Origin of the sequence: Methanosarcina soligelidi (assembly GCF_000744315.1) — an archaeon.
GTDB lineage: Archaea > Halobacteriota > Methanosarcinia > Methanosarcinales > Methanosarcinaceae > Methanosarcina > Methanosarcina mazei.
The window spans coordinates 1,556,393-1,671,735 of sequence record NZ_JQLR01000001.1 but is presented as its reverse complement, the minus strand read 5'-3'; the positions used below and the strand labels follow the sequence as shown (position 1 = coordinate 1,671,735).

The 115,343-nt window shown below is 41.6% G+C and carries 99 protein-coding genes and 1 tRNA gene (2 of these 100 running past the window's edge); 51 read left to right on the top strand and 49 right to left on the bottom strand.

What is annotated here, in order from left to right:
• The 7 genes from M886_RS07390 to M886_RS07355 all read left to right on the top strand — a co-directional run.
• Nucleotides 1-1,347, top strand: the 3' portion of a protein-coding gene (locus tag M886_RS07390) for an ABC transporter ATP-binding protein (protein WP_048036332.1). It extends 399 nt beyond the left edge of the window; 1,347 of the gene's 1,746 nt are visible here — the last part of the coding sequence; its start codon lies off the left edge, out of view; the stop codon is at nucleotides 1,345-1,347.
• Between the two features lie 108 nt (nucleotides 1,348-1,455).
• Nucleotides 1,456-2,349, top strand: a complete 894-nt coding sequence (locus tag M886_RS07385) for an energy-coupling factor transporter transmembrane component T family protein (protein ID WP_048038986.1) — start codon at nucleotides 1,456-1,458, stop codon at nucleotides 2,347-2,349.
• Nucleotides 2,346-3,113 carry an ABC transporter ATP-binding protein gene (locus M886_RS07380; protein WP_011033926.1) on the top strand — a complete coding sequence of 256 codons (768 nt, stop codon included), beginning with the start codon at nucleotides 2,346-2,348 and terminating at the stop codon, nucleotides 3,111-3,113. The genes M886_RS07385 and M886_RS07380 overlap by 4 nt, the downstream gene beginning before the upstream one ends.
• Entirely contained in the window at nucleotides 3,113-3,838 is a 726-nt protein-coding gene (locus tag M886_RS07375; protein ID WP_015412247.1) for an ABC transporter permease, read from the top strand. The genes M886_RS07380 and M886_RS07375 overlap by 1 nt, the downstream gene beginning before the upstream one ends.
• Nucleotides 3,839-4,393: 555 nt before the next feature.
• Nucleotides 4,394-5,182: a hypothetical protein gene (locus M886_RS07365; protein WP_015412246.1), complete on the top strand. Its 789-nt coding sequence runs from the start codon at nucleotides 4,394-4,396 to the stop codon at nucleotides 5,180-5,182.
• 187 nt (nucleotides 5,183-5,369) lie between these two features.
• Nucleotides 5,370-6,206, top strand: coding sequence for a DUF7490 domain-containing protein (locus M886_RS07360; protein WP_137726716.1), 837 nt, complete (start codon nucleotides 5,370-5,372; stop codon nucleotides 6,204-6,206).
• A 1-nt stretch (nucleotide 6,207) separates the two neighbouring features.
• Nucleotides 6,208-6,525: a hypothetical protein gene (locus tag M886_RS07355; protein WP_054868591.1), complete on the top strand. Its 318-nt coding sequence runs from the start codon at nucleotides 6,208-6,210 to the stop codon at nucleotides 6,523-6,525.
• 479 nt (nucleotides 6,526-7,004) lie between these two features.
• Here the strand turns inward: M886_RS07355 and M886_RS07345 are convergent, their stop codons facing one another.
• The 6 genes from M886_RS07345 to M886_RS07320 form a co-directional block, all read right to left on the bottom strand.
• Nucleotides 7,005-8,009, bottom strand: a complete 1,005-nt coding sequence (locus tag M886_RS07345; RefSeq protein WP_080503050.1) for a phosphate signaling complex PhoU family protein — start codon at nucleotides 8,007-8,009, stop codon at nucleotides 7,005-7,007.
• Between the two features lie 352 nt (nucleotides 8,010-8,361).
• Entirely contained in the window at nucleotides 8,362-8,829 is a 468-nt protein-coding gene (locus M886_RS07340; protein ID WP_011033917.1) for a hemerythrin domain-containing protein, read from the bottom strand.
• 206 nt (nucleotides 8,830-9,035) lie between these two features.
• The gene (locus M886_RS07335; protein ID WP_011033916.1) at nucleotides 9,036-9,482 is read right to left on the bottom strand and encodes a hemerythrin domain-containing protein; all 447 of its coding nucleotides are present in this window, start codon (nucleotides 9,480-9,482) and stop codon (nucleotides 9,036-9,038) included.
• Between the two features lie 565 nt (nucleotides 9,483-10,047).
• A complete protein-coding gene (locus M886_RS07330) occupies nucleotides 10,048-14,823 on the bottom strand; it encodes a PKD domain-containing protein (RefSeq protein WP_048050956.1) in 4,776 nt (1,591 codons plus the stop codon).
• A 323-nt stretch (nucleotides 14,824-15,146) separates the two neighbouring features.
• Nucleotides 15,147-16,919: an alkyl sulfatase dimerization domain-containing protein gene (locus M886_RS07325; RefSeq protein WP_230624990.1), complete on the bottom strand. Its 1,773-nt coding sequence runs from the start codon at nucleotides 16,917-16,919 to the stop codon at nucleotides 15,147-15,149.
• 467 nt (nucleotides 16,920-17,386) lie between these two features.
• Nucleotides 17,387-17,496 (bottom strand) — tRNA-Met (locus M886_RS07320).
• Nucleotides 17,497-18,297: 801 nt separating this feature from the next.
• Between M886_RS07320 and M886_RS07315 the strand changes: the two genes are divergently transcribed.
• From M886_RS07315 to M886_RS07300, 4 genes are all read left to right on the top strand, one after another.
• Nucleotides 18,298-18,681 (top strand): molybdopterin dinucleotide binding domain-containing protein, encoded by a 384-nt coding sequence (locus M886_RS07315; protein ID WP_011033913.1) that lies wholly within the window; start codon nucleotides 18,298-18,300, stop codon nucleotides 18,679-18,681.
• Nucleotides 18,682-18,755: 74 nt separating this feature from the next.
• Nucleotides 18,756-20,060, top strand: coding sequence for a formylmethanofuran dehydrogenase subunit B (locus tag M886_RS07310; protein ID WP_048038984.1), 1,305 nt, complete (start codon nucleotides 18,756-18,758; stop codon nucleotides 20,058-20,060).
• A 1-nt stretch (nucleotide 20,061) separates the two neighbouring features.
• Nucleotides 20,062-21,780, top strand: coding sequence for a formylmethanofuran dehydrogenase subunit A (locus tag M886_RS07305; protein ID WP_048050955.1), 1,719 nt, complete (start codon nucleotides 20,062-20,064; stop codon nucleotides 21,778-21,780).
• A complete protein-coding gene (locus M886_RS07300; RefSeq protein ID WP_048050954.1) occupies nucleotides 21,781-22,539 on the top strand; it encodes a formylmethanofuran dehydrogenase subunit C in 759 nt (252 codons plus the stop codon). It abuts the gene before it with no gap.
• A gap of 288 nt (nucleotides 22,540-22,827) precedes the next feature.
• Here M886_RS07300 and M886_RS07295 read toward each other — a convergent pair whose 3' ends face one another.
• The gene (locus M886_RS07295) at nucleotides 22,828-23,406 is read right to left on the bottom strand and encodes a hypothetical protein (protein WP_015412237.1); all 579 of its coding nucleotides are present in this window, start codon (nucleotides 23,404-23,406) and stop codon (nucleotides 22,828-22,830) included.
• Nucleotides 23,407-23,575: 169 nt separating this feature from the next.
• On the bottom strand, nucleotides 23,576-25,585 hold the full coding sequence (slmA, locus tag M886_RS07290) for an S-layer protein SlmA (protein ID WP_048050953.1): 2,010 nt from the start codon (nucleotides 25,583-25,585) through the stop codon (nucleotides 23,576-23,578).
• A gap of 1,007 nt (nucleotides 25,586-26,592) precedes the next feature.
• Here slmA and M886_RS07285 point away from each other — a divergent pair.
• From M886_RS07285 to M886_RS07275, 3 genes are all read left to right on the top strand, one after another.
• Nucleotides 26,593-27,183, top strand: coding sequence for a hypothetical protein (locus M886_RS07285; protein WP_011033907.1), 591 nt, complete (start codon nucleotides 26,593-26,595; stop codon nucleotides 27,181-27,183).
• A 505-nt stretch (nucleotides 27,184-27,688) separates the two neighbouring features.
• On the top strand, nucleotides 27,689-29,332 hold the full coding sequence (locus M886_RS07280) for a tRNA uridine(34) 5-carboxymethylaminomethyl modification radical SAM/GNAT enzyme Elp3 (protein WP_048038992.1): 1,644 nt from the start codon (nucleotides 27,689-27,691) through the stop codon (nucleotides 29,330-29,332).
• 1,569 nt (nucleotides 29,333-30,901) lie between these two features.
• On the top strand, nucleotides 30,902-31,297 hold the full coding sequence (locus M886_RS07275; RefSeq protein WP_011033905.1) for a DUF1699 family protein: 396 nt from the start codon (nucleotides 30,902-30,904) through the stop codon (nucleotides 31,295-31,297).
• A gap of 89 nt (nucleotides 31,298-31,386) precedes the next feature.
• Here the strand turns inward: M886_RS07275 and M886_RS07270 are convergent, their stop codons facing one another.
• Entirely contained in the window at nucleotides 31,387-31,584 is a 198-nt protein-coding gene (locus M886_RS07270) for a hypothetical protein (RefSeq protein ID WP_048050952.1), read from the bottom strand.
• Nucleotides 31,585-31,687: 103 nt separating this feature from the next.
• On the opposite strand from M886_RS07270, the gene M886_RS07265 reads away from it, so the two are divergent.
• Together M886_RS07265 and M886_RS07260 are read left to right on the top strand one after the other, a co-directional pair.
• Complete coding sequence (locus tag M886_RS07265) at nucleotides 31,688-32,230, top strand: hypothetical protein (RefSeq protein WP_011033903.1); 543 nt, start codon at nucleotides 31,688-31,690, stop codon at nucleotides 32,228-32,230.
• A complete protein-coding gene (locus M886_RS07260; protein WP_048050951.1) occupies nucleotides 32,223-33,623 on the top strand; it encodes a DHHA1 domain-containing protein in 1,401 nt (466 codons plus the stop codon). Before M886_RS07265 ends, M886_RS07260 begins: the two co-directional genes overlap by 8 nt.
• Before the next feature lie 137 nt (nucleotides 33,624-33,760).
• Here the strand turns inward: M886_RS07260 and nrpRII are convergent, their stop codons facing one another.
• The 3 genes from nrpRII to M886_RS07240 form a co-directional block, all read right to left on the bottom strand.
• On the bottom strand, nucleotides 33,761-34,519 hold the full coding sequence (gene nrpRII, locus M886_RS07250) for a global nitrogen regulator NrpRII (RefSeq protein WP_011033901.1): 759 nt from the start codon (nucleotides 34,517-34,519) through the stop codon (nucleotides 33,761-33,763).
• A gap of 220 nt (nucleotides 34,520-34,739) precedes the next feature.
• Nucleotides 34,740-35,480 (bottom strand): glucose-6-phosphate isomerase family protein, encoded by a 741-nt coding sequence (locus tag M886_RS07245; protein WP_048037309.1) that lies wholly within the window; start codon nucleotides 35,478-35,480, stop codon nucleotides 34,740-34,742.
• A gap of 230 nt (nucleotides 35,481-35,710) precedes the next feature.
• Nucleotides 35,711-36,460 carry a ribonuclease H-like domain-containing protein gene (locus M886_RS07240; RefSeq protein ID WP_048050950.1) on the bottom strand — a complete coding sequence of 250 codons (750 nt, stop codon included), beginning with the start codon at nucleotides 36,458-36,460 and terminating at the stop codon, nucleotides 35,711-35,713.
• Nucleotides 36,461-36,923: 463 nt separating this feature from the next.
• Between M886_RS07240 and mdh the strand changes: the two genes are divergently transcribed.
• The 6 genes from mdh to M886_RS07210 all read left to right on the top strand — a co-directional run bounded on the left by mdh (nucleotide 36,924) and on the right by M886_RS07210 (nucleotide 44,747).
• The gene (gene mdh, locus M886_RS07235) at nucleotides 36,924-37,847 is read left to right on the top strand and encodes a malate dehydrogenase (protein WP_048050949.1); all 924 of its coding nucleotides are present in this window, start codon (nucleotides 36,924-36,926) and stop codon (nucleotides 37,845-37,847) included.
• An 847-nt stretch (nucleotides 37,848-38,694) separates the two neighbouring features.
• Nucleotides 38,695-38,952, top strand: a complete 258-nt coding sequence (locus M886_RS07230; RefSeq protein ID WP_011033897.1) for a PRC-barrel domain-containing protein — start codon at nucleotides 38,695-38,697, stop codon at nucleotides 38,950-38,952.
• A gap of 20 nt (nucleotides 38,953-38,972) precedes the next feature.
• Nucleotides 38,973-39,704 carry a tRNA(His) guanylyltransferase Thg1 family protein gene (locus tag M886_RS07225; RefSeq protein ID WP_048050948.1) on the top strand — a complete coding sequence of 244 codons (732 nt, stop codon included), beginning with the start codon at nucleotides 38,973-38,975 and terminating at the stop codon, nucleotides 39,702-39,704.
• Between the two features lie 38 nt (nucleotides 39,705-39,742).
• Nucleotides 39,743-40,696 carry a tyrosine--tRNA ligase gene (locus M886_RS07220; protein WP_048037301.1) on the top strand — a complete coding sequence of 318 codons (954 nt, stop codon included), beginning with the start codon at nucleotides 39,743-39,745 and terminating at the stop codon, nucleotides 40,694-40,696.
• 186 nt (nucleotides 40,697-40,882) lie between these two features.
• Nucleotides 40,883-42,055: a hypothetical protein gene (locus M886_RS07215; protein ID WP_048037299.1), complete on the top strand. Its 1,173-nt coding sequence runs from the start codon at nucleotides 40,883-40,885 to the stop codon at nucleotides 42,053-42,055.
• Nucleotides 42,056-42,554: 499 nt separating this feature from the next.
• Complete coding sequence (locus M886_RS07210; RefSeq protein WP_235203893.1) at nucleotides 42,555-44,747, top strand: CARDB domain-containing protein; 2,193 nt, start codon at nucleotides 42,555-42,557, stop codon at nucleotides 44,745-44,747.
• A gap of 117 nt (nucleotides 44,748-44,864) precedes the next feature.
• Here M886_RS07210 and M886_RS07205 read toward each other — a convergent pair whose 3' ends face one another.
• Together M886_RS07205 and M886_RS07200 are read right to left on the bottom strand one after the other, a co-directional pair.
• Nucleotides 44,865-45,212: a DUF5518 domain-containing protein gene (locus M886_RS07205; protein WP_048036328.1), complete on the bottom strand. Its 348-nt coding sequence runs from the start codon at nucleotides 45,210-45,212 to the stop codon at nucleotides 44,865-44,867.
• Between the two features lie 191 nt (nucleotides 45,213-45,403).
• A complete protein-coding gene (locus tag M886_RS07200; RefSeq protein ID WP_048050947.1) occupies nucleotides 45,404-45,715 on the bottom strand; it encodes a SemiSWEET family sugar transporter in 312 nt (103 codons plus the stop codon).
• 160 nt (nucleotides 45,716-45,875) lie between these two features.
• Between M886_RS07200 and M886_RS07195 the strand changes: the two genes are divergently transcribed.
• From M886_RS07195 to M886_RS07175, 5 genes are all read left to right on the top strand, one after another.
• Nucleotides 45,876-46,331 carry an HIT family protein gene (locus tag M886_RS07195; protein ID WP_015412223.1) on the top strand — a complete coding sequence of 152 codons (456 nt, stop codon included), beginning with the start codon at nucleotides 45,876-45,878 and terminating at the stop codon, nucleotides 46,329-46,331.
• A gap of 211 nt (nucleotides 46,332-46,542) precedes the next feature.
• Nucleotides 46,543-46,770 (top strand): sulfurtransferase TusA family protein, encoded by a 228-nt coding sequence (locus M886_RS07190; RefSeq protein WP_048050946.1) that lies wholly within the window; start codon nucleotides 46,543-46,545, stop codon nucleotides 46,768-46,770.
• Between the two features lie 19 nt (nucleotides 46,771-46,789).
• Nucleotides 46,790-47,209, top strand: a complete 420-nt coding sequence (locus tag M886_RS07185; RefSeq protein ID WP_015412222.1) for a DsrE/DsrF/DrsH-like family protein — start codon at nucleotides 46,790-46,792, stop codon at nucleotides 47,207-47,209.
• Nucleotides 47,210-47,516: 307 nt separating this feature from the next.
• Complete coding sequence (locus tag M886_RS07180; RefSeq protein WP_048050945.1) at nucleotides 47,517-48,671, top strand: cysteine desulfurase family protein; 1,155 nt, start codon at nucleotides 47,517-47,519, stop codon at nucleotides 48,669-48,671.
• A gap of 66 nt (nucleotides 48,672-48,737) precedes the next feature.
• Nucleotides 48,738-49,397, top strand: a complete 660-nt coding sequence (locus tag M886_RS07175) for an iron-sulfur cluster assembly scaffold protein (protein WP_048050944.1) — start codon at nucleotides 48,738-48,740, stop codon at nucleotides 49,395-49,397.
• 71 nt (nucleotides 49,398-49,468) lie between these two features.
• Here M886_RS07175 and M886_RS07170 read toward each other — a convergent pair whose 3' ends face one another.
• Nucleotides 49,469-50,644, bottom strand: a complete 1,176-nt coding sequence (locus M886_RS07170) for a cation diffusion facilitator family transporter (protein ID WP_200880717.1) — start codon at nucleotides 50,642-50,644, stop codon at nucleotides 49,469-49,471.
• 728 nt (nucleotides 50,645-51,372) lie between these two features.
• On the opposite strand from M886_RS07170, the gene M886_RS19315 reads away from it, so the two are divergent.
• Nucleotides 51,373-51,507, top strand: coding sequence for a hypothetical protein (locus M886_RS19315; RefSeq protein WP_268745852.1), 135 nt, complete (start codon nucleotides 51,373-51,375; stop codon nucleotides 51,505-51,507).
• 527 nt (nucleotides 51,508-52,034) lie between these two features.
• Here the strand turns inward: M886_RS19315 and M886_RS07160 are convergent.
• Nucleotides 52,035-54,167, bottom strand: a complete 2,133-nt coding sequence (locus tag M886_RS07160) for a catalase (RefSeq protein WP_048050942.1) — start codon at nucleotides 54,165-54,167, stop codon at nucleotides 52,035-52,037.
• Nucleotides 54,168-54,738: 571 nt separating this feature from the next.
• On the opposite strand from M886_RS07160, the gene M886_RS07155 reads away from it, so the two are divergent.
• On the top strand, nucleotides 54,739-55,539 hold the full coding sequence (locus M886_RS07155; protein ID WP_048050941.1) for a class I SAM-dependent methyltransferase: 801 nt from the start codon (nucleotides 54,739-54,741) through the stop codon (nucleotides 55,537-55,539).
• A gap of 303 nt (nucleotides 55,540-55,842) precedes the next feature.
• Here the strand turns inward: M886_RS07155 and M886_RS07150 are convergent, their stop codons facing one another.
• Nucleotides 55,843-56,970, bottom strand: coding sequence for an aldo/keto reductase (locus M886_RS07150; RefSeq protein ID WP_048040843.1), 1,128 nt, complete (start codon nucleotides 56,968-56,970; stop codon nucleotides 55,843-55,845).
• Between the two features lie 503 nt (nucleotides 56,971-57,473).
• Between M886_RS07150 and M886_RS07145 the strand changes: the two genes are divergently transcribed.
• From M886_RS07145 to M886_RS07135, 4 genes are read left to right on the top strand one after another with little or no spacing between them, the layout of a single operon-like run.
• Nucleotides 57,474-58,433, top strand: coding sequence for a lysylphosphatidylglycerol synthase transmembrane domain-containing protein (locus M886_RS07145; protein ID WP_015412212.1), 960 nt, complete (start codon nucleotides 57,474-57,476; stop codon nucleotides 58,431-58,433).
• The gene (locus M886_RS07140; RefSeq protein WP_048042045.1) at nucleotides 58,430-59,605 is read left to right on the top strand and encodes a glycosyltransferase family 4 protein; all 1,176 of its coding nucleotides are present in this window, start codon (nucleotides 58,430-58,432) and stop codon (nucleotides 59,603-59,605) included. The genes M886_RS07145 and M886_RS07140 overlap by 4 nt, the downstream gene beginning before the upstream one ends.
• Before the next feature lie 30 nt (nucleotides 59,606-59,635).
• Entirely contained in the window at nucleotides 59,636-59,767 is a 132-nt protein-coding gene (locus tag M886_RS19310) for a hypothetical protein (protein WP_259637172.1), read from the top strand.
• Nucleotides 59,768-59,769: 2 nt separating this feature from the next.
• Nucleotides 59,770-60,093 carry a carboxymuconolactone decarboxylase family protein gene (locus M886_RS07135; RefSeq protein WP_011033877.1) on the top strand — a complete coding sequence of 108 codons (324 nt, stop codon included), beginning with the start codon at nucleotides 59,770-59,772 and terminating at the stop codon, nucleotides 60,091-60,093.
• An 88-nt stretch (nucleotides 60,094-60,181) separates the two neighbouring features.
• Here the strand turns inward: M886_RS07135 and M886_RS07130 are convergent, their stop codons facing one another.
• The 7 genes from M886_RS07130 to M886_RS19090 all read right to left on the bottom strand — a co-directional run bounded on the left by M886_RS07130 (nucleotide 60,182) and on the right by M886_RS19090 (nucleotide 67,107).
• A complete protein-coding gene (locus M886_RS07130) occupies nucleotides 60,182-61,111 on the bottom strand; it encodes an SPL family radical SAM protein (protein WP_048050940.1) in 930 nt (309 codons plus the stop codon).
• A gap of 111 nt (nucleotides 61,112-61,222) precedes the next feature.
• Entirely contained in the window at nucleotides 61,223-62,053 is an 831-nt protein-coding gene (locus tag M886_RS07125; RefSeq protein ID WP_015412208.1) for a hypothetical protein, read from the bottom strand.
• 217 nt (nucleotides 62,054-62,270) lie between these two features.
• On the bottom strand, nucleotides 62,271-63,164 hold the full coding sequence (locus M886_RS07120; protein WP_048050939.1) for a prenyltransferase: 894 nt from the start codon (nucleotides 63,162-63,164) through the stop codon (nucleotides 62,271-62,273).
• Nucleotides 63,165-63,256: 92 nt separating this feature from the next.
• Nucleotides 63,257-63,979, bottom strand: coding sequence for an amino acid ABC transporter ATP-binding protein (locus M886_RS07115; protein WP_048050938.1), 723 nt, complete (start codon nucleotides 63,977-63,979; stop codon nucleotides 63,257-63,259).
• Nucleotides 63,963-64,658 (bottom strand): amino acid ABC transporter permease, encoded by a 696-nt coding sequence (locus M886_RS07110; RefSeq protein ID WP_048037290.1) that lies wholly within the window; start codon nucleotides 64,656-64,658, stop codon nucleotides 63,963-63,965. The genes M886_RS07115 and M886_RS07110 overlap by 17 nt, the downstream gene beginning before the upstream one ends.
• 420 nt (nucleotides 64,659-65,078) lie before the next feature.
• Entirely contained in the window at nucleotides 65,079-65,933 is an 855-nt protein-coding gene (locus M886_RS07105) for a basic amino acid ABC transporter substrate-binding protein (RefSeq protein WP_048050937.1), read from the bottom strand.
• 793 nt (nucleotides 65,934-66,726) lie between these two features.
• On the bottom strand, nucleotides 66,727-67,107 hold the full coding sequence (locus M886_RS19090; protein ID WP_052716887.1) for a hypothetical protein: 381 nt from the start codon (nucleotides 67,105-67,107) through the stop codon (nucleotides 66,727-66,729).
• Between the two features lie 404 nt (nucleotides 67,108-67,511).
• Between M886_RS19090 and M886_RS07095 the strand changes: the two genes are divergently transcribed.
• The 3 genes from M886_RS07095 to M886_RS07085 all read left to right on the top strand — a co-directional run bounded on the left by M886_RS07095 (nucleotide 67,512) and on the right by M886_RS07085 (nucleotide 70,438).
• Complete coding sequence (locus M886_RS07095; protein ID WP_048050936.1) at nucleotides 67,512-68,114, top strand: IMPACT family protein; 603 nt, start codon at nucleotides 67,512-67,514, stop codon at nucleotides 68,112-68,114.
• 262 nt (nucleotides 68,115-68,376) lie between these two features.
• Nucleotides 68,377-69,501: a hypothetical protein gene (locus tag M886_RS07090; protein WP_048050935.1), complete on the top strand. Its 1,125-nt coding sequence runs from the start codon at nucleotides 68,377-68,379 to the stop codon at nucleotides 69,499-69,501.
• 76 nt (nucleotides 69,502-69,577) lie between these two features.
• Nucleotides 69,578-70,438, top strand: a complete 861-nt coding sequence (locus tag M886_RS07085) for a GNAT family N-acetyltransferase (RefSeq protein ID WP_048050934.1) — start codon at nucleotides 69,578-69,580, stop codon at nucleotides 70,436-70,438.
• Nucleotides 70,439-70,625: 187 nt separating this feature from the next.
• On the opposite strand, the gene M886_RS07080 is transcribed toward M886_RS07085, so the two are convergent.
• A complete protein-coding gene (locus tag M886_RS07080) occupies nucleotides 70,626-71,345 on the bottom strand; it encodes a cupin domain-containing protein (RefSeq protein WP_048040210.1) in 720 nt (239 codons plus the stop codon).
• Between the two features lie 138 nt (nucleotides 71,346-71,483).
• Here M886_RS07080 and M886_RS07075 point away from each other — a divergent pair, with 138 nt between their 5' ends.
• Entirely contained in the window at nucleotides 71,484-72,416 is a 933-nt protein-coding gene (locus tag M886_RS07075; RefSeq protein ID WP_235203892.1) for a DMT family transporter, read from the top strand.
• Between the two features lie 36 nt (nucleotides 72,417-72,452).
• On the opposite strand, the gene mtaA is transcribed toward M886_RS07075, so the two are convergent.
• From mtaA to M886_RS07060, 3 genes are all read right to left on the bottom strand, one after another.
• Nucleotides 72,453-73,478, bottom strand: a complete 1,026-nt coding sequence (gene mtaA, locus M886_RS07070; RefSeq protein ID WP_048044690.1) for a methylcobamide:CoM methyltransferase MtaA — start codon at nucleotides 73,476-73,478, stop codon at nucleotides 72,453-72,455.
• A gap of 178 nt (nucleotides 73,479-73,656) precedes the next feature.
• Complete coding sequence (locus M886_RS07065) at nucleotides 73,657-75,381, bottom strand: histidine kinase N-terminal 7TM domain-containing protein (protein WP_048037475.1); 1,725 nt, start codon at nucleotides 75,379-75,381, stop codon at nucleotides 73,657-73,659.
• 1,436 nt (nucleotides 75,382-76,817) lie between these two features.
• The gene (locus tag M886_RS07060; RefSeq protein ID WP_015412193.1) at nucleotides 76,818-77,876 is read right to left on the bottom strand and encodes a hypothetical protein; all 1,059 of its coding nucleotides are present in this window, start codon (nucleotides 77,874-77,876) and stop codon (nucleotides 76,818-76,820) included.
• Between the two features lie 585 nt (nucleotides 77,877-78,461).
• Between M886_RS07060 and M886_RS07050 the strand changes: the two genes are divergently transcribed.
• A complete protein-coding gene (locus M886_RS07050; RefSeq protein ID WP_011033861.1) occupies nucleotides 78,462-78,995 on the top strand; it encodes a GNAT family N-acetyltransferase in 534 nt (177 codons plus the stop codon).
• Nucleotides 78,996-79,021: 26 nt separating this feature from the next.
• Here the strand turns inward: M886_RS07050 and M886_RS07045 are convergent, their stop codons facing one another.
• Nucleotides 79,022-81,607, bottom strand: coding sequence for a right-handed parallel beta-helix repeat-containing protein (locus M886_RS07045; RefSeq protein WP_048050932.1), 2,586 nt, complete (start codon nucleotides 81,605-81,607; stop codon nucleotides 79,022-79,024).
• A gap of 768 nt (nucleotides 81,608-82,375) precedes the next feature.
• On the opposite strand from M886_RS07045, the gene M886_RS07040 reads away from it, so the two are divergent.
• The 4 genes from M886_RS07040 (at nucleotide 82,376) to M886_RS07030 (ending at nucleotide 84,164) form a co-directional block, all read left to right on the top strand.
• Nucleotides 82,376-82,660 carry a hypothetical protein gene (locus M886_RS07040; RefSeq protein WP_048039252.1) on the top strand — a complete coding sequence of 95 codons (285 nt, stop codon included), beginning with the start codon at nucleotides 82,376-82,378 and terminating at the stop codon, nucleotides 82,658-82,660.
• Nucleotides 82,661-82,702: 42 nt separating this feature from the next.
• Nucleotides 82,703-82,873: a hypothetical protein gene (locus tag M886_RS18625; RefSeq protein WP_155397774.1), complete on the top strand. Its 171-nt coding sequence runs from the start codon at nucleotides 82,703-82,705 to the stop codon at nucleotides 82,871-82,873.
• A gap of 76 nt (nucleotides 82,874-82,949) precedes the next feature.
• Nucleotides 82,950-83,333, top strand: coding sequence for a hypothetical protein (locus M886_RS07035; RefSeq protein WP_011033859.1), 384 nt, complete (start codon nucleotides 82,950-82,952; stop codon nucleotides 83,331-83,333).
• Nucleotides 83,334-83,771: 438 nt separating this feature from the next.
• On the top strand, nucleotides 83,772-84,164 hold the full coding sequence (locus M886_RS07030; protein WP_015412188.1) for a YkvA family protein: 393 nt from the start codon (nucleotides 83,772-83,774) through the stop codon (nucleotides 84,162-84,164).
• Between the two features lie 246 nt (nucleotides 84,165-84,410).
• Here M886_RS07030 and M886_RS07025 read toward each other — a convergent pair whose 3' ends face one another.
• The 3 genes from M886_RS07025 to M886_RS07015 form a co-directional block, all read right to left on the bottom strand.
• On the bottom strand, nucleotides 84,411-84,644 hold the full coding sequence (locus tag M886_RS07025; RefSeq protein ID WP_011033857.1) for a type II toxin-antitoxin system HicA family toxin: 234 nt from the start codon (nucleotides 84,642-84,644) through the stop codon (nucleotides 84,411-84,413).
• Nucleotides 84,641-84,949: a type II toxin-antitoxin system HicB family antitoxin gene (locus M886_RS07020; RefSeq protein WP_230633283.1), complete on the bottom strand. Its 309-nt coding sequence runs from the start codon at nucleotides 84,947-84,949 to the stop codon at nucleotides 84,641-84,643. The genes M886_RS07025 and M886_RS07020 overlap by 4 nt, the downstream gene beginning before the upstream one ends.
• Before the next feature lie 129 nt (nucleotides 84,950-85,078).
• Complete coding sequence (locus tag M886_RS07015) at nucleotides 85,079-85,381, bottom strand: hypothetical protein (protein ID WP_048036507.1); 303 nt, start codon at nucleotides 85,379-85,381, stop codon at nucleotides 85,079-85,081.
• A 232-nt stretch (nucleotides 85,382-85,613) separates the two neighbouring features.
• Here M886_RS07015 and M886_RS07010 point away from each other — a divergent pair, with 232 nt between their 5' ends.
• Entirely contained in the window at nucleotides 85,614-86,105 is a 492-nt protein-coding gene (locus M886_RS07010; protein WP_048036509.1) for a hypothetical protein, read from the top strand.
• Between the two features lie 22 nt (nucleotides 86,106-86,127).
• Nucleotides 86,128-86,466: a DUF3467 domain-containing protein gene (locus M886_RS07005; RefSeq protein ID WP_011033854.1), complete on the top strand. Its 339-nt coding sequence runs from the start codon at nucleotides 86,128-86,130 to the stop codon at nucleotides 86,464-86,466.
• Between the two features lie 82 nt (nucleotides 86,467-86,548).
• Here M886_RS07005 and M886_RS07000 read toward each other — a convergent pair whose 3' ends face one another.
• Nucleotides 86,549-86,839 carry a nucleotidyltransferase family protein gene (locus tag M886_RS07000; protein WP_011033853.1) on the bottom strand — a complete coding sequence of 97 codons (291 nt, stop codon included), beginning with the start codon at nucleotides 86,837-86,839 and terminating at the stop codon, nucleotides 86,549-86,551.
• A gap of 314 nt (nucleotides 86,840-87,153) precedes the next feature.
• Nucleotides 87,154-87,399 (bottom strand): type II toxin-antitoxin system HicB family antitoxin, encoded by a 246-nt coding sequence (locus M886_RS06995; protein WP_048046738.1) that lies wholly within the window; start codon nucleotides 87,397-87,399, stop codon nucleotides 87,154-87,156.
• Nucleotides 87,400-87,589: 190 nt separating this feature from the next.
• Here M886_RS06995 and M886_RS06990 point away from each other — a divergent pair, with 190 nt between their 5' ends.
• Entirely contained in the window at nucleotides 87,590-90,409 is a 2,820-nt protein-coding gene (locus M886_RS06990; RefSeq protein ID WP_084685051.1) for an nSTAND3 domain-containing NTPase, read from the top strand.
• A gap of 227 nt (nucleotides 90,410-90,636) precedes the next feature.
• Here the strand turns inward: M886_RS06990 and M886_RS06985 are convergent, their stop codons facing one another.
• From M886_RS06985 to M886_RS17450, 10 genes are all read right to left on the bottom strand, one after another.
• The gene (locus tag M886_RS06985; RefSeq protein WP_048050930.1) at nucleotides 90,637-93,531 is read right to left on the bottom strand and encodes a DEAD/DEAH box helicase; all 2,895 of its coding nucleotides are present in this window, start codon (nucleotides 93,529-93,531) and stop codon (nucleotides 90,637-90,639) included.
• A 353-nt stretch (nucleotides 93,532-93,884) separates the two neighbouring features.
• Nucleotides 93,885-95,420 (bottom strand): lysine--tRNA ligase, encoded by a 1,536-nt coding sequence (lysS, locus tag M886_RS06980; protein WP_015412186.1) that lies wholly within the window; start codon nucleotides 95,418-95,420, stop codon nucleotides 93,885-93,887.
• A 581-nt stretch (nucleotides 95,421-96,001) separates the two neighbouring features.
• Nucleotides 96,002-97,828, bottom strand: coding sequence for a PocR ligand-binding domain-containing protein (locus M886_RS06975; protein ID WP_048050929.1), 1,827 nt, complete (start codon nucleotides 97,826-97,828; stop codon nucleotides 96,002-96,004).
• A gap of 356 nt (nucleotides 97,829-98,184) precedes the next feature.
• Nucleotides 98,185-99,042 (bottom strand): metallophosphoesterase, encoded by an 858-nt coding sequence (locus tag M886_RS06970; RefSeq protein ID WP_048050928.1) that lies wholly within the window; start codon nucleotides 99,040-99,042, stop codon nucleotides 98,185-98,187.
• Nucleotides 99,043-99,433: 391 nt separating this feature from the next.
• Nucleotides 99,434-100,351, bottom strand: coding sequence for a S16 family serine protease (locus M886_RS06965; protein ID WP_048050927.1), 918 nt, complete (start codon nucleotides 100,349-100,351; stop codon nucleotides 99,434-99,436).
• A 486-nt stretch (nucleotides 100,352-100,837) separates the two neighbouring features.
• On the bottom strand, nucleotides 100,838-101,245 hold the full coding sequence (locus tag M886_RS06960) for a CU044_2847 family protein (RefSeq protein WP_048050926.1): 408 nt from the start codon (nucleotides 101,243-101,245) through the stop codon (nucleotides 100,838-100,840).
• A 121-nt stretch (nucleotides 101,246-101,366) separates the two neighbouring features.
• Nucleotides 101,367-102,788 (bottom strand): cysteine--tRNA ligase, encoded by a 1,422-nt coding sequence (gene cysS, locus M886_RS06955; RefSeq protein ID WP_048050925.1) that lies wholly within the window; start codon nucleotides 102,786-102,788, stop codon nucleotides 101,367-101,369.
• Between the two features lie 220 nt (nucleotides 102,789-103,008).
• Nucleotides 103,009-103,602: a Maf family nucleotide pyrophosphatase gene (locus M886_RS06950; RefSeq protein WP_048051665.1), complete on the bottom strand. Its 594-nt coding sequence runs from the start codon at nucleotides 103,600-103,602 to the stop codon at nucleotides 103,009-103,011.
• Nucleotides 103,603-103,713: 111 nt separating this feature from the next.
• Nucleotides 103,714-105,729, bottom strand: a complete 2,016-nt coding sequence (locus M886_RS06945) for a cation:proton antiporter domain-containing protein (RefSeq protein ID WP_048050924.1) — start codon at nucleotides 105,727-105,729, stop codon at nucleotides 103,714-103,716.
• A 311-nt stretch (nucleotides 105,730-106,040) separates the two neighbouring features.
• On the bottom strand, nucleotides 106,041-106,700 hold the full coding sequence (locus M886_RS17450; protein WP_053228872.1) for a methyltransferase family protein: 660 nt from the start codon (nucleotides 106,698-106,700) through the stop codon (nucleotides 106,041-106,043).
• Nucleotides 106,701-106,877: 177 nt separating this feature from the next.
• Here M886_RS17450 and M886_RS06935 point away from each other — a divergent pair, with 177 nt between their 5' ends.
• On the top strand, nucleotides 106,878-107,420 hold the full coding sequence (locus M886_RS06935) for a cysteine hydrolase family protein (protein WP_048050923.1): 543 nt from the start codon (nucleotides 106,878-106,880) through the stop codon (nucleotides 107,418-107,420).
• Nucleotides 107,421-107,533: 113 nt separating this feature from the next.
• On the opposite strand, the gene M886_RS06930 is transcribed toward M886_RS06935, so the two are convergent.
• The gene (locus M886_RS06930; RefSeq protein ID WP_048050922.1) at nucleotides 107,534-107,908 is read right to left on the bottom strand and encodes a DUF2769 domain-containing protein; all 375 of its coding nucleotides are present in this window, start codon (nucleotides 107,906-107,908) and stop codon (nucleotides 107,534-107,536) included.
• Nucleotides 107,909-108,129: 221 nt separating this feature from the next.
• On the opposite strand from M886_RS06930, the gene M886_RS06925 reads away from it, so the two are divergent.
• A complete protein-coding gene (locus M886_RS06925; RefSeq protein ID WP_235203891.1) occupies nucleotides 108,130-108,798 on the top strand; it encodes a hypothetical protein in 669 nt (222 codons plus the stop codon).
• Between the two features lie 92 nt (nucleotides 108,799-108,890).
• Here the strand turns inward: M886_RS06925 and M886_RS06920 are convergent, their stop codons facing one another.
• A complete protein-coding gene (locus M886_RS06920; RefSeq protein WP_048050921.1) occupies nucleotides 108,891-109,334 on the bottom strand; it encodes a rhodanese-like domain-containing protein in 444 nt (147 codons plus the stop codon).
• Between the two features lie 393 nt (nucleotides 109,335-109,727).
• Between M886_RS06920 and M886_RS06915 the strand changes: the two genes are divergently transcribed.
• Together M886_RS06915 and M886_RS06910 are read left to right on the top strand one after the other, a co-directional pair.
• Complete coding sequence (locus tag M886_RS06915; RefSeq protein ID WP_048050920.1) at nucleotides 109,728-110,204, top strand: MarR family winged helix-turn-helix transcriptional regulator; 477 nt, start codon at nucleotides 109,728-109,730, stop codon at nucleotides 110,202-110,204.
• 210 nt (nucleotides 110,205-110,414) lie between these two features.
• Entirely contained in the window at nucleotides 110,415-110,906 is a 492-nt protein-coding gene (locus M886_RS06910; RefSeq protein ID WP_011033835.1) for a GNAT family N-acetyltransferase, read from the top strand.
• Between the two features lie 177 nt (nucleotides 110,907-111,083).
• Here the strand turns inward: M886_RS06910 and M886_RS18245 are convergent, their stop codons facing one another.
• The gene (locus M886_RS18245) at nucleotides 111,084-111,485 is read right to left on the bottom strand and encodes a hypothetical protein (protein ID WP_152558001.1); all 402 of its coding nucleotides are present in this window, start codon (nucleotides 111,483-111,485) and stop codon (nucleotides 111,084-111,086) included.
• A gap of 614 nt (nucleotides 111,486-112,099) precedes the next feature.
• Between M886_RS18245 and M886_RS06900 the strand changes: the two genes are divergently transcribed.
• Together M886_RS06900 and M886_RS06895 are read left to right on the top strand one after the other, a co-directional pair.
• Nucleotides 112,100-112,756, top strand: a complete 657-nt coding sequence (locus M886_RS06900) for a ferric reductase-like transmembrane domain-containing protein (RefSeq protein ID WP_048046746.1) — start codon at nucleotides 112,100-112,102, stop codon at nucleotides 112,754-112,756.
• Between the two features lie 16 nt (nucleotides 112,757-112,772).
• Nucleotides 112,773-113,024: a CBU_0592 family membrane protein gene (locus tag M886_RS06895; RefSeq protein ID WP_137726713.1), complete on the top strand. Its 252-nt coding sequence runs from the start codon at nucleotides 112,773-112,775 to the stop codon at nucleotides 113,022-113,024.
• Between the two features lie 74 nt (nucleotides 113,025-113,098).
• On the opposite strand, the gene M886_RS06890 is transcribed toward M886_RS06895, so the two are convergent.
• Together M886_RS06890 and M886_RS06885 are read right to left on the bottom strand one after the other, a co-directional pair.
• On the bottom strand, nucleotides 113,099-113,860 hold the full coding sequence (locus M886_RS06890; RefSeq protein WP_052728076.1) for a potassium channel family protein: 762 nt from the start codon (nucleotides 113,858-113,860) through the stop codon (nucleotides 113,099-113,101).
• 394 nt (nucleotides 113,861-114,254) lie between these two features.
• On the bottom strand, nucleotides 114,255-115,343 hold the 3' portion of the coding sequence (locus M886_RS06885) for a DUF4430 domain-containing protein (protein WP_235203890.1). It continues 840 nt past the right edge of the window; 1,089 of the gene's 1,929 nt are visible here — the last part of the coding sequence; the start codon falls outside the window, past its right edge; the stop codon is at nucleotides 114,255-114,257.

Sequence of the window (115,343 nt, the reverse complement as noted above, 5' to 3'; positions counted from 1 at the left end):
CTCAAGATGGTGGGGATGTCAGGGCACAGGCTGGACTCCACGAATTCTCTTTCCGGGGGGCAGAAACAGAGGGTCTGCATTGCCAGCATGCTTGCGATGATGCCTGAAATCCTTGCAATGGACGAGCCCGTAAGCCAGATGGATCCTGCAGGGACACAGGAGATCCTGAATACGGTAAGAGAACTCAACAGGAAGCAGAATATAACCATTCTGCTGGTTGAGCACAGGCTTCACGAAATTGCGCCTTTTGCGGACAGGGTCGTCATAATGGACAGCGGGAAAATTATCCTTGACCAGCCCGCCTCAAAAGCTTTTGAAAATCTTGAGGTCTTCCACAGGCTTGGGCTTCGGGTTCCCGAACCTGTTGAACTCTGCCATACTCTGGGGATAAAGGCAAGCCCCTTCAGTGCAGAGGAAACGTTTCCATTATTGAACACCGGAAATTTTAAAGAAAAAATCGGGGACTATCCAGCAAGCCCTGGCAGGAAAGAAAAAACCAGTTCTCCGGGCTGGTCCGCAGAGAATAACGAACCTCTGGTTTCAGTCCGGGACCTGTGGTCTGGATACGATAAAAGCCGGATGGTTCTTAAAGGCATAAATCTGGAAATCCATAGAGGTGAAAGGGTTGCAGTTATGGGCACAAATGGTTCGGGGAAATCAACCCTGCTTCTGAACCTTGCAGCCATGCTCAGGCCGTATAAAGGAAGTGTAAAGATCTTCGGGGAGGATACAAAAACAAAAAATCCGTATTCTTTTGCGGGCAGAATAGGCTTTGTATTCCAGAACCCTGACCTTATGCTCTTCTGCGATTCGACGGAAGAGGAGGCAAAGTTCGGGCCTGCCAGGTTAAAATTAGATAACATAGAAGAAAGGGCGAAAATTTCCCTTGAAGCCATGTCGATCCTGAACCTCAGAAAGGACCTCCCCCAGTCCCTGAGCAGAGGACAGAGATTGAGGACAGCTGTCGCCTCCATACTTTCTATAGATCCCATTCTTGTCCTCCTTGATGAACCCACGACAGGGCAGGACAGGGTGAATATAGAGCAGATGATGGACTATTTCAAAACTAGAGGTTCCACGCTTGTGTTCTGTACCCATGATATTGAGATTGCGATGCTCTATGCCACCAGAATTCTTGTGATGAATGAAGGGCAGATTATAGCAGATGGAAGGGGAAGAGATGTCATAAAGGATATCGACATCCTGAGAAAAGCATCCCTTACCCAGCCTCCAGTTGTTGAAATTGCCAGCTATCTCGGAATTGACGCCTTTTCGATTACAGAACTTGTGGATGGTCTGATCCACAGAAATCCCGAAATCCGAATTGCTGAAGGGATAAAATGCTGAACTGGCAGAATTCTGAAATTAGAGTTTTGAAATTGAAATTCTGAAATGAAGAATATTTAACCCGCGAAAACTCCGAGTGCCAGTACAGCAGGTAGCGGAAGTGTTAATATGATAAGCGCAAGATCAATTGCAGAACCAGCAATAAAGGACACGATCATTCACAGGATGGACCCCAGGACAAAGATCCTGGTCCTGATCTCCACAGTTTTTATAGCAGTAAGCCTGGACAATCCCGATACCATGTTTTTGCTGTTCCTGGTCGTACTTTCCGGGTTCGCATTTGCAAAGATGCCTGCAATAAAGCTCAAAACCCTCGCCTTTTTGCTCATACTTTTGATCTGGGGGACCATCTATTCTCAGGCACTGTTTTATTCCCAGCTTCCTAGAACTGTGATTTTCACCATAATCAGTCCTGGGTTTCCGGTTCTGGGCTGGCTGACAAATGGGGGGCTGTTCGTTTATGTGGAAGGGCTCCAGCACGGTGCAATTCAGGGCTTGAGGTCAGCTTCAATCCTGTCCCTGGGATTATTAATGTGCTGGACCACGGATTCTAGAGATATGTTAAACGGACTTGTCGGGCTCAGGGTCCCTTACAGCGTGGCTTTCATGGTAGTAACGGCCGTCAGGTTCCTGCCAATAATTATTACCGAAGTAGCAACCGTAATAACAGTCCAGCGGCTCAGGGGTTTCAATCCTAAAAGGTTCGGGTCAGGGATCATAAAGACATCACTTAATATACTGACACCAACCCTGTCAAACTGTGTGAGGAGGACCGGAATACTTGCGGTATCCATCCAGAGCAGGGCTTTCCGGGCAAATTCGGACAGGACATACCTCAAAAAACTGGAATTTTCTGACTTTGATAAGGCAGTGGTTGCTATCTGTATTTTTGCTGCCATAAGTATTGTGATTATAAAGCTTCTTTACAGCATGTATACAGGTGGAATTTATTACACTTCAGGTTTAAGACCTGTTTATGCAATCGCCAGGGGATACCTGTGATAGAAATAAGAAAATTATCCAGATCTTTCGGGAACCTGCGTGCTGTTGATGAACTCGACCTTGATGTGGAAAACGAGATATTCGGGCTTCTTGGACCAAACGGGGCAGGTAAAAGCACAACTGTGATGATGCTCACAACCTTGCTGAGACCGAGCAGCGGCACTGCAAAAGTCTGTGGCTATGATATTGTAAAGGACTCAAAGAAAGTGAGATCAAAGATAAGCTACGTCCCCCAGGACATGGCAGTGGACAGAAAGCTCACAGGCAGGGAAAATGTGATGCTTTATGCAAAACTCTATGGGATCCAGAACAGGAATTCAAAGGTAGACGAGGTGATTGAAATGATGGGGCTTTCGGACCGGGCAGGCGACCTTGTAGCAAAGTACTCGGGAGGAATGAGGCGGCGCCTTGAACTCTCCCAGGCGCTTGTGCATGAGCCCGAAGTGCTTTTCCTCGACGAGCCCACTCTCGGACTGGACGTGAGCGGCAGAAAAAAGATCTGGGAACATATCAGGATGCTTAAAGCCGAAGGAATGACTATTTTCATGACCACACACTACCTTGAAGAGGCAGAAAAATACTGCAACCGTGTTGCCATTATCGATAAAGGCAGGATAGCAGCTGTCGGCTCACCTGAAAAACTTGTGAATTCAATTGGAAAAAATGCCTCGCTCAATGACGTTTTCCTTGAAAAAGTAAAAACCCCTGAAGAACAGGCAGGGTTTAACTCGGCCCAGTTCAGGAACCTTCTGAGGAGGAGATGATGAGAGCTGTATTCTATTATTTTGAAAGAGATCTTGTAAAATGGCTCAGGGGCAGAGTAACTGTCGTTTCTTCGCTTGTAATGCCCGCAGCCTGGCTGGTATTTGTCGGGCTTGCCCTGCCCACAAAATTCACTGATAATTACCTTGAATTTATCACCCCGGGAATCCTCGTTATGACAACCCTCTTTTCCTCCCTGCAGGGAGGGTCTCTCATGATTTTTGATAAAATACTGGGCTTTTTGAATAAATTCCTCGCAATGCCTTCCCCGCGAGAAAGCATGCTGTACGGAAAAATCCTCTTCATCAGCGTAAGAGGGCTGCTGCAGGCTACCGTGATTCTCGTTATAGCCACACTCCTGGGAGTAAGGGGACTGAACCCGATAAACATTGTTCTGATATATCTTACGCTGTTCCTGTTTTCGGTTTTTTTCTCTGCCCTCTCAACCATGATAGGGCTGCATCTTGGTGACCATGACAGCTATGCAGCCGTAAACAGCATGATAAGCATGCCTCTGTTTTTCACGAGTACTGCACTGATGCCCTATGACGTAATGCCAGAATGGTTGAGGGCAGTCGCAAGGCTCAATCCGGTTAGCTATGCGATAGACAGTACAAGGTTACTTTTCGAGGGATCCATCCCTGTCTATGGAATCCTTGGGCTCGCAGCAGGAGCCGGAATCATGCTTATCATCGGAACGTATCAGTTCCGAAAGGCAGTTGTGTGAAAAAAAATTAATTGAAAGACATCCAGCTTGGCTGTCAGATATAATCAGGCAAGAAATTGAAACCGTTTTATCCGGGATGGAGAATCTCTCCTCCATCAGGCCGAAGCTATTGTGAAAGCAAAACATATTTTCGTGCAGACCTGTCTCACCCGTGCAGGAGTGGTTATAACTGCATTATCTTGATCGTCACAGCCGGCGAAGAAAAGAGGTCTTCCCTAAAATATGAAAGAGGGATTTGCTCGGAAAAAGCCAAAGTGCAAAGCTAAATAATTCAATTTTCCATACAATAAGAATAGTTTAATTTTATAAATAAAAATTATGTAAAAATATATGCTTGAAAATTCAGAATAATTCTTTTTTGACTATAGATAGTAAAGATTATATTTACATACGTCTATTTTATAGACAGAAAAGACTGCTACGTAAATCTTCAATTTACCGGGCATATTCAGATTTTGAATTTCATTTTTAGGCAAAGGAATGTTAGACTCTTCCTGTGTTTGCCCAATAGTTACAGGACAATACCCGGATATAAGATTTGAGGAGGATACAAACATGAAGAAGCTGCTGTCTTTGCTGCTACTTATTTCAGTAATTATTATATCTGGCTGTGCATCGACGATAAAGGCAAACTCACCGGTCAGTCCGGAAGAACTGGTTGTGAGCATCGAACCCCTGGTAATGAAAGAGTTTAATGAACAGGATGTTTCCGTAAAGGTGTTAAATAATAATAGCACCCAGAAAATTGACTCGGTGTCTGTAAGTTCTTTTGATCCGTTTACTATTGTGGGTTCGAGTCCACAGATTAACATTCCTGCGGAAAGCAAGGCTGCTTTAAGTTTCAGGGTTATGGCTCCCTCTTTTGAGAAGAACACTTCGATGCTAACAGTGTCTTACGCTTCTGGTACTGATGAAAAAGAACAGCCCATAATCAGGACGAAAGTTGTTCCTGTCCAGATGGTTGTCCTTCCTGATGCAAAACTTCAGTTTGTCGGCTTTGCAGAAAGCATGGACAATCTGCGCAAATCTCCGCCGGTTTCTGCCTGGGAAACAAAGAAAGGGGAGAATATAACGGTGAAATTCTCTGTAAAGAACCAGGGGCAATCAACCATAGCCGGGGATTCCATGTATGTGGTAGTAGACATAGAAAACAAGATGATAGGGAACAGCTCGACTGTCAATATCACTGAAGCAATGGCAAAAGGTGGAACTTCCTATACAAGGGGTATGGAACTTCCTGTCCAGAAAGATGCTCCCAACGGGGAAACCAATGTGTACGTAAATCTGATGAAAGGGGATTACCTGCTTGACTCCCAGACCCTTGTACTTAAAGTAAAACTATAATCCGGATCTGGTCCTCATGAGATTCAGGCAACGAATAAAACCCGGAAAACCCCCTCTTTTATTACCTTATGGATTTTTAATCAGCATTTTGCTGATTATAATCTTCTCTTCCGGCTGTTTTGGGAGTTTAGAGCATCGAGATGTTTTCAGGGAATATGAGGAGGTTTTTCTTCAGAATATAGATGTAATGGCCACTCCGCAGGAAGAGAATGCCTTACTGACAGTTACCCCTTATATCCGCAATGACCAGGACACTGACAGTTCCATGCTCTCTGTCAAAGTCAAAATTATTGATGAGGAAACCCATCTGATAGCAGCAGAAAAAGATGCGGACATGGGTTACGTTAAAGCCCGATCTCTTATTTATAATGCCGTGCCTCTGGGGACTGTAAACCCGGGGAATTATCAGGTGGAAGTCCAGCTTTTCAGGGAAGGGGAAATCCTTGATTCGGGAAGTGAGCACATCACCATCAGGGTAGATACCTCTGTTGATCAGCCGGCTGATATCCTGCTTACAGATATGAACCTTGTAATTACCCAGTTCACTGACAGGGACGCAAAGGCTGTGGTGGATATTTCCCCCGGAGTTTATAACCAGGGTGGAGATTCCAGACCTCTGACCATGCTGGTCACTGCAAAAAAGGATGAATACACTTCATACACCGAAAGCGACGAACTCGGGATTGTAAAAGGTTCAGGCCAGCTCAGAGGACATGTGCGCTTCGTGCTTCCCAGAAGGGCAGAATATACATTCGCGGTTACTGTGGAAGAGAATGGAAGGGAAATTATCACTTCCGAAATAACAGGGCCAGTAAAAATGGATAAGATAGAGCGGAATGCTGTCAAAAATTACCCTCTTGTTGAAGAAGGCACACCCATTGAACTCCCAGCAGAAGAAACTCCCGATTCCGAAGGTTCAACTCCGGGTTTTGAGAGCCTGTTCATGTTTATAGCCTTCCTTCTGGCTGCAGGCATCATAATTAACAGGGGACCTGATAACAAAAAGAATGAAAAAGAGGAGTAATATGACTGAAAACGAACTCAACCCTCACAATGAAGAAAAAGGAACAGATAACCGTTCTGTGGGAATCCAGAAGCCTGAAAAAGACAATAGAACGGAAAATAATGACTCTTCGTTTAAAAAACTGGTAAATTCAGCCATACTGATTGTCCTTCTGGCCTTTGTCTTTATTGCACTGTTTTCTTTTTTCTTCAATATGCGGGAGGCAATAATTGCTCTTTTCAATCCAAAATACCAGGCGCTCGTGCAGGCCATCTTCAGTTTACTGGTTGTGATTATAGGGATTTACATTATCCGGTTGCTCCTTCCAAACAAACATTAATCGCCCTTTTGAGGGAGCTAAATCCCTTTTTGAGACGAAGCAATAAAAGTATTTGAAAGAAAATCAGGTAAAAATAGGGAGTAAAAAATAGAGAGGAGAAAAATGGAGAGTAAAAAATAGAGAGGAGAAAAATGAAGAGTAAAAAATATAAGGTAGAAAAATAGAGAGTAAGAAAATATAAGGTAGAAGAGAGTAAGAAAATATAAGGTAGAAAAAGAAATAAAAAAATATAAGGTAGAAAAAGAAATAAAAAAATATAAGGTAGAAAAAGAAATAAAAAAATATAAGGTAGAAAAAGAAATAAAAAAATATAAGGTAGAAAAAGAAATAAAAAAATATAAGGTAGAAAAAGAAATAAAAAAATATAAGGTAGAAAAAGAAATAAAAAAATATAAGGTAGAAAAAGAAATAAAAAAGACAGAGCAAAAAAAGGACAGAGCAGAACCTTTTGGTTCGGATCTGTTTTTAGATCTGAGAAATTAGATCTGTTTTATATTCATATTAATTGCTACTTCTGCGATATCGGCACTGTATTCGGCTACCCTGCGCAGGCTTTCAAGAACCATGCTGAGCTCAATGCTGCCTTCGCCTTCGTCGCCTCTGGACTCGAGGGAAACGCCAAACTGGGAAACTTTTTTGGCTTCAACAACTATTTTGTTTATAGCCTGGAGGTCCTCCTCCTGCATGGAATCTATGGAACTCTCAAACACTTTCCTTGAGAGGTCAGCCATCTTGAAAATAGGGTCATCACTGCTGATCCCGGAATCCATTTTAAGGACATTTCTGGCGATCCTTACAGCATGGTCTCCCACACGCTCAATGCTCTTGGTAATAAGCCTGTACCCGAGACATTCTCGCGGGTGCCTGATTCCTATCTTTTCCGAGAGCTCTATGTCCTCAATCGAGGCTTTGAGCTGGCGGACGGCTAATAAGTAGAAGCGGTCCACATCGTCGTCTCTCTGGATTACGTCTTCGGCAATTTCCACATTATGGTCCCGAAGGGCGGTCATGGAATCCTCAAGCATTGAAAGGACGAGCCCGTACATGTTTTTGATTACACGGTTAAGAGGCAGGTCATTGTAGTTCAGGAGGCACTGGAAAACAAGTTCGTTCCTGGACTCTTCCACAAGCTCGAGACCTATGAGTTTCTGGCGCACGGAGTCCTTTATAAACTTGCGGTCATAGGCACTGAAACCTTTTTTTGTGGTCAGCCTGATTACATCGTAACCTACAAGGTAATGTGAAATAAGGATCCTTAAGTTGTTTTCTGCACTATCGGAATGAAGATAGTCTATAGTTGCCTTAAGGACGGAATGATCTTTAGAAATTGCACTTGAGGAAACAAGCAGTGTTTTGTTAGGCATGGGAGTGAGAGTAAGGGTATCTCCGGCTTCAAGCCCTATATCCCGGACCCATTTTATGGGGAGAGACACAATATAAGTAGAATTTCCTGTAAACTGGACTTTTCTTTTATCCTTGGTAATAAATAGGCCCCCTTAGAGAGAGTAATGAATATTACAAAATCTATATAGACGATATTGATATATAAAGGTATCCTGAAAGTAGCTGATGAGAAAAGAAATAACCTATGATTTTACCATCTAAGTATAGTATATAGGGTTAAGGGCGAATTAAGAAAAAACATAGAATTAATTAAGATTTTACATACAATTTGTGTATAAAAATAGGTTTATAAAAAATAAATTTTTTCTCAGGCGATCAGCTGAAAGCTGAAAAAGTTTTCTAAAAATATGGAAAAAAGAGTAAAAACAAAGAAAGCAAATTAACGGAAAAAAGCAAATTAACGGAAAATCACACCCCTGGCACAGATTATATTCAACATTTCATTACGCCGGATGTCTCCTCCCCGACCTCTATTTTGTTCATATAGCTCCTTTTGAACTCAACATATTCTTCTGCTATCTTTTCTGCTTCCTGCTGGCTCAGGGTTTTTCGAGCTATATCAAACACCTTACTTTCCTCTTCTTCTATATGGTGATCTATACTCCGTTTAAGTTCACCGAGCTTAACAGCCCATTCTTCATCTCCCTCATCCATGTTCTCCATTTCACAAATCAGGGCTTTTGCCTCATTATGCTCCGCATATGCATGACTGATAAGCTCACGTAATTCTTCTTTCTCTTCAAGCCGCGGATAGAAGAGTTGCTCTTCTCCCATCATATGAGGGTCAGCTTTAAGCTTTACTTTAAAAAAACTCACTTTTGAGCTATCATTCATTGCCTGCTGGAAAAGTTCTGTCATCTGTTTATGTTCTGCTATTAAGAGATCATAAATTGTTTCCATATTTCCCCTCCAGATATAATATATGACGGGATATATTTAAAAGAGCGTGTAAATACCTTATTGGTAAGATGTAGTTTACAAAAATTAGAAATTACCGGATCCAGGAAAAAAGCAAAATGAAGAAAACCGGAAATAGAATAAAGAGAACCGGTTATGTAGAAATCAATCCTGGATACCGGTAGTCTCTTTTCCTATCATTTTCAGTTTTAATGCATACTGGCTGGTGTTTCTTGTTTAAAGCTCTTCTTAAATTCAAGGTACTGCTGAGCAATCTCTTCTGCCTTCTTCTGGCTAATTACTTTTTGAGCTTTCTCGAAAACCTCACCTTCTTCTTCTTCTACGTGGTGATCTACACTTTCTTTCAGTTCCTTGATTTTGGAGGTCCAGTTTTTGTCCCCTTCTTTCATACTTTCCAGTTCGGACATAATGGACCTTGCTTCATCATGCTCTTCCACGGCGTGACTGACAAGCTCACTTAATTCCTCTTTTTTCTCAAGCTCAGAATAAAAGAGTTTCTCTTCCCCTGCCATATGAGGATCCAGTGCTGCTTTTATTTTAAGCAGGGTTTCTCTTGAGTTGTCGCGCAGGACCTGCTGGAAGAGGTCAGAGACCATATTGTGTTCTTTTATCAGTATATCATAAATTGATTCCATAATTCCCCCCCTCTTATTTGAGGTATAACAAAGGTTATTCGGGGGAGTGTATAAATAAGTAACCGGTGCCTCGAAATAATAAAAACAGTAACGGCAGATGGCAGACTCTTAATTTCTTTTTATAGATATTAGTATGAAGATAAAAATGAATATAAAATAGTCATAAGTTTTCGGAAAGGATACATATGCCTCCTCTACAGTCTAAAAATGAACCGTTTTTTCCAGCCGTGTAATCTCACCTTTTTTATAGCATGAATAGTAACCTGAGCTCTCAACCTTTTCACCTGTTTTGTGAGGCTTTAATTCCTTTATCATGTCCTCGAAAATTAAAAAAAGCGCAGAAAACGGCAGATATCCAGAAATAACCAGCTGGAATACATGTTGACAGAATCAGACATAGATAAGAAGCCCGAATTTAAGGCAAAAAATATAGTGAAATTCAGGCCAAACAAGATTATTTACCAGATTATTTGATACTACCAGATTATTTGATACCTCTATGAACATGAGAAAACAGTTAAAAAAGGTCCAAGAAGGAGTCTTGACCTTCCTGCAAAGAGTCCAATTACTCTTCCTCTTTTGTCTGCCTATATACCAGATAGGCTCCGACAATAAATAGAACGAGCAGGATAAAAAACAGAACTCCTGTACTACCTGATTTTTCTGATCCGTTATTTTCTTCTGAACCAGCAGCTTCGGAACCATTTCCTTCTTCAACAAAAATGGATTTTCCGGTATCAGTGCTTTGAGATACCAGAATATCCTCTGCTCCTTTTGAGAGGGTTGAATCGGCACCTTCGTTTTCAACCCCGAAAATACTTTCATCTTCGCCTTTAGTGGAAGAAATAATAGTAGCTGAGCCAGTTCCACTACCTCCTTTATGTGGGGTAGAGACAGATGGCGTGGAGATTTTCTCGGCTGTTACGGAAAAAGGCGAAAATCCCGGAGTTTCTGCACGGAAATAATGGTATTCGGCATCTGAACTGGTTTCCCAGGTATTAAGGGGTTGCCACTCCCCATTTTGATACCTGTTCAGCCGGACAGTACCCTGCACAACTGTTTCCATCCAGGTTCTGTTTACTTTGAAATCGATAAACTTGGAGTCTGAACCTGTCTCATTCATGACCGTATGATTGCTGAAGTGAATGTTTATGTGCTGGAAAACCTCCCCTTCAGGGTTTTTTGTAACTTCAGAAGCTCTATCTTTCAGCACTTCAACAAAGACAGAAACATTTCCTGTTGAAGAAGCGTTGAAAGAGATTGCCAGGATGCTGTTATCGTCCGTATTGTCCGGTTCCTCCGTGAAATTAAAGGATACCGATTCGTTTTCCTCAACTTTCCTGACAGGCAAAACTACAGTGTTATTGATGTTATTTTTACTTTCAGCGGACCTGGTGATAAGGAAATTCCATGTCTGGTTTATGGCAGTGCTTCTGTTTGAAACTCTACCGGTTACGGAATACTTACCCGCAAAGAGACTGCTGTTTTCGACGCTTGTGTAACTGTTTTTGAAATGATCGTTTCTCCATAGAGTTTCCGGAGAAAGGGTAAGAGATGCATAGGCACTGTTTTTCTTATCCCCTTCAGAAGACTCGTTTCCATTTACATACCATGTAAAGTTACAGAGCACATGAGTTGAGATATTGAACTCCTGATCAGGATCTCCCACATGTAATAGTTTCAGGTTTTCAGGGTTATAATCAGCGATAGGGGTAATTGTTATCTCGGATTCGCCTTCAACCGGGATGGCTACCACATTTTCAGCCAAAACGTCCCCTTCAAGCTTAAAGGTCCCAAAGTCCGAATCAAGCGGAGCTTTCAGAACATAAACCAGCTGCCTGCGATCACGTGCTGAATAGTTTTTCCATATCCATTTATTGGAGGTAGAGTTGAATTCCGCACCTGCGTTATCTATGGGAGTGAGGTTCCAGCCAGCAGGGATATCTTCCACTACAGTAAGGTTAGTGAGTTCCCAGGCACTTTCAATGTTAAGGTTTACATTGAACTCTTCGCCTGGATAAACGCTGGTTTTAGACAGATTTCTTTCCGAAATGACCGGGTGAGTGAGGACATTGATGCAGCCTTTGACAACCTCAGTATCATTTCCATAAGCATTGGAAACGTATAGACTCACATTGTAGATACCTGCAGTTTCATAGGTATGGACCGGATTTGCTTCGATGTAGTCTACCCACCCGTCTCCGTCAATATCCCATTCCCACGAAACGGAATTGTAAGACTCATCTAAGAAACTTACAGTCAACGGCGCAGGCCCTCTCGTAACATTTACAGAGAAATTTGCTTCAGGAGGGAAGGGCTGTATTGTAACGTTGATGAAATCCTGGACGGTTTTGTTTACTGTTGTCCCGTTCCCGCCTGCACCAAGAGTAACGGTATAAAGGCCGCGTTCCTCGTAAGTGTGTACAGGATTTCTTTCGTTTGAAACGCTCCCGTCTCCAAAGTCCCATACAACGGATTCGGCATAGCTGGAGTTATCCATAAATTGTACGGTCAGAGGGTAAGGACCGGTGGTCACATTTGCGCCAAAATCAGGAATCGGAGGAAGGATGACATTGATGTAACTTTCAGCGGTTCTTGTTACTGAAGTCCTGTTTCCTGTTGCCGTGAGGGAAACGGTGTACAGACCAGCTTCTGAATAAGTATGAAGAGGGTTCAGGTCAGTTGAAGTGTTTCCGTCTCCAAAATCCCATTCTAAAGATTCAGCATAACTCGAATTATCCGTGAACTGAACTGATAAAGGATAAAGACCTTCGGTGATGTTGGCACTGAAATCCGGAACAGGGGGAACAGTAACATTAATAAAATCGTCAGCGATTTTTGTAACTGAGGTATTGTTTCCTGTTGCTGTAAGAGAAAAAGTATACAGACCAGAGGCTGTAAAAGTATGAACAGGGTTTCTTTGGAAAGAACTGCCCCCATCTCCGAAATCCCATATAACGGATTCGGCATATCTGGAATTATCCGTAAACTGAACGGTTAATGGGAATGTGCCTTCAGTAACGTTCGTGATGAAATCTGGAACAGGAGGGGTAGTAACATTGATGAAATCATCAACGGTTTTAGTTACTGAAGTCCCATTTCCAGTTGCAGTTAAAGAAACACTGTAAAGTCCGGCTTCTGAATAGGTATGGACAGGGTTTCTTTCAGTTGAAGAATCACCGTCGCCAAAGTTCCACTCAACAGATTCAGTATAGCTAGAGTTGTCTGAAAACTGAACTGCCAGAGGGAAAGTGCCCTCAATAATATTGACACTGAAATTGGGGAGAGGAGGAATTGTTACGTTAATAAAGTCATTAACGGTTTTTACAACTGAAGTTCTGTTACCGATTGCTGTAAGGGAAACAGTATAAAGTCCAGATTCCGAATAGGTATGGGCCGGGTTTCTGTCAGTTGAAGAATCACCGTCACCGAAATCCCATTCAACGGATTCAGCGTATTGAGATTCATCAATAAACTGGACTGACAGTGGAACTGTGCCTGCAGTAATATTGGAAGAGAAATCTGGAACTGGAGAAGTTGTAACATTGATATAATTATCGATGGTTTTTGTTACTGAAGTATTATTTCCTGTTGCAATTAGTGAAACACTGTATAGTCCGGCTTCCGAATAAGTATGAACGGGATTCAGTTCATTTGAGGTATTTCCGTCTCCAAAATCCCACTCAACGGATTCGGGGTATTGAGATTCATCAGTGAACTGAACTGTTAAAGGAAATGTGCCTTCAGTAACATTGGCAATAAAACCAGGAACTGGCCGCATTTGGACAAATATGTAATCTTCACGGATAGTTGTATTGGAACTGCCTGCCAAGTTATTCACAGTTAGTGACACGGTGTAATATCCCGGGTCAAAGTATGTGCAGGTACAGTTTTGAAGTTCCGAACTATTTCCGTCTCCGAAATACCAGTTCCAGGATACCGCGTTTTCGGACAGGTCGTAGAACTCTACTGTCAGAGGCTGGACTCCAAGTGTAACATTTGAATTAAAATCTGCTGCAGGAGATGGGACATGAGGAACAATCCATTCGATGCTTGCGCGATTTGATACGATGGTCTCGCCTGCGTTAGTTACAAAACTTGCTTCTATAATATCAGTGCCTGTAGAAGCTCCGGAACAGGTAAAATTAGCCCTTCCGGCTGCATCCGTTATCGAAGTACCGCTCTGGCCTGCATTGGGACCTGAAACTACCGAGAAACTGACCGGTTTTCCTGCAAGAAGATTTCCGTTATCATCCTGTACAAGGGATGAAAGGGTATATTGAGATCCGACAGAAGCGTTTCCTGAAGCAGGAGACAGGAGAATACCCTCGCCTACCATTGCTGTGCTTGATTTCAGGAAAAAGTATGAAAAGAATATATTATCATCGTTAGAAGGATTCTGAGTAAATACTGTGATATTTGAATCCCCACTATTTACGAAGGGTAGAAGGTTGTAAAGTTCGTCATCAGTCCGTGGATTGCTCGGGCCTGCATATGGGTCCAGAGGATTTGCAGTACTATCGTCCAGGCCCCCTACGGTCAAAAGTGCCCCGTTTCCACTGAACCCGTCATCTTCTCCTCCAGCCGAACTTGTAACTCTTACTCCGTTTACGTTAACATTACTGACCTGGCTACCCCCGCTATTCTGGTAACTGAAGGAAATACCAAGCCCCATATCAATAGCAAAGTTAGAATCGTTTTTATCAACAGGATCTGATAGCTTAATACTGAAAGTATCACCAGCAGGGTTCTGCCCTCCAAAAAGCAATATAACGGTATTGTCTTCCTTCTGGTCAGGATCATCAAAAATAACTGCAAGAACTTCTCCATCAGAACTGTAAGGACTTGTTTCTGTGACTGTGAAGTTAACTCTTCCTGCCGGCGCGATATCAACTGCAGGTTTAACAATAGATGTAACATCTGCCCAGTAGTTATAGCAGGCAGTCGAAAAAACAGTATTATTCCAGTAAACGGCACTTCCATTAATCAAAACGCTTCCTTCAGGAATCTGACTACCCCACTCTCCAGCAGCGATAAGATATGCACTTCTTACAGTCGCACCTTCAGGTTTTTCCACCTGAATAATACCACTGCTGTCAGTGCCTAGCCCGTCTACGGAAAGACTTATTTTTCCGGTCTCCGTAACCATCGGCTGTAAAGAAGTACCTGAATCTCCCCTGACAAGTGTGCGGGGAATAGTCATAGTTGAATTATTTTCCAGGACAGTGCCCGGGGTCATTTCATTTTCTGCACATACCAGTAAAGTAAATGAAGAAAGCAAAACAAAAGCTGCAAAGAAAATAGGAATTGCTTTTACAAAGACGTCAAATTTATGTTTCATTTTTCACACCTTAAACTGTTTTTAAGACAACTTCACTGATTAAAGAACAATATTTCCAATAGAGACCCCCACAGAAAGTTTGAAAGTTTAAAAATACTTTAATATAGATATAAATTTTTAAAATTATTTAGTACGTAAGGATATTAGAAATATAATAAAGTTACGATTAAAAAGAAAGCAATAAAAACGGAGAAATTTGAAAAAAGCAGGCACCTTTGACGGAAACAAATCCTGAAATTTGACCAATTCAACGAATTTTAATTCTATGTCCTGTACACATAATTTCAAAGAAAAAAAGTAGGATGTTTAATGGAACACCCTCACTACTCATTAAATAAGGCCATAAATTCATATAATGCCTTTGAATCTGCTCCGGAAATTTTCACCTTTCCGTCGGAAACGGCTTTCTGAGGATCGAGTTTTCCCAGAACCATATTCTTCCAGACCATCGAACTGGTTGTGATGGCGAAATCAGCATCTTCCGGGACCTCTGGCTGAATCTCAACAATGCCCTTGCGGACGTACAGGGCATAGTCAGAAGATTCAGTGTTTTTTATGTCTGTTAGCTGAAGCCCAACAGTAATTTCCTTGTCCAGGCTCCTGGAGGCATCAAGACTGACAGCCATTATCCTGAAGAGAGTATCCATTGGCATATAGGTAACGGCTTTATCTTCCATATTGGCAAAAGCAAGCTTCGGTTTCCCACTTGCCGGATATGCTGCCTGTCCAGTCTCCACAAGATACTCAGATAGGAGGTAGTTGCGTTCCTGAACATTCATGGTGCCTTCAGCCAGGGCGATCATTGATGAATTCTTTATCTCGTGTGCTTCAGAATTCTTAGGATCAAGCAGAAGAACATCGTCAGCAAGTACCAGGGCCCATTCCAGATTGCCTTCTTCGAGGGCATTTCTGGCTTTAACTGTAAGCTCATCAACTCCACCTGCCAGCTCAGCCGCCATTTCGGCTTCTTCTGTGGGAGACTGTGGATACATATCTCTGGATTTGCCGGTGTAGTATCCTCTATACCACCAGAAAATCTCGTATATGTCTCTTTCAACGCTTCCATAATATTCCTGCAAATAAGGATCATTTGCCAGATGAGGTGGCAGCTTAACCACATCTTTAATTTCTCCCGGTGTAAGGCCTCTGTTCATATTCTGAACCGTCTGGTCGTGTACAAACTGAATGGCATCACGATAGCTGGTTAAAGTACGGCTGATATTCTCTTTCCCAACAACGACAGGATTGGGACCATGAAGTGAAACCATATATTCAGCATCAAAGCTGCGATAAAGGTCTATGCTATCGATATAATCCAGCGGGTTTCTCATGACTGCCCCTCTCATGGTGGTAATTGCCGGGAATGCCTCGTAACAGTTGGCGATCTGTACCAGGGTTTTCTTCTCTGGGAGCCAGATGACAAGCACATCACGGGTCTCACCTGGAGCTGAAAAGATATTGAGATCCACTCCTGCGATATTTGTTTCCAGCGTATCATTGACAGTTATTGTAGGCGGCATATAACCTGAAGGTCCCCGGATCTGCTTATAGAAAAGTGCACCACCTGCATACCAGTCAGAATCATTACCATATAAGCCCCCCAGCATCATCATGCCACCTTCGGCTCTGCTGGGAAACAGCTGACCGTACCAATCATAGTACAGGGTATCGTCCAGCAGATCGTGAGCAATAATTTCAGTTTCGTTATCGGCAAAAACAGAAGCCCCGTGGATGTGGCAGTCATGGTGGTGAGTATAGATGACTGCTTTTACAGGCTTCCTGTCAAAGATGTTATTCAATTGCTTATTATATGCTTCTTTGACAACCTCTGCGGCCTGTAAGCTTTCCCCAGGATCAACAATAATAAGCCCGTCTTTACCCTCTATAAGTACAGGATTATCCCTGTTGTAGCCACGTGCAACGTAAACCCCATCAGTAACATTAAGGATCTGAGGTGGTAAGAATTGCGCTGTGAAGTTCTCCAGTTCAGGATTAACTTCTACCTTTTCAGGTTCAAATGCTGTCACTGATGTTGATATGCATATCATACATACAAAGGCAGCAAATAATAGAACCATATATGTACTGAACTTCATATTTTCCACTCCTTTATTTTGGAAAAAACCTATCCATAGCAAGTGTTTCCACATGTCAAGGATATTAAACAAAATATAATTTAATAAGCATATTAATTAACCAGAATTATTAATTCTTAGCAGATTACTGCCCTCATTATGCTTATGTTAAGATATTTATTCAATAATACAAGAAAAGTATAATTTTTTGAATATAACACCAGAGTTAAACATGGATAGTAAACCCGAAGAAAGAAATTTTTGAAAAAAGGCGTAATTCTGGATTTATGAAACCTGAATAATAAGTAGAGGAGAAGAACTTTCAGAAATCTAAAAAGTAAATCCGAAAAAGCAAATAAAGAGTCGAATCCAAGGATAACCACACTCAGTAATTAAACGTTGGCAGGATCTTGAATATTTAGGAAAAAAGATAAAAATTCTCACTTAAGAAAAAATCAGTAAAAATTCTCACTTAAGAAAAAATCAGGTGCCCGGAGCGTGACTCGAACACGCGACCTCCAGATATCTCAGGAGATTAAAGACGCCTCATATAAGGTCCCTATGAGTCTGGCGCCCCAACCGACTAGGCTATCCGGGCTTGCAACACACAAATGTATTAACATATATTAAAGGGTAACGATCGGAAGTGGGGAAAAAGACCATATTAACTTCATTTGTGCGGGAAGTGTATGACAGAATGGAAAAGGTGAGCCTGCCAGTGATCAGAATTCATGAAGAAAATCTCTGAACACGTTATGTTAGGCCTGACATAATATGGTGATATATAATAAAAGGAAATTAAAGAGATATAGTCTGTATAATAAATAAATATATAATTGAGAAGTGATATAATAAACCCTCAGATCGATTTTTAAAAACAGGGAAAACAAAATATGCGCCCATCTGAGACATGATCATTTATATCAAAGATACCGGCTGACAAGAGATATAAATCTGAATAAATATATATAAACCCCATAATTATAACGAATAACCGGAATAGATTCCAGTCAAAGGAAATTTCCGGAAAGCTATATTTTCCCCGCTGCAAACGTCTCCAGGACCCGGAACGTTAGCAGAAGAACCATTTATAAGATACTTTAAAAGAGCCCCGCTTAAACAGATCAGTTCCAGCAGTGCGATATTCTAAACGCCTGCTAAATAATTGCTTTCAAGATTTACCTTAAAATTAAAATCCCGGTTCCCCCGGCTGAGACCCGGAAACTGCAGTTTCTCAGGAAGACCCATGCCTCAGCTTGACTTTCAATTATGACCAGGATACGAATCTCCGGGCCAGAAAGATGTAAGAAATCAAGAATTCGGGATCAATGCTTCAAAAAGTGATCCAACTAATTCGGTATTTTCATTACCTGGATTAAATCCCAGATGAGGAATTTCCATGAAAATAAAAGCAAACCTTATATCCGGAAGGACCGCCGACCAGGGCGCACATCTGGAAGCTAAAACACATAAAGGCTATTTTGATGCCTGTGCATACTGCGAACTGAACTCCGCAGACCTTGAGATGCTTGGAGCCTCCGAAGGGGACAGCCTGAAGGTTACCACTGATTTTGGGGAAGTGGTAGTGTTCGCAAAAGCAAATGAAGGAAACCCTGATGGCCTTGCCTTTATCCCTATGGGCCCCTGGGCAAATGCAGTTCTGGACCCTGATACCCACGGCTGCGGAATGCCAGGGTTCAAAGGCGTCCCTGCTGAGATAGAAGTCACGGATGAAAAGCCCCTGGAAATGAAAGCGCTCATGAGGAAATACCTGGAAGACTGAGTCCAGACCCCCTCAATCGAGTAACTCATGTGTTCATCAGGCCCGGAGAAACCTGAAAATTCGGAGGAAAAAATATGCCAGTAATTAAAGACGCAGTATGCTCCCTCTGCGGATCCCTCTGCGACGATATCACAGTCACTGTAGAAGATAATAAGATTACAAAAATAGAAAATGCCTGCATTCTTGGGCACAGCAAGTTTGTCGGCATGTTCGAGCATGACAGGATAGAAACCCCGATGGTAAGAAAAGATGGGGAGCTTGTGCCTGTATCTTATGAAGAGGCAATCGAAGCTGCCGCAAAAATCCTGGTAAACTCCAGAAGGACACTTTCCTACGGCTGGTGTTCCACTTCGTGTGAAGCAGTCAGCGGAGCAATTCAGCTCGCAGAGGAGACTGGTTCTATAATAGACTCTACGGCAAACGTCTGCCACGGACCGACTGCCCTTGCTGCTCAGGAGAAAGGGTCCCCTTCAGCCTCCCTGGGAGAAATAAAGAACAGGGCAGATGTAATAGTTTTCTGGGGCTGCAACCCTGTGCACGCCCATCCCAGGCACATGTCCCGTTATTCAAGCTTTTCAAAGGGATTCTTCACGGAAAAAGGGCGAAAAGGCAGAAAAATGGTAGTTGTTGATGTCAGAAAGACCGATACTGCAAAAATTGCTGATAAATATGTGGAGATTGAACAGGGTTCAGACCTTCTCCTTGTGACCGCTCTCCGTTCAATTGTAAACGGGCATGAGGATGTTGTCCCGGAAACGGTTGCAGGTGTTCCAAAAGCCGAGGTTCTTGAACTTGCAGAGACCCTGAAGAATGCAAAATTCACCTGTATTTTCTTCGGTATGGGGGTCACCCAGTCCCGCTCAAAGTACAAGAACGGAGATGCAGTGTCCTCTCTGATTTCAGACCTTAACCAGCACACCAAAGCCGTAATGATCGGAATGCGAGGGCACTATAATGTTACCGGTTTCGGACAGGTGGCTACCTGGGAAACCGGCTTCCCCATGGCTATTGACTTTGCCAGAGGCTATCCTTATTACAACCCCGGAGAAACCGGAGCAAATGACCTGCTTGTGCGCGAAGAGCCTGATGCTGCAATTATAGCTGCAGCTGATGCCGGAGCACACTTCCCTCAAAAAGCTGTCAGGCACCTGGCAAGAATTCCCGTAATCCAGATTGACCCCTATGCCAACCCCACAACCGAAATCGCAGATGTGGTGATCCCGGCAGCAGTTGTGGGAATCGAAGCTGAGGGTACGGCTTACCGCATGGATGCAATCTCCCTCCGCATGAAGAAACTGATTGATACAGAGTTCAAGACCGACGAAGAGATCGTAAAAGACCTGACTGCAAAAGTAAGGGAAATGAAGAGAGGTGTATAAGATGTCGGAAATCCTGATTAAAAACGCCAGCGTCTGTGACCCTGCACAGGGAGTTAACTGCGAGGCTATGGACATCTGCATAAGAGACGGAAAGATTGTGGACAGCGTCTCCGGAAGTGCAAAGGTTATTGATGCAGAGGGCAGGCTCACCATGGCAGGGGGCTTTGACGGGCACACACACAGCGCAGGAAAGATCAACGTAGGCCGTTTCATCAACCCAAACGATGCAAGGAAAAACCCTGTTCCCGGGCTTTCTGGCCAGGTAGCACGTACCGAAAAGACAAGAGCTCAGGTAGGGTATAACACTCCAAACACTTACGCAATCGGATACAGGTATGCAAAACTGGGGTACACAACCATCTGTGAAGCTGCAATTCCCCTGCTTGCTGCAAGGCATACCCATGAAGAATTCAAGGAAATCCCTATCCTCGACAAAATGGGGCTGTCACTCTTCGGGAGCAACTGGCAGGTCATGGAGTACATCCGTGACAAGGAGCCTGAAAAACTTGCAGCATACATTGCCTGGGGATTGAAAGCCTCAAGAGGATACGGAGTAAAGATTGTAAACCCCGGAGGAGGAGAAGCCTGGGGCTGGGGAAGAAACGTAAGTGGACTTTATGACCCTGTACCCAACTTTGATGTAACTCCTGCAGAGATCCTTCTGGGGCTTGCAGAAGCTAATGAGCGCCTTCAGCTCCCTCACTCCATACACGTGCACTGCAACAACCTCGGAAAGCCAGGAAACTATGCTACCACCATAGAGACCATGAAGCTTCTGGAAAAGGTTAAGCCCAGCAGGGACAGGCAGGCTCTTCACGTAACCCACGTTCAGTTTAATGCTTATGCAGGGACTTCCTGGAGGGACTTCGAGACAGGAGCCCCAATGGTTGCAGATTACATAAATGGAGCAAACCACCTGACCTTCGACCTGGGACAGGTAATCTTCGGACCCGCAGTTACCATGACCGCAGACGGGCCTGTTGAGTATGCAAACTCAAGAATGCTGCACGAGAAATGGAGCAACCAGGACATTGAACTGGAAGATGCTTCCGGAGTCGTGCCCCTGTTCTACTCGCCAAAAAGCTTTGTGAACGCGGTCCAGTGGGCAATAGGGCTTGAACTCGCCCTGCTTGTAAAAGACCCCTGGAAAGTCATGTTTACAACTGACAGCCCCAACGGTGGGTCTTTTGTCAACTATCCTGAAGCCTTTACCTACCTTATGAGTGCAAAGAGAAGAGAAGAGGTTATCTCGGGATTCTCCAAAATGGCACTTGACAGGATGGTACTGCCCGGAATCGACAGAGAACTTGACTTTTATGAGCTTGCTGTCATGACAAGGAGCACACAGTCAAAGATGTACAGCATGCCTGAGAAAGGAAACCTTAAAGTGGGCTCTGACGCTGACATTGCTATCTATGACATCCTTCCGGGGCAGGTTGACCCCTCGACAGAGTATGCAAAGGTCAAGAAAGCTTTCTCTGCTGCATCATATACCCTGAAGAGCGGAGAGGTCGTTGTAAAGGACGGAGAGATCGAAGAGACCCCGAAAGGAAAGACTTACTGGGTTAACGCAAAGATTCCGGAGAGCATCGATACCGCAATGCAGAAAGATATAGACCGCAAATTCAGAAAGTATTACACTGTGAGCAAATCCAATTACATGGTTGAAGACTCGTATATCCAGAAACCTGTCGAGATCGGCACAGAGGGGGTTTTCTAAATGCAGATTGTAAAACTCTCCCTCAAAAAAGCAAACAAAATTCCAATTGAAGCCGATAACATAAACCCTGACAACTTTGCCGGCAAAAATGCAGAAGAAATTAAGGCTATTCCTGTCTGGTACGGAAACGGGCAGTGCCCTCTCGGAGATTTCTTCAATGTGGAAGTGGAAGGCAAAGACTCCGTAGAAAATACAAAGCTGGTCTTTGAAGGCGATGTTTCCAGAGTAAAGCGCATAGGGCAGAACATGAGTGCCGGAGAAATAGAAATCAACGGCAACGTGGACATGCACTGCGGCTTTGCGATGAAGGGCGGAAAGATCGTAATCAATGGAAATGCTGACAGCTGGCTTGGCTGCGAAATGTCAGGCGGAGAGATAATTCTCAACGGGAATGCCGCCTATTATGTAGGTGCAGGCTACCGCGGAGAGTCCTGCGGCATGCGCGGAGGAAAGATCACTGTTAACGGCAATGCAAAGGACTACCTTGGAGAACACATGTGCGGAGGGGAAATCCTCATAAAAGGCAGTGTGGGGCTCCTTCCTGCAATCTCTAACAACGGCGGAAGAATAGTTATTGAAGGCAACGCAACCATGCCGGCAAGCGAAATGAAGAACGGCACTGTGATCATCAAAGGTGAGGTCTTAGACCTGCTCCCCTCTTACAAAGAAGAAGGTACGGAAGAGGCTGACGGAGTTACATACCGCAAGTTTACAGGTGACGTTAATGTCGGCGGAAAAGGCGTCCTGCTTATAAAATAACGGCTGAGGAAGAGTAAGCCCGTATAAGCAGGGACTTCTGAATAACACCAGAATCTGGTTAAATTTATATTGCGGATAGGAAATTAAAAAACAGCCGCTTCAAAGCATCTTTCGGGTTAATGAAACGGTATAGTTCTTATCCGCTCACTGTTCTTTTTCAAATTGCTTATTTTTTCAAATCTGCCTGCTTTTTCAGTAAATTTTAATCTCTTTTCATGTGAAGTTTGTAATTTCAAAGAGATAAAAGAAAAAAAGGAAAAAAGGAAAAAGTACAGATCTACCGGATAATCAGTATCCTGTTGCTTCTGCCAGCTGCCTTACAGGAGCTTCTTCAGCAGTATTTCCGAAAACTACTATCACATAATTTTCGTTGCTCCAGATATAGGAGTATCTGGGAACGGACTTTCCTCCGGATGTAATGTAGTCAGTAATTTTAACTCCGGAGTGCCCGTTGAAAGAAACCTCCGTAAAACGGGATCCATCGCTTAATGGTGGGAAGGAAGACTTATATGCATCGATGAGATTATTTGCAGCCTCTTCATCCTCAAGCTCGATCGCATCTACATAATAGTCTGTATTATTGGAATCCCTGTAGATTCCTTCAGAGCCTGAAAGGATACCCGTAACGTTTTCAGCTTCATAAGTACTTTTTATCTCATCTGTGGAAAGCGGGATGGTATCAATATACTCAAAGCCTGCTGGAAGGTTTTCAATTGTGCTTACCCCAGCCGCATCATCATCAGAAATTGGGTTTGTTTCCGGGTTGTCTGAATCTGTCCCGTTAACTGCAGGAGAATTATCCACGCAGCCTGAAAACGCGATCATCAAAACCGCAAACACTGATATTAAAGCTATGCTTTTTTTCATAAAATTCACCTTGATCTTAAACCCTGAATAACCAGACGGTTTACAGAATCAGGATTTCAGATTTAAAAGAACATCAGAACTAAGAAATCTGCAAATAAAAAGTTATCTGCAAGAAGTAACTAAAAAAGAATTTAAAAGAGAGAAGGGTAGAACCCTTCACTCAGAGAATTTAGTTGTTCCTCCTGACGAGGTAGACGACTGCAAGGAGTCCGACAAGGCCAAGGACAACTCCGAATCCGGGAGTGGAGCCATCTGCTTCAGTGGGTTCCTCGGTTGGTTCCTCAGTTGTTGGTTCCTCGGTTGGTTCCTCAGTTGGTCCCTCGGTTGGTTCCTCAGTTGGTTCCTCAACTTCGGTGTCGTTGTCTACAGGCTTGGTCACATTGTCATCATCTTCATCATCATCAACTACTTCTCCGCCGATGGTCTTCTCGACGAATGGGTAGTATCTGAGGTCAGAAGCTGCGGTGTCAGCGACCTTGAAGAACATTCCCTGGCCAAATTCGACTTCGTCATCTCTGGTCAGAGTGAAGGTGTCTTCGTTGGTGATGGTAAGGGTGGCACCGTTGATCTTGACATTGTCAAGGTCACCGAATTCATCGTCAGATTCAATGGTCATTGCGTTTGCGTAGTCAATGAGCCAGATACCTTCGATCTGGGCAATGCTGTCGACTGCACCCTGGAAGACCTGGTTGACGTGTACTCTGAGGACAACGACATCGTCTTCGTCCTGGATGTCATCAAGTTCAACTTCCCAGGTGTTGTCAGAGCCGCTAACGACTGAGATGATTTCGTCATCTACGAATTCTCCGTCCTTGGTGAACTCGAGCCAGACTTTCTCACCGTCAACATCGACCTGCTTGGCTTCGATTGCATAGCCTTCTCCGAGGTCGAGCTGTTCGCCGGTTCTGATGGTGTACTTGTCATCGCTGTCAAGGACGAGCTTGGCAAGTTTGTCAGCTTTGTCAGGGTTGATCGGGATGTATTCTTCTGCGAAGAATCCGACAACAGGGAACTGGTCCCAGCCAACGGAAGGCTTGGAGTACTCGTAGTCAACCATCTGGATGGTTGTCTCGTAAACGAGGCCGCCCTCAGGAATTACATTTCCACCGTTAAGGCCGGTTACTGTAAGGGATTCTGTAGAGACATCGTCGTTGACATCATAGAAGAATCCTGCAAAGTTGGTTGCATCCCAGCTGAAGTCACCCTCAGCGACCTCTCCTCTGATTTCATAGGTACCAGGCTCTGTGATCTGCTTCATGGCATAGAACCTGAGTGCTCTGGTGTCATCGGCGGTCTTGAAGAACAGACCCTCAGCGATTTCTTCTTCATCGTCCCTGGTCAGGGTGAAGGTGTCTTCGTTGGTGATGGTAAGGGTGTCACCGTTGATCTTGACATTGTCAAGGTTTCCGAATTCATCGTCAGACTCGATCTTCATTGCATTTGTGTAGTCAATGAGCCAGAGACCTTCGATCTGGGCAATGCTGTCGACTGCACCCTGGAAGACCTGGTTGACGTGTACTCTGAGGACAACGACATCGTCTTCGTCCTGGATGTCATCAAGTTCAACTTCCCAGGTGTTGTCAGAGCCGCTAACGACTGAGATGATTTCGTCATCTACGAATTCTCCGTCCTTGGTGAACTCGAGCCAGACTTTCTCACCGTCAACATCGACCTGCTTGGCTTCGATTGCATAGCCTTCTCCGAGGTCGAGCTGTTCGCCGGTTCTGATGGTGTACTTGTCATCGCTGTCAAGGACGAGCTTGGCAAGCTTGTCAGCTTTGTCAGGGTTGATCGGGATGTACTTCTCTGCGAAGAAACCAATCAAGCTGTAGTTGCTCCATCCGGCAGCTGGCCTGTAGAATTCGTAGTCAACCTGCTGGATTGTTGTCTCATAGACAATTCCGCCTTCTCCAATTACGTTTCCTTCAGTGCCTGGAACCGCAAGAATGGAAAGGGTTTCGGTTGTTACATTGTCATCAATGTCATAGTAGAATGCTGCAAACTTTGTAGCATCGATTGTAAGGGCATTATTTTCACCATATGTGTCAATAATGTTGTTGATATCAGAGCCGTTGTATACTGGACCGCGGATCTCAATTACGTCTGCTGCACTTGCGGCGGATGCAAATACAGTGAGAAGCATGAGAGCAGCCAGTGATACTGCTGCAAATCTCTTCATTTTATTGTTTCCTCCATATTTGTTAAGATATATCGTATGTAAGAAGAAGTGTCGGGATCGAACACTTAAAGGGTTTCACCATTCTTCACCAAATCAGACTTGTCCATTTCGTCTATTGCCGAAGAGGATTTCATTCCCTCCTTATCCCTCTAAATTGGATTACAAGTGTTCTATAAAATAATTGCATTATTAAATCTTTTGTGGTCTATTTCCGAAGAATTGAAGAGGAAAAGCGCAAAACAACGATACAAATGACGGTAAATGTCGAAAGACCCGGGGTAGAATATTCGTCAGAGGTTAATATATGGGACTAAGTAGAAATGCTTATAATACACTATAGAAAAAGAATAATATGTTTAAAGGGCAGCAACTAAATAATTTGAAACAATACTAATTCTAAAAAAATATTATGTAAAAATGCTCTAACCTGCCTCTTGCAGCCTATCAAAATTTCTTTAAACCACGAAAAAACTCCGAATTTCACATGGGAATCTTCTTTTAATCGTACATATTACCGGAAACCGATATTCCTGCTATTTAAACACTTTTTTACAAGCTATTAAGCATTGTCAAAAAAGCTGTCTTATATCCGCACTACGATTCTTTAAGTTACTTAATGATTGAACAATTAGAGAGTTTGAAGCATCAATTCAAAAAATATAATTTATAAATCGATCTGTAAGAGCCGGAATAGGATCATGAGTAAAGCTGCAGAGAAACATACGAAATAAATATCATATTTTTTGCTCAGACTTTCATTAATTTTATAATAATAAAAGTTGAAGATTGTCTATTCTGCACGCCATATAATACAATGCACAGCATATTAGAAATTGACGATATAATAACAGAAATATAAAATAAGAAAAATATATAAAGGGCGGTGTGCAAATTACCTGAAAAAACCTGAAGATAGTGAGCCCTGATATTCATTAATGGGAGCTATATAAGACTTATTTATATCTGAACAGCTCAACATAGGATAAAAATAACAAGGTGTATCAGTTTTGGAATGTCAAGATATTATTCAGGATGTCCTTTGCAGGATAAAAGCCATGAAAGGCGTGGAAGAAACATACATTTTAAATGAAGAAGATAAGGAAAAAATACTTGAGCTCGAGAAAAAAGCCGAAGGCGCGGTTTTGATGGGCATGGGAATAGGAGATAATCAGGGGATAAAGGAGGTTCTTAAACGCCAGTTAATCATAGCCTTTACGACCAACATGGACTACGTATGGCCTGAAGGACCCAATGTGATTCTAATGCAGTACGGGGAAAAAGTAGGCGAAGATGTTTATGACCCCGAAAAACTCGAGGAGTGTAAAAAGTGCAGGGATATGGTTGTGATGGGGAATTTTGTAATTTACAGAAGTGCAGTACCAAAGCCAAAAGATGCAAAGAAAGAACCTATCACTGTAGTACTCCCTCCACAAAAATGTGAAGATTTAGAGTGTGTAGAAGGGTTAACCGGTATAGTAATGGCATCTCCTTCTACCCCTACGGATGAGTACATCAGGTCTGTAATGGGGCTTAGACCAGCAACAGGGATGGGAACTTTTATCATAGGATTCGACCTCTGCGAAGCGAAATCAGATTAAAGGGAAATTCACCAATAAAGAGGTCTTACAAAAAGGAATTATAATATAGTCAGTTGAGTACAGTTGATCAATTGACTATACAGTACAGTTGATCAATTGACTATATTATAGTGCAGCTAGACATTAATTATATAAATATGACCTGTACTCTGACTATATTATAATAGTGTGACCGAACCTTGATCATATTGTCTGTGCTTTGTATATTACACTGGAACCGGTACTTTATACTATAATTAATGCATTAATACCGGAGCCAGATACAGTTCCGGGAACTGGATAGTGGCTACAAAATAAAAAAGACTGGAATTATCTTTTTTAAGACCCGGTAGCAGGTTTATCAGAATTAAGCAGGCTCACCAGAAGTAGCTTATCAAAGCTTAAAAACAGGAATTTAAAATTTATGAATCCCTCCCTGGAACCTGATTACAAGTTCAGGTTAAGGATTTCAGTTGCAGATGACAATGAAAGAGCCTGGAATACGACCCTAAAGACGGAATTTGAGATGAAAGAAGCTGATTACAACAGGGCCTGCAGGAACATCCTTGAAAAGGTGCTTGCCGGGGAAATAAAAGACGAAGACCAGTTAAACAAAGTGAAAAAAGATGTGAGTAAGCTGTATCATCTTGCCAGCCTGCCTAGAAATGGGGATATTATTATGCAGGGCACACCTGAGGAGCAGGCTCTAATAAAAGAGTTCCTCAGGAGAAAACCCGTAAGGACGATTTCCGGAGTCGCGGTAATTGCTGTAATGACCTCTCCTGCCCCATGCCCTCATGGGGTTTGCCTGCCCTGTCCGGGAGGTCCGAATTCCTCATTTAAATCCCCTCAGAGCTACATGGGAAGGGAACCTGCAGCAATGAGAGCAATTCAGCATGAATTTGACCCTTACTCCCAGGTTCAGTCCAGGCTTTCCCAGCTAAAAGAGATAGGGCATGATGTTGAAAAAGTTGAGCTTATAGTGATGGGAGGCACTTTTTCAGCACGCAGCCTTGACTATCAGGAATGGTTTACCAAACGCTGCCTGGAAGCAATGAACGATTTTACAGGCATGGAATGGAGGGATAAAGCCTGGACGATCGGAAAGTCCTTGCCTTATGTTCCGCTCGAAGAGGTTCAGAAAGCAAACGAAACAGCTGACATCCGAAACGTTGGCATAACCTTTGAGACAAGACCTGATTGGGCAAGAGAAGAACATGTGGACGAATTCCTCAGGCTTGGAGGGACAAAGGTAGAGCTTGGAGTCCAGAGCGTTTATGATTTTGTGTTATCCCGGATGCAGAGAGGGCATGGAGTTGCAGAAATTGTCAGAGCTAACAGGGTATTAAGAGACAGTGCATTTAAAGTAGGCTTTCACATGATGCCTCACCTTCCTGGAGCGGACTCCGAACTTGACCTGAGGGGATTTAAAAAGCTCTTCGATGACCAGCGTTTCAGGCCGGATTACCTGAAAATATATCCTACCCTTGTAACCGAAGGCACCCCCCTGTATAGAATGTGGAAATCCGGAGAATATCAGGCTCTTTCAGACGAAGAAGCTGCAGAACTTGTTGCAGACATAAAGGCTGTCCTGCCTAAATGGGTAAGGCTTCAGCGCATCCAGAGGGATATTCCTGCCCACCAGATCTTTGCAGGCGTGAGGAAAAGTAACCTAAGGCAGCTTGCAGAGGAGAAACTCTGGGAAAAGGGAGGGAAATGTCGCTGCATACGTTGCAGAGAGGTCGGACACAACAGCCTGAAAGGAAGAAGGATAAATGAAAAAGACATCGAGCTTACTGTGGAGTCTTACGAAGCCTGTAACGGTAAAGAACACTTCATCGCTTTTGAAGACCTTTCGGCAGATGTCCTAATAGGTTTTACACGTTTGCGTTTCCCTGCCGAACCTCACAGAGAAGAACTGCAGGGCTCTGCACTTATAAGGGAACTGCATGTTTACGGCTCCATGGTGCCTGTAGGAAAAGGCGCAAAACAAAAAGAATGGCAACACAGGGGTTATGGAAAGGAACTTATTGAACATGCAGAAAAAATGGCATCCGAATTCGGCTACAGCAAGCTTTCTATAATTAGCGGAATAGGCGCAAGGGAATATTATAGGAAACTGGGATACGATCTTGACGGAGTATACATGTCAAAAGCCCTGAAGGATTAAAAAATGGAGATATGAAATAACCGGAGACCGGATTTTCCAGCCCGGCAATTTATTAACCACCTCGGGTTCTGGAATTCATCCGGAGCCCCAGGTTATTGAAGTATTGAAGATTATTAAAACGATCCTCAAAAGGCTTTGACATATAGTCATTTTTAATATTGTATTCATACCACTTATTCGATATTTTCAGAGATGCAGATCAGCATCTTCACTTGAAACATAATTTGAATTCAAGCTCTTAGCTCTCAGCTGTTTTTAAATATCAGCATCATTATCAACTTAGAACTATATTTTTATAACTATATATTAAGCATATTTGTATAACTGTATTTATAACTGTATTTTTATAACTGTGCTTTTGTAATTGTATTTTTATAACTGTATTTTTATAACTGTGCTTTTGTAATTGTATTTTTGTAACCGTATTTTTGTAACTGTACTTTTGTAATTGTGTTCTTGTAACCGTATTCTTATAACTGTATTCTTGTAACCGTATTTCTGGAACTGTATTTCTGCAATGTTTTCGACACAGGCCTAAATGTTTTAGTAAAGGATCTGAAATGCTGTAATTAAAAAAATGAGCAGTATTGCGCACATATTCCTCATAACCCTTTCTTTATATTAACTATGATTATTATATTATTTTAATATCTGGCAAATAAAAGTAATGTAAAAATATAAATAGTACTGTGTAAATAAAGTAAGTCAGGAGAAAAATTAGATTGAATCTAAGCCAAAATATCTACATCAATAAGTTGACTTAGCCTTAATAAAAGAACTTATAATGACAGAAATTCAGTCTGGATACGGATTTAAAAGAGTGGCGGGGATATACAGACTTGAAAATCATAGATACTCAGAGTTTTAAGATAATGACGTTGAGAAAAGGGGACAAAAACATTAATTGATGATTACCAGCCAAAATCCCGATCCAGCGCATTCAAATTAATATATTCTATGAGAAGATTTACAGAAAAATGTTAAATAGTATAGTATAATATCGTATACCCCTTCAATAACAGTACAAACCGATAACGCTCGGTAAGAAAAAGATAAAATTCAATTGATTTTCGGAAAATAATCTTCAGAACTCAGAAAATAAAAATGAGTCACTTGAAGATGAATTTTAATGTATAAAAATTTGAATTTAATAAAAGATACACGATCAAAAAGACAGTTATTAAAAAATATGGCTTTAAGAATAAATTTTTGATAAAAATAAAAGTTTAAAAACATTCATAAAAAAATAAATATTATGAGTCCTTAACATTAAAAAACGTGATATGCAGGTTCAAAATTGCCTGAAAGCAGAATTTTAGAGATAAACAAACTGTAATATTAGGCTTATGAACCTGAATTAATCTGAATTAACACTGATAACCCTGAAAATCGAAATTAACTGAAAAATAAATAAACTCCAGAGGCATTAAAATAAAATTTCGAAAATCAAAATTTCGAGAATCCGAATCAAACTCTGGGAATCCCTGAGTCAAATTTAAAGAAACCCTAAAAAGAACCCTAAGAAACCCTGAACAAACTCTAAAAAACCTGGAAAGAACGGTGATAAAAATGAAAATTAGAGTTGTAAGCTCAAAAGAAGAAATTGACACTTTAAAACTCAATGAGGAAATTGTCCATCTCGCTTTTAGACCATCCAACAAGGACATTTTCAAGCTCATTCTGAAGTGTCCGGAAGTAAAAGCGATCCACATCCCAAGCTCATACAAGAGAACAATTTCCAGTTCTGCACAGATGTATCTTTCCATGCAGAACATTGCACTTCTTGAAGGTGATGTGTGGGGACACAGAAAAGACATTAATGAGTACTCAGAAGTTTCCGAGCATGTATTTGACCGTATAAAGGAATTAAAAGAAGAAGGCCTTTCCGATGAAGACACCATTGAGAAACTTGTAAGGGAAACAAGACTTAGCCCGGACTTTGTGACCTTTATCATATCAAATTAAATTAAACTAGCTAAAGTAGAATTTTAGATTAGCCGGTCAAAATGTTGATCGGCACTGATTTTTCTATAAAATTTCCTGTCTTAACTTTTTTAGATCTGGATTTTTATCCTGAACTTCATCCCGACTTTTATTCTAAACTTCATCCCGACTTTTATCCTGAACTTCATCCCGACTTTTATTCTAAACTTCGCCCCGATTTTGATCCTGAACTTCATAACTGTTATATCTATTGAGAAATATTTATTAAAAAGATAGTCCGGAAGCTGGTAAATTTCGATTTTCAGCACATCAAATATTAAAAGAAAAGTTATCCTGTAAAACAACCCGTATAAACTTTTATTATTAAGGTACAGATCTAGCAAATAAGATTAAAGCAGGAGAATGGATTTTGTGACCGAATTCGAACGTGTGCTTGTAAACTCATTTAACGCATACATTGAGGAAAAAGGCATAAGAGCCATCTCTTACAGGCTTAAACAGCACAGGTTTACATCTCAGTTCCTTGACGTACTTGTAGATTCCCTTGACCCTGACCTTTATATGGGTATAGAATGCAAAAGTATCTCAGTAGATAAAGGAGCAACTGCGCTTTACTTTTCCCAGCACTTTACAGTGGACAAAAAAGGCATTCATCAGATAGACAGAATTTCAGACTACCTTAACAGGTCTGGAAGAAGGGGCTTTCTGGCAGTGGAACTCCGCCTCGGAGCGGGACATGGAAGGGAAGCGTATATGGTCCCCTGGGAAGACCTGGAGAAGAGCTACAATTCGGAAAGTCCCAAGCTCACACTTCAGGAAATCCGAAACTTTCCGGAAATAAGAAGGGATGGAAAAGATTACATAATAAACCCGAAAGAATGGGGGAGAAAGAGCCGCTGGGAGAAAGATATTAAACCGAAGCCAGCAGAGAATTCCGGAGAAACCGATGACTGAAATCATAGAAATATTCAGAAAAGAAGCAGGTAGATGTGCCGAAAAAATCAAAAAACATAGATCTGTACATGTAGTATCCCATATAGATGCAGACGGACTGACTTCTGCGGGGATTATCTGTACAGCTCTTGAAAGGGGAAATTTTGATTATACAACCCGTTTTGTAAAGCAGCTCGATGAAAAAGCCCTCAATACCATTGCAGATGAGAACCATGAACTTGTGGTTTTTACAGACCTTGGAAGCGGAATGTGCGAGCATATAAAGTCCCGCGGGATCAATGCCGTAATCTCAGACCATCACCAGCCGCAGGGGACCCTTGAATTTCACTTAAACCCTCACCTTTTTGGGGCAAACGGCTCTTACGAACTTAGCGGTTCGGGAAGCACCTACCTTCTTGCTTCAGCCCTGGGAAAAAACAGGGATCTTTCCTCACTTGCCATAGTCGGCGCTATAGGAGATATGCAGCACCTGAAAATGGGGCAGCTTGTAGGGATTAACAGGATAATTCTGGAAGAAGGAGTAAAAGGAGGGGATCTTGAGTTCAAAAAAGATTTGACCCTGTTCGGGAAGCAAACCCGCCCTATTTACAAGCTTTTGCAGTATTCATCCGATCCATATCTTCCCGGACTTACCGGAGATGAAGAAGCCTGCATTAATTTCCTTCATTCCCTTAATATCCGTTTCAGCCAGGATGAACGCTGGAGGCGCTGGATTGACCTGGAGATTACGGAAAAACAGAAAATAATTTCGGGACTTTTCCAGTACTGCCTGAAATCAGGGATACCTTCGTACAAAATTGAGCGACTGATAGGCGAGGTCTATGTCCTTCTTAAAGAACGTGAAGGAACGGAAATGAGAGACGCCTCCGAATTTTCTACACTTCTCAATGCTACTGCGAGATACGACCATGCAGAAATAGGACTTGCAGTCTGTATGGGAGACAGGGAAACTGCTTACGAAGACGCCAGAAAGCTACTAGCAGAACACAGGCAAAACCTTGTCAACGGGCTTATGTACGTAAAAGAGAATGGAGTCACCCAGCTGGAAAACATCCAGTATTTTGATGCAGGTTCTCATATTAAGGAAACCATTGTGGGAATAATCGCAGGCATGAGTTCCACAATAGTCGAAAATAGAAACCTTCCGATTATTGCTTTCGCAAAGGCAGAGGGAGGGATTAAGGTATCAGCAAGGGGCACGCAGGACCTTATTCGCAGAGGGGTAAACCTGTCTGAAGCAATGTCAACCGTTTCGGCAGAAGTCGGAGGTGCAGGCGGCGGGCATGATATTGCCGCAGGAGCAACCATTCCTGAGAATGCAAAAGAAGAGTTTGCCAGGAAACTTGACTTTTTCATAGGGGAACAACTTCGAAGAAAAGCAAATACAGGATAAGAAGGGGCAGCCCTCCGGAAACTATCCGGAAAGCCTGGTTTCCGCAGAAAAGAAGTTCAAGGTCAATGAAGCAAAGACTTTCTGAAACAGGAATTTGCGGAACAGGAATTATATTCAGGTTCAAGCAGACGCGAGTTTCAGACCAGATCCTCAATCCGGCTCATTTCCTTAAAAGAAATTAACCTCGACATGGCACTTGTATCTATAGGAATCCCATACTCCTGCACAACAGCCATAGGATTGGTCCCACCAATAACGACTATCCCCAGATGGTCCCTCTCAATAGGGACATCAAGCACTCTTGTATTGGGCTCTCCCACTTCCAGAATTCCGCTGAAACCCGCATCCAGAAGATCAGACAGGTTGCTTTCAATCTCATCCCTTGCAACCATGGGAGCCTCCCTGAGGTTTGCAAGAACCTTGCCGGAACCTGTTCTGAGCATTTCAGATACTGAGGTGATTCCCTGAGACATCAGGATTTCTAGGGGGTCAACAGTTGTACTTACATACGTGAGCACATCAGTGAAGCGTACAGGAATTCCGTTTCGGATCTGAACAACCCCTCCAAGCTTGGGGTTTACGGGGATCCCCGCTTTTAGCAGCACGCCGTCAATAGTTATGCTGCATACTGTTCCGATTCCTACCTTTCCTTTCTCAATGGTCATGTCTCCTATGGACTCCCCTTCCGAAATAACTTTCACATAGGGAGTAACGGAAAGCCCGCTTGAGATTACCATCTTAAAGATGCCGAGAACATCGTCCAGGTCTTTTTTATCAATAAGGGAAAGATTAAGAATAATATCTCCATCCATTTTCTTAGGATCAAATGTGGTCCTGTACATGAGATCTCTGATTCTGGATGATGTAAACTGAATACGGTATCCATTTTTTTGCATTTCAACCCTCCAGTAATTGAAGGTATTTATACCTATTATAAGTTATGTATTATCGGGTATTATCGAAAGAAAAGCACCCTTTCGATCTGTATTGGACTTCTGTTTGTAAACCTCTGCCTTCAAGAATTATAAAAAGGTAAAACTGAAGCTTCTAAAAGTAGCTTTTGGGATGAATACCGGATACAAAGTCCTTATCCATTATAAAATTCAGGAACCTCTTTCAGAGCACTCCTGCCAGAAATCCCATAAACTCCTGAGGAGCTGTCAGGAACCTTAGCCTGTCAGCATCGTGTATAAGTTCATACATGCTTTCTCCGGAATCAAGCCCGAATTCTTCAGAGCTTAGAGGTGCAGTATAACGTATGGGCGGGATATTTCTATAAAGGGGGTTTTTGGCAAAACCGTCTTTAAGAAGGAAATAGGCGGCTCCGGAAAGCCTCTTTATAGGCTCATAGAACGAAGAGAAGTCCCCGCAAACCCAGTTTGCCATCTCAAGAGTATTTTCAGAGGAATTTATTGTTACGTGCCCGTATCCTGGTGGAACAAGAACCAGATCCCCTTTTTCAGCCTTGATAACCGCAACATCCAGAACAATTTCTTCTTCTCCGGGCTCCACCTTTTGCAGCAGGTAGGTAGCTGAGCCTTCAAGCACCTGGTAAATCTCAGGATAGGAGACGTCTGTTCCCGGAACTTGAGGGTGGTAGTGGCCAACGGTTTTAATATACTCCGACCCGAGCATTCCGGGAGGGATTCTTGTAATGTCATACCTGAGGTGGCGGGATTTGATAATCTCAAGATCAGAATCACTTCTGGCAAGATCCCTGAACATATAATACATATCTCTGTTCATTTCATCGGTCTTTTCAAACCATTCTCTATCAAATACCACATCTTCCATATCATGGAGTTTTCTTACATCTGCCACAGTGACTTTATCCCCGAACTTCAGTGTTACTGCCATTGAATTCCCCTTTGTTTTAAAGTATATAATAACCTTCAATACTATAGAGAGCCTGTTCAACTACATATACAATCCTGTTACGAAAACTAACAGGAATCAGTAAGGTAAAAATCCAGAACAGTAATATAAGCGCAGTTGTCAATCATAAATTCAGTTATTAACCGACAATATATTCCTGTTACTGACATTTCTACTTTTTGGCGAAACCCTCGAAAGAAAAAATATACTTTTCATATCTTCAGAGCATTTTCAACCATTTTAGGGTAAGTAAGTTCAATAATAGTTTTCAGGTTTACTATGTCCTCTCTGTTATATTTAACAAGCAGGTCGAGGGCTTCAAGATCTCCTTTTTCGTACTTTTTCCAGAGCCTAACGGCGTCAAATCCGTCCATGCCATCCGTATCCTCGCTTCTGCAGATCCCGAGAAGCTTTTCAATTTTTTTTAAGCCCCCTCCATACCCTATACGCCTGAGAGGATACATAAGATCTATATGGAGCTGTTTGAACTCTATTTCGGGAAATTCGGATTTTATGAAAGGGATATCAAAACGGGCTCCGTTAAAAGACACAAGAAGCCTGTATCTGGAGAATTCCTCTACAAGATCCTCAAGGTTCGTTCCTCTTACATACGTTTTGACTTCATTTCCATTATAGATTCCAACAACGGTTATTTTATCCCTGCAGGGCGAAAGACCTGTGGTTTCGATATCAAAAAAAGCAACAGAGTCAGAAAATAGAGAGTACGTCCTCCAGTGCTCTGCAGAAGGGAGGCGCTGTGAGAAAAAGAAGCAGTCCTTTGCAGCGAGATGGCTGGAAGATACCTTTATTCCTTCACAGATTCTGGCTTTCTTGACAGAAGGAATTAAAACCCTGTCTTCCATTTCAAGGAACTCGTCCCATGTATGTATGCCTGAAGCCCAGATTTTCTGCTCAAGCGCTTTTCCTACACCAGGAATGTGAATATATGTGTTCTTCAGCATTTTTCCCCTGAACCATTGGTAGTGATATTTAATAAAAATACTGCATGAGGGCTGAAAGTGTTACAGGACACAAATAACAGCTTTTAGCGACAGAAAATCCCGGGTTAAAAGTCCGAAACAGGGAAATCACAGGCAGAAATCTGCTAATCCTGACCGGTTTATCATGTGTTTCAGTTATCAGGTTTGCTCTGTAGAACCGGCAAGTACCACACCAACAAGGTTAATATACTTAGTTAGTAATAATAGAAAGTACACTTTAATTCTGCGGGGGACAGAATATAGAGTGAGAGCCTATGAAGTTCAACCTGATAATATGGGTAAAAGGGACGTTAAGGACTTCTAGAAAGCCAAAAAAATAAATATCAAGATATAGTTACCTCCAGACTGATTGAGTAAAACCTATTTTTAGAGGCAGGAATCTGAAAAAATCCTGCAAATAAATATTGATACAGGTGTACAGGTAATGGTTAAAATTTCCGTAATTGGTGCAGGAAATGTAGGTTCGACAACAGTCCAGCGGCTGGCAGAACTGGAGCCTGGCGAAATTGTCATGACAGATATTGTGGAAGGGATGCCGCAGGGAAAAGCTCTTGACCTTATGCAGGCCGGGGCAATTAACGGTTATGACACCAGGATAACAGGTACTAACGATTATGCAGATATCGCAAATTCCGACCTGGTAATTATTACGGCAGGAATCGCCAGAAAGCCCGGAATGAGCAGGGAAGACCTGATTAAAACGAATTCAAAAATAATAGGGGATGTAGCAGGAAACATTGCGAAATACGCTCCGAACTCTATTGTTATAAACGTCACAAATCCACTTGATATCATAACATACGTAGCTATGAAGGCAACCGGCTTTGATCCAGAAAAAGTCTTCGGGATGAGTGGAGTTCTTGATGCAGGACGTTTTGCAAGCTTTATAGCAGAGGAACTTAAGTGTTCAAAAAGGGATGTTGAGGCAATGGTTATAGGAGGGCATGGAGACCTTATGGTTCCGCTCCCGCAGTACACCACAGTATCGGGAATCCCGCTTCCGGAACTGCTTCCGGAAAAAACAATTGACAGGCTTGTGGAAAGGACAGTAAATGGAGGAGCAGAAATAGTAGAGCTTCTCAAACAGGGAAGTGCTTTTTATGCTCCCTCAGCAGCTATCGTACGCATGGCAGAAGCTGTAATTAAGGACTCCAGGCGGGTACTTCCGGCGTCTGCATATCTTGAAGGACATTACGGGCAGAAAGGAATTTACTTTGGGGTGCCAGTAAAACTGGGAGCAAATGGCATAGAAGAAATTCTTGAACTCAAACTTGAAGACAGCCAGTGCGAGAGACTCAAAAAATCCTCAGAGACTATCCGGAAAGGGATTTCAAAGCTGGAAATCTAAAGAGCAAAAATTAAACAGATAAAAATTTGGAGATAAATATTAAAAAGACAGGTTTCTGTTAAGAGAATAGAATATTTTTCCGGATGGAAAGAATAAATCTCAGAAACCTGATCAATTTCCTGTTTTGTTATGATGTAACCCGCTTACGAAAAAGTAAAATTAAAGCATTTCTTTAATCAAAGTTATTTTAATAAAATTAATTTTAATCAAATTTATTTCAGTATGAGATATTTAATCAAGTATCTTTTAGTCAGATATCTTTTAATCAAATATCTTTCAATCGGAGATCTTTTGATCAAGTGTCTTTTAATTAAATATCTCTTAATCAAATATCTTTTAATCAAATATCTCTTAATCAAATATCTCTTAATCAAATATCTCTTAATCAAATATCTTTTAATCAAATATCTCTTAATCAAATATCTCTTAATCAAATATCTCTTAATCAAATATCTTTTAATCAAAATACATAAAAAAGCAGGTTAATAAACTGAATTCCTGTTACTGAGTAAATATCCAGTGCCCATGAGAACTTTAGAAAAGAATTTAATTAATAAAAACGTTTTCATACTGGATAAAAACATCTTACCCCTATTATTTAAATACAGAGTGTTTATCACATGAAGTTGATTGAAAGGTTTTTCCCGGAAAAAGAAATAAACGATTAACTGGTTGTAAACATCAAGGTTAAATAAAATAAAAATCTGGAAAACATATTTTTAATAGATGGGAGAGCCTTGTAAAACTGTAAGATATATAAGTATGTTTTTCATATAAGGTAGAGAAAGAAATTTAAATAAATTTAGAATGCATAGATAACTTAAATTAATAATAGAGCAGGGATATAATGCGCGCAGAACTCACATCACTCTTTGGCCTAAACATATACACAAATAATGGTGTTTATGTAGGGAAGTTGCAGGACCTCGTAATTGATGTAGAGGAACAGAAAGTAACAGGGCTTGCTGTTTCTGACATCAACAGGGAGCTTTTTGATATTAGCAGCAGAGGTATCATTATTCCCTACCGGTGGGTTATAACCGCAGCGGATATTATTATAGTTAGAGACGTTATCCAGAGATACAAAAAGAGAAAAGAAGACTGAATCGTCTTTAGAAAAGGTATATGAAAAACCGGGAAATCTATGCTGAAATGCGCTGTATCCCGCCAGTGGTCTTGCGCGCTGACGGCAGGAATTTCAAAAATACACTTTCAGGCCTGGGCTTTGAAAAACCATATGATACAACCTTCGCCAGAGCAATGGCGGACATTGCTGAACTTTTCATTAAAAAAAGCGGTTTAAGCCCTTATTTTGCCTATACTTTTTCAGATGAAATCAGTTTTCTGTTTACAGACCTTCCTTTTGATGGCAGGGTTGAGAAAATAGACTCTGTTGTGGCAAGTTTTCTTGGCAGCGCTCTAACAATAAAACTGCGGCTTGAAGCACCCATAGCTTTTGATTCCAGGCTGGTAGCTCTTCAAAAAGAGGAAATTTCTGAATACTTTCACTGGAGGCAACTGGAAGCCTGGAGAAACTTCGTAGCGTCCTGGGGATATTATTCCCTCAGAAACGAAGGCATGGGAAAGGATGAAGCCGGAAAATTCCTGAAAGGAAAAAAAGAATGGGAAATCCATGAGATGCTTTTTGAGAGAGGAATAAATCTTGCAGCACTTCCTGCATGGCAGAGGAGAGGGATTATAATCTCTAAAGAAGAATGTGAAATTTCAGGCTTTAATCCTGTTTATGGTAAAGAAGTAAAATCTATGCGAAGAAGAATAACCCAGAATTGGGAAATTCCAAAATTCAAATCCGAAGAAGGAATTACCTTTTTAGAGAAACTTATTAATAGAAACTAAGTTTTTCAGAGTAAGAAAAGAAAAGGAATGTAGATGCAATGGACAAACTTGAGCTTATAAAAAGGAATGTTCAGGAAATTGTAACAGAAGAAGAACTTGAAGGACTGCTAAATAAAAAAGAAGCTCCGCGCGCTTATGTAGGATACGAGCCAAGCGGAAAAATCCACATGGGGCATGTCCTTACCGTAAACAAGTTAATAGATTTGCAAAAAGCAGGGTTCAAGATCACTGTCCTGCTTGCAGATGTACACGCTTATCTGAACAGAAAAGGCACTCTGGAAGAGGTCAGGAAGATTGCAGACTACAACAGGCGCTGCTTTATTGCTCTCGGGCTTGATGAAGAACAGACTGATTTCGTTTACGGGTCGGATTTCCAGCTCGGAGCAGAATACATGTTAAATGTGCTCAAACTCTCAAGGGCAGTCACCCTTAACAGGGCAAAGAGGAGCATGGACGAAGTGGGGCGTGCAATGGACGACCCTACGGTTTCCCAGATGGTTTACCCTCTCATGCAGGCTATTGATATTGCTCTCCTTGAAGTGGATGTGGCAGTGGGCGGGATTGACCAGAGGAAAATCCACATGCTTGCCCGTGAAAACCTTAAAAGCCTCGGATTTGAGACTCCGATCTGTATTCACACACCTATCCTTCTCGGGCTTGACGGGACCAAAATGGCTTCCTCAAAGGACAATTTTATTTCGGTAGACGATACTGAAGAAGAGATTTACAGGAAGTTTAAGAAAGCTTTCTGCAAGATGGGAGATGTGGAAGAGAACCCGATTCTTGCCCTTTTCCGTTACCATATCTTCCCGAGATATGAGACTATAGTTATTGAAAGGCCGGAGAAATTCGGTGGCAACCTTGTATACAACAGTTATTCAGAGATGGAAAGTGGCTTTGCAGAAGAAAAAGTCCACCCAATGGACCTTAAAAATTCGGCTGCAAAATACATAAACGAAATTCTGGACCCTGTCCGAAAAGTTCTTCTTTAAATTCAGGATTTAAATTCAGGAAGGGAAAAGTCCCTTCCAAAAACTTTAGGAAATTCGGGGGAAAAGAATTTTTCAGGGGAAAGGGGTGCATTACTTAAGAATGCCTGAAGATCATGGATAAAATGTTATATAGCTATAAGGCATAGAATATTTGGAGAGTTAGTTCAGAATTCCAGGGTGCTTTTTATGAAATATATTTACCAGGACTCTACGGAACTGCCTGTCCAGAGGGATTTTATTGAGGATCTGAAGGTATTCATAGATATAACTGCTAGAGTAATTCCTCTGGAGAATTCTATCATAGAACTAAAATGCAAACACAAAGAAGAACTCCATAAATTAGAAAGTAGAATTATGGGAATGAATCTTTTTGAGGAAAAACTCGGCATACTGGTCAATAAACTTGCAAATGACATAGGTACTGAAGATTTAACGTCCTGTATTGATGCAGTCCTGGCTACCTGTAGCGAAAATCTCGGGAGAAAGCGTGAGATTCTCGACATTGAAGCCAGAAAAATTGAAAATGGAGCCTCTCAGGAATATCAAAAGACTGAGAGTAAAGTCCTTGAGGTGCTCACGCCATTTCTAATCTCGGGGATATATGGAGCAGAAAAGAGGTTCGAGCTTTCCAGCAGTACAAACGAAGTGTCAGGTATAATGGAAGGTTCGATTTCAGGCCTTCAGTACTACTATAAACTCTGGTTTACGGAAGAGCCCCTGACGGTAAACAGGCTTATCGGCAACTTTAACCTGCCTGGCTGGACAAAAACGGGAATTCTACGAAAAGAAGAAAAAATAAAGATGCAGGACCTTTCCGAGTTTTTAGTAACTTCCCTTGAGTACGATAGCGAAAAAAATATTCGCCTTGTTTTTGAAAACAAAAAATCAAACCGGAAGTTCAGAATAGAAGGCGGAGGGCTCAATTACTTCGTTTATGACGATAACAGGGAAATTACTGCAGATAAAGAGCTTGGAGATCATATTGATATGATGTCTCTTGCACAGATTCCCGAAAAGGTTCAGGATTATCTGAGGGCGAATATCCGAAATTACGCTCTTTCAAAAGTTCTGCTTGATGAAGAGGATGCAATATCCACAAACCAGGTTTTCGATTGCCTCAAAGTGGTTGCAGAACAGTACGGAGTGATCGTTCATGAGTGTCTTGCAAAAGGGCATAATAAGGAAGAGATCACCATCAAAACAGAAGAAGCCGATGGAACAAGAACTGAGAAATACATCTCAAAATCGGAGATATATACACAGCTTTCCGAGATCGGCAGTGAAGGTATTGAGATTGCAGAAATACTCGGTGTGAACAGTAGATCTCAGATAAAGGAAAGCAAATACCTGATTGTCTAATTTTTTTAATTTTATACTACAATATTTTTTAAATTATACTTTTTATATTTATGTGATGTATTTCTTTACCATATTTCTTTACAAATCATTTTTTAATCTCTTTTTCTTTTTTTGCCTGTAAAATACGTCAAGGTAGAACAGGTATCATTGCGAGGTACAGGAGGCTTAATGAAAAGTCTCCACTTGTCAGAAGAAAACATTTGTAATAATATATTCTCGATAATCAAAATGCGCGGAAAAAGAATTGAGAGTGTAGAGCCTTAAATAGAAGGCGGGAGAAGTAATGTATCGTACAAAGTAATCTTGTAGCAGGCTACAGATCTTCTGGAAATGGAACCTGGAAAATTTACTCGAGATAAAAATCAGGAACTTAATTTCAATGAACTATATGGCTACTGTTAATAAGCTGCTGGTATACCGGACATTCCGATTAATAGACGTGTGGGGGCGGAGGCTGATGAAAATGAAAATAAATTTTTTTCATTCTTTGGTCTATGTATTGATAATAACGATTATAATTCCTGGAATTGTGTCCGTTGCAATTGCTGCAGATGAGGATATACCTTTTGAGGATGACGGAAATTCAACGGTCTTACTGCCTGACCTGGTAATTGAGGATATTTACCTGAGCACAAACTCTCCTGGTGCCGGGGAACAGATAACTGTTACAGCTACCGTCACAAATCAGGGGAATACAGCATCGGGATCAACAAACCTGATATATTATAGCAACGGAAATGGGATCGGAGAAAGCCCAGTTCCTGAAATGGAAGCCGGAAAAAGTGAAGAAATATCGTTCTCATGGACCCCTGAAACCGAAAGTACAGCTGAGATAAGTGCGAAAGTAGACGAAGAAAATCTGGTGGAAGAAGGAAATGAGGATAATAACGTCAAAACTGCAGGCTTCATCACTTTCAAAAAGGAAAACCTCCCGGACCTGATAATAAATTCGATTAACCACCCTCAATATCCCTCTCCAGGAAAGCCCAAGACCATAGGAATAAGTGTGATAAACAATGGGGCTGCCAGTTCGGGAGAGACAAAACTTATGCTCTACATTGACGGAAGACCTGCTAGAGAATGGGACATACCCGGACTGTCAGGAGGGGAGAGTGATTATAAATCTTATACCTGGATTCCGATATTAGAAGGATCTGCAGAAATAAAAGCCGTGGTTGACGAAAATAACCAGGTAACCGAGAGCGATGAAGAAAATAATGAAAAAACAGCCACCATAACAGTAGCAATAGATTTTCTTCCGGACCTGATAATTGAAGATATTGTTCCTGAGACTGAGGGAGAACTGGGAAAGCCGCTTAACCTTATTCTTAAAGTAAAAAACCAGGGAACTTTTGCCTCTGAAGAAGCTGTAGCAGAATACTACATTAACGGAATTGCCCCAGATCAGGAGGGTATAAATATTCCAGCCTTACCGGCAGGGACAGGGGCAGATGTCTCCTTCTCTCTGATTCCGGACAGAGAAGGGCAGATGGAAGTAAAAGCGTTTATCGATTCCGGGAAATCTGTTTACGAAAGTAATGAAGACAATAACCAGTTTTCAAAAATCGTGAACGTAAAAACAAAACTCCCTGACCTGATAATTGAATCAGTCTCATTGACTCCGGAAGCTCCCAGAATAGGAGATAGCGTTACTTTCACGGTATCGGTAAAGAACAGAGGGCTCAGCGATTCTGGAAGCAGCGAACTTAGATATCAGATAAACGGAGCCAATAAAACCTACAGCAGCACGTTATCAGTACCTCCGGTTGTCACAGGAGAAACCGTAAAAAGCACCTTTTCCTGGGTACCTGAAGAAGATGGGAATTTGAATATGGAACTTGTAGCTGACTCCGGAAGTGCTATACGTGAAGATGACGAGACAAACAATAAATTAACCAGGAATATCGCTGTCTCCAAACAGGCTACCTACACAAATGGAGGGAGCTCAGGTTCCAGTTCAGGAAGTGGCAGCAGTAGCAAAAGCAACAGCATGGGTAGCGGTGTTTCTAAAGAGCCTGCAAGAAATGTAGAAGTTAAAGAGCTGGATACAAGAAACATCATGAGCGGCTACCATGTAAAATATGATTTTGCGAAAAATGCAACCTGTGTCACATATGTTGAATTTGAACCCAGGAAGACGTTTAAGAAAACAACAGCAACTGTAGAAGTCCTCAAAGAGAAATCCATTTTTGTCCAGAAGCAGCCGCCTGGAAGAATATATAAGCAGCTTAACATCTGGTTGGGAAATAAAGGGGCAGGTCGTGAGGACTCTCTCAAAAATGCCTATACAGGGTTCAAAGTGGAAAAGGACTGGATAAAAAATAACAGTGTTGAAGAATCCAATATAGCCCTCCTATGGTACGACAGTAAATGGAAGCCTCTGAAAACTGAAAAAACAGGTGAAGATGATGACTACGTTTATTTCAGGGCAGAAACCATTGCTTACTCCTGCTTTGCAATAGGCGAATATAAAGGAGAAGAGGGAACTGTGAAGGAGACCACCGACGACGAAGAAATACAGGAAACCCTGAGAAACTGGGAAGGCGGCGGGAAGGCGATCCTGAACAGCAGTGCAGAAAGAGAAGACGATATTCAGAAGAAGCCGATGGGTGTAGCAAAGATACTTCTTGCGATCTCTCTGCCTCTGTTTATGATTCTTGTGGAATATTTCGTTCTGAAGAAAAAGATCTAAAAAGGCTTAAAAGAACGAAAAAAGATTTTTTTCTTCACCTTTATTTTTCATTTTTACACCGAAGCCTGAGTATTTAAATGCAGGTGTTTAAATTCTGACGGCAAACTATTTCGAAACTTATCTTCCAGCTACAAGAGCTCCTGCTACAGAACCGATAATGCCTGTTATTGCAGTATGAATTATGACAACCAGTGCAACTATTAAAGTAGAGGCTGCTATAAATCCCCCCAGAACTGGAGAATTGCGCAGTACAGTCCCAAGAACCCCGCCAAGCAGGAAGACAGGGATTATCATGAAAACAGTCATCAATACTCCTGACTTAAGCCCTCCTTCAAACCCGCCGTCTGCATAATAACCAGCCAGAAAGCCTCCAAGAAGAGGAGCTACGGAATTTACCACCGGAATAAAATAAAAAACAAAAGTAAGAACCATACCTATTAATGCACCGCTGATAGTTCTGCCCATTACTGTACCCCCACGTTAAAACAGATTGAATAACTGGAAATTAAATAAACTTTAATTATGTAAACTGTAATTATACTGGAAATTAAATAAACTTTAATTATATAAACTGTAATTATACTGGAAATTAAATAAACTTTAATTATATAAACTGTAATTATAATTGATTAGATATATAGTTGAGCCATTATAAGTTACTTCCTGAGAGAAGCATTTTTATTTTCAAATCCTCTTTCTTTTCGGTTAAAACTCAAAAACAAATTCACATAGTCATTTTTAATCTTGAGTCCGAGAAGAGAGGCAGCCAGTATAACGGAAATAGTGTTTGCAGCAATTATTGCGGTATCATTTACCTGAATCCCATGAATTAGCCAGAGAGCCATACCCGATGTTGAACAGAACAGCATCAGGAGAGACACATCCTTTGTTGACCCGGTTTTCAGGGCTTTTATGAGCTGAGGGGCAAAAGCTACCGTTGTCAGGGCACCTGCGATATAGCCGATCATATAAATTCACTCTCAGAGTTTTTAATTCGGTGACAAAAAGAAGGTTTAGATTTAACTTTATAATACATTATGTAAAGTGAGCACCGGATAGTAGTTAAAGTTTATCGGAGAAACAGAAACCTGATATAAGTGAGTATCATAAACCTTTATGGGGTACTCTATGACAGAAAATTGCCTCTTTTGCAAGATAATATCAGGTGAGATTCCTTCAAAGAAGGTATATGAAGACGATGCTGTATGTGCATTTCTTGACATCTACCCGGCAAGTGAAGGACACACTCTTATAGCTCCCAAAAAGCATTTTAATAGTTTTACGGATATGGGCGCAGAAGATACAGCCAGACTTTTTGAAGCTGCAAGAAAAATTACAGCTGCGGTTGAAAAAGCATTTTCAGCGGAAGGGTCGAATATTGGTATAAATAACGGGGAAGTAGCAGGGCAGGAAGTCCCCCATGTGCATGTACATGTCATTCCCAGAAAAAAGGGAGATGGAGGAAGAGGAATAAAGTCAATAGTATGGACCGAACCTGACAGGACCAATCTGAACGAAGTTGCGGAAAAGATCAGGAAAAAACTGAGGGAAAACGAAAGTCTTCAGGTAGATGCACCTGTATAAAAAAGAGCAAAGATTCGGATTGAAAAACAGATCCGAATAATATTTTTCATACGAAACGATAATATATTTTTTGAAATATAGTGATCTGGGGGAAGACATTCATTTGGCATGAAAGTGCTCTCAAGTACTTTCATTTTATGGGCATGTTATTCGAAGAATATCATGTGCGTTTTTTAGGAGCTTTCCATTTCTCTTACTCCGGGGGATAACAGTGGCAGAACTGGAAGTAGATGTTAGAGGGCAGACCTGCCCGGTACCTCTTGTAGAGTGCAGAAAAGCGTTTAAAAAAGCCTCTCCAGGAGACCTTATAATTGTAAAGGGTACGCATCCGGCATCAAAAAAAGAAATTCCCATGGCATGTGAGGCTCTGGGGCTCACCGTGCTGGAGATTGAAGAAAAAAAAGAAGGAAAAGAATGGGAAATAAAAATCCGGAGGTAAGGCCGGGAAAGGAGTGGAGATGGGGGAAAAGGCGGTAATCGTCCTTCACAGCGGGGATATGGATAAGGTATACAGCGCACTTATAATTGCAAACGGAGCCCTTGCGATGGGTATGGAAGCTTCGATATACTTTACCTTCTGGGGGCTCATGAGGCTTAAAAAAGGGGAACTTGAAAAAGGTCCGCTTTCCAGAATGAACATGATGGGTGCTGGAAAGCAGATGATCAAACAGAGAATGGATAAAGCCCATGTTGCATCGCTGGAAAAGCTGATGAATGACTTCAAGGAGCTTGGGGGAAAAATCATAGCCTGCGAAATGACTATGGAGATCATGGGCATAGAAAAGGAAGAAATTCAAACGGAATGGGTGGATGAATGGGGAGCTGTTGGTTCGTACATTCATGAAGCAAGGGATGCAACCATAACTCTCTTTATCTGACTTTGAGAGTTGAAAATAAGTTTCAGCAACAGTAAGATTATTCAGGCTCTCATTTTTACCCCGGGCCTTCATCGCAATTTATCGAGCCAGATCCGCTTATCCGGCTGCAAATAGACCTTCCAGGCAGGAATTAAGCTGGAAGTGCTCAAAATCTGGCTGAAACCATTCTGAATTTTTATTAAAGTATTGGTTTATGGGATATAACACAGCTTTACTGAAGGAGACGAAGTATTAATTAAAAACAGAAACTGAGACACGGGAATTAAATTTTATATGATATGAGGAGGGGGAAAAAATATTTGAAAATATGATTTATCTAGACAATTCTGCATGCACAAGGCTGGACGAGAGAGTGCTTGAAGCAATGAAGTCCTATTTTTTTGACACTTATGCAGTAGCGACATCCGAATTTGGCTATTCCATGGGAATTGACGCAAAAGAAGGGCTTGAAAACTCCAGGGAAATCATAGCCTCAAGGCTTGGTACGGACTCCGAAGAAATAATATTTACGTCAGGAGATACGGAATCAAGCAACATGGCATTGAAAGGGACAGCCTGGGCACTTAAAGAGATAAAAGGCAGGCATATTATTGTTCTGCAGATAGAGGATTTTCCGGTGTTGAATACGGCAAAATCCCTCCAGAAACAGGGTTTTGATGTCACATTTCTGAATGTTGACGGGGAAGGGTTTGCAGACCTTGAAGGGCTCAGAAAAGCAATTACAAAAGAAACTGTTCTTGTCTCAATCCAGTACGCCAACCAGGAGATAGGGACGGTCCAGGACCTGAAGGCAATCTCTGAGATCTGCAAAGAAAAAGATGTCCTTCTGCATACCGATGCCACACACAGTTTTACCCGGCTTCCCCTGAATGTAAAAGAACTGCCTGTTGACCTGGTTACATTGTCAGCCCACACGATTCACGGTCCCAGGGGAATAGGTGCTCTCTACATCAGAAAAGGCACTCCAGTAAGCAAATTCATGGATGGTGGCTTTCAGGAGTTCAATTTGAGGGCAGGGGTTGAAAATATTCCCGGAGCCGCAGGTTTTGCAACAGCAGTAGAACTTGTAACCGAAGATGAGACCAGGCAGCTCGAAGCCATGAGGAACAGGGTAATTGAGAGAGCTTTCTCTGAAATTCCGGATGTCACTCTTAATGGGAGCCGGGAAAAGCGCCTGCCTCAGAATGCAAACCTGACTTTCCATTATGTGGAGGGAGAATCCATAACCCTGCATATGGACATGAGAGGGTTTGCGGTGAGCACAGGTTCAGCCTGTTTCAGCCGTTCCCTTGAAGCCAGCCATGTTATAAGGGGGATAGGAGGGGACCATGAAAGAGCTCATGGTTCGGTTCGCTTCACTTTCGGACGCTACAACCGCATGGAAGATGCGAAAGCTGCAATTGATGCCATGAGTGAGGTTGTGGCAAGGCTGAGGGAAATTAGCCCGCTTGCAAGAAAATAAGCAAAAGGAAAAATGAAGAGAAGAGAAAAAGCAGCGGAAGAATAGAAAAATAAAGGGGAGAGCAGGATGAAAATCGAAAAGAAAAGTGAGATGAAGTTTCCTTATAGTGAAAAAGTTCTTGAGCATTTCAGGAACCCGCATAATGTGGGGAAGATAGAGAACCCTGACGGAAAAGGCCTGGAAGGAAGCCCTGCATGCGGGGATATGGTTGCAGTATACATTAAGGTCGACCCCAGGACAAAGGTCATTGAGGATATAAAATTCGAATCTTACGGATGTGCATCCAACATTGCCACTGGGTCCGTAATCACAGACCTTGCACGTGGAAAGACCCTGGATGAAGCTAAAAAAATAACCTGGAAACAGGCTTCAGAAGAGCTTGGTGGCCTTCCTCCGATAAAAGCCCACTGTTCCGTGCTTGCTGTTGAGGGCCTGCGTGCCGCAATCCGGGACTACGAAGAAAAACACGGGCTCGTCACAGAGAAAGAACCGACGACAGAAGAGGTTGTCCAGCAGAGGCTCAAACACGTTATGAACCCTCTGACAGGTCTTGATGTTGTTCGCACAAACCTTATACTTAAAACGAGTGTTGAAGCAGGAGTTGTCAGGGTGGTTGTTGACCTGCCCGCAGACCACCAGTTTGCTCCTGCAATAAAAGAAGATATAATTGAAAAGCTCGGGGCTCTCTGGGATGTGGAAAGAGTAGATGTGGTGTTTACAGCCTGAATCATGCCTTAAGCAGAGAAAACAGGGAGAAAATAATTACTGGAAGCGGTTTATGAAGCCGATACTGGGGTTCAGCCCGGATAAACATTCAAAATACGTTTCTGCTTTCCCTTTCTCTTCTCCGGACCTGCAGGTACGCAATGGCAGCACTCTCCTGAAGCTGTAAGGGGATCTACATGGATGGTGGTCCCGGAAAGGTAAGAGAAATTTTCCAGGAGCTTTTCTCTTACAGCGTTGGCGATTTCATGCCCTTCTTCCACAGACAGTGAAGGGTCAACAGAAGCATTAATCTCTGCATGGAGCCTGTGCCCTATCCAGCGTACCCTGAGGTCTGTTACTTCACAGACGCCATCAACGCTTTCAGCAATATCCTTTACCTTATCAAGGACTTCAGGCTCAACGCCGTCAAGCAGGCGGGTAAATACGAGTTTGCTTGAGTCAAGGACTATTTTGAGGATGGCAATTGTTATCAACATGCCTATAAGAGGGTCAAGGACCGGAAATCCTGACCACATACCAATTGCCCCTAACAGGACAGCAAGGCTGGTAAAGCCGTCCACCCTTGCATGGTATCCATCAGCAATAAGGGCAGCACTCCCAATTTCTTTTCCTACCTTCATGCGGAACTCTGCAACAATTTCGTTTCCGATACAGCCTATGATTGCTGCAAGGGCTACAGCCTGCAAATGATCTACGGGCTGAGGGTTTAAGAAGCGTGTCAGGGATTCATAGCCCGCAACTGCTGCACTGAAAAGGATGAGGATAACAATGATCACACCTGCAAGGTCTTCTGCTCTGCCATAACCATAAGAGAAGCGTTTGCTCGGTTTTTTTCTTGCCAGGGAAAAGGCGATTGCCAGGGGGATCGCTGTTGATGCGTCCCCGAAGTTATGGATGGTATCGGCAAGAAGGGCAACACTGCCCGAAATATACACAATGAAAATCTGCAGAACGGCTGTAACCATAAGTCCTATGAAAGACCATTTGACAGCCCAGAGCCCCTTGCTCGTAGTGGTTATGGAAGGGTCGACTCTACCATGTGTATGGCTGTGCCCATGGGAATGCTCATGAAAATGCGAATGCTCGTAAGAATGTATATGAGAATAAGTGTGGGAAAATATATGGGAGAAGAAATGAGAGGAGAAATGGGAATTAAAAAGCTCTTTATGCTTATGATTTTGTTTACGGGACTCTTCAGGAGCGTTTTTTTCATTATGCAGATTACTTGTGGAATTCTTTCCGGGCATTTGTCACCCTCATTTTGATTCAGTTCTCAATATTAAACTTGGCTATTGCTTTATATATAGGTATTTATCTTTAAAAAAGAATTTATTATGCATCCGGTCACACATTTTTTTGGGGAAATAGCATAAAAAGGAGCTTTTTCATTTACGTCTTTTATTTTCCTACAATTGTAAAATAACAAAAAATTGAATATTTATTACTTAAAATGGGGATCTATCGTGTATTTCAGATAAACAGACGATTCCAGGACTGATTATGCCAAGAACAGGATCTTTGAGAGGGCTCCGGCTTTTTACGTCCATAAGACAGGTTTGATTTTTTAATAATATACTCATCCTTAATCTTACGGATTGACATGAATGAGCAAAGAAAGATTAATGTTTCAAAAATTTCTATAAAAAGGACAAACGAAAAATTATAGATTCACATTATGATATGAGCAAATATGAAAAAGAGAATCTGAAAAAGAAAAATTATCCGAAACATTAAAAATAAAAAAACATCTCCCGAGTTCGTTACCTTTAGAACTAAGACCTGTTATCCAGATCCATACCCTTACGTAGTTTTCGAGTTTTAATAAAAAAGGATAGAAATCAATCCACTATCTGCAAAGCGAACAGATATACAGTCAGCTGGCGCTTATCCCGGATAACGTGCATCCCGGGAGATGTCCAGCAGGATAGAAAAACACAGATTCATGAAGATGAGAGGTGAAACAGGGAGGAAAAAGATGATTCAAACAAAAGCAATAGTCAGGGAACCTGAGATCGTGTGGGATCTCAATATCAGTAAAGATGGAAAGTCTTACCAGGAAAATTTTATTCTCTTATTTCCCAGGTACGTCAGTGCCATCGATGATGAGTGAGAGTATTTACCCATAAAAAGAACTCAAAAAAGTCAACCCATTTTCAAAATCCAACATAAAAACACCTCGGGATAAAACTCTCCCGGGGAAACCTCCATTACCCATTTAATGGTGAAAAACAGGCTTATCGTGAAACATGAATAATTCAGCTTTTTTAAAGTAGAATTCGAGAATTATCAAATTCATTATAACTATTCCTAAGTACATCATGTCTTTTATCCAGTTCAGAAAAAATCAGGCCTTTTTTAAAGATATAGAGTAAATTCTCCAGAGTTAGCTTTCCGGTTTCAGAGAAGGGAAATCGAAAATAAATAAAAAGGTTGAAAGTGAGGTAAATGAGAAATTGAAAATAAATAGAAAGGATGAAAATAGGGTAAAGAATGGAAGTAAAATAAAAAGGTCAAAAATGAAATGATGAAAGTGAGTTAAAAGGAAGTAAAATAAAAAGATTAAAAATAGAATTAAAGAGGAAGAAAAAAGAGAGAAACGGTTAAAAAATAAAGCCGGAGAACTCTTTCATAAAGAGTTCAGGCAGGAACCTGTTCCTTTTTCTCCCTGTTCCAGTGACGGTGCTGTGCAATTGCGGTGGTAAAAGACTCATTAAAAGAGCTTCTGTCCCCTTCATTTCTGGCGGTCACCACCCCTTTATCGGAAACCACCTTATCAGCAGAACTCTTTCCTGCGAGTTTTATATCCGGAAGATGGGCAGCTTTAAATAATTCGACTCCTTCGCCTGTTGCACCCAGAGGCTTGCAGTGCCTGAAAGCTTCATTGACGAAGTGGATAGCATCTCCATGCTTTTTCAGGGTTTCCACATTTTCTTTTCCTCCGGGGATGTATACAGCATCATACAGAACCGATTCTGTAGTGCGGTAATTTTTGTCAACTTCAATTTCCTGACCTTCCGAGCTCTTCAGCATTCCCTGGAATTTTGAGATAATGTCGGCTTTTGCTCCACCGGCTTCCAGAGCCTGCATTACCTGGCTCAGGTCTTTGTGGTCATATCCGTCCGCGACAATGATGGCGATTTTCCTGGTTTTGATAGTATTTTTCACATTACGTTCACTGCGTTCCTGGCTCAAATTTGGCGATTCTTTAGCTACAGGAGAACCTCCTTTCTGTGCCGGAGCAGAGACACCGACCCCTTTTGCGATCTCTACTGCCAGGTCGCCATCGACGTTATTGAACATATCAACAACTGCCTGCCTGATTTTCTTGTCCTTGACCTTTCCTATTTCGAAATGGAAAGCCTCTATAATATGTTCTTTTTCAGGTTTCGACATGCTGTTCCAGAATAATTTTGCCTGGCTGAAAAAGTCTTTGAACTTTTCGCTTCGGGAACGGATTACCTTGCCTTCTACTTTTTCCATATAATGGACATAACCGCCTTCTTCTGCAGAAGCTGGCCGTGGCTTGCCATCTCCTACGGTATTCGGGAAATAACTCGTTTTGGCCTTGTTTATTGTCATACGGTTATATCCTTCCCTCTGATTGTTAGCCACCGGTGCTAGCGCTCGATTAATTGGAATCTCCTGGAAGTTAGGACCTCCAAGGCGGATCAGCTGTGTATCAAGATACGAGAAAAGCCGTCCCTGCAGGAGAGGGTCATTGGAAAAGTCAATTCCCGGAACCACATTCGCAGGGCAAAACGCAACCTGCTCGGTCTCAGCAAAGAAATTATCAGGGTTGCGGTCCAGGGTCATTTTCCCTATCCATTTTATTGGTACATCCTCTTCCGGCCATAACTTTGTAGGGTCGAGAATATCAAAGTCAAATTTGAATTCATCCTCTTCCTCCAGGATCTGCACCCCTAACTCAAACTCAGGATAGGCTCCCATCTCAATGGCATCCCAGAGATCACGACGGTTAAAATCAGGGTCTTTTCCTGCTATTTTCTGAGTTTCGTCCCAGACAAGGGAATGAATTCCAAGCATGGGCTTCCAGTGGAATTTTATAAACCTGCCCTTACCTTCGGCATTGACAAAACGGAAGGTGTTAACCCCAAAACCCTCCATCATCCGGTAGCTTCTTGGAAGTGCACGGTCTGAAAGAACCCACATGATCATATGTGCATTTTCATGGTGGCACGACACAAAGTCCCAGAAAGTATCATGCGCTGCAGAAGCCTGAGGAATCTGGTTATCCTGCTCAGGCTTGATCGCATGAACCAGGTCAGGAAACTTGATTGCATCCTGAATGAAAAAAACAGGCATGTTGTTGCCGACAAGGTCATAGTTTCCGTCCTCAGTGTAGAATTTAACAGCAAAACCCCGGACATCCCTGACAGTATCTGCCGAGCCCCTGAACCCTACAACGGTAGAAAAACGAACGAAAACCGGGGTTTTTTTATTAGGGTCCTGCAGGAATTTCGCACTTGTATATTCTGTCATGGGTTCATATACCTGGAAAAAACCATGCGCACCTGAGCCTCTGGCGTGAACGACTCTTTCAGGAATTCTTTCATGGTCAAAATGAGTTAATTTTTCTCTGAAGTGAAAGTCCTCAAGAAGGGTGGGTCCTCTTTCTCCTGCTTTGAGTGAGATGTCCGTATTATTTACCCTGACTCCCTGATTTGTAGTTAAAAACTCACGTTCCGGATCTTCATGGAACTTTTCCAACTGCTCCTCTTTGCTTTTTTCGTTAATCATCTTTTTATCCATATACAGTTATCCTCCCAGTTTATATAGTCCAGATTATTCGGTGCTGGAGCCCATAGTTTATACAAGAATTCAATAAGCATGGACTATCTACGATTCAGGTTCTGATGGAAGCAAAGGCGAGTAGCAACATAGCTCAGTGTAAGCAGTACCTGTGTTTGAGAAATCCCATTTAAGAGATACAGGAAAAAGCAGGCTCAGACCAGATGTACACTCCGGATTCAAAAAGCCTGCCAGGACCAGAAACTCAGCTTAAAGCTTACATTTGAGTACATTTCTATATACCCAACTCCCCATTCCTAGAATGTCCTATTATTATATGAGTTTTTTTATAAATACAACAATTTCTTTATAGAGAAAAAGGGTTCTGGTCCAGTTAGAAACGGGCAAGCAGGAGGAATAGAGAAATTAAAAAATGGGAAATTTCATTATTAAGAACTTATACTAAAAGCTGCAGAAATTCTCATAATTTGTCGCATCTCAAGGACAGCTGTGGAAAAACTCATTAAAAACAGAAGATGTTGACCAGTGCAAGTTAATATAAATTTAATTTAGAAAAAGAGGATCATAAGACATGACCGAGTATGTGCATGGTTATTCGGAAAGAGAGGCTCTCCGCCTTTCAGAACAGGCTGAAACACTTGAAAAACTTCTCCACCATGACACCGTATATCCACCCGGAGCAAAAGTGCTAGAAGCCGGCTGCGGAATAGGAGCCCAGACTGTAATCCTGGCAAAAAACAACCCTGATGCGGAAATTACTTCGATTGACATTTCCCCGGAATCCCTTGAAAAAGCCAGGGAAAATACTGAAAAAAATGGGATTAAAAATGTTAAATTCCTGCAGGCAAATATTTTTTCTCTTCCTTTTGAAGACAGCAGTTTTGACCACATTTTTGTCTGTTTCGTGCTTGAGCACCTGCAAAGCCCGGAAGAAGCCTTAAAAAGCCTGAAGAAAGTCCTCAAGCCCGGAGGTACGATTACAGTGATCGAAGGAGACCATGGGTCCTGCTACTTCCATCCTGAAGGAAAAAAAGCCATTGAAGCCTGGAACTGTCTCATCCGGGTTCAGGCTTACATGAAAGGAAACTCCCTGGTCGGCCGCCAGATTTACCCCCTTCTTCAGGAGTCCGGGTTTGAAAAAATAAGAGTGGAGCCAAGAATGGTTTATATAGATTCCAGCAAACCCGAACTTGTGAACGGCTTCATCCTGAAAACCATCATCCCTATGGTAGAAGGCGTAAAAGAACAGTCCCTGAAAATGCAGATAATTAAAGAAGAAGAATGGGAGAAAGGAATAGAAGAACTCCATAAGACTGCAGAACACGGAGGAACCTTCTGCTATACTTTCTTTAAAGGATGGGGGACAAAATGAGAACCTAACTTGAGATGGATATCTATCTTAAAAATTCAAAGGGAAAGATGGGCCTGTTTTCAGGACACATTCTTCCAGAATACTTGCAAAAACCGATTCTCTGAGAGAATTGTAATATCAATTCCTTTTTCAATGGTCAATTCCTTTTTCGATGAATTCCGGGCATGCAGGATGGTAATGGATGAATGGCTTAGATAAACACCATAACAGCCCGGAGAAAAACCTGCAGTCCAATATAATACTTACATACTGTGGTTCCGGTTTTTAAGGCGACTGCATGACCCATTTTTGATTTTGAGGGGATCATTTCCCAAATAATTTAACAACCTCTTTTAGCATCTGACTGACAGGAATTTTTTGAGGGCACTTTTCTTCGCACTGTCCGCATTCCGTACAGTTTGAAGCCTGTCCTTCAAGGCCGCTGTACAGAGCTTTTTCTCCTTCTGCGTTATCAAACATTTCAGCATTATTGAGGTACTTGAAATTCTCAGGGATATTCACTCCTGAAGGGCAGGGCATACAATACCGGCATCCGGTACAGTTAACCCTGGTCTTTGACATGTAGATTTTTTTTACACGCGAAATGAGCTCTCTTTCCCTCTCAGTCAGGGAGTCCGGAAGACCTTCAGACGCGAATTTTACGTTATCTTCAACATGTTTTATCTCAGACATCCCGCTAAGTACCACAGCTATTTCCGGATAGTCCCACAGGTATCGAAGGCTCCATTCAACAGGGCTTCTCTGTATATCAGCAGAATCCCAGATTTCCTGAACTTCAGGTGGCACCCCTGAGACAAGGTAACCCCCTCGCATGGGCTCCATAATAACTATACCAAGGCCCTTTGACGCGGCATACATCAAACCGTCTTTTCCTGCCTGGAAATTTTCATCCATAAAGTTGTACTGTATCTGACATAGAGTCCACGGGTAGGAATCGACTATTTCCTTAAACAATTCAGGGCTGTCATGGAAGGAGAATCCCGTATATTTTATTCTGCCATCCTCAAGGACAGAGTCAAGGAAATCAAAAATTCCATGCTTTTTAACCAGATCCCAGAAGTCACTGTTTAAAGCGTGCGCCAGATAGAAATCAATGGAATCAGTTTTAAGCCTTTCAAGCTGTTCGTTCAAATACCTGTCCATGTCTTCTCTGCTTGCAACCAGCCAGCTCGGGAGTTTGGTTGCAATATAGACTTTTTCACGGTAGCCGTCTTCAAGAGCCTTCCCGAGAACGGATTCGCTCATGCCACCATGGTAAGGATAGGCAGTATCAATGTAATTAACACCGGAATCGATGGCATAACGGATCATCTCTATGGATTTTTCCTCATCAACCCGGGTATCATCTCCCCCTATAACAGGGAGACGCATGGTGCCAAAACCCAGTATGGAAACTTTTTCGTCCGTCCTGCCAAGTCTTCTGTATAACATATATTTTTGCCCCCTCAAGAAAAATACTTGAAACCCATATCGAAATGAATCCCTTACCCCTCCTTTGTCATGATAGAAGATAACGCTTTGTGTAAGCTACAGGCTACATGGAAGAAAATGAAGTCCTGAAAAAAGGCTTCCAGCCCAAAGAAAGCTCCCCGGGAACTGCAGCTTCCGGACCAGAAAAACATACAGAAAACTCAGCACATTAGAAAACATAATGATGGCAGATATTATATAAAAAGAGCCTAATTTAGAATGGGAAATGGATGGGAAAACAAAAGTCATTCTTTGCGAGCCATTTACCCGGGAGTAGGGAAAATAATTCAGGGGTTTAAAACGTAAGGTAGTGATTTTTCAGTCTGGAAACTTGCCTGATAGACGACAGTCCGGACTGCAAATCTCATTGATTGATGAAAATAATCCAGAATGGGGGCAGTTCGACCATGGGAAAAGCCACGCTGACAATACTTCCGCGTTGAACCCTTTATGAAGGTGTATTGTTGGATCTGGAAGCCTTGAAGAAAGCCACTGCGGCCTTCCTGGTGCTTACAGCAATATTACTGGTCGTCAGTAACCGGGCAGAAATTGTGCCCTTGCTGGAAGAAAGCTGGAAGATCCTCAGTGATACACGGATTATGTATGTTTTTCTGGCATCCTCAGTTTATCTGCTGAGCGTGTATTTTTTTGCAGTCCGCTGGCAGCAGGTGCTCTCTTCCATTGGATATAACCTTAAAGCCGTAAATCTCCTCCCGATTATGTTTGGAGCAGCGTTCGTGAATAATATTACTCCTGCAAGCAGGACAGGAGGAGAGTCCCTGCGCATAATCTGGGCTAACAGGAGTTTTGGGATCACGTATACACACGCTGTCATAACTATCCTTTTTGAAAGACTGGTTGAAGCAATTCCTGTTGCCCTGCTGTTTCTTTACATCCTGTATTTATCCCCTTCTTTTGAAAGCCTTCTCCATCTCCAGAGAAAAATTCTACCGTTTAATTCTTCCCTGCTATGGGTTTTAATCCTGATAGGGGGAGGAATAGGAGTGTGGATCCTCATAAGAAAATCTTCCATTTTCACGAGAAAGTTATATCAGGACTGGAAACAGCTGAACAGGTCTTTTGTCCCTGTACTCCTCCTGTCCTGCCTGGTCTGGGGACTTGATGTGATACGCATCAAGCTGGTAGCTTCCGCCCTTTCCCTCCCTCTGTCCATGGATATTATAATAGTGTTCTCAGTCCTTTACCTCGTACTCGGATGCCTGCCAATCACTCCCGGAGGGCTGGGAATCGTAGAGGGAGGCCTGGTTTCACTTCTCCTGTATTTTGGGATGTCCCCTGCTTCAGCAGGCAGTTTCGTATTTCTCGAGCGGTTTGTGTCCTACGGGCTAAGCAGCCTGATAGGTATCCTGTATCTGTTTTATTATGGGGGGTTTAAGATCTGGAAAGATACAAAATCGCATTGATCAGTGACTGGTATTTCCCAAAAATAGGGGGAATCGAGTATTGTATGCATTCTCTTGCAAAAACCCTGATCCAGGAAGGACATGAAGTCCATATTATTACAAGGGGCTATCCCGGCATCCCTCAGTACAGCATGAGGGACAGAATTAAGATAATAAGGGTAGGAAGTGATCCCTTTCCGGGACAGAAGCATTTCATGATGCCCGGGGCATATAAAGAACTCTACAACCTTCTGAGATCGGAAAATTATGATATGATTCACTCTCACGGGCTTGACTCACCGCTAAGCATGGCAGCTCTGCTCATGTCCAGAAAAATCGGGCTTCCTTCCGTAGTTACAAACCATTCCCTTGTAGGACACACAGCTCTCAGCCCTGCTCTCTACCTTGCCGGCAAACTGCTTATCAGGAATGCGGATGCCGTAATTGCAGTTAGCTCTGCAGTTGAGAAGGATTCAAAACTGATGACAAAAAAGCCAGTTTACAGGATATTTAATGGGATCGAATGTGAAGAAAACAGCTGTAAAGCTACCCTTCCCATCAACAGGGAAGAAAAAATCGTGATCGCCAGTGTAGCCCGAATGACAAGAAAAAAAGGAGTCCATCACCTTGTAAAGCTTGCCCCTGCCCTGCTTAAAAAACACGAAAATCTGATGTTTGTTATGATAGGAAACGGACCCCTTACAAAAAAGCTGGAAAAGAGAGTAAAAAAGTGCGGCTTATCCGATAATTTCTATTTTACAGGGGAAATACCCCGAAATAAAGTGCTTGATTATCTTGAGCAGGCTGACATCTTTGCTCACCCATCCGGAGACGAAGGGTTCGGGATTTCAATACTGGAAGCAATTTTGAAAAAAGTCCCTGTTGTGGCAATGAACCACAGCGGTGTTTCGGATATTATTGAGCACGGTGTAGACGGTTTTCTTGCAGAAGACCTCACGGAATTTTCATCCTGCCTTGAAACCCTTATTGAAAACCCGGAACTGAGAACTGAATTTGCCAGGAAGGCAGCTGAAGGGCTTCCAAAATATGACTGGGACAGGATTTATGAGCAGACATGCCGGGTGTATACAGGCATTATTAATGGAAAACATCAGAACAGGAGTCTTGAGCAGGAGAGCCTATCAGAGAGCGACTACAAAAAGTTGCTTAAAAAGACAGACCAGAGAGAATAACTGGATAAATAAACGGAAAAATGCTGGGAAATGATGAAGAAACCGGGAAGAGGAATGGTTTCAAAAGTTTTTGAACCAATGTTTAAATATAAAAAATACCATAATATGCTTAGAGACTTCACGCTGTTAACATATAAAATGCAGGTAAAAAAGGAGCCATAAAAATGAGAATGCTGGAAGAATTTTTTCCTGAATTCACGGAAAAGCTGGACGAGATTGACAAGCTCTATGCCGAAAAAAGGATGATTGACGAAAAGACCTATCAGTTCATCTGCTTTGCCCTCTCGATTAAAGCCAGGTCAAAACCCTGTGTCCTGAAGCACTTCAAGGGAGCACTTGAAGCAGGAGCCACAGTCAAAGAGCTCTCATATATCTTTGCCCTGGTAATGAGGGAAGCCGCAGGCGCAGACGACTGCTGGACTCATGATGTAATAGGAGACTGGAAAGAGATCCTGAAAGGCAATATTTCATGCAGCTGCGAAAAATAAAGACATGGAATATTTCAGAAAATAGTTTTCGGATTACCTCAAAACAAACTTTCTTTTTTTCAGACTCCAGTGAAGAATTAAATCATTCTTAAAAATCCGTCAGCTTGAGCTGTTTTGGGCGAGAGAGTTTTATTTCCAGAGGTTTCATGTAATCGGCTGAGAGATGATATTTTTCCATAAGACTCCTGATTATCCCGTAAAGTTCAGCTTTATAAGCTCTGTCAGCCCCGCCTTTTGCGTACAATTTACGGTAGGGGTCCAGAAGTCCGGGAAAACTGCACGCAAGAAAATTGAAAAAATTCTTTCTGGTTTCTCCCCTCAGATAAAGCAGTCCCGGAAGAGCATAATCCACCTCACATTCTGCTGCATGGGAAAGAACCTGTTCGAGGTTCTGAGGGCTGTCTGTAAGGAAAGGAAGAACTGGCATCATATGGAGCCCGGTGGTGGCTTTTGTGTCTTTAAAAGCCCGGATGACTGAAAAACGTTTTTCAGGAGAAGAAGCCAGGGGTTCCAGTATAGAGCTCAGCTCTTCATCTACGGTTGTAACCGTGACCGCAATATTTACCTGCGTAAGTTCGGCAAGTTCTTCAAGAAGGTCGTAATCTCTGAGTATGAGATCGGATTTTGTGGATATGGTAACCGGGTTTTTGTATTCGATCATTACAGCCAGGACTTTACGCATCAAACCGTATTTTTCCTCAGCAGGCTGGTAGCTGTCACATACCCCGCCTATATTGATTACCTCTTTTTTCCAGGAACGAGATCCGAGCTGTTTTTCAAGGGCTTCTGCAATGTTTGTCTTTACATAGATTTTCCGAAAAAAATCTGAGTCTTCCTCCTCTGAAGATGAGGCTTTTTCCTCTTTCTCCAGGTAGCTGTGAGAATACAGTGCATAACAGTATTTACAGCCGTGCTCGCATCCCCTATAAACGTTCAGATCCCACTGGAACGGCAGTGAGAGCCTGCTTGTTTCCTTGATTTTATTGAGGGCTTTTTTAACCTGGATTTCTTCAAACATCCCGGGATAAGATAAGGTTGAAAGCTATAAGAAACTTGGCGGGGCAGCCATTTTGTACCAAACCTGTTTTCGTAAAAATAAAAAAGAAGAAGAAGAAGAAGGGGAAGAGGGTTATTCTCTGTAAATTCCATCTCCTGTAGTAAGTTTTCCTTCCGCCCGAACCCAGCCTTCCTGCGGGCCTGCTAGCTGTATAGAGATCCTATCAGTGTATTCGTTGAATTGCCAGCCGTAAATCCACCACTCGTTTCTGCCCTCCATCTCGACAAAAATCTGGACCTCAGCATCAGGAGATGCGTCATAATTTGCGTACACCATGCTTTCATAATCGAAATATGTGGGATTAATATAATCGGGTAAAGGTATTTCCGGTCTTTCTTCGGATTCCCTGAGATTATGTTTGGGTAGAAGTACGGATTCGTTGCCATAAGGGAATCTTGTATTGATCGGATGGTCAGCTTTTAAGGAGGTCCCGAAGTCAATTGAGGCGAGAACCGGAGTTTCCTCGGAGTACTCGTGAGATTCCACAATCTGCTCCGCCTCCGGAATTTCATTTTCAATATCATCAGACCCGGGCTCAGGCTCTGGCATAGCCACAGGAAGAGAATGATAGACCGGCTGAATTTCAGCAGCTTCTATTTTGAACATTAACCCGTATTCAGTATCTTCAAGGCTGAGATTCCAGTCCGAAGGCTTATTGTAATAGTCTCCATTCACCATTTCCAGCCCGATCCCGGATTTATTATCAAAAACCGGAACAGGCAAATATAGAGTTACATTTTGAAGAGTGCTGTTGCTTGTTATGGTTATACTGTAATCATAGCTACTCATAAGGCTGTCATTATACATCTTTTCACTCTGGTTTTCCATGTACAGGGAACCCAAAATGAACAGAAGGAGAACAAATAAGATGAGCCCTCCAAGAATTTTTATCCATTTATTCATTTGCAGACCCTCTTCTTTAAAGACTTAAAGCAGATGAGAGGAGGAAATAATTAAATCTTGCTAAATTGAACCGGAAAAGGATCTTGCTTCGAAAAAGAAGGAAAAGAAAAACAGCCCGCGTAAAAAAATCGTTTTTCAGCTGTTTTAGCCTTTTTTCAGGTGAATTTGATTTCAGGTTAAATTAAGCCTTCATGCAGGCACGGACACGGTTACAGATTTAATAAATAAAGTCCAGAATGATCGAAACCGCATAGATCACAAGGGTGCTGTGATAAATGGGCAGGATCTTCATTCCGGCACCTGGACTCATTTCTCTCCAGAGATAGAGGTTTGAGCCTGCAAGAAGCACAAAGCCTGCGAAGAAACCATAGAGAGCGATGTTCCCCAGTTCCCTGAGGAAGAAAATGGACATAAAGAAATGCAGGAGCGTAAAACCTGTAACCCAGTACATGGACCCTTTTGCACCGTAAAGGACAGCTATTGATTTCATCTCCCTTGCCCGGTCATTTTCCAGGTCAATGAAATCATTCAGCCCCAGATGAGCCATCGTCCAGGGATAAAAGAAAACCATATAGAGCAGTATGGTCATATCCGGCTGTCCGTAGCATAGATAGCCTGCTGCCGGAAAAAGGGTAAAATCCGTCCTTCCGAGAAGCTGGGCAACAGGAAGTTTCTGGTCTCTTTTTTTTACCTGATAAAAAGCCTCGATGCCGTAAGAGTACAGCATGATCGCAAAAACGTAAAGTGAATTAGGATAGGGAAGGGTGAAAATCAGGGCTGAAGTGACTAACGCAAGCAAAATAAACAGCCAGAAAGCATTTTTTGAAGAGATCCTGCCTGAAGGGACAGGCCTCTCTTTAAAAGGCCTCCAGTACCTTGTCATGGTATTTTCCACATCAAGCCTGTCTCTGTTTCTGTCCACGTAATCGTTGAGCACAAAGCCGGCTTCGAACCCGAACAGGCCTATCAGTGCAGCCTTAATAATTAACTCCCAGGAAAAGCCTCCGTAATTTGCGAAAGCGAGCACAAGTCCTGAGCAAAAGACGAGGGGCCAGGCAGGAAGAAAGTGAGCGCGTGTGAGATCGAGATAAGATTTCAGGGTTTCTTTCATTTTTTGACCTCAATTACAAATACAGGGGTTAAATGGAGCTATCCCATAAAAATTATGAGGAAAAAGGAGAAATCTTCAATTAATAAGTACTATTAAAGGATCTTGCTCAAAAAAGACTTTGTCCTCTCATTCTGTGCATTAAAGAAGATTTCCTGAGGCGTCCCTTTTTCGACTATGATGCCGTCATCCATGAAAAGCACGCGGTCTCCTACTTCTCTGGCAAAGCCCATTTCGTGGGTCACGACAATCATTGTCATGCCTTCTTTTGCCAGGTCTTTCATGACGTTCAGGACTTCTCCCACCATCTCAGGGTCAAGAGCTGAAGTTGGCTCGTCAAAGAGCATCACTTTAGGACGCATGGCAAGGGCTCGTGCGATTGCAACTCTCTGCTGCTGGCCTCCGGAAAGGGAACCTGGATATACATCGGCTTTGTCTTCAAGCCCCACTTTTTTAAGAAGGTCATAAGCCCTGTCATAAGCCTCTTTTTCAGGAAGCCCGCGTACTTTTATGGGAGCAAGGGCAACGTTTTTAAGGGCAGTCATATGGGGGAAGAGGTTGAAACGCTGGAAAACCATTCCAACTTCTTCGCGGATCTTGTTTATATTCGCTCCCTGATCTGTTATTTTTATCCCGTCTATCCAGATTTCCCCTGATGTGGGGGTTTCAAGAAGGTTCAGACAGCGGAGGAAAGTGCTTTTTCCGGAGCCTGAAGGACCTATTACACAGACGACTTCACTTTCTCTAATTTTTTCGCTAATTCCTTTAAGCACTTTCAGGTTTCCGAAACTTTTGTGGAGGTTATTCACTTCTATCACTTACACCAAGCCTCCTCTCGATATAGTTAAGTACACGGGAAATTCCCATGGTCAATGCGAGATACACGAGGGCAACCGAGATATATGCAGGGAAAGCTGCAAAAGTCTTTGAAACATACAGCATACCGTTCTTTGAAAGCTCGTGTACGCTGATTACTGCAAGCAAAGAAGAGTCTTTCAAAAGGGCGATGAACTCATTTCCCAGGGGAGGGATAATCAGCCTTACAGCCTGCGGCATGATAACTTCTCTCATGGCCTGCCCTTCGGTCATACCAAGGGAACGGGCAGCTTCCATCTGACCCCTGTCAACGGACTTTATGCCTGCACGCACGATTTCTGCATTGTAAGCTCCGCTGTTAATGCTGCATACGGCAATTCCCGCAAGAATCGGGTCGATCCTGAAAGGCTCTCCCGTGATCCCGATAATTAGTCCCGGGATACCGTAATAGAAAAGCAGTATCTGTACAAACAGGGGAGTGCCCCTTATGAAGTCAACATATACGGAACTGGGGATCCTGAAAATAGCCCTTTTAGAGAGTTTTCCGAAAGCTGCAATCGTCCCCAGGATTAACCCGAAGAATATCGCAAAGGTAGTGACCTCTACAGTGATTACCGCTCCCCGCAACAAACTCGGGAATACATTGATAGCGTGTTGAATATAGGACGCTAAAAGAGACAAATTCTAACCTCAGTTACTTAATAAAACACAATATTTTTTATAAGTAATAAATTTGTTATGTGTGCAGATAATATTTAGAATACATCAAAATGCATACAGCATTAAGGTTCTTTTTTTGGAATATCTCTGCAATAGCTCTTCAGCAGCGTCTTCAGACAGAGAATTTAAAGGAATATCAATAGAAATACGCGTTTTGCAGAAATATATTAATTGAAAAGTGTTTTCAATTATATAAATTCAATCATTTTAAATTATCATATCAGCGAATATATTTTAAAGATGACAGGGTTGGAGATCCTAAAAACAGCGGGTTATCTAATCCTGATGATATTAAAAAAGGGAGAATGAAAAACAAAATTAATAAGAAAAGAAATTGAGAGCAGAAAAATTACATAGCTCTCGAAATAAATCTGGTTAAGTTTATTCTTCCATGTATTTGGGCAGGTTTGTCAGAAGTTCATCGTACTGGCCGCTTGCTTTGACATTTTCAAGGCCTGTGTTGATCTTCTGAAGGAGCTCTGTGTTGCCTGTGCGGACAGCAAACCCATAGGACTCGCTGTTGAGAGGCTCTCCCACAATCTTAATCACGTCTGGCTGGGCTGCAATAAAAGCTTCTGTCACTGGAAGATCATTGATCATTACATCCGCGCCGCCAATCTTGAGTTCTTCGATGGCTTCATTGACGTGAGGGAAGTCTTTGATCTCAGCAATGACTCCGGCTTCTTTGAGTTCTTCTGCTTTCATGAAACCGGTGGATCCAGTCTGGACAGCTACGGTCTTGCCCTGAAGATCATCAACACTCTGGATCTCTTCATTGTTAATGGGTACGGCAAGAGCCAGGCCTGCGGTAATATAAGGCTCGCTGAAATCGACTTCCTGTTCGCGTTCCTCGGTAATTGTCATGCCTGAAGCAATGATGTCAACGTTTCCTGTCTGAAGGGCGGGGATGAGGCCTGCAAAGTCCTGGTCAAGATACTGGACTTTAAAGCCCTGATCTTCAGCAATTGCGTTCAGGAGGTCAACGTCAAAGCCGACCACTTTCCCGCGGGAGTCTACAATCTCAAAGGGGGGGAACTGGGCTTCAGTACCTACGATATAGGTGGGCATATCTTCGCCGGAAGCATTCACTTCAGCGCTTGCTGTTTCTTCAACGGGAGCACTTTCTTCAGCAGTTCCTTCTGCTGCTTCCTCTTCTCCCTGTTCAGCACAGCCGGCTGCAAAGACAACAGTAGCAATTACAAAAAGCATTGCCATGATCTTTAACATTTTTTTCATTAATTTTACCTCTGAAAACTCTTCCTTAATATTGGCTATGTAAGATAATTAAACTTTTATAAATAGTCGGGCAACGGATTAATAGCTTTTGATTTTAAAATATTTTATGTATAAAATAAGATATAAAATTATGATGTAGATGTTGAAAATATATAGAAGAACACGAAACTTATTATAATATTCGAGTTTTTCTGCAGTATTTTTTGAGATAATTAATATGAACAAAAAGTATCTCAAGTAGTGTTCAGAGAACTTTGAGTGTATACTTAGTAAAAAATAAGAGTCTTTCTGTAACTCTCTCGGGACAGGCAGGCTTAAAAAATTAAAACTATTTATTTTTATTTATTTTTGTTAGTTTGATAAAATCCTTTGCACATGAGGAGAGTAAAACGCGAGTATAGCTGAATATAGGTAAAAAATCTTGATTATATTCGAAGAGTGTCTAAGAAAAGTAATAATTATCTCCCGAGGCAGAATAAGAAAAAGTGCTTATGTCATTCCGGCTTTGTCCCGGAGATCTGTATTAATAAAAGAGATATGTAAAAGCTCTATATCTGAGAAAATTTCACCGGACTCAATAATTCCCTGACCTGAAATTTGCCCGAGCATTATACTTATTAATCTGAGCAGAAAAAGAAAAACTTTCCGGGATTAAAGTATATAAAATCCATTATTCAGATTTAAGTGAGGGACTAAACTGTAAATTGGGAATAAATTTCAAAAATAGAAAGATGTAGCCTGAAAAGGCTACGCGCATTGTGACTTAGAATAAACCGCTTAAGAAGTTTCACTCTTATTTAGCTTCTTCAGTAGCTTCTTCTTCAGTAGCTTCTTCTTCAACTACTTCTTCTTCGGCTACTTCTTCTTCAGCTACTTCTTCTTCAGCAGGTACTTCTTCTTCGGTAGCTTCTTCAGCTACTTCTTCTTCGGTAGCTTCTTCAGCTACTTCTTCTTCGGTAGCTTCTTCAGCTACTTCTTCTTCGGTAGCTTCTTCAGCTACTTCTTCTTCAACTACTTCTTCAGCCATTTCGTCTTCAGCAGGTGCTTCAGCTACGGGGGTTTCTTCAACAACTTCTTCAGTAGCTCCTTCTTCTGTCTGTTCAGCACAGCCGGCTGCAAAGACGACAGTAGCAATTACAAGGAGCATTGCCATGATCTTTAACATTTTTTTCATTAATTTTACCTCTAAAAGTTCTCTTCCTTTTTTACACCTATCTCATACAAATTCATGAGACATTCATATGAGATATTTATGCATGACCAATCAATTAGATTAAAACCTTTCGATTTGGTAAAAAAATACGAGAACGAGGTAGTCCCAGATATTCCAATAAATGGCCCGCTATAAACATATATCTGAATATACCAGGCATATAAATGCTCGATTTTGACATTAGAGGAGAGATAGGATATTAAATATGCTGATGGGGAGCAATAAAAGCAGAATTTGAAAAGTGGCGAGCAGGCGAGCAGCAGAAAAATACTTAAAGATATTAAATTGTTTTCCTGTTGCGCCACTGTAAAACTTTAAAGCCTTAAGTGCAAAAGTAATTAAATAAGAAATATTGAGGCAGAACTCTGAATAATTACAAGACCCTGAAAAGTTCCGGAAAGGCTCAAAAAGAGTTCAAAAACTCTATATTTATCGGGTACGCCAGACATGTAAAAACTGAAACCGAAGCAAAAGCGTTCATAAATGAAATAAAAAAGCTGCATAAAGACGCAAATCATAATGTTTCAGCTTACCTCGTTAAAGAAGAGGGGTCCCTTACGCTCAAATATGACGATGACGGAGAGCCCGCTGGCAGTTCCGGAAAACCTGTTTTTAAGGTAATCGAGTCTAAAGGATTGCATAACACGGTTGTGGTCATGACCCGGTATTTTGGGGGTATAAAGCTGGGCTTTGGAGGGCTTTCAAGGGCTTACAGGGAAACTGCAGTTTCAGCTATTGAAGACGCAGGTGCTGTTGAGGTATTTGAAGAGGTAAGGTTCAGAACTCGCTTCGGATATCCCGATCTCCAGAAGATAAGGAAGCTGGTAGAGGAATACGGGAGAATAGAGCAGGAAAAATACTCGGATACGGTAGAGTTTGAATTTTTCATAAAAAAGGATTTTGAAGAAGAGTTTCATGAAAAACTGGCAAAACTCACAAAGAACAAAATAGAGCTGGAAAAGGTTTAAACGGGAGGTTAAGATTTATCCCGGAGCCAGGTTTACACCAATATCCCATAAAAAAGAAAACACTGAAATTCAGGAAATTGCTAAAAAGTATAGAAGACATTATTGTTAGGGGACTGTTTAAAGGCTTTTCATATATTGAACAATTCCGTGCTGTAAAAGCCTTAAACAAAAAACAGGTTTAACCAATAGTCCTGAGTTGAAAAGCACACTATATTAAAACAACCCGTACTGAAATGAGAGAGGGAATACCGGAAGTGTAACTTTGAAGCGTAACATCTTTTCAATTGGTTTTATTTCAGTTGTTTTATTCATTGTACTGGGCGCATGTGCAGGTCTGGCTGCCAGCGAGGCTTTGCAGGGAACCGAGCAGGAGATTAACTCGGCTTTTAGCAATCAGATCACCCCTGTAATTTCAGGAGACTATATTGTCTGGCAGGATGAGCGGGACGGAAACTGGGACCTCTACATGTATGACATGTCCGCTGGAAGGACGGAAACTTCCCTGTTTAACGGTCCAAAAGATGAAATTGAGCCTGCAATCTCAGGCAGCCGTGTGGTTCTGGCAGATAACAGGAGAGGAAATTATGATATATACATGTATGATATCGCCACTAAAAAGGAAGTTCAGGTTACTTCGGATAAATCCGAGCAGAAAGAGCCTGCAATCTCAGGAGATATAATTGTCTGGACAGACCGAAGGAACCAGAACACAGACATCTACATGTACGATCTCACCACGAAAGAGGAAACCCGGATTACAGATGATAAAGCTGACCAGAGCCAGCCTGCGGTCTGGGGAAATATCATAGTCTGGAAAGATACACGGAATGGGAATGAAGATATTTACATGTACGACATCAGCGCAGGGAAAGAAAGCCCTGTGGTAATGGATTCTGCGGCACAGACAAACCCTGTCATAGAAGGCGATTACATCGTATGGGAGGACAGGCGTGCAGGAAACCTTGACATTTACATGTACGAGATTTCCACCGGAAAAGAAAAACCTGTCTGCACCGACCCCACCCCGCAGAAAACCCCTGCTATCTCGGACGGAAGGATAGTCTGGGCTGACGGGAGAATTAAAGGGACAAACATCTTTATATATGACATCGCCACAGGGCAGGAAAAGACGATTTCCACAGCATCCGAATATGAAAGCAACCCCTCAATAGACGGCAACAGGATAGTCTGGCAGGACAAGCGTAAAGGCGCAATGGACATTTTTATGTTTACTGAAGACGCTTCAGAAACCGAATCAACTGCAGGAGAAAAAACAGAAGCTGAAACAGGCTCAAAAGCGCCTCTCGGGATATATCCTGTATCAGCCGGGGTCATAGCGGCATATCTTATAATAACTTCAGAGAAAAAAGGGAAAAGAAAAACATAAGCCTGTAACCCAGATCCTGGAGAGCAGGTAATGCAGAGACTTAATGAATAAATAGAAAGTGAGAATATTAACTGTCATGGGTAAAAGTTCGGAAGACATAAAAAACCTGAAAATCCGAAGAATGAACCGGGAAGAAGCCGAATTCGCAATTGAGATGGCAGCTGCCGAAGGCTGGAATCCCGGCATCCATGATGGAGAACTTTTTTACGAGACTGACCCTGAAGGCTTTTTTATTGCAGAACTTGGAGGCAAGCCAGCAGGCTGTGCCTCAGCTGTTGCATATGATGATGAATTTGGTTTTCTCGGGCTTTACGCGGTCAAACCCGAATTCAGGAAAAAAGAAATCGGAATGAAATTAACCGAAAAATGCCTGGAGCACCTGGGAGACAGAAATATAGGGCTTGACGGGGTTGTGGAAAACGAAAAGAAGTACCAGAAAGTTATGAAATTTAAATCCTCTTACAGCAATCTGCGTTTTGAAGGCAGAGGAGGAGGAAAAAACTCTGATGGGCTGGTAAAAATCTCGGAAATCCCTTTTGAAAAGCTGCTTGAATACGATAGAAGAATGTTTCCTGCCCCAAGGCAAGGTTTTCTGAAAAAATGGATCAAACAGCCAGACTCTTACGCTTTTGCAGCCCTGGAAGACGGAGATCTTAAAGGGTACGGCGTTATAAGGAAATGCAGACAGGGCTATAAGATAGGCCCCCTTTTTGCGGACGAGCAGAGTACGGCAGAACAAATTTTCAGGGCACTCAGGGCTTCAGTTCCTGAAGAAACCTTTTATTTCGATGTTCCCGAACCAAATAAAAAAGCAATGGAAATAGCGAAGAAATATCACATGAATGTAATGTTCAGAACTATACGCATGTACAGCCGGGAAGAACCCGTAATAGAGCTTGAGAAGATCTATGGGGTTACAAGTTTCGAGCTCGGATAATAGAGGGAGATTGGTTAGAAGGGAAAACAAACAGAGTATAATCAGACAGAATATAATAAATGAGAGAAAAATAAGTGAGAGAGAAAAATAAGTGAGAGAGAAAAATAAGTGAGAGAGAAAAATAAGTGAGAGAGAAAAATAAACTAGAGGGAAAATGGACATAAGACAGAAAAACAAAATTTAATGATTATAGTTCAATATCCCTTATGTGCCTCTCATATCTTTCATCCCATGCCGGAGCTGTTATGCAGATCTGCTTAAGGTTTCCGCGGAACCAGAATCTTTTTCCCGCAGGCACAAACACTACGTCTCCTGCTCTTACTTCAAATTCTCTGTCCTCAATTATCCATGTGCCTGACCCTTCCAGGATATAATAAAGGAAATCACTTTTTTCGTGAACGAATTCTTCCGCATGCCCGGACTCCGTTTCCTGATAAAGGACAGCAGCATTCGTGGAGTCTGTTCTGGTTGTGTAAATCCTCATACGGACCCCATATTTCTCGATTACCTCTGAATTTTCAGGCCTGAAAACCGCAGTGGGGAATTCTTTTGAAGTTGCAGGAGGACCACGACAGAGACGGTTTTCATCAGCCATGTTAAGCAAGATCAGATTCTTTTCAAACCCGCCACTTTCCTTTCTCTTTTTCAATCTTACCGATTCAAGGGCTTCTTTAGAAAAGCCTCTGAGTTCTGCAATTCTGTAAATTACTTCAAGAAGGTCAGCAAGCTCTTCAGCTTCTTTGCTTTCAAGATACTCAGCCAGTTCTTCATCAAGTTTTCTCTCAAGCTCCAGAAGGAATTCAGGATCTGAAATTTCTTTTACGGCAAAATCCCTGCCGGAATCCCTGAGGATATCCGGTATTCTGTCCCTTACCGCTTTATGCCTGTGTTCTGTGAAAGAAGTCAAGAATTGCCTCCCGCCTGTGGACTGCCAGATAATACAAAAGATTACAACAGATTAAAACAGGTTACAGCAAATAAATCATTTCTTTAAACAGAAAAATGTCCAATAAATATATAAGTTCTATACATATACCCATGCAGAATGTTTCATCCATGCAGAATGTTTCTGGAGAGCAAAAAAGCGCACCTGGCAGTCATTATAGGCTGCGTATTTTACAGCATGAACGGGCTTTTTATTTCGCACATCCATGATATGGATATTTCTCCGGTAATATTTTACAGGCTATTTTTTGGAATTCTCTTCCTTTTTATATATATAATCTCAAGAGGAAAAACCCCTGACCTGAGGTTGAAGAAAAGAAAAGGAAGCCTCTTTCTTCAGGGTGTGCTTGTGGTTATGTGCATGTTGCTTTATTTTACCTGCCTGAAGACCACCTGTGTATCCATAGCGATTTTACTCCAGTACACAGCCCCGGTTTACGTGATGCTGGTCTCACCTTTTCTCCTGAAAGAAAAAATAAGAAAGGAAAGTATAGCTGCACTCTTTATCGCAATCACAGGAGTATTTCTGATGGTCAGACCTGAAGGAGGGCTTTTCGGTATTGAACTTACAGGCAGCTATATGATGGGCATGATAGCAGGGCTGCTTTCGGGGGTCGTGTTTGCAGCTCTAATCCTGAACGTGAAAGTTTTAAAAACAGAATACCCAGAACTTGCGATTGTCTTCTGGCCTATGGGGATAGCACTTTTACTGCTCAGCCCTTCTGCATTTGATGTCTCCAGGGACGTACTCTACAGCAACCTGACAGTTCTTGCTGTTTTCGGAATAGTGTCAATAGGTTTCGGAGAAATCTTTACGATTCTTGGGTTTGCCAATCTTAAAGCCCAGACAGGAAGCCTGCTTGCCCTGATAGAACCTGTAAGCGGGGTATTTCTGGACATAGCTGTGCTCGGAATTGCACTGTCACCTGAAACCCTTGCAGGCTGTGCCTTGATTATGGTTTCTGCGTTGATCATAAGCCTTAAGGGGCCCGAGGAGATTTCGGAAAAAACAGGAGAAAGAGTTTTTATTTGAAAGAACTCCCCCCTTACCGCAGCCACTAATGAAAGTTCAGAGTGAACAGTACTCATCCCTTGCCCTGAGAAGGGCTTTTATGTTCCCGAGTGGAGTGTGGGGAGCAAGGCCACAGCCGGGTGCAAGGATATCGATTCCGTCTTCAAGACACGCCCTGGCTTCAATAATAACCTCTTCAGTCCCTTTCATCAACAGGGTATCCGAAGGGGAAACATTTCCTATCAGACGTATTCGGTCGCCCACAATCCTCTTTGCAAAACTGACCTCTACTTTTTCTTCAATACTGATTCCCTCAAATCCTGAGTCTGCAAGAGGATCAAGGACAGCCGTGGCATCTCCACACATATGCAGGATTTTCAAGCCTTTGACTTCTTTGCAGAATTTCCTGTAGAGCGGAAAAACCGAGGTCTCAAACATCTGAGGGGCAATTATATCAGGTCCGGCTTCAGAATCTATCAGGGTCACGGCATCTGCACCTCTTTCAAGTAATCCGTTCGCATATTCGATACAGGCTTCCATTACGGTTCCCATGAGCTCTTCAACGACTTCGGGGTTTGTTACAAACCACATGAGGTAGTTTCTCATTCCCGCAAGCATGGAGGCAAGTCCGGCAGGGCCCACAACCCCTGCGACAACAGGAACATTCTCCCCCACACGTTCTTTGAGGATTTCAACCGCGTCCAGCACTACGGATGTCAACCTGCTTTCAAGAAGGGAATCAGGAACTGAGATGTCCTTAACGTCTTTCTTTTTCTTGCAGGGGAAATCTGTTACATAAGGCTGTATATCAACGCTGCCCTCGTCTACCATACATCCCAGAGTTTCAGCAAGCACTGTGGTGCAAAAAGGGCACCGCACATTCTCAAATCCTGCGATCTCGTATCCACCCAGAGCAAGTGCAGCCATTTTAGCTGCATCGTAATTAGCCTGAGGCCAGTATGCTCCAGTCATTTCCATAAGTTCTACCGTGCCAGTCTGGGTAACAGAACAGACAGGAACCATGTCAATAGATTCACCTTTCAGCGCCCGTTTAAATCTCGTGTTCAGGGTTAATTCTCTCATATTTTCACCAGGTATAATCAGATATTGATAGTTCAGTTTCGGCTGCCAGCCTGATAAATAATGTCCTGGAAATATTTGTTATTTTATAATATACCGGGAAACATATATAAAAAATATAAATCAAAGAAAAAAAAGCAAATTACTTACGCTGCATGTTTGGAGCTTTATTTTCATGCTTTCAATTGCATACTTCTATGGAACTGGCTCTGCACTCTGTCGGAACTATCCTCCAGTTCCCGGGGGGTACCCTGATTTCAAATCTGGCGCCCTCGCCTTCGATTCCCGTTTCGACAATTTCCATGCCTGTAATGGAAAGTATTCCCCTGACAAGGAAAAGACCAAGCCCGGTGTTTCTACCAACTGATTTTTCAAAAATAAGCTCTTTCATAGCGGAAGAGATTCCTATTCCGTTGTCCTTTACTTCAATTACGACATTTTCCCCGGCTGTGTGAAAACGGATGTTAATCTCAGTCACACGTTCACCATGGGCTCTTGCATTGTCAAAAAGATTGTAAAAAGCTTTTTTAAGCAGAGGGTCAGCATAGATTTCAAGGCCTTTATCCTCTATAGAAAACTTGATTCCCTGCCCTGAAAAGGCGAATGCTGCCTCTTTTGCAATGCTGCATATAGACTGCCATGTAGGAGAAACGACTCCGAGTTCCTGGTAGTCTTTTGTGAAAATAATCTGGCTATGAATTGTTTCAATTCCTTTGTTGAGATTCCTGAAGTACTTCGCGATCCTGGGGTCTCCCCTTACGTCCAGAGGGAGCATCTCGGAGATCAGTTCTGTATATCCCGAAAGCACGTTTACCTGATTGAGAATATCATGCCTTGTAATATTGCTCATGAGGTTAATTTTTTTATTTGCCTGTTTCAGTGCTTCCTGGTATCTGTGTATCTCCGTGATATCATGGATCATTATCAGTTTACCCTCTGGCTCATTCCTTGCCATAAGGGGGCTGACACTGACAGTAAAAAACTTAATTTCCGAACCGCTTTTAAGTGAAATCTCCCTGCCAAAATCTCCTTCAGGCGTATGGCATAAAAGCTCTACTCCTTCTCCGAAAAGGTAAGTTAAGTTTTTTCCCAGTACCTCTTTTCTTGTTTTCCCTGCAAGTTCAAGTACCGCCCTGTTAACGTCCACTATTGAGTTTGAAGTATCCACAACAATATATCCATCGCTCATGGATTCTATAACGTTTTCTCTGGCAACTGGAATAATATTAAGAAACTCATGCTGGATTGTGCCCCAGAAAAGGATCAAACCGGTTATTGCAAGAGAAAATGGAGTAGGGTCAAGGGATTCAAAAGGTCCTACATCTGCGAGATGAAGTATATTCCCAAGAACCGGAACACAGGCTGCGGTAAGAGCGATGCCTGCCTGGGTACCGTAAGGTGCAGTAAGGCGGACAAATTGCTTGAAGAGGAGAAAGATTCCAAGAACCAGTAAAACAAAAGAATAGAGATAAAAAATCCAGAACAACGGTCCATGCTGAATTATAAGGAGAGGAAACTCTCTGGAGTAATCAAGATGAAAGGATTCGAAAAACAGCCCGTGGACATTATTCGTGACCATCAACAGAATTACAGAGCAGGGCAAAAGATAGAGCAGCTTTTCATATTTTCGTGCAAATTGAATGCCTATCCCAGAATATTCGGAAGTAAATAAAAACCAGGATACAGGAATAAAGGAGAGACCAAGATACTGGAGGCGGGCAAAGAAATATTTTTGTCCGGGTTCCAGAAACCCAATTTCAAAAGCATAATTTATAGACCAGAGCGTCATGCCGAGCATAACTAACGTAAAATGTTTTACAAAAGGCGATCTGTGGCAATTATAGGCTTTGTATGCCCTGATCGCAAGTAAGGTAGATATGAGCCCTGAAAAAATTAATGCTCCCATAAAGGGAAACGCAGTGGTGTGAATTTGCAGGCTGATAAGACGACCTTCCTTTTTTCAATTGTGGATATGTAAATTTGGAGAGTAAGGAGGTGAAAGTAAAAAAACACCAGACGTTTTAATCATTACATTAATGCTAACTATATAAATTTATATGCCCTGCATAAGGAACGGACAACCTTCTGAGATATAATTCGCAACATATCTGCAGAAAATGAGAGATAAAAAATGTGCAAATACTCTCACAAAAAACAGGCAAATTTTGCCCGGATAGAAAATTCAATACGATATGATGAGTTTTCAGACAATTTGTTCAGAAAAACTTGATATATTCAGATAATTTTCATTTAAGATGTCAGATTCAGACAATTTTTATTTAAGATGTTAGCTGAACATTCAAGGTTCTTAAGTATCCCAGGGTCTCCTCCCTTTTCACTACTTCTATTTATTGCATTTAAATAACCTCTAGCTCTGTAAATATTCTATGAATTTTCTTCCATACATTATAACCTTTCTTCTTATTATAGTATGTGTATCTTTCAAGAACCGAGCATCTGGATTTTTAAGCCTTAAAAAATGAAAACCCCTGAGAAAGCTTCTGAAAACTTCCTTTTATTTTCTACCAGGCACCTTAATTTTTGAGGTTACGGAAATAACGGTAAATTAGCTGTTGTACCCGTGATTTCCAGAATAAGGCAACTCAGAATTTTGGGATTTAAAGCCTGAAGTCTGCCCTGCTAACATCCTGTATCTCAAGTTCATAACTCACATACAGAACTTTAAACGTAATCTTAACCTTTATTTAATCCCGCTCCACACAGACTAAAAATTCAATCAGGGCTATCGTTTTTCAAGAAAGTGTCCAAGCGTTAAGGAGGGTAATAACCAGGATTAATATCCATGCTCCTGCAGCATAGGATCTAGGATTAATCCCTTGCACAGCAAAGATCTGAAACCTTCAGGGTCTCAGTAATTCCGACTGGAAAAACGGCATCCTGCCCTGAGAGCACTTTTACCCCAGTGGGTAGAAAATATCAATATATATAAACATTTGCACAAAAATCTAAATGTAAAATGATGAAGAATTGGCTTAAAAAGCAGTGGCAAACAAGAGTCAAAACTTTAAAGCACAGGTCAAAAGTTAAAAAACAGAACAAAATTTAAAAACAAGTCTAAAGTTAAAAAACAGAACAAAATTTAAAAACAAGTCTAAAGTTAAAAAACAGAACAAAAGTTAAAAACAAGTCTAAAGTTAAAAAACATTCAAAAATTAAAAATAAAGGTTAAAAATTAAAAAACAATCAAAAATCAAAAGGTTACAGACCTGAAACGGTCACATGCCTGAAAATATATCATGCTGAAACCGAAAAAAAGAGATTAAAAAAAAATTAAAATTTTGAATAAACCCGGGATAAGGGTCATTCAGATATTTTCCATGCTTAAAGAAAGCTGAGAATCCCGGAAAACTCTTTATTGAAAGTGTATTTATTGAAGTTAGAGCTTTCCATAATCTTTTGCCTGATGTAATGGAGCACGCTCAGAAGGCTCTCATCGCTTTCAGACTCCATATCTCCGGCATATGGGTGGATATTCTCCTCAAGAGCACCAAGGAGCCTGGGGTCAATCCCATTTTCAAAGTAAGCGTCCACGACCAGAAGGTCTGAGATCTGCTCATAGAAACCTGCAAGCTCATTAAGCCAGTCAGGAGCACTGTATCCAGCTTCATATTTTTGCTGGCTAAGGAACATGAGATAACCGGAAATGCTGTTGATCAGGTCTTCAGTCAACCGGTCCTCAGGAAATACTATTGGAAAACGTTTCATTACTGCAGGGGTTGTGGAGCTTGAGTAAATCATCTCATACTCGCAGACCGATGGGAAAAGCCTCGAAATCTGGCTGTTAAGCACTGCAGTCACATAGGGGTACTTTTCAGGGTCTTTGAGTACAATACCGCAGCCATCCTTAAACACATGGTTTCCGGAAACATCATATGCTGCCTGCAAGCGGTACCCTTCGGTAGCAATGATCTTTGGAGTATTGAGGTACTCCAGAAGTTTTCTTCCTCTTATGCTGTAGTCTGCAGGTTCTACAGGAGAATCATCATGACCAAACTGGTTTTTGAATTCCAGAATTCTCCCGTATGTCAGAGGGAACCTGACTCTAAGTTCTTCAGGAGGAATTATTCTGCACTCCTTCCTGTTGTCTTTTTCCGACAGCTCATAGGGGAGCATAAAACGGTAGGGTGAAGAGTTAAGTGCAAACTTTTCGGGAAAAGAGCCTGAGACATAGGGATAAATAAGCTCAGATTCTAAAATTACGGGTTTACAGAGGCCCTCACAAAGGTAAAGCGACTCGGAACCGCTTCCTTCTGGAACGACGAGCCTGTGAAGCAGGCTGTTTTTTGAGCTGATTCCTCCAAAAATGTTTTCGGAGATATCTCCAAGAGTAGTCGGAAATTCACAGATCTTTTCTACAATTCTGTTTTCGTTCAGGAACATCTATTTTTCACTTCTGCAATATTGAGAAAATTAATTTCTCCTGTTTTTTATTCTCAGGTCGAATCCCGCCTGAGATTTCGAAAAATAATCTGGTATCAGCCCTCTGGACCTGATGCCCCATTAAATCATCAAATCCTGACTGAACTGCAGGGTTGGTTTCTGGGTAATTATCTGCAGGAGATAGTAGAAGAACATAAGTATATAAATATATTCGCACTGAAAATTAATTATAAATATAAATCGTGACAAATAGCTGGAAAAAAGGCTATGAATTAAAAAAATGGAGAGCTGCAGCCCTCATGTTTCAAAAGAGAACCATCAAAACAGCTAAATAAATAACGAAAACTAAAGAAGTAAGAAGACTGAATTCCCGGTGCCGTAAAGTTTAAGGCAGCTGATTATCAGAAGCTCGTGACTTCCTGTCCTGAGCAGCCGTTCTATCAATTTATTTTTAAAATTCCGGGATACGATCCAGGTCCAGTTGTTCAAGAAAAATTCAAAAAAAGGAAAACCGGTAAAAAGGAAAAATACTGACAGGAGTACTAACTAAAAAAATTTAAATATTAACCTTCCGACTACCTATACATGCAGGAAAACAAAAATTCCGGAAAAGATTTGATAAGAGAAGCCTCAACAGAAGACATACCCGGAATGCTTGAGGTCTTTAATTATTATGTTGAAAACAGCTTTGCATCCTACCTCGAAAATTCAGTGGGTCCCGAGTTTTTTCAGCTTATCCAGAGTGAAAAAGACCAGGACAGAGACGATCATTTCCCATTTTATGTGATTGAGGAAGATAGCAAGATAATAGGAATCGGAGCTCTCAGACCTTATTTTCCATTCCCTAATTTCCGCCACACAGGAGTTGTTTCCTATTTTATCCTGCCGGCATATACAAGAAAAGGGCTTGGATCGATGATGCTTGAAAAACTCTGTATGGAAGCCCGGGAAAAAAAGATGCAGAGCCTCCTTGCAAACGTATCCTCAAAAAACGAAGCCAGCCTGAACTTTCACCTGAAAAAAGGCTTTATTGAATGCGGAAGGTTCAAAAAAGTGGGGAGCAAATTTGGGAAATATTTTGACATTGTATGGATGCAGAAGTTCCTTGAACAGGATTAAAAGTAAAAAAGAATTTGGAAAGGGAATTAGATTGAACCTGCAAGAGGCAGGTAATCAACATTTCCCTTCCCCATGACATAAGCCATTTCACAGATGCCGTCGTGGTCCGCGTCCTGATGTGTCTGACTGAATCCGCTCCTTTCGGGTGAAGCCCAGAAATTCCCTCCTGTGAAAGATCCTCCAGCAATATTAGCTCCTGACCTTTTGCTAACATTCCAGAGATTTGCCGAACTTTTGCTATCGAAATAAAGATTTTTGGTATTATTCAGGTAATTGTCATAGGCTTTGTTATTACTGGAGTTCAAAAGATACATGCCGTATCCTGAATTTGAAACTACCCTGTTAGTATTGATCGTATTGCCGGTGGCAGAGTTCAGATAGATGCCGTACAGCGCATTCAGGTTTACACCATTAGCTGTTAAAACATTGTTTCCGGAAGCTTTCAGGTATATGCCGATTTTATTGCCTGATACTTCATTCTCAACCAGAGTATTATTATTGCTGAGAGAGTCAAGCCAGATACCGTAATTGCTGTTAGACACTGTATTGCTGGCCATCACATTCATACTGGCATTATGCAAAATAACAGAGACTTCACTGTAAGACGCTGTGTTTTTTATCAGGTCATTTTTAACAGAATTCCATAAACTGATACAATACTTGCTGTTGTTTAATGCCGTATTGTTGCCAAGTTTGTTTTTGTTTGAGTCTTTCAGGTAAATACCGATATTATTGTACAGTGCCCCGTTTCCATTGAGACTATTATTATTGCTTGAGAACTCCAGCCAGATACCGTAACTGCTGGAAGATGCAGTGTTATTGCTCAGGTTGTTTTCACTGGAATTGTGCAGAATAATACAAACGTTGCTGCTGTTTGATGCTATATTACCGCTCAGGGTATTTTCACTGGAATCCCACAGGTTGATGCAGGACCCGGAGCTATTTAATGCCATGTTACTGAGAACTGAATTCCTGCCGGAAGCTTTCAGATAGATTCCTATCTTATTATCTGTTGCAAGATTACTGTCCAGCATGTTATCTACGGAAGAATCCACCCATATACCGTAGCTACTGCTGGAAACCCTGTTCTCAAGAAGCATGTTCCCGCCCGAGTTGCGCAGAAGAATGCCTGCATGGCTATATGATATTGTGTTGTTGTCAAGAATATTGTTGCCGGACAGATCCAGGCGGATGCCGAAACCCGGGATTACACCGGAATTATTTCCGGCTACCTGAGCAGAACCACCGGAAGAATTAAAAAGATAGTTTGGAGAGATAAACAGTTCATTGTTTTCAATACGACAGTCTTCAACCTCATAAAGATGGATCCCCGAATCGGGAAAACTTATGTTTCCTGTAATATGAAACCCGTTAATCCCTACTCCATCTGCTGTCACGGAGAAGATGTCATCCAGGCCGCTGGCTGCTTTAACTATGGTATCCGACGGGCTGCCGGAAGCGGAAATGAGAGAAAGGTCTTTTACACCTATTTCGATGTTTTCCACATAGACTCCAGGGTAAACAAGAATTGTATCTCCTGGATAGGAATTATCCACTGCAGACTGAATTGAGGAGAAATCGGCAACCTGGTCCTCACTGTTGCTTACGGTAATTACGGTGGAGTTCGATTCTTTAAGAGGGAGATAATCAGTGTATCCACTATTTTCGATATCATATGGGGAATCAAAAATACCGTCAAGGTCAATGTCTCTGACGCCTCTGGGATAAACCGTACCATCGGGCATTCCCCAGAAGTTGCCTCCGAGATAAGGACCGCCTACAATATTCGTGCTCCCGGATCTTGTTGTGTTCCAGGTATTTTCGCCTGCAACCTGTCCAGATTCCACATTTACAGTGTTGTTGAAATAGTTATTGTATATAAGGTTGTTAGAAGTCTCGTAGATTCTCAGGCCTGCCTGATTGTTATACTTTAAGATATTGCTCACCAGAAGATTTCCATTTGATTCGCCTGTGAGAGAAACCCCTTTATCATTTTCCGAAACCATGTTATTTTCCAGGGTGTTTTTTGCAGAATCAAAAAGTGAAATCCCGATCTTGCAGTGTGAAACCGAATTACTTTTTATGTTATTATTCAGACTTTCACTCAGGCTAATCCCTGTAAGGCTATCTGAAATATTATTGTTTATCAGTGTGTTACTCGAACCGAACATGTAAAGATCTATGCCACACCTGTTATTCGAGAGAATATTGTGCTCAAGGAAACAATCTGCAACTCCAAAAAAATGGACCCCGGAAGCTGAACCCGATCCTTTTATAGTGAGCCCTTTAATTTTCACTCCATTTGCCCAGATACTGAAAACATTTTTAGAACTATCAGCTGCCTGAATTATGGTATCTGCAGGGCTGCCGGATTCAGAAAGAATGGTCAGAGAAGTATTAATTTCAATGTTTTCCGTGTAAGTGCCCGGTTTGATAATTATTTCATCTCCCGGGTTTGCAGCATTTACCGCAGCCTGAATGGATGTGAAATCCGCAGCCTGATCTGTATTACTTACTGTAATTACACTGGCTGCTGCACTTCCTGCGACCGCGAAATTTAATGCGAGAACTGCAATAAGAACGATTATGGCTCTTGTTTTTACTGGATGCATGGTACACACCGTAACGAAATTTTTGAGTTCTGTGACGAAACTTCTTTTAATCATTTAAACTTATGAGTAGAGATACAGAAATTCAGGTGAGAAAGCCTGCCCGAAGTGCTAAATAAATACCAATGATTTCGGAAAAGTTTCCGGTAAATATTGTGCACTGGTTCGCCTGTGAACTTTAGACTTTATAAATATATAGAGGGAAAAAACCCGAAAAAAACTGAAAACTCACTCAAAATTTCAAATATCCTGTATCTGATTTATTAATTTGACTGTCTTGCTACCTTAAGAAATGTAAAGACAATATTTCAACTCAGAGAGTTCAAGTTCTAAATTTAATTAATATGTAGAAAAATAGTACAGTTATATAAAATTAACTCATATCTGAGAAAGCCGCTCTTCTAAACACCTTATTTTCTGTGTATCAGTACACATTTGTATAATATTTAGAACAAATAGTAATAAAAACAAAGAATTATGGCATATTTTGTATATTAATTACATATTAAGACCATCTATAGGAAATATGGCAGATAGAAAAACGAGAAAATATATGAAAATCAGAATATTATCTTCATGCACTCAAAAAAAGCCGTAATTAACGAAAAAGCAAATAAAGGCACTTAATAACCGGCTTTCATTTCTATTTTAACATATATCAGTTAGTCATTTATGTAAAAGTTTAAGAGGCGCAAAGTTGGAATAAATTTTTAAAAACAGTGAAAATTGAAATAGAATAATCCAAATATAAATAGATGGTGGGGAGTTAATTTGAAGTGGATAAGAGCTTTGCTGCCATTAGTTTTCATTTTATTTGTTTCGCTCACGACTGCAAACACAGATGCAAACACAGATTGGATAAAGTATATGGAGAGGTCGGAATCTTCAGCCGGAGACCTGTTAACAGACACGACAGAAGGAGAGATAAAACTGAATGATAGTGGAAAATACAGGGACGGATTAATTGATAATTTTGATTATTTCATAAATCCGGGCTATCCGTCAGGAAATATGCGGTATTCCGGGAATACAGGGAGTGATAAATACGCTCTGTGACACGGTTCCGAGAAGATGTGTCAAAAGTAATGTGAAAAATTTATGCTGCGAGGATGGGTTCCCAGACAATATAAAAGCCTGGAATCCAGAACCTTCTGCTCCAGCCATGCCATCCGCAGTAAAACAGATAGAAAGGAAGACGGGCCTATAAGAGAAGATGAAAATACCATGCAGAGGAAAGGATTTTTGCTTGCAGAAAAGAATCCTGAGTAAAAATACATTGAGAACAGATTCCAGTAGAAGAGCGGTAAAGGTTATCTGAGAAATCAAGCTGTCAAAAGGGGGGGAAATGACAGAAGACCCGAAAAAGTCAAGGAGCCTGATCCCACTTTATATAATTATTATTTTATATTACGCGATTGTGGCGCTTCAGGGGGGCGGGGATAGCGTCCTTTCTGAACCCGTATCTAAAGAATCGGATTTTCAGGTCAACCTCGCCAGAGGCGTAAATTATCAACTCCGGATTGAGGGTCCTGGCGGTCCCGAGAAGATAGATGTTACAATAAGAAATGGCTCCGATGTTGCATTCCAGAATACATTCGTATTAACAGATTCCAAAATAAGCTACCTTCCTTATCATCCCGAATTTACCGTGAAAGAAAACGGGACTTATCATGTGCACGTTAAACCGCTTAACTCCGGAACTATAATTCTGGAAATCAAAAAATCCTGAATTTCGCGGTTTTAATTAAAATTCTCCAAACCAGGTGATGCAGAACTTTCTGGTTTTTCAATTAAAATTCAGGAAGATCATTCAGGAAGATCAGGACGAGCTTCAATAAACTTAATATACATATCAATACTATTTTTATCTGCACTCAATTATTTTAGTACCCTGCCTTTTGCAGTAAAATGAAAATGACCATTTATACTCATTTATAACTATTTATGATCGTTTAATTCAAAATATATTACGACAAATAAATCTTGATTTTAAGTCGAAATTTAAGAGTCAAAATTTAATTCATTATTTAAAAGATCATTCATAACCTCAATTGACCGGAAAAGAGAAAACATATTCTGTATAATATTACTCTGGAAAGTAATAACACTTCGGAAAGTAATAACACTCCGGAAAGCCTGAATATAATCCGGAGATAGGGAGGATCATATGGATAAAACCAGTAATATCAGAGCGAAAAAAGTCGGATCAAATCTAAAAGAGTTTAAAGCCGATCATAAAGAGACTTATGACATTGATACCGATTTTTCGGAAGGACTCGAAGACACTAATTACCTCACAGGCAACTTTAGAAAAATCTGGGACTATCTAGGATTATTGTTTTCCATGCTGGCAGACTCATTTAACAGAAAATACCCGGCTCCGAAGAAAACAGTAGTTGTGATGGCGGTTACTCTCATGTATCTTGTAAGTCCGGTTGATTTTATTCCAGATTTAATTCCTCTACTCGGATTTGCAGATGATATCGCATTGATTGTTTTTGCATTTAGCCTTATTAAAGAGGACCTGGACAATTACAGAGCCTGGAAAATGAGTTACTGATAGCATTTTCAACCCGGAGAGTATAATTCAAGCTTTAGCTTTACATCTTTGCCGGGATAACATTTTATGTGGGTATTAAAAGTTGTTACCTGCAGGGCTGAAGATAAAAGTTAACTGACAGCAGTGGAAGCCGAAGCAAGATAACTTTTTTATTATTTTCCGGCCCGCCAACCCTCAAATCCTTCGATTGGGAATTCGGAGATTGTGCCGCTGTTGAAAAAGAGAAGAAAACTTAACTTTGATTTATCAAACCTTTTTCCTTAATTCCTCATACATTTCCCGTGAAATCCTGCTCTGCTTCAGGATTTCTTTGATCAGACCAGTGCCTAAATCTTCATTTCCATGAACAGGCACTACAGTCTTTCTACCGTCAGGATGAACGTATCTCACATGGCTTCCAACCTGATACACCTTTTGAAAGCCAAGCATCTCAAGTATTTTACACATATCCCTCCCGCTTACAGGAAGGAGTCTGCTCATACTTTTACCTCCACCTGCTGGATTCCAATAAATTTCAGCGGCAAAACATCTTCAAGTTCCTCAGCCTCAAGACAAACCTGTATCGCTTCCCTTATACGTTCCATAGCCTGTTCCACAGTTTTTCCCTGCGTATAACAACCCGGTATGTCAGGAACCTTTGCAACGTATACACCATCTTCGTCCTGTGCGATCAGAACCGTATAATTCAAGCTCTTGCCTTCCATCTTTACCGGAATAACATTTAATCTGTGAGTATTTAAAGTTGTTACTGGCAGGAGTGAAGATAAAACAGAGCCGAAAACCATCGGAAGCAGAAGTGGTATAACTTTTTCATTATATTTCCACCCCAGCCCCTCAATCCTTCGATTAGAAATTTTTCGATGTGCTGCGAAGTTAGAAAAAAGTAAGAAAGAAATGTAAAAGGAGTATAAAGCTTATCGGATCCTTTCCAGATGCAAGGAACTTATAAAATTATACCTGTCTGCGTTTTCCTTCAATACGGAAATAACCAGTTCCCTGTGAGCCTTAAGAAGGCAATAATCATCTCTACCCTGAGCTTTGTATACCTTTAGAATCCCTTTCTTAACTAGATTGTCTATAGCTGTCCCATAAAATCCCAAGTCACTTCTTTTTCTTCCCTGTAGCAAGTCTTCTCTGGAAATATGTTTATCGCACCATCTATTTTTTATTGCGATTTTGTTCAATATGAACAGCTCATATTCAGAGAATTCCTCCATAAACAGACACCCAAGAGAACTGTTCATTTAGTTGAACAGCAGGACAATAAGTATAAATATTAAGGACTCATTAATTTGATTTACTTGTAAGAAGGCTTCCATTAATATTAAATCATTAATAACTTTCTGCACAGTTATTAATTGTTAATCAGGAGATAAATTATTAATTGAGACCTTTCTAGTAATACGAAAGGATCATATAAAATTTTAACTGTAATTGGAGGAAAAGCGGATGTCACTTGTAGACTTCCTGGGGGCCACATCTGAAATAAAAATTATAGATTTCCTGGCCGAAAATATGGACATGGCCTACAACCAGACAGAAATTAGTGAGTGCCTTGGGATTTCCCGTACCGTTGTAAATCAGAAAATCCCAGTATTAATATACAACAATATTATAGAAGTAAAAGAGTGTAAGGGAAATACAAAAAAGTATGGACTAAAAGAAAACAGTCTGGTAAACAAAATAATTGCCACAATCTATGACCACAGTTTCAGAATGGCAGAATATGAAGGAGACGAAGAAGAAGTGCTCTCCGAAATTTCTGACAAACACCAAGCATCACCTGAAGAAAATTGTGATTGCTATTGCGGAGAACCACGCTATATTGAGTTTTACGAGACGCCAGGATACCAGCTTGACTGGTTCCAAGAAAGAATGGAAAAGGCAGAAAACTACAAACCAAAATGGGAAAAGATGCAGACGGTGTTTGCTTCGGCGTGAGAATTTTTTTGAGGGATAATTCATGGCAGCAGAACAGGATAAAGAGCAAGACAGCAAGCCAGAAGAGGCCGAAGAAAAGAAAAAAGTCGCTGTATATAGAACTCCACTTTTTACTAAATTATATGCAACAAACCTGAGGGTTTCTCCAACAGATGTAGATATCAGGATTGAGTTTTTCAATGAGAAGGTTAAAACCGAAGAAGGAATAGTATTCTATAGTGACGGCGTGGCAATGTTAACTCCAGAAGCTGCGAAAAAGTTGTACTTAGAGTTAAAGAATGCCATAGAGAAGTATGAAACAGAAAAAGGAGAAATACAGATAAAAGGAGAAAGGCAAGATTGTGAGTTTAATGATGAATAATCCTTTTCTTTAATGTAATCTCCTTTTTTACAATTTTCGTAGTTTGCTGCCACATAGGTAAAGAATCCTCTTAATTTTATACCTAGAGGACTTTTGCTTCCCTTTTAATCCCATCAATTAGATAAGGGCTTATCGACTCTTCGGTAAGCAAATCGACCTTTAACCCAAGAAACTCTGATAGCTCCCTTTCAATTCTTACAAGGTTTAACAGACCTTTTGTTTCGGAAAACTCCACAAGAATATCAATATCACTTTCCGGCTTTTCTTCTCCTCTTGCATAAGAGCCAAAAACAGCTACTTTCGTTGCTCCTTCTTTTTCAAGGAAAGAAGAGATTTTTTCGAACAACTCTTTGTGCCGGTCAGCATTTTCCATGTTAGTATATTTTGTTTGTGATCATTTAAAGATATCCTGATTGAGTGAAGAGGACATTGAGAAAAATAAAAAATTAAAGCCAAAGCAGTCTCTTAGCTATCATAAGAAAAAGCATACTTACAAATAAGACTCGTATTAACCATCATTAGGAGAGGATTGTATGAGAGAGTACATGTTAGACATAGACCGAATACTCAACGATAAAGAGAAAACTCGTAGATGAAAGCTACGAGAATCAGAAGAAAGGAGTGTTAGTTCCCATTTCAGAAGTCAAGAAAGAGCTGGGAATCTAATAAAAAATACTATTTGTGTTATTAAGCTTCAAGACAAACCTGTATCGCTTCCCTTATACGTTCCATAGCCTGTTCCACAGTTTTTCCCTGCGTATAACAACCCGGTATGTCAGGAACCTTTGCAACGTATACACCATCTTCGTCCTGTGCGATCAGAACCGTATAATTCAAGCTCTTGCCTTCCATCTTTACCGGAATAACATTTAATCTGTGAGTATTTAAAGTTGTTACTGGCAGGAGTGAAGATAAAACAGAGCCGAAAACCATCGGAAGCAGAAGTGGTATAACTTTTTCATTATATTTCCACCCCAGCCCCCCCTCAAATGCTTCAATTGAAAAGTCTACAATTTCACCGCCGTTTTAAAGATCAAGTTAAGGAACAGTTAAAAATCGCAACATTTTAAAAGTAGTATTCTCATTTGATTTTTGAGTTGTAAATAAAATAGCGGTGCTCCATATGTCAGACTCTATAAGAGCTTTAGCTAGCAGCATGGTTTCAAGGAAAATCTCAGGTGCTGATCCATATATTTTGTTTCTCGGTGCCGGAGCGTCCATAAGTTCGGGATGCTCAAGTATGATGCAAATTGTAGATTGTGTTTTGGAACAACATGCTAAGTCAGAGTTTGAAAAATGGGAAAATGAAATTGAAAAAGCTACTAAAGAAAATAAAAAATTTGGAGAATTCTTAGGAAATGAAATTGGTAAAGAGAAACGTACTCGTTTTTTTGAGATATGGGGAACATTAGATCACGAGACTCAATATTCAATTCTTAGACCTCATTTATGGGATGACAAAAAACCTTCAGAAGGATATGAGAATTTAGCTAAACTCGTAAAAAAAGGTTATATTAAAAAGATTCTTTCAACAAATCTGGAGAATTTACTGGAAAAAGCCCTGAACAATGTAGGATGCTACCAACCAGATGATTTTGTTGTAGTTGTAAATGGAAAAGATCGACATGAAGAGTTAGTTGAACAACTTAATTCCTCTCGCTCTTCATTAAAAATAACAAAATTACATGGCAGCTTAGAATCTCCAAAGAGCTATGCTTTTAAGCAAGACGAAATCTCTGATTTTGCGAAGAAAATCAAGCCAGATCTTTCTCGATTAATCAACCAAAGCCTCATTATTGTAGGATACAGTGGGCAAGACCGAGACGTTGATCTACTTTTTGAAGATGAAGGGAAAGAAATACATTTCGTGAATCCATCAAAACCAGAAGCTGAAAGCAGAATTTCCCAGATATTGGCAGTTCGTGGAAAGGGAAAAATAATAGACGGAAACGATGGAAAATTTGATACTTTTTTTGAGAAATTACTAAAATATGTCGAACTTGAAGAAGAAAGAAGTAATGCTTCAGATTCTGAACCCTCAATAGAAGGGTTTTTAAGAAATATAGGTTTTGGAAAAGAATTAGAAAATCCTCGAAGTCGTTACAAAAATTTAACTTCCCTTTACGTAAAACCAACAGAGTATAATGAAATATGTTCAAAACTCGAAAAAGATCATGTAATATTCATAATAGGAGAGCCTCATTTAGGTAAAACATATACTGCAATCCATTTACTCTGGGAATACTACCAAAAAGGCTACGAAACTCTTCATATAAGGCACGATAACTTAGTTACACGGTTACATGAGAATGAAGGTAACCTTACAAATCTCCTTTTATCCTTACTGTCTTCTAAAGATGGAAATCCTGTAATTATTCACTTTGATGATCCCTTTGGTGAAACGATGGAACGTCGAACAGACGAGTTTGCCAAGGGATTAAATGATTTTTTGTTATTATCCAAGAAATATGAGCATTTGAGAATTATAGTAACCACTAGATTGAATATATTCAGAGAAGCTCTGGCTGAACAAGATTGCCAAAATATTGAAGGACTTGAGAAAGATCTGAGAGTTCATACCTCATATAAATCGGAAGTTCTGGTTGATATTTTACATAGATATACTCAGTTTTACAAACCTCTTTGGTCAACAGACGAAAAAATAGTTAGAGAGCTGGATGAAAAACTACCAAAAATGCTTCCAGCTCCTCACAATATCGAATTCTTTGTAAGAACCTCAGAAAGGCTTACCTCCTTAGAAGAGATATTTCAACATGTGGATAAATCAAAAGAGATGATTAAAGCTCTCGGAGAATGGATGGCAAGCTTATCTGACCATGAGCAGATCTTCCTGACGTGGGTAGAAATACAATCAACCTCAAACATACTCTTTACAAATGACTCTGCATCTAAAATAAACCTTGAAGATGCTTATAGAGAAACTTTAGCTTTTTTGTATAAAAGAAGATACATATTTAGCATTCCTCCAAGTTCATTTTCAGTTGACAAAGATAAGTTTGATATGATACTTTTGGAAAGTAGAGAAAAAGATTCAGATGTAAGTAAATTTGACTTTGTACACCCTTCTTACCATGAAGCTTTTTGGTACGCCATAAAAGAGGAGTCAAGATTGCTTTATTGGTGGAGAGTATTAAAAGAAAACTTAGCAGGGATATTGGATGACTTGGATAATAAACTGGATCGCGTCCAATTACGTATAATTGAAAATTACGGGACAGTAAATAGAGATTTAGATAAATTATTACTTATTTCAGCAGAAAGTGAAGATGTTGACGAAAAGGTTATAGCTCTAAAGCACATGATGGAAAGAATCGAAGTATTTGGAGAATCTTATTCATTTTCTTCTTGTATGGAAGCTGTTATTTCAGCACAAGATCCAAAACATAGAATGGTACTCGTAAACTTACTTCCCAAAAACTTCAGCACTTTGCCTCCGGGAATTATTGATAAGTCAATGTTGCTCCTCGTTGATCCCGAAAAAGAAGTTAGGAATAGATACTGGGAGATTTACTCAGACAGAATCGAAATAATTGATAAGCTGGAAACAAATCCAGAATTTAAGCTAGGAAGGTTAGTAAAAAAAATTCAATTGATAGAATTATTAAATAGGCACCTAAATAATAAGTCAATAGAAATAAAAGTGATAAATAGATTTCTTCAGATTACCCTACCTGAATTCAAAATAGTATTTAAGAATAATTTAGAACTTGGATACGATTTAACTCAATATGCTTATAGCAGCGGGGGAATCTTGCGTCGAAGCCTATCTAATACACAAAAGGAAAACATAAAATATATTGAAGAGTATATTATAACAAATTTGCACGATGATCGTTTCCTACAGAAAAGAAGTGCTAGATTAGTAGTAAATGCATTAGAAAGAGCGCGAATGAATAAAACTAGAGCTACAATGAAAAAATGAAAATGGGTTTTAAAAATTACTTAGGAGTCGTCACAGAACAAACAATGCACAGGTTTCGATTGGATGTCTTGATTTTCAAGATCATTATCACCAATTGAAAATTAACTTTATGAATAATCTGCCTAATTTATTTTGTGACAGTTACTTAGGAAAATAATTTTATAATTTGAAAGTTGAAGATTTAAAAGTAATTGAATACTTCAAAGATGTTTATTCCACTCACACACTCATTCCCAGAACTTCTTCGTCTTCACATAATTCCTCTCCGCAACCAGAATATCCCTGTAAAAAGCCTCCTCGTCCACCCTCATTTTCTCAATAACTCTTGACGCCGTTTCAGGTCCTATCCCCCTGCTGGCAAGCGCAATGACCGCCTTTTTCCCCTGAGAGCGGACTATGCTTGCGTTCCTGTAAACTCTCTGTATCCTCTTCTTTTCTTCAGGAGAAACTTTGAGGTTTTTGCCCTGCTTAGCCTGCTTTTTGACAAGGTTAATTTCCTCTTCTTCCCAGGGCTTGAGGGCTGCAACCATTTGCGACTCGCAGACCGGGCAGATGATTTCTTCAGGCACACTTTTCACCTGGCGGTGGGAGGTCCATTTCTTGCAGTTCGTACAGAACAGGATGATTTTGTCATTCATTATGCGTTCCTTAAGGGCAAGGACGATTGAACGGTCGGCTTTTTCCGGGGCTACAAGGTCTCTTTTCATAGCAAAGCCGGCTGAGCCAATAGGGGTTGGACCTGACACTTCAATAGAGATTTCGCCGGCAGCAATTTTCATCAGGACTTCTTTTGCCCTCGGGACGTCGAGCATATCGTGGAAAATCTCCCGGACTACCTCGTCGTACATTGAGGAACCTTCATAGATTTCAAGGAGCTTTTTCATGCTGATCCTGTCGTAGTCGATGTCCCGCGAGAGGGCTCCGAACTTGCGGGCTACGTGGACCATTTTCCATTTCATGAGGGTGGTGTTTTTCAGGGTCATTTCGATGATGGGCTCGACATGTTCGGGGCGGAGGGAAAGGAGCATGTCCCGGATCTGGACTGCGCCAATCCGGCGGGGGAGGGTCAGCCTGATCCTGTAGGGGTCGACTTCCTGGGCTACACTGCTCCCGAAGCGGGCTGAAAGGAGGGAGGTTAAAACTCTTGCCAGCGTCCCATTCGTGTTGTGGCCGAAACAGGCGTTGAGGGTCACAGCGTCCCCTTCGTCTTCAATCACTATTGTGTCTGCGTCCGGGAGAGGGAAATTTCCTTCAACATGGTCCCTCAATAGCCGAATAACCTCAAGAACGGCTGCCTTTGCTACAGGGTATTTTCTCTGAAGCTTTTCCGCAACCTCATCATCATCAAGTCCTTCTCGAATCAGGGCTGCTGTCTCAGCTCTAAGAGTCCCCACATCCTGGGCTACCTCAAAGGGGACTGGAATCTCTTCTCCTGACCAGCTCGGGACTTCTCCCATGCCTTCAACCGGCTCGACCTTTATCCTGTCCCGGTCAGGCTCCCGTTCTCGGTCAGGCATCTCAATTACGCGCCACATGTCCCCTTTTGTAATAAAAACGGCTCCGGGTTCGGCAAAGTTTACCACGAAGGCTTCGTCCAGAACTCCTATAGACCTTCCACTTACGATGTCGTAGATTTCGTACTTCTTTTCGTCCGGGATCATGGAAAGATTTTCGTAATAGTATTCCCGGCTTTTCTTGCGTCTTTTCAGCAGGTTTGACTCTTTGTCCTTCCAGACCAGTTTGTAGTCCCCTATCTGGTCAACCACCCTCTGGAGCTCTTCAATCCTCAGGTCTTTGAACGTATAGGTGCGCCTGAGAACCCTGAAAATCCTGTCTACTCCGATCTCCCCGAAGTCCATAACCATGCCTGCAATCTGGTTCGCCACAACGTCAAGAGAGTTTATGTGCGGGGAGATCACTTCAACCCTGCCTTCGAGTGCAGCTTTTGTAATTGCCATACTTTCAGCAGTATCATCTGCTTCCATTGTAAGGATCGTGCCGTGTGAGACTTCATGCAGCCTGTGTCCAGCCCTCCCCACTCTCTGGAGAAGCCTTGAGACCTGCCTGGGAGAGCCGTACTGGACTACCCTGTCAACATTTCCTATATCAATTCCGAGCTCCATTGAAGAGGTGCAGATAAGGCCCCTGAGGGCTCCAGCCTTGAACTCTTCTTCAGCTTCAACGCGGGCTTCAAAGGAAAGGGAGCCGTGATGGACTCCGATAGAAGCCCCGAGTTTCCTGAAACCTGCTGCAAGGGCTTCTGCACTCTGCCTGGTATTTACAAAAATAAGGGTGGACTGGCTTTCCTCAACAATTTTCCTGATGCACAGGAGATGGGAGGCGAATTCAGGTTCACAGCCAACCGTTTTTGCAATTTCCATGACCTCTTTTTCCCGGTCTATTTCTTCTGACGTGCCTGATACAGAAAGATGAGGGCTGACCACATCAAATTCAAGAAGTTTCAGGAGGGCGACTTCAATAACCGTGAAGTCCCGGTTTGCTCCTGCAAGAAACTTCGCAATTTCCCAGGGGTTCCCGACTGTTGCAGAAAGCCCTATCCTCTGGAACTCTCCAGAAATTTCGACAAGCCGTTCAAGCCCAACAGCCAGCTGGGCTCCACGTTTCGAGCCTGCAAGCTCATGGATCTCATCGATAACAACATGGGTTACAGTTTCAAGGTTCTGCCTCAGGCGGGAGCCTGTAAACATTGCCTGAAGTGTCTCAGGTGTTGTAATCAGCACGTCAGGAGGATTTCTGGACTGACGCTGCCTCTCACTTTGAGGGGTGTCCCCATGCCTGACCTGAACCTTAACGTCAAGCATCTGCCCCAGATTTTCAATGCGGGAAAGCATGTCACGGTTAAGCGCGCGGAGAGGAGTAATATAAAGGGCGGAAATTCCTCTGCGAGCTTCAGGCTTCTTTTTGAGGATGCTGTGAAAAACAGGAAGAACCGCTGATTCGGTCTTTCCCGAACCTGTGGGAGCTATCAGAAGGGTGTGTTTGCCGTCCATTATATGAGGAAATGCCTTTTCCTGCGGCTCTGTGGGCTTTTTAAACCCCAGTGTACTTAGAGCCCCCTGGATTTTCGGGTGAAAAGTATTGAATATGTTATTGAATGTCATTTTTCCTGTAACTTATCCTGTGAATTATTTGTAAAGTGAGTTATTTATAAAGTGAATTATTTGTAAAGTGAGTTATTTGTAAAGCGGCTGGTTTGTAATTATAGATATCCTGATATTTTGTTAATACGCGCCTGTATAAATACCAGTGTGTAGAATGCGAACCGCACACCGAAGCTAATCTTTTGTTTTCATTTATTGACGTGGGAGGGTACGGCCGGCGCGTGGCGTTGCCGATAAAAATGAAAAATCCCTTCCAGGCCCCCGGAAATAAAAAAGTGGGGATTTCTCCCCGATAAGCCTGTCCAGTTAGTAAAACAGTCTCAAACCTTCAAAACAAAAAAATCGGAAGCAGATCAGTCTTCCCTTTTCATCTGCGGGAAGAGGATTACTTCTTTGATGGATTCGAGGCCTGAAAGGATCATAGTAAGGCGGTCAATTCCAAGCCCCATGCCTCCGGTAGGGGGCAGGCCATATCCGAGAGCGTTTATGAAGTCATAATCGACGGTCTGGGCTTCAAGGTCTCCCAGTTTTCTTTTTTTGTCCTGTTCCTCAAACCTTTTTTCCTGTTCAAGAGGGTCGTTTAATTCGGAGTAGCCGTTTGCCAGCTCCCAGCCGTTAAGAAAAAGCTCAAAACGCTCGACAAAACCTGCTTTCTCCCTGTGGTTTTTGGCAAGCGGGGAGTTTTCTACGGGGAAGTCGTATATGAAAGTCGGGTCTATCAGCTTGTCCTCTACAAGGCCCTCAAAGAGCAGGGCAAGGAACTCTCCATGGCTCTTTGCTTTCTCGTAGTCCTCTATCCTGTTTTCGATGGCGATTTTCTTCAGATCTTCAATAGAGTGGGCAAAGATGTCAAGTCCGGCATATTCCTTTAAAGCATCCTCCATGGAAATCCTCTTCCAGGGAGAACGGAGGTTGATAGTTTTCTCTCCCATCTGCACTTCATAACTGCCTGTAAGCTTGAAAACAAGTTCCGAGACCAGGGATTCGGTTAAGTCCATCATGTCATTATAGTCCCTGTAAGCTTCATAGACCTCGATCATCGTGAACTCAGGGTTGTGAGTTGTGTCTATGTCTTCGTTCCTGAAATTTTTGCAGATCTCAAAAACCTTCTCATACCCGCCGACAACAAGCCTCTTGAGGTAAAGTTCGGGGGCAATTCTCAGAAAAAGGTTCTGCCCGAGACAGTTGTGGAAAGTTGTGAAAGGTCTTGCATTTGCTCCCCCGTAAACGGTCTGGAGTATAGGGGTCTCGAACTCCAGGAATTCCCTGTCAGTAAGGAACCTTCTAATTTCCGATATGAGCTTGCTCCTCATAACAAAAATTTCCCTTTTTTCGGCATTGACTATAAGGTCGAGGTACCTCTTCCTGTACCTTGTTTCAACATCTTTTAAGCCGTGGAACTTTTCCGGAAGGGCGCAGAGGGATTTTGAGAGCAGGGAGAATTCCGAAACGCTGATCGAGTTTTCCCCTCTCTTTGTCCTGAAAAGATCGCCCTGAACACCAATTATATCTCCGGAATCTACAAGATTTTTAAAAATCTCGAATTCCTCGTCCGGGAGGTTTCCTTTCCTTACGAGCACCTGGACCCTGCCTGCCTGGTCACCCAGATCGGCAAATATCATCTTTCCGTGCTTGCGAATGTTGTAGAGCCTTCCAGCAGTTCTTACAGTCAATCCTTCGTTCTTTTCAAAGTCCTCAAATTTTTCCAGGATCTCACAGATGTCTTCATCTTTTTCAAATTTATAGGGATAGGGGTTGAGGCCCTGGCTTATAACACCATTTAATTTTGCAAGTTTTGAGTCATCAAAAGCCCCGGAACCGGATAAACCGGAATCATCAGGGAGGGGTATTTTTTCAAATGGATCCGTGTTGTTAATTTCCATAGTCATTTAATCAGTACATCCTTCATCGTGTGGTACGAGTAAATCAATTAACGAAATATAAATCAACCGTAACCGGACAGTGCCAAATTGCCAGATAGATATCAGGCTGATAAATAGCAGAGAAGTAACCCGGCAGCAGACTAACCATAAATGAATTGATAACGAATAAATCGCCTGAAGTCCGGAACAGGAACTGGTCTTAAAAGACCTGTCTGGTCTTAGAGAACTTACCTGATCTCAAAGAACTTACCTGATCTCAAAGAACTTACCTGATCTCAAAGAACTTACCTGATCTCAAAGAACTTACCTGATCTCAAAGAACTTACATTGTCTTGAAGGACCTGCCCGGACCCTGTGAACTTAAAGTCCAATCCTGCGGCTGAAAGCTGCAAGCCTGAATTATAAGGAATAATAACCGTTTATAAGCCTGATTCCTGACATTTATTTTTTTCCATAGATCCATGCATCTTATATAAACATTGAGAAATATTGAGAGACATTGAGAATATTGAGAGACATTGAGAATATTGAGAGATATCGAAAAAAGAGTAGACACATTGAAAATCAACTGTTTCTGGCATACGGGTTTATGATTTCTCCAGTACCCTGAAAGAAATCCTGAATTCTGTCCCCTGTCCCCGTCCAAGCTCCAGATTTCCATCCAGCTGATCGACGAGGATACCTATCAGCTTCAGCCCAAGTGTTCCGGGGTTTTCCAGTTCTATATTATCAGGGATCCCTTTTCCGTTATCTGAAATTGTCAGGCTGAAGAGGGATTCCTGTGTTTTATCGTTCTTTTCTTCCCTGCAAAACCGGATGCGAATTTCCCCTTCATTTCCAGTAAACGCATGTTTGAGGGAATTGGAAACAAGCTCGTTAACAATAATCCCTAACGGGACTGCGGTATCCATATCAAAAAAGATGTTTTCTTCAAGGGTCACGTTTAATCTGAGATTGTCATTTCCAAGCCTGTATGTCCGGAAAAGGTTTTCGACAAGTTCTTCAATGTACGATGAAAAGTTAAGTGTGTCAAGCCCTCCACCTCTGTACAGTTCCTCATGGATGAGTGCCATTGATTTAACTCTGTCCTGACTTTCCCTGAAAGCGGAGAGGACTTCCAGATCCTTAATATCCTCTCTGTTATTGAACTTTTCAGCCTGAAGATCGAGCAGGGAGGAGATTACCTGCAGGTTATTCTTAATTCTGTGATGGATTTCCTTTTTGCGGGCAACTTCGATATTCGCCAGGGCTTCTTCAGCCTCTTTTCGCTTGGTGATGTCGGTTAGCAAGCTTATCGAGCCCATAAATTTCCCATCCTTATCAAAAAGGGATTTAGCATTTACGAGCGCCCATAAGGATGACCCGTCCTTACATACCAGTTTCAATTCATAGCTATCATTAATACCCTGACGCCTTCTTTTCTGGTTCAGTTTGACAATATCCTTACTCTCTTCACTGACAAAGTCGCACATCTTTCTGCCAGTAACCTCTTCCAGAGGACATCCGAGCATATCCGTCATTTTCTTATTAGCGTAGCTGATCCTGACTTCAGAATCAATTATCAGTATGCCTTCACTGGCTGTCTCTATGATGTTGCGATACCTTCTTTCGCTCTCTCTCAATGCGTTAACAAAAGAGTCCCTCTCCACAAGTGAGTGAGCCAGTCTGGTATTGCTGTAGCTTAACTGTGAGATCATATGGGCAAGCTTCGTTAAGAAAGTCATTTCTGCTTCCACGGATTCCCTGCTCAGCCTCGGGACTTTTTCCAGCGCTGCCATGTATTCTTCTTCATTGAAGCCGTATTTTCTTGCCTGAGACCGGAAAAAACCATAATCAACATACTCGTCCTCAAAAAAGAACTGTCCTGAAAAGATATTGCCTATGTGATGGCCGCCCACCATAATAGGCGTCGCTATGTCCCACATATTGTTCCTGCATCTGTACAGCTTAAATTGTCCGGGGAGAACGCCAGCGGATAGTTTTGTATCGCTTTCTATACAGTGCTTGCAGGTTTCTGGGTGAACCCTGTGGAACCTGGTGCATATATCCTGCCATCCGGAACTCACAAGAATATTGCCTTTGAGATCGACCAGGGCAAAGGTTATGTGAATAAGCTTATTAAAGTCATCCATGAGGGATTTAATCGCCCTGGCATCAATAATATCAGCAAGCTCGAGGTTCTCAACCTCAGGAACAGGAGAGAAAGTATTCCTCATCTCAGGTTTCGTGCGCTTTTCAGTACGGTTATGAATCTTCCTTTCTCCAGACCTATCTTCCGCAACGTCCCGGTCAATAAAGAAACCTTCAGGTATGCTGTTGCTATCAAATTTCAGATCTGCCTCTTCACGCGTCCACCTGGCATTACTTTCCGTGGCGGTGAAAGGTTCAGGTTTTTCCCGATTTTCCTTCTGCACTTCCTTAACCTTCCATTGTCTGCGAGTAGGCCTGACAACTTCAGAATTACCGGGGGGTATAAATTAGACATTATTTGTTTCTGAAACCCCAGAATAATTCCCCATATTCGACGTCCCTTAAAATAACCTGAAAATTTATGCCAGTAATAATGTGAGTTAGTAATATAACATTAATTTCATAAAGACGTTTGGATACTGTTAACAAATATTTTATTGGCTGAGTTTTTAAAGAAAAATAATCGTATTCCGAAATAAAAAGAGATGTTTTTTCGAGCCAGAATATATTTATACAGAACTGCCCACAAAAAAACTGTTAACATACCTGTAGCCGGGATCTCTGGCTTTTTATTCACGGCTCATACGGATTTACCAGAGTTCCTTCGCTTTTTGCTTCCGATCTTGCTTCTAACCCTTGTATACTCAAGCTTGCGGATATTCCGGATCTGCCCGAGCCTCGTCCCGTCCAGCAGATATACTTCAGCATTCTCAAGCTCTATTCCGCCTGAAGAAAAAACCGGGCCGAGAAGGTCTTCTTTTGCAGATTCGTTAAATGGCACGCCTCCGCACAGTTCGTTGAAAGCAGGCATAATAAAGACTTCAGGGTCAGCCCAGACACTTTTATTTTCAAAATCAAGGTTCCCAAAGCGTTCTTTCAGGACTTCAGCCCTGAATTTCGTCCTTATCCATGCAGGTTCAACTGTGGAATATCCTAAGGAATCGGTAAAACGTACCGTGGGATGGTTATGCGCGGTAATAACATGGGAAGCAGCCAGAAGTTCTGGAACAGGCCAGGTATGCCCGTGAAAATACCCGATCCCGTCAAGGACAGCTCCTTTTGCAGAATGAACTTTTATATCCTTTTGCCCGCTGAAAAGAAATTCAATTCCCCCATCATGGTTTCCGGGTAGAATGTCCACATGTGCGTGCTCTGCAAGCGTTTCAAGAAAACGCGGGAGCTCATCTTTTTCCTGCCAGGAAACCTGGGGAACATTGTGTTTTATGTCCCCGAGCAGCACTACCCGGTCAGGGGAAACTGACTGTATATAACTCAGAATCCGGTCAAGCCGGTCTTTCATCCGGCTGGGGAGATTGATTCCACTCCTGTAGAGGTCCCATTCTATCCCCAGGTGGACATCGGCAATAACCAGAGAAGTTTCCGTGTTCGTAGCTGTGAGTGCAGGTTCTTCAATAATTGGGATGATTTCAGGCGGCATAAATAATCACAGGGGGATGACATTTAAGATGTGATAGCATATTGAGAAAATTACGATAAGAAGTTCCGGACGATACAGGGGATTCAGGCACAGGATATGTGACTCATAATATATAAATAAAATTGATGTTATAAAAAATAGCAGTGGCTGGATAAGGAAATTAAACATCAAAAAAAGGAACATGGTTCCAACCAGGAGCACAGGGAAAACTCCCAGCCGTGCTGTCATCCTGAGCTGGAGAGGGATGATTTAATCAAATATTTTCAGTACTGTGTTTTGATAAGAAGGATGTTTTACAGAAAAAATAGTCATACGTAAGAAATATAAAAAGCAGGCTCCAGGGGTTGAAAGATCAGGCTTTTATCCGCCCCTGGCATGAGGCATTTCTGCTTCACATTGCATACCTGAGCACATCATCAATTGTGTCCACATACTGGACATCAATATCCATCTGGTCTTCAATGTAGTCTTCAGCATCCACGATTTCCGGAACCCTCTCAACAATTGTAAAGCCGCCAACTCTTCTTTCCACCAGTTTGTAAATGACAAGTTCACTGTTTTCCCTGGGCAGAAGGAAAAGAGTTTTTCCTCCGGCTTCTGATGCTTCGGCTTTTTCAAAGACACCGCCTATGGCGCCGACATTGCCTGCAGCATCTATGGTACCTGTAAGGGTTACACTGTCATTAAGCTCAGTTCCGTTGATTGCGGCAACTGTAAGGAGGGTCATGAGAGCGCCTGCACTGGACCCGTCAACACCTGGGATTTCATGGTCTGCAGTAATGCTGAAGATAACGTCGCTGCCTGAAAGGGAAACTCCTGTTTCCTGCTGGGCAACAAAGACTGCAGTGTTTGCAGCGTCCTGGAAAATCACACCCATAAGAGGCGTTGTCTGGACAAGTACCCTCCCTTTTCCAGACCTGATCTCAACAGAGATATTGAGAAGGGCTCCCTCTTCAGTAACTACCTGCCGGCTGAAAGGACCTGATCTTCCCGGTTCAATGCTCTGAAAAACGGCAGGTGCCTGAAGACTGGCATAGCCTTCCATACCCGTGGGACAGGCCTGAAGGTTATTTTCGAGTTCGTAAACCCTCTCACGGTAGAAATCCAGCTGGGAAGCATAAGAGTTGAGAGACTGGTTATTCTGCGAGATTTGCGTTTCGAGTATTTCATTTTCCCTTTCAAGGGAATTTATCTGTGCCTGCATTTCCTGGACCTGCTCCCCCTCAACCGGAGTCTGCTCGAATAAAAGAAAATAAGCATTTGCAAATAGAGACAGGACAAGGATAACAGTGATAAGTTTGGATTTCATATAAAGAATTATTTTGCCGCGACTGGTACTTATTTCTTCCTCAGGGAGCCTGAATGGGATACGGAAAAGAATATAAAAAGAAGAAACATGTTTATAGAGACCGGACTAAAACTTACCGTAATCCTTAAGCCGGGTTAAACTGACCTGAAAACTCTCATTTGAGCAGATAGACTGTGTACAGGAAAAATAGGAATTCATATTGCAGAAAGCCAGCTTAAATCTCTGACCTCACTTTCCGCAGATGTCTCCAAAAAAATAACATTTTTCCTGTTATCGTTTTGGAGAAATTATCCCAAAATTTGCAGTTATTATCTCAACCGAAGATTAAGAAAATGATTGCTGGAAGTTTTCAATAAGGCAAAAGGCCGAAAACTTTGGAAAATTTCAAAAATACACGTTTGAGTAAACAGAGCGGTTTTCAGAAAAACCGATAGCAGGAAAAATTATGAAAATTGAAAGGACATCTGCGAAAGGTCGGCTGACCTTTCAATAGGTATCTTTCTCTATATCTTTTTCTTCATGCTTCCACGTCAATGTTACTCTCAAACTTTTCTCCTTTTCTGACTTAGTAATAACTGCCTTCCCATCTGTAGTAAGGAGGATATTAAATCCCAGCTGTACCTGAGAAGGTCCGTGCTCAAAAGGTATTTCCTCTATAGTATCTCCAACTATTCTCGAAAACTCCTTAATAAGAATCATTGTATTATTAATCGAACTTATGGATTTCTCTTCTACAGCTTTCGCAGATACAAGCGTCATCTTTATAGTGCCAGTTCCCGGAATATGCCCCAGTTCGGCTAAAATCGGTCTTACTTTTGCAGGTTCCTTATCGGATTTTTGATTTTCATCTTTATTATTGTTCTTATTATTATCAATAATGCCTTTAAGATTCATGCATTACCACCCCCAAGGTAATACAGGGAAGTATGACAAAAAAGAAAATACATCCCGGAAAGAGGGAATAAGATATATAAAATAGTATACAATTAGATAAATAATTGATGTTTTTTATTTTTTAACTTTCGTCGGCTTTTTTTACTTTTGGTCCTTCTTTTGTGTCCTGCACAATATAACCCAGTGATTTTATTTTCTCCCTTATTGCATCAGAAGTTGTCCAATCTTTCATTTTCCTGGCAGCTTCGCGTTCCTTCACAAGCCTGACAACTTCTTCCGGGACTTCTTCTTTGCCAGCCTGTGCAAAGATACCAAGAACGTCTGAAAACCGTTTGTAGAGAGAGTAAAGTCGTTCCAGAACCTGCCTGCTCCTTCCGGTCTCAAGGTACAAATTGGCTGTGCGAGAAAGTTCCCTGAAAACTGTTATTGCTTTAGGGGTATTAAAATCGTCCTCAAGGGCTTCCCTGAACTGATTCTCAAGTTCAGGAAGGGCTTTAAGAGTTTCCAGGTCTCCGGGGTTTGATTCGTCTTCCGCGTTCTTCAGGGCAAATTCGAGGTTATCAAGGGTTTCTTTAAGTTTCAGATAATTGTTTTTTGCGTTTTCCGCAAAGGCTTCGGAATAGTCCAGTTTTTTTCGGTAATGCACCGAAAGGAACATGAAACGTACAACCTCGCCACCGTACTTCTCAACAATTTCGGGCAGGGTGAAAACGTTCCCTTTAGATTTGCTCATCTTCTCTCCTTCAACTATAAGATGCTCTCCATGAATCCAGTGACGCACAAAAGGTATTCCTGTTGCCCCCTCTGACTGGGCGATCTCATTTTCATGGTGAGGGAAGATAAGGTCAACGCCGCCGATATGAATGTCCAGAGCAGGTCCGAAACTGTTCATTGCCATAACCGAGCATTCGATATGCCACCCGGGGCGGATTTTACCCCATGGGCTCTCATAATAGATGCTTCTTTCAATCTCTTCAGGAGCTGAGGCTTTCAGGAGAGCAAAGTCCCTGGGGTTGTCCTTATCATACTCATCCACATCCACAGATGCGCCAATCCTGATACTGTCAAAATCAAGTCTTGAAAGCTTGCCATAATCAGGAAAACCTGAAATTCTGTAATACACAGACCCACCTTTTTCGTAAGCCAGCCCTTTTTCGATCAGCTTCTGTGCAAGCTCGATCATACCGTCAACATTTTCCGTAGCCCTTGGGTAGGCTGAAGCCCGTTTTATATTCAGCATATCAAGGCCCTTAAAGAATTCTGCAGAGTATTTGTCCGTAAAATCCTTAAGAGACATCCCCGCTGCCTTTGAGTCCCTGATAGTTTTGTCGTCTATGTCAGTTATGTTCATTACGAGCTTTACTTTATACCCCAGATACTGAAGTGTCCTGACCACCGTATCCGCCAGCAGAAACGTCCGGTAATTTCCTATATGAGGCATATTGTAGACTGTGGGTCCGCAGGCATAAATCGAAACCTCGCCTTCCTTTAAAGGTTTGAATGTCTCTTTATTTCGTGTCAGGGTATTGTAGACTTGCAGCATTTGGAACGCCTCTGAGAATGAAGATCCTTAAAATGAAAAAAAGCGCATTTCAACGCTTCCAATCTCCTTAAATCAGCCAGATTACCTGTATATCATCTAATTAGCCCTATTTTTTTATTATATTCAGCTATATTTCTTATTGCTTCCAACTGCTTTATTACTTTTGCAAGAAAAACAATTTTCCGGCTGAAGAGCCTGAAACCCCGAGCAAAACTGAAATTCAGGAAAAACTTTCATCAAACACAGATACTCCAAACCTTTCCAGAATTTTTCCAAGCCGAAAAAGAGGGAGCCCAACTGCATTAAAAAAGTCCCCTTCTATCCTCTCTATAAGGACCGCTCCTTTTCCCTGAGCTGCAAAAGCCCCTGCTTTGTCAAGAGGCTCCCCTGTCCTGACATATGCCAGGATCTGTTCGTCATCCATTTCAGACATCCAGACATCAGTTGACTCGGATTCGCTAATTTCCTGAGCACTGTCAAGATCTAAAACAGTAAACCCGGTTACTACCCTGAACTTTCTCCCATTCAGCTTTTTGAGCATTTCTTCGGCTTTTTCAGGAAAATTCGGCTTTCCCAGAACCTCACCGTTATAGAGAACCGATGTATCAGCAGAGATAATAATTCCTGAACTGAAGTGTTTTGCAACATCTCTGGCTTTCCCTATGGAGTGCCTGATCAGAAGTTCTTCAGGGGCGAGATCCGGCTGGGGGGGTTCTTCGTAAGAACTGGGGGAGACAAGGAAATTATCTCCGATTAACTGTCTAAGCAGTTCTTTCCGCCTGGGGGATGCAGACGCGAGAATTATCCTGCGCATGGAGAAAAATCTGGATGGATAGGATATATCAATATCCATGAAAAAGTAAATTCCATGAAAAGGTAAGTTCCATGAAAAGGTAAGTTCCATGAAAAGGTAAGTTTTCATTCACTACTGAACGCTTTCAAAGAACTTCCGGACATTGTAGAGGTCTTCGGTTTTTCCGAGGAGGACGCAGGCATCTTTTGCGTGAAGAAGGAAGTCTCCTGCCGGGGTATGGAACATATCCGCGCCTCTGCGGACAGATATTATCGTCACTCCATGCCTTCTTCTGAAATCCAGTTCAGAAAGGGTTTTTTCCTGGAAACTCGAACCCTCCCCTACCTTGAGGACCTGAATATCGATTCCAGGAAGCCCGTCCTTTATACTGAAACCGCTGTCAATTCCCGGCTCGACAACCAGTTTTCTCAGTCTTCTGTAACCGTTAGCTCTCAAATCGTTTACCATTTTTTCAATATTTTCCCTGGGGACAAGGTATTTTTCAAGCAGGCGGACAAAAATTTCCACTGAGGTTTCGTATTCTTCAGGAATGATTTCATCTGCGCCCATGGAGTTGAGTCTTTTCATTTCCTGCAGGTCATGCACTTTTACAATTACACAGATATTGGGATTCAGCTCTTTTGCTTTCTCTACAATTTTCCCTGTGGAGGAAGAATCAGCTATTCCTGTTACAAGGACCCTCGCATTTTTAATTCCTGCATGTTCCAGGACAGCTCCGAAGGTTGCATCCCCATACTGGATTTTCTCCCCTTTTGCTTTCTCATGCTGCACAATTTCGGGATTCATTTCAATTATAAGATAGGGGATGCCAGCGGCTTTTGCTGCCTTTGAGATAGTCTTTCCGGAAAAACCAAACCCCACTATAATAAGATGATCTTTAATCTGGGGCTCGGTCATCTCTTCTTTATAAAGGGGCTCGGAATAAATGCCGTTTATCAGCTTCATTCCATGAGTCGTATCTGAGACCTTTTTGACAATGAAATCAGCAGGCCTGTAAGAGGCATTGATCAGGAAAGGTGTAACTCCCATGGTGAGGATTGAAACTGCCAGAAATGTCTGATAGGTTTCTTCTGCAAGAAGGGAGTACTCCAACCCCAGCCTGGAAAGGACAAAGGAGAATTCTCCTACCTGAGAAAGGGCAAGTCCTGTAAGTATAGTGGTGCGGAGGGGGCAGCCAAGAAGGAAGGTCACAAGACTTCCGGCGATCAGTTTTATGATGATGAGGCTGATCGTGGCAAGAATAATAACAGAAAGGTTGTCAAGCAGGTAGTGGAGATCCAGAAGCATTCCTACGGACACGAAAAAGAAGCTCATGAACATATCTTTTAAAGGCATGATATTACCTATTGCCTGCTGGCTGTACTGGGACCCTGAGATGACGATCCCGGCTAAAAAAGCTCCCAGTGCCAGGGAAAGCCCTATACTGTAAGTGAAGACGGCTGCTGAAAGGCAGATGAAAACGACACTGACGAAGAAAAGCTGTTTACTGCCCGTCTTACCTACATGGTAAAATATCGCGGGGACAACAAACTTGGCACTCAGGATAAAAGTTAGAATAATCAGGGAGCCCTTGAAGAAAATGTTCGGAAGAGCCCCCTCAAAACTCACAGAACTTCCTGCAAGTATCGGAGTGATCAGGATAAGGGGCACGATAGCAAGGTCCTGAAATATAAGAATTGCAAGTGAGGTTTTTCCATGAGGGGTATAAACCTCATTTCTGTCCTGAAGGACCTTGAGAACTATTGCAGTGCTGCTAAGTGAGATCAGGAGACCTGTAAATAAGGATGCAGAATGACTGAAACCAAGATTTGTACAGACAGCCAGCACAATTCCTGTTGTAAAGAGGATCTGAAGAGCACCTCCCACCAGTACAGCCTTTTTCATATTCCAGAGGTCTTTTAAAGAGAGGTCGACTCCGATCGTAAATAGCAGGAAAATAACGCCCAGTTCGGCATTTATTTCCATGTTTTGCCCGCTGTCCAGAATCCCAAGCCCGTGAGGGCCTATCAGCACCCCGGTGACAAGAAATCCCAGCACCGGAGGGACTTCAAATTTGGAGAATATGGTAAGGATAAGAATGGCAAAACCCAGAATTACATCGACATGCGCCAGCACAGAGAGATCCATTTCGTTTTACTCCTCTGGAAATCAAAACAAAAATATTTACAGAGTTCTAAATTGAAGTTTCTCAAATTTTCAAAGAACATTACAGAGTGAAGTTCATGAAATATTATTGTACTCACCCGCCCCACGAATATTATCTGATGTAAGTGAACAAATATTTATTAACAGATATAGTATTTTCGGTAGAAAATAGAACAGAAAAAATAGGAAGCATATACAGTATCTCAATTAATTTTCATTTTATTCCTGAACTTATCTTTCTGGAAATAAGGAAAAGGATTCAGGAACTTAATCCTCAGGAATCTGATCTAGAATTACCATATTTTTGGGATCAGCCTGTAGGTTCTCTTTACATAATCTTTATACCCGTTCACTTCCCGGAGCAAGGTCTCTTCTTCCAGCTTCAGCCTGTACAGGAAGAGAAAAACGAGTACTGCCGAAATGCTGAGTGAATAATAAGCATTGAGGATAAGAGGAATACCGACGGCCTGCAGGAGGTTCCCTGCGTAAGCAGGATGCCTTATGAACCTGTAAGGTCCGCTTTCTATAAGCTCGTGCCTGTCCTTAACCTCAATATGCACAGAAAAGTATTTGCCCAGGGTCCATATGCCCCATGCCCTGAGGATTGTACCGGATACTGCCAGAAATGTGCCAGAGGCTGTAACGGCAGGTGAATACCCGGGAAAAAGGCTGTATTCAAGGACCAGGAGGATCAAAAGCAGCCACCAGAAGAATAAAAGCAGGTAACGGGTCCATTTATCTGACTGTATCCCTGGAAGGTCAGAACCCCTGTATGCGAATTTTTCTGCCTTCAGATAAAATATAAGCGTTCCTGCATAAACATAAACCGGCAGATGATTTAAAGAGTTCCAGTTCCTGTCCAGGACTGTCCAGGTTGCAACTGCCAGTAAAATCATTGGTATGCTTATGATCCAGCTTATCTGATCTTCTTTTTTTATTTTGAGTCCAGGCATTGAATATTTTAATGAAATTAATTATTCTTCTATTTTTCCAGCCTCTCAGTAAATTCATAAAGTGAAGCAAAAAACAAACAGCAAATAAAAAACAGGTCATGCATAAAAACCAGAATTAATTAAAAAGCCTGTGAGAAAACCGTCAAAAATATCATTATTGACAGCTTCACTGGCAGTATGAAAGAAACCCTTCTTCTTATTGATATTCAGAACGACTATTTTCCAGGAGGCAGGATGGAACTTGCAGGCATGGAAGACGCGTCAAAAAAGGCGGCTGGTCTCCTTAAAGCATTTCGTGCTTCAGGCGAGCCAGTATTCTTTATCAAACACCTTTCTACCAGGCCCGGAGCTTCCTTTTTCACACCCGGGACTCCAGGAGCGGAAATCCATGACAGCATCCGGCCCCTAACAGAGGAAACAGTTATTGAGAAACATTTCCCGAACAGCTTTTTCCAGACTGATCTTCTCTCACGGCTGAATGAAGAAAATGTGACAGATCTGGTAATCTGCGGGGCAATGAGCCATATGTGTATAGACACAACTGTGAGGGCTGCAAAAGAACTCGGTTTTACATCTACCCTTATTGCCGATGCCTGTGCTACTCGTGATCTTAAATTCAAAGATGAACTCCTGCCTGCCAGTACTGTTCATGCGTCTTTCATGGCTGCACTGGATGAAATGTTTGCAAAAGTAATGACCGCAGAAGAATACCTTGTATGAAAATTAATTTTCCATCTTTCTTTTAATTTTATGATTTTTATAATAAAAAAGTAGTAACAGTGAATAAATGAAAATTGCATGTAAATGAAAAACTACTACCTTTCAAACAGAAATCAGGTTGCTTTGCCGTTCATACAGAAGTACTGAGACGGCTTTCCCTCTCCCAGGTTGTACTCTTTCCAGACTTCACAGGTATTGCAGATGCATTTTCTGTCAGGGTTAAGGTCCTGGCATGTAGCTTTGTCTGTCGAGCAGTACAGTCCCGGAACATCTCTGGGGTCAGGAACTTTTTCTCCAGACATCTTTTCCATTGCTTTTTTTGAGCTTTCAAGTTTGTCCTGTGCACATTTACTGTCAGACTGAACCGGACACTGTGAGCACATGCATTTTTGAATGTTTTCCCGTGCATAAGGGACTTCGAAGTCCGTACCTCTCTCCCTGGGCTCTAAAGAACCCTTTCCTTCGGATGCATCTTTTCCTCTGTTCATGTTATCCCCCTGGTCTGTATTCCAATTAGTATTCCATTTCTGGTTTTGGTTTAAGGGCATAAAAGTCTTTTCAGTTACAGAACAAATATTCAGTGGCTTATTCATCAACCATTTAAAAATATAACAATGAAAGCAAGCATTTTTACTGAAAGAACCCTGAAAATTCCAGAAGAAAAAATGCAGGATATAAGATTTATATATATAAAATTAAGTATATAATTATGAAAAGAAAGGATAAGATCCGGGTGGGGATGTACTTATCGTATATGGTTTTCATAACCATTATAGGAGTAGCGTCGTATTTTGTGAACAACCTTCTGGACCTTGCATTATCTGTAATTGCTCTGATTCTGATATTATCTCCAGTCCTTATACGAAAAGATTTCAGTGCAAATTTTCCAAGTCTCATTGATACTCTTATCCTTGTGTATCTTTTCCTTGGAACATACCTCGGGAGCTTCAAGTCATTCTTTGAGAGGATCTGGTGGTGGGATATTTTACTGCACTTATTGATGGGGGTCAACATAGCCCTGATCAGTTTTTCAGTCATATATCGCCTGAAAGAAGTAAAATCTCATGTCCAGTTGAGTCCGTTCATGGTAGCGTTTTTCTCATTTGCAATTTCGATGGCTGCAGGAGGGATCTGGGAAATTGTAGAATATGTCCTTGACACATTCCTCGGGTTTGAACTTCAAAAACCCCACCCGGATACGATGATAGATTTGATATTCGTATTTATAGGAGGGCTGATAGTTTCCACAGGAGGCTACCTGTATGCAAAGTACCCGAGAGCAAATATGATAGAACTGCTGTTCTCAAAGGACGAAATAGAAGCCATGAAAGATGACCATCCTGAGCTCCAAAAAGGGAAAGGGCGCCTGGAATTGTGAAAACGCACTCATTTTCTGAGCTATGAAACAGAGATGAATAAATCATATTTCTCCATAAATAATGGAGATATCAAAAGATTGCAGTTTCCTGGTTATTCCGAACTTACAACCGGATACCCTGCACCTGTCCAGGCGTTAATGCCTCCTTCCATATTGTATACCTGCGAATATCCGGCATTTACAAGGATCTTGCTCGCTAAAATGCTTCTGTGCCCTGATCTGCAGTAAACCAGTATTTTTTTGTTTTCAGGAACCTCATCCACCCGTGCTTCAAGCAGTTTATCAGAACTTAGACTGGATCCGGACGAGTTAGTTACTGGGATCAGGGTTGCACTTTCAATATGAAAAGAATTAAACTCGGAAGGTGTCCGGACATCAAGCAAAAATACATCTTCTTCGTCGAGCAATTCCTTTGCTCCTTCAACGCTTACATTTGTAAACCCCGAAGGACGTTCTCCGCCCCGCGGGGCAAAAATCAGTATTGCAATCAAAATTACTAAAAAAGAGGCTAAATACACTAAATTCTGTTTGTTCAATCAAACGCTCCTCCCTATTGAATTGATAAAGACAAAAATAAGAGATCCCAGAACAGTCAAGGACCTCTTAAGCAGTCATCGGATAATAACAGGCTTACATAAATATAAAACAATTGCGGAGAGTTCTGAAACTTCAGTCTGTTCTTCTTTCATTTTCGAACGCTACAGCAGCCTTTATTCTGGAGATTCAGGTTTGTTTTAAGGGAAGTCTCGGAAATCAGAATGTTTATAGAAGGCAAAAAATTATAATACTGGCATGAAATTCCCCGAAGGAGCAAACGCAAGTAGAATTTGTCGTATAAAAAAGAATATAAGTAAGTCACGTCCAATTTCAGAGAAATAAAGTCGCAGACTAAAAAATATGCAGACTAAAACATTCCCGGGGACGCAGAAGTGGATAAACTGAGCCTTGACGAAAAAGTAGATCTCCTTATAGAAAACGGGATCAGAATCCTGAATAAAGCGTATGCTCTTGAAAAAAAACCTGTGGACATGGGGCATGGTGTTCTTCTCTATCCTTCGGAGTTCCATCTGATTGAAACTGCTGGTAAAAACCCGGCAGAAAACCTGACTTCAATATCTTCCCGTTTAGGAGTGACTAAAGGGGCAATCTCCCAGATGGTCAAAAAGCTTGAGAAAAAAGGGCTTGTAAAAAAGGTCCGAGTTCCTGGGAATAAAAAGGACGTCATGCTCGAACTGACAGATTTCGGCAGGGAAGCCTTTGAGTGGCATAAATCTCTCCATGAATCAATGGAAGCCGGAATAAGAAAGGAGCTTGAGGGTATGAGCAGTTCTGAAATGGAGACCTTTCTCAGAGTCTACGGGTATCTTGAAAGGATGCTTGACCGGTGTATGGAGAGGTACAGGTAAAAAACAGGTTAAATCCCGCGTTAATCCCGGACAAACTAAAACCCAGCCAGAAAAATAATTTTTTGTTTAACAGCTAAATTAAAATAGCAAATCTGCGATAGATAGTATAGCTACTATACAATTTAGAGCCGGTAATAGATTAGCAAACCAGAAAAAAGATTACGGACAGGCAAAATAAAATTTTTGAAACATGGAAAACAGGTGAGTAAAGTGGGATACAAATTTTCTCCAATCTCTTCCGAAGATAGGGAGGCTGTGATTGATACTTTCAATTACTATATTGAGAACAGTTTTGCTGCTTATCCTGAGACCAGGGTTCCTTACGAATTCTTCGAGTTCTTTCTTCAGGTCACTTCAGGATACCCGAATGCTGTCGTAAGGGATGAAAATAAAAACTTCGTGGGCTTTTGTATGCTCCGCCCCTATTCTCCAATGTCTGCATTTTCCGGAACAGCCGAGATATCTTATTTCATCAGGCCCGAGTTCACGGGAAAAGGAACTGGTTCCTTAATGCTCGAACACCTCCTTTCAGGCGCCAGGGAAAAAGGGCTGCACTCTATCCTGGCAAGCATTTCTTCTCTCAATGAAGGAAGCATCCGTTTCCACAGCCACCACGGGTTCTCGGAATGTGGAAGATTCAGGGAAGCGGGAAAAAAGAACGGGAAGTTCTTTGATACGGTATGGATGCAAAAATTACTTTAATTACCAGATAAAGTGATAAAAAAGTAAAAAGCTAATCCCGGCCTGCTTTGAATGTTACAGATCATCATGATTTATACGATATAATGAAATTCCGTAACAATTTATTTTGTTTTAACAGGCCGCAGTTAGCTTTAATTTATGTCTGGTTCAGTCTTTTCATTAGTTTTTTATGTTCAATTAGCAGCATTTAGAAAAGCATTTCCCGCAGTCAAAGACGTCTCCGAAAAACATCCACAGGATAGAGAAACAGCTGTTGAACTTATAGCCAGTGTAGTTGTAACACTTGACAGTGCACTTGTTTTTAGGGGCACACTTCTCTTTAGGAGCGCACTTATCTTTAAAGTCGCACCTGTCTTTAATCTTGCACTTCTCTTTAGGAGCGCACTTGTCTTTAAAGTCACATTTGTCTTTAGGAGCGCACTTGTCTTTAAAGTCACATTTGTCTTTAAAGTCATATCTGTCGTCACAGTCACATTTCTTATTGCAAGAGCATGCGCTTACTGATGCAACTGTCGATGCCATTACAAAAAAGACTGCTAGCAAAAGAACCAGCGCCTTTCTAAATCTTGATTTTAACATTTTATATACTCCCCAGATTTTCATCTTATTGATAGTATTTTAAGTCCGTTGGTTTTTTATTTGCTTTCAATCGGAGATGTATTGTATCATACAATTTTACCATTTAAACACAGAATCCATTCCCCGGTAATTAATAAGTAGATTCTGTCCTCGCCCTGTTACCGATGAAAGTGACTTAAAATTATACCAACGCATAATACCAACACAAAATTAGTACCGGAATGATATAATATATACAGAAATATAAATTAGAAACGAATGTTATTGAAAAATATATAACCTATATTATAGGTTTATACAATTTCTTTATTAAAACGCGATTTTTACCATTTCTGATCGTTAGTATGTTATTATTTATACAAAGTCTAGTGAAACTACAGTAACAGATTGAGGAAGATAAAAGGGATGTTGCCTAAAAAAGCAGCAGTGGGAAGAGATTTTTTTTAACTGAATCAGATTTATGTGATTGGAGTTATTTACAGAATACAATTATATAAAGCTAATTTCACAGGAGATGAACCACCATAAGAAAAACTTATACTGGATTCTGATAACAGAAATGTTCCAGAAAATCAGTGCTGTTAAAAGCAGCAGACAAATGAGGGGGTAATATTTTGAGCAGGGGAGATACTGGAAAAGAAACCGGCAATAAACAAGGCAAAGAAACTCCAGGAAACAGAAAAAAAGATCAGCAATTTTACTTAATTTATGGCATTATTGTGATAATGATCCTTTTCATAACATACCTTATTCTGCAGAAACCCGGGGAACCCCTTAGGATGATAGCCCGATTTGCAGCAACATTCGGATACCTGGCAATTTTCCTTTCAATACTCAGCTCCGAATACATGGCTAAAATGAGAAAAATATCAGGAATGCCTTTTTTAAGAGCCCACCATAATCTGGCAAGAATTGGAGTCCTGTTAATCCTGATTCATCCTTTAAGCCTTGCCCTTCAAGCTCAGGACTTCACGATTTTCCTGCCAGTATTATATCCTGTAGAGACTTTTCTCGCACTGGGCGGCAGGACTGCACTCTATCTATTCCTCCTGGCTGCGGGCATTGCCCTTTACAGGAGAAAATACAGAAACTGGAAGAAGGTGCATTACCTGAATTACCTGGCTTTTTTGCTTGTTTCAGCTCACGCTTTAATGATAGGGAGCGATTTTAAACAGGACATAATGAGAATCATTGCAATTATAATGGCAGTTACTGTAACAGGTATATTCATACATAAGAGAATCGGTGTCGGAAAAAAGATATATAAGTAAAAATATATTTCTGTTCATGGTTGAATTTTCAGTGATAGTGGGCTCAACAGGCGTACTCATGTTACTGCTGGCCTTTCTCCTTAATCTCTTCAAGATTCTGATGCAGGATACAAAAACATATGCTATGCTAAACGTGGTCGGTGCAGGGCTTTCATGTTATGCTTCGATACTTATTGATTACATGCCTTTCGTAATCCTTGAAGGGACATGGGCGCTCGTAGCCTTTATAGGACTTGTCAGACTCATTAAAACCCCTGGAGAGGCTTGAAAATAAAAGAGAGTCAGGTACAGACCACAAATTCATTAAAATTTTACTCAGCTTTATTTTAGGAAGACTTAAATTTACTTTTTTTCCTTTTCTGAAAACTTGCTTATTTCACTGGAAAGCCTCTGCACTTCCTTCCGCAGTTCCACAATTTCTTTAGAAGATTCTTCCTTCTCTTTTCCGATAAGAAGACTGGCAAGGGCTGCTGTGATATATCCAAAAATTGCAAAAGCGTAAACGGATAAGAAAAAAGTTAAAATCCGTCCTTCAAAGGTTTCAGGCCAGTAATCGCTTCCAATTGTCGTCATAATCATTGCTGTCCACCAGAAAGCATCCCAGTAGGAACTGAGACCAGGTCTTTCAAAGCTGTACATCCCTGCTGCACCTATAGAAGTTACCAGAGCCGTAAGCAGAAGGACATATTCCAGCCCTCTCTGTCTCACAGCCTTTCTGACAGTCCTTATGCTCCTGTTAAATGAAGAAAGAATTCTGGCAAGGTTAAATGACCGGATGAAACTTGAAAGTTTAAATAGCCTGAAACCGCGGAATAATTTTAATATCCTCAGAGCAGGAAGGAAGAGAGAAAGAGCAACAAGCCAGTTTTCCTTTAAATAAACCTTTTTTTTCGGAGCAATATACAGTTCAACAAAAAAATCAGCTATAAAAATACCCCAGATAACAGTACTTGCCGTTTGCAGGCGTGAGGAAAGCCCGTAGACAAAATCAACAATAATAAGGATTAACCATACTATTGACAGCAAAATCAAAGGAAAATCCAGAATCTCGTTAATCTGGGAAAGCAGGTCCAAACGTTCCCGCTGTATCTGTTCTTTGTCCATATGCTCTCTCATCTCAAATTATATAAAAAATAAAGAAGTGTGCATTATAGTAAAAGAAAAAATCTGTAAATATTATTAGTCTCATGAGATAATTTAAGGTTCTCAGACAGACCTTTTTTAGTTAGAGAACTGTTTTATGCGGTTATTATTCCTGGAGATGAAAACTCGAAAGAATTGATTCTCAGCAGAAATTGTTGAATACGACAGAAAAGAGAAATTGTTGAACATGTCAAAAAAGAGAAATTGTTAGTATAGCAAAATGCAGAAGTAACCCTGAAGATCTACATTTTTTAAGGATATCATATTAGTAAAAAAGAAGAGAGCTGCAAATCATATAGACTTACAGCCCAAACTTCCAGAACAGAGTTTCCAATCGGAAGACACTGTTGATCAATTACATGTCGTTATTTGTACTGTCATCTCCATTCATGTCGTCCGTGTCGTTTTCATTCATGCCTTCTGTACCCGTGTCCATGTTATTGGTATCGTCTTCACCCATGTCGTCGTTATTCATATCATCCATGTCGTCACTGGTGTCGTCAGTCGCATTGTCCATAACTGACGCGACAAATTCAAGCCCGCTCGCATTAAGAGCTCCAATGTCAGTAAAGTTATCGATTTCAGACTCCTGGTTAGAGCCTTCAGGCGTGAAGGTAAAGGTCCCTTCAGTGAGGTTTACCGTATTGTCGAATAATACAATAAGATCCTCATTTTCGTTCTCCTGCTCTTCTGCTTCATCGACAACTGTGATATTAGCTACGTAACGAGCATCTCCAAGTACCGCATTTCCATCATCTTCAGTTGTGTACCAGAAGCTTATTACGTCTCCTTCATTTACTTTGTTCATCCCGAAATCCTGTTGAGCTGGTTCCCCGTTTATGTAGACGAACCACATTTTATTAAATTCCCGGTCGTTTTCGATTTCCTGGATGCTCTCAAGCTTGAGTGGCACGTTTGAAACATTGCCGGTCTGGTCCCCGGTCACGTTAGTCATATTTCCGGTGGTCACGCCAGTCATATTACCGGTCATGTTGTCTGTAACATTATCAGCTACACCGGTCATGTTGTCCGTGGTCACATTGGTCATGTTGCCTGTAACATTGTCAGTTACGTTGGTCACATTTCCAGTGGTCACGTTAGTCATCTTTTCGACCAGATCACCAATATCTTCAATGGTAGCCGTGTTCTGAGTTATGTTGCAGATAACCGTCCATGTCACGATTCTGACCATATCATCGATATTTCTGACTGCGACCATTTTCTTGGTTACGTTTTCCACGCCCTGATTGGTGTTTTCTTCCATTTCGGTTGTGTTATCCATAGCCCCGATAATAGCCGTATTTCCGTCCATCGCAATCAGATCATCTATATCCTCTTCATCTATTTCGGGTACATCGTCCGTACTTCTGACTATGACCATGTTCCCGGTGAAATTGTATGCAGCGGGTTCAGTCATATTAGCCGTGCCTGTGTCCGTTTCAGT

What these genes read in the sequence shown, in the direction of transcription:
- M886_RS07385 (WP_048038986.1), top strand. Translation starts at nt 1,456, where the DNA reads ATGATAAGCGCAAGATCAATTGCAGAACCAGCAATAAAGGACACGATC.
- M886_RS07375 (WP_015412247.1), top strand. Translation starts at nt 3,113, where the DNA reads ATGAGAGCTGTATTCTATTATTTTGAAAGAGATCTTGTAAAATGGCTC.
- M886_RS07365 (WP_015412246.1), top strand. Translation starts at nt 4,394, where the DNA reads ATGAAGAAGCTGCTGTCTTTGCTGCTACTTATTTCAGTAATTATTATA.
- M886_RS07360 (WP_137726716.1), top strand. Translation starts at nt 5,370, where the DNA reads ATGGCCACTCCGCAGGAAGAGAATGCCTTACTGACAGTTACCCCTTAT.
- M886_RS07355 (WP_054868591.1), top strand. Translation starts at nt 6,208, where the DNA reads ATGACTGAAAACGAACTCAACCCTCACAATGAAGAAAAAGGAACAGAT.
- M886_RS07340 (WP_011033917.1), bottom strand. Translation starts at nt 8,829, where the DNA reads ATGGAAACAATTTATGATCTCTTAATAGCAGAACATAAACAGATGACA.
- M886_RS07335 (WP_011033916.1), bottom strand. Translation starts at nt 9,482, where the DNA reads ATGGAATCAATTTATGATATACTGATAAAAGAACACAATATGGTCTCT.
- M886_RS07330 (WP_048050956.1), bottom strand. Translation starts at nt 14,823, where the DNA reads ATGAAACATAAATTTGACGTCTTTGTAAAAGCAATTCCTATTTTCTTT.
- M886_RS07325 (WP_230624990.1), bottom strand. Translation starts at nt 16,919, where the DNA reads ATGAAGTTCAGTACATATATGGTTCTATTATTTGCTGCCTTTGTATGT.
- M886_RS07315 (WP_011033913.1), top strand. Translation starts at nt 18,298, where the DNA reads ATGAAAATAAAAGCAAACCTTATATCCGGAAGGACCGCCGACCAGGGC.
- M886_RS07310 (WP_048038984.1), top strand. Translation starts at nt 18,756, where the DNA reads ATGCCAGTAATTAAAGACGCAGTATGCTCCCTCTGCGGATCCCTCTGC.
- M886_RS07305 (WP_048050955.1), top strand. Translation starts at nt 20,062, where the DNA reads ATGTCGGAAATCCTGATTAAAAACGCCAGCGTCTGTGACCCTGCACAG.
- M886_RS07300 (WP_048050954.1), top strand. Translation starts at nt 21,781, where the DNA reads ATGCAGATTGTAAAACTCTCCCTCAAAAAAGCAAACAAAATTCCAATT.
- M886_RS07295 (WP_015412237.1), bottom strand. Translation starts at nt 23,406, where the DNA reads ATGAAAAAAAGCATAGCTTTAATATCAGTGTTTGCGGTTTTGATGATC.
- slmA (WP_048050953.1), bottom strand. Translation starts at nt 25,585, where the DNA reads ATGAAGAGATTTGCAGCAGTATCACTGGCTGCTCTCATGCTTCTCACT.
- M886_RS07280 (WP_048038992.1), top strand. Translation starts at nt 27,689, where the DNA reads ATGAAAGAAGCTGATTACAACAGGGCCTGCAGGAACATCCTTGAAAAG.
- M886_RS07275 (WP_011033905.1), top strand. Translation starts at nt 30,902, where the DNA reads ATGAAAATTAGAGTTGTAAGCTCAAAAGAAGAAATTGACACTTTAAAA.
- M886_RS07260 (WP_048050951.1), top strand. Translation starts at nt 32,223, where the DNA reads ATGACTGAAATCATAGAAATATTCAGAAAAGAAGCAGGTAGATGTGCC.
- nrpRII (WP_011033901.1), bottom strand. Translation starts at nt 34,519, where the DNA reads ATGCAAAAAAATGGATACCGTATTCAGTTTACATCATCCAGAATCAGA.
- M886_RS07245 (WP_048037309.1), bottom strand. Translation starts at nt 35,480, where the DNA reads ATGGCAGTAACACTGAAGTTCGGGGATAAAGTCACTGTGGCAGATGTA.
- M886_RS07240 (WP_048050950.1), bottom strand. Translation starts at nt 36,460, where the DNA reads ATGCTGAAGAACACATATATTCACATTCCTGGTGTAGGAAAAGCGCTT.
- mdh (WP_048050949.1), top strand. Translation starts at nt 36,924, where the DNA reads ATGGTTAAAATTTCCGTAATTGGTGCAGGAAATGTAGGTTCGACAACA.
- M886_RS07230 (WP_011033897.1), top strand. Translation starts at nt 38,695, where the DNA reads ATGCGCGCAGAACTCACATCACTCTTTGGCCTAAACATATACACAAAT.
- M886_RS07225 (WP_048050948.1), top strand. Translation starts at nt 38,973, where the DNA reads ATGAAAAACCGGGAAATCTATGCTGAAATGCGCTGTATCCCGCCAGTG.
- M886_RS07220 (WP_048037301.1), top strand. Translation starts at nt 39,743, where the DNA reads ATGGACAAACTTGAGCTTATAAAAAGGAATGTTCAGGAAATTGTAACA.
- M886_RS07215 (WP_048037299.1), top strand. Translation starts at nt 40,883, where the DNA reads ATGAAATATATTTACCAGGACTCTACGGAACTGCCTGTCCAGAGGGAT.
- M886_RS07205 (WP_048036328.1), bottom strand. Translation starts at nt 45,212, where the DNA reads ATGGGCAGAACTATCAGCGGTGCATTAATAGGTATGGTTCTTACTTTT.
- M886_RS07200 (WP_048050947.1), bottom strand. Translation starts at nt 45,715, where the DNA reads ATGATCGGCTATATCGCAGGTGCCCTGACAACGGTAGCTTTTGCCCCT.
- M886_RS07195 (WP_015412223.1), top strand. Translation starts at nt 45,876, where the DNA reads ATGACAGAAAATTGCCTCTTTTGCAAGATAATATCAGGTGAGATTCCT.
- M886_RS07185 (WP_015412222.1), top strand. Translation starts at nt 46,790, where the DNA reads ATGGGGGAAAAGGCGGTAATCGTCCTTCACAGCGGGGATATGGATAAG.
- M886_RS07180 (WP_048050945.1), top strand. Translation starts at nt 47,517, where the DNA reads ATGATTTATCTAGACAATTCTGCATGCACAAGGCTGGACGAGAGAGTG.
- M886_RS07175 (WP_048050944.1), top strand. Translation starts at nt 48,738, where the DNA reads ATGAAAATCGAAAAGAAAAGTGAGATGAAGTTTCCTTATAGTGAAAAA.
- M886_RS07170 (WP_200880717.1), bottom strand. Translation starts at nt 50,644, where the DNA reads ATGCCCGGAAAGAATTCCACAAGTAATCTGCATAATGAAAAAAACGCT.
- M886_RS19315 (WP_268745852.1), top strand. Translation starts at nt 51,373, where the DNA reads ATGATTCAAACAAAAGCAATAGTCAGGGAACCTGAGATCGTGTGGGAT.
- M886_RS07160 (WP_048050942.1), bottom strand. Translation starts at nt 54,167, where the DNA reads ATGGATAAAAAGATGATTAACGAAAAAAGCAAAGAGGAGCAGTTGGAA.
- M886_RS07155 (WP_048050941.1), top strand. Translation starts at nt 54,739, where the DNA reads ATGACCGAGTATGTGCATGGTTATTCGGAAAGAGAGGCTCTCCGCCTT.
- M886_RS07150 (WP_048040843.1), bottom strand. Translation starts at nt 56,970, where the DNA reads ATGTTATACAGAAGACTTGGCAGGACGGACGAAAAAGTTTCCATACTG.
- M886_RS19310 (WP_259637172.1), top strand. Translation starts at nt 59,636, where the DNA reads ATGATGAAGAAACCGGGAAGAGGAATGGTTTCAAAAGTTTTTGAACCA.
- M886_RS07135 (WP_011033877.1), top strand. Translation starts at nt 59,770, where the DNA reads ATGAGAATGCTGGAAGAATTTTTTCCTGAATTCACGGAAAAGCTGGAC.
- M886_RS07130 (WP_048050940.1), bottom strand. Translation starts at nt 61,111, where the DNA reads ATGTTTGAAGAAATCCAGGTTAAAAAAGCCCTCAATAAAATCAAGGAA.
- M886_RS07125 (WP_015412208.1), bottom strand. Translation starts at nt 62,053, where the DNA reads ATGAATAAATGGATAAAAATTCTTGGAGGGCTCATCTTATTTGTTCTC.
- M886_RS07120 (WP_048050939.1), bottom strand. Translation starts at nt 63,164, where the DNA reads ATGAAAGAAACCCTGAAATCTTATCTCGATCTCACACGCGCTCACTTT.
- M886_RS07105 (WP_048050937.1), bottom strand. Translation starts at nt 65,933, where the DNA reads ATGAAAAAAATGTTAAAGATCATGGCAATGCTTTTTGTAATTGCTACT.
- M886_RS19090 (WP_052716887.1), bottom strand. Translation starts at nt 67,107, where the DNA reads ATGAAAAAAATGTTAAAGATCATGGCAATGCTCCTTGTAATTGCTACT.
- M886_RS07085 (WP_048050934.1), top strand. Translation starts at nt 69,578, where the DNA reads ATGGGTAAAAGTTCGGAAGACATAAAAAACCTGAAAATCCGAAGAATG.
- M886_RS07075 (WP_235203892.1), top strand. Translation starts at nt 71,484, where the DNA reads ATGTTTCATCCATGCAGAATGTTTCTGGAGAGCAAAAAAGCGCACCTG.
- mtaA (WP_048044690.1), bottom strand. Translation starts at nt 73,478, where the DNA reads ATGAGAGAATTAACCCTGAACACGAGATTTAAACGGGCGCTGAAAGGT.
- M886_RS07065 (WP_048037475.1), bottom strand. Translation starts at nt 75,381, where the DNA reads ATGGGAGCATTAATTTTTTCAGGGCTCATATCTACCTTACTTGCGATC.
- M886_RS07060 (WP_015412193.1), bottom strand. Translation starts at nt 77,876, where the DNA reads ATGTTCCTGAACGAAAACAGAATTGTAGAAAAGATCTGTGAATTTCCG.
- M886_RS07050 (WP_011033861.1), top strand. Translation starts at nt 78,462, where the DNA reads ATGCAGGAAAACAAAAATTCCGGAAAAGATTTGATAAGAGAAGCCTCA.
- M886_RS07045 (WP_048050932.1), bottom strand. Translation starts at nt 81,607, where the DNA reads ATGCATCCAGTAAAAACAAGAGCCATAATCGTTCTTATTGCAGTTCTC.
- M886_RS18625 (WP_155397774.1), top strand. Translation starts at nt 82,703, where the DNA reads ATGCTGCGAGGATGGGTTCCCAGACAATATAAAAGCCTGGAATCCAGA.
- M886_RS07035 (WP_011033859.1), top strand. Translation starts at nt 82,950, where the DNA reads ATGACAGAAGACCCGAAAAAGTCAAGGAGCCTGATCCCACTTTATATA.
- M886_RS07030 (WP_015412188.1), top strand. Translation starts at nt 83,772, where the DNA reads ATGGATAAAACCAGTAATATCAGAGCGAAAAAAGTCGGATCAAATCTA.
- M886_RS07025 (WP_011033857.1), bottom strand. Translation starts at nt 84,644, where the DNA reads ATGAGCAGACTCCTTCCTGTAAGCGGGAGGGATATGTGTAAAATACTT.
- M886_RS07020 (WP_230633283.1), bottom strand. Translation starts at nt 84,949, where the DNA reads ATGGTTTTCGGCTCTGTTTTATCTTCACTCCTGCCAGTAACAACTTTA.
- M886_RS07015 (WP_048036507.1), bottom strand. Translation starts at nt 85,381, where the DNA reads ATGGAGGAATTCTCTGAATATGAGCTGTTCATATTGAACAAAATCGCA.
- M886_RS07010 (WP_048036509.1), top strand. Translation starts at nt 85,614, where the DNA reads ATGTCACTTGTAGACTTCCTGGGGGCCACATCTGAAATAAAAATTATA.
- M886_RS07005 (WP_011033854.1), top strand. Translation starts at nt 86,128, where the DNA reads ATGGCAGCAGAACAGGATAAAGAGCAAGACAGCAAGCCAGAAGAGGCC.
- M886_RS07000 (WP_011033853.1), bottom strand. Translation starts at nt 86,839, where the DNA reads ATGGAAAATGCTGACCGGCACAAAGAGTTGTTCGAAAAAATCTCTTCT.
- M886_RS06995 (WP_048046738.1), bottom strand. Translation starts at nt 87,399, where the DNA reads ATGGTTTTCGGCTCTGTTTTATCTTCACTCCTGCCAGTAACAACTTTA.
- M886_RS06990 (WP_084685051.1), top strand. Translation starts at nt 87,590, where the DNA reads ATGTCAGACTCTATAAGAGCTTTAGCTAGCAGCATGGTTTCAAGGAAA.
- M886_RS06985 (WP_048050930.1), bottom strand. Translation starts at nt 93,531, where the DNA reads ATGACATTCAATAACATATTCAATACTTTTCACCCGAAAATCCAGGGG.
- lysS (WP_015412186.1), bottom strand. Translation starts at nt 95,420, where the DNA reads ATGACTATGGAAATTAACAACACGGATCCATTTGAAAAAATACCCCTC.
- M886_RS06970 (WP_048050928.1), bottom strand. Translation starts at nt 99,042, where the DNA reads ATGCCGCCTGAAATCATCCCAATTATTGAAGAACCTGCACTCACAGCT.
- M886_RS06965 (WP_048050927.1), bottom strand. Translation starts at nt 100,351, where the DNA reads ATGAAATCCAAACTTATCACTGTTATCCTTGTCCTGTCTCTATTTGCA.
- M886_RS06960 (WP_048050926.1), bottom strand. Translation starts at nt 101,245, where the DNA reads ATGAATCTTAAAGGCATTATTGATAATAATAAGAACAATAATAAAGAT.
- cysS (WP_048050925.1), bottom strand. Translation starts at nt 102,788, where the DNA reads ATGCTGCAAGTCTACAATACCCTGACACGAAATAAAGAGACATTCAAA.
- M886_RS06950 (WP_048051665.1), bottom strand. Translation starts at nt 103,602, where the DNA reads ATGCGCAGGATAATTCTCGCGTCTGCATCCCCCAGGCGGAAAGAACTG.
- M886_RS06945 (WP_048050924.1), bottom strand. Translation starts at nt 105,729, where the DNA reads ATGGATCTCTCTGTGCTGGCGCATGTCGATGTAATTCTGGGTTTTGCC.
- M886_RS17450 (WP_053228872.1), bottom strand. Translation starts at nt 106,700, where the DNA reads ATGCCTGGACTCAAAATAAAAAAAGAAGATCAGATAAGCTGGATCATA.
- M886_RS06935 (WP_048050923.1), top strand. Translation starts at nt 106,878, where the DNA reads ATGAAAGAAACCCTTCTTCTTATTGATATTCAGAACGACTATTTTCCA.
- M886_RS06930 (WP_048050922.1), bottom strand. Translation starts at nt 107,908, where the DNA reads ATGAACAGAGGAAAAGATGCATCCGAAGGAAAGGGTTCTTTAGAGCCC.
- M886_RS06925 (WP_235203891.1), top strand. Translation starts at nt 108,130, where the DNA reads ATGAAAAGAAAGGATAAGATCCGGGTGGGGATGTACTTATCGTATATG.
- M886_RS18245 (WP_152558001.1), bottom strand. Translation starts at nt 111,485, where the DNA reads ATGTTAAAATCAAGATTTAGAAAGGCGCTGGTTCTTTTGCTAGCAGTC.
- M886_RS06895 (WP_137726713.1), top strand. Translation starts at nt 112,773, where the DNA reads ATGGTTGAATTTTCAGTGATAGTGGGCTCAACAGGCGTACTCATGTTA.
- M886_RS06890 (WP_052728076.1), bottom strand. Translation starts at nt 113,860, where the DNA reads ATGGACAAAGAACAGATACAGCGGGAACGTTTGGACCTGCTTTCCCAG.